We start from the raw sequence: 115,343 nt of genomic DNA, 5'->3' as shown, positions 1-115,343 counted from the left end.
CTTACAATGTTTTTGTAGGTGGCTTTTCATTTTGGGTTAAACATAGGTTAAACATTTTTATATTTTTGTTCCTACCGTTTAACATCTGAAATGAAAGAAAGATACTTCCCCATATATTTTGAGATTGCTTTCAACAATGGTCTCTATGAAATTTTTTCATCATATCTAAATAATAAGGAGCTATTAGAAAACGGGTTTGAGTACTTATCCCAACACGATTACTATTTAAAAGATGAAATGGTAATTGATGAAGACCAACCAGTTTTTGAAATGACCATCATTGATAGACCAAAATTTTTACAAAGAATTCTTGACAAGGAGAAAAAGGAATTTTTGGATACCATCAAGAAAGAAGATATCAAAGTATCATTTGATGAATTGCTTTCAATTTATGATAAAATTGAAACCCTTGTTGAAAAGGACTATTTTGAAATTGTAATCAATCATTTAAATGAACTGATTAAAGATGTGAAAGTGTTATACGCTCCAAAGTACATTGAACACCATAAGATTTTCAATAAGATAAAAGAGTTAAACTCATCTTTATCTTATTTCCAATGTTTGGATTTACCCTATTCTTTTTATGAAGAGCTTTATGAAGTCACCTATATCCTTGATTTAATAGATGATGTTATTGTATCCGAAACTGACTTCATTGGCACTTTGATTGTTGAAAAGGGAGATAAAACCAATGGTATTTCCTTTATTAAATCAAATCCAATTGTTGCCCATTATTTAAGGGAAATTGAACCTTTCTTTAAAAACTTCAATGCGACTACAATTGAAAGTAGTGGCTTGTTTTTCAATAAGCAGGGAAAACCATTAAAAAGCTCTGATTTATATGCTGCGCTTTCTAGAGGTAAATCTTCAAATCAAGATAAGTTCAATAGAATTTCAAAGGAAATAGAAACACTTAAAAACACGTATTTGAAGTAACCTTACACTTTACCTTACACTTTGTCTTAACCCCTTGTTACACTTAGAGAACAAGGGGTTTTTTGTTGCTTTTCTTTGTCTCATTATTAACAGGGATATGCGCATATCCATAATTCATTTAGAAATTATGGAAATTATCCAGAGTCAATTAAAGCAAGTAATAGAATTACTTACAAAGCAAAATTTATTAGAAAAGGAGTTTTTTACTCTTGAGGAAGCTGCCCTATACTTAGGACAATCTAAAAGCAGTCTTTATAAACTTACAGGTAAAAAAGAAATTCCCTTCTATGTTCCTGGGGGTAAAATGATTTATTTCCGCAAACATGAACTTGATACTTGGATTATTAATAGTAGGGTAGAAACTATTGATGGTCTGGAGGAAAGTATAGACAATTATTTATCTCAAAAGGCTTAGGTCATGATAGATTTTGTCAGAATAAATTATAGGGACAAGTCAGAATTTGAGCCTTACATAGATAACCCAGATAATTTTAGAGAAGTGTTTAAAGTATTGGAGAGTAATACTGGGGAGGTCTTATACCCATACAGAACAAGATTAGACAAAATGGATATTGTGGTTACAGAAAAAGGAGGTTATGTGAAAAATTCCTTGCACAAGTTGTATAACTACATTCATAGCAGAGAAGATAAAAATCATAATGATTTTGAATACAGTAAGCTATGCGAAACTATCCTTCACGTTTCAAGAATACCAGATTTGACTCACACAAGTTTAACCAATCTTGAATTTGGTTTAAATATTAGAGTTGATAGACCAGCTGAGGAAATATTAAAGAAAAGTGTTTTGATGCATAACTACAAGGGGTATAATCATAATCGAAAATTTAATGGAAAAGGAGAGCTTAAACAGTTTGACCATTCAAATTATGTGATTAAAGTCTATGATAAAGCAAAACAATATAAGCTTGAGTACAATGTATTCCGGTTTGAAGTAAAGTTTACAAGAAGAAGGGATTTTAACAAGGTAGGAGTATATAATCTTGATGATTTAAAAAGTAAGGATAACCTCAAAGAGTTGTTTAAAATTTACCTAATGAGGTTTGATGAAATGCTAATCCTTGATGAAATCTCTGAGGATTCCATAGAACAATTGGACTACCAAAAGCTATTAAAGTTTGTTAACCCAAAATACTGGGAAGAGGACATCAAGACAATGTCAGGAACTACAAGAATGAGGCACAGGAACCAATTCAATGTTATTATTGAAAAGTATGGTCTTGATTCAACCAAAAAGGAATTAAGAAGGCTATTAGTTGAAAAATTCGATTATCTAATCAATCATTAAATAAGTAATGTTTTCCATAGGTATTATATATGGATTTTATAACTCTCAAAAATCAAAACAATGTCAAGCATCAAAATATTATTAAGAAACAAACCTAACAAACAAGGACTTTATCCAGTCATTCTTAAAATTATAAAGGATAGAAAAGTAAAGATTATTTCTCTTGGGTTGGAATGTCAATTAAATGAATGGGATGAAGAGAATTTTTGCTTTAAAAAGAACCACAAAAACTCTATTCAAAGAAACAGGATTCTTTTGAAACTAAAGGATAGAGCTTTACAAATAATTGATGATTACAGGATTGATGGGGTTGATTATAGCTTAAAGCAATTTGAACAAAAATTCAGAGGTAAGTCTACCAGTAATTCAAGAGTGTTTGATTTTTGGGAAGAGCAGATTGAGGACAAGATGTTAACAGGTAGGACAGGTAGTGCCAAAGTGGGTAAGGATACTTTAAGGACACTCTCTCAATACTATAAAAAATCAGACTTAGAGTTTAAGGATATTACACCTTATTTTTTGAACAAGTTTGAAACCTATTTAAGGAAAAGAGGATACTCTGATGGAGGTTTGGGAGTAAGAATGAGAGAGTTGAGAGCATTGTTTAATAAAGCCATTGAAAATGGAATTGTAGAAGAAAAATATTATCCTTTTAAGAAGTATAAAGTTTCCAAGTTTAAAAGTGGTAATGTGAAAAGGGCATTGACTAGGGAACAAGTCAAGAAAATTGAAAATCTGGATATTTCAAATCATCCACATTTATTGAATGCTAAGAACTATTTTTTGTTCAGTTACTACACTAGAGGGATGAACTTCTATGACATGATGTTTTTAAAATGGAGCAATATCAATAATGATAGGATACTTTATAAAAGGTCAAAGACCAAAGGGCATTTTTCCATCAAAATTATTGAGCCAATAAGAGAAATCTTAGCTTTCTATAAAGCTCAAAATAGACCAACAGATTATGTCTTTCCAATTTTGCTAAATAACAAAATGACTCCTCAGCAAATTGAGAATAGAAAACATAAAATATTGAGTAGGTATAATAGAAGGTTATCACAAATGGCGAAAATTCTAGAAATTGAAACAAACATTTCCAGTTATACAGCGAGACATTCCTTTGCAACAAATTTGAAATATGGAGGAATATCAACAGATGTTATCAGTGAACTTCTAGGGCATAGAGATGTGAAAATAACCCAATCATACCTCAAGGATTTTGAAGATGATATTTTAGACAATGCCATTGATAAACTTCTTGAAGAACCACAACCTCTATTAGTTGTTGCTTAAAATTTTTGGAAAAATTTTAAAGAAAAAGAGGAATGAAAAGTAGTTTTTTACATTGTTGTAATTGCCACAACTACCCAATATTTTGTATCTTTACAAAGTATTGCAGTAACAGTAGAACTGCTTCTTCAAAGAAAGAATATGGAGTTGGTTTCTTTCAGCTTCATCTGATAAGTTTTTCATTTTTTTATTAATAAAAATTCATTTTTTATGGAATTTATGCAATTCGGCTATATAGAGCCAGAGGAGTGTATTGAAAGACCTTTTGGAAAGAGTTTGACTGATGATTATTTGGCAATACCCCAAGAGGACTTATTTAATACAAACAAAGTTTTTAGTGATAATTTCAAGGATGGGAAAGACAAGTATCTTGTATTAAAGATTTCAATAGACGACAATGATATTACACCTTTTATCCCTGATAGTTTTTCAGCTTGTTTATCTAAACCTCAAAAATTGTTAACTGATAATATCAATGAACTTCGGTTTTTGGTCTATGACTATAAAACTATTTTTGGTACACGTTATTCAAAGTTTAGAAATTATAACCCAAGATTTTTCAACTGTGAAGAGAGGGTTCTATTTGAATCTCTATTAATTAAGTTTAAGGAAAATGAGTTCAAAACATTTAGATGGGAGAAATCTAAAATAGGTTATGAGCTTGGAATCAAAAGAGGTAAAAGAGACTCTATAATTTCAAGGTTTATCACTTTGGGAATTATAAAGAGTGCGGTTGCAAAGGCTTGCAAGGGTCCTAATAATAGAAATGCAAACAGTTACTTTTTTAACCTGGATTGTCAAAAGATACTTGATTTAATGCCAGAAATATTCTCTGATTACCATAGAGAAGATGTGGAACATGATTTACATAGATATCTAGCTCCTGCTTTTGAGGAGTAAATACTTTCGTAATGTAAAAATTAACCCAAGAGTTTTGTAATTCTTGGGTTTTTTTGTGTTGTTAAAATTAGCAGACACTATATAAAGTTCAATTAAATTATAAGATTATCATATATATTTTCTTTGGACACTTTCTTTTAGATATTTCCAAGTTTTACTGCTTCATTTTCTCTTCAATCAACATCAAAATTCAATTATTAATCAAATAATATTCATTATGCAATTAAGAAAATCAGAAAGAAAACAAGCCAAGATTAAAATGGCTTTACAAGGAAGTGCAGGGGCAGGTAAATCATTATCTGCCCTTTTACTTGCAAAAGGATTGACCAATGACAATCTATCAAAAGTAGCTGTCATAGATACAGAAAATGGCAGTTCTGACCTATATGCCCATTTGGGTAATTATAGTGTACTCAACATGCAACCACCTTATACACCAGAGAAGTATATTCAAGCAATAGATATTTGTCTTCAAGCAGGAATGGAGTGTATTATAGTTGATAGCATTTCACATTGTTGGGATGAATTGTTGGACTTCCATAGTAAGTTACCTGGTAACAGTTTCACAAATTGGAATAAGGTAACGCCAAGACAAAAAGCCTTTGTAGATAAGATTCTACAATCTCCAGCACACTTTATAGCCACAATGAGAACAAAACAGGATTATGTATTAAATCAAAAAGATGGCAAGTATGTTCCAGAGAAAGTCGGGTTAAAGGCTGTTCAAAGGGATGGGGTAGAGTACGAGTTCACATTGGTATTCGATATTGACTCAAAGCATTTTGCAACTGCAAGTAAAGACAGAACAAACCTATTCAATAGTAAGCCAGAGTTCATGATAAACACTTCTACAGGCAAGAGAATCTTGGAATGGTGCAATGCTCCAAGTTCTCAAGAAGATGTCTTAAATCGCATCAATGAGTGTCTATCTGTTAGTGAGCTGATGACCCTTTATAAAGAGTTCCCTCAGTTCCAACAATCTTTGAATTCTCAATTTCAAAGTAAAAAGCAACAATTAGAAAATTTAGTCAAACCTTCAAATTTTTCAAGTAATGGAATTAATAACAACAGAAACCAAGCCTAGTATTGGTGTAAATCATAATGCTTTTTCTTCTGATGGTACTAGGCAATCTGTCACAAATTTGGGAGAACCATCAGAAAAGAATAAGCATAAAATAAACCCATTCATAGAGGCTAACACAAAAGAGGTTAGCCTCTCTAGTTTAAAGGAAGAGTGCATTATTCCTGTATTTGCTAAGGACAATGAAAGAACCATAGCACATCAGGAATTTATTGAGATTGCACAGGAATGTGTTGAGAATGTCTTTTACCATCAGCAGAAAAATAATATAGAAATACGCATAAGTCATCCCATTAGAGGTAGGACTAGTGATGCTATACATAAATCTGCTAAGGACTTGTTGGAGCATGAGAAAACCCAATATTTTGAAAGAATGGCCTTTGTGATTAGAATCCCATCCATAACAGAAACCATAAATGGTAATTCCTTGTCCTTGATGGTAGGTGGAGTCAGAGCATATAACCATGAAAATCTTTATAGTAAAAGGACTTATGAGAAATTCAAGTTCTTTATTGGGTTTCAAAATTTAGTGTGCTGTAATCTCTGTATTTCCACAGATGGATTTGCTTCTGAAATGAGAGTAGGAGGGTATCAGGAATTGCAAAGTAAAATACTTGAAACAATCCAAGGCTATGAAGCAGAAAAGCATTTGAAAGAAATGAAAGAGCTTACTCAACAGAGTTTGACAGAGCATCAATTTGCTCAGCTAATAGGTAAGTCAAGACTGTATAATTACTTGCCTAAAGACCAGCGAAAAGGGTTGCCTCACATGGATTTTGCAGATAGGCAAATGAATACCATTGCCAAGGATTACTATGAGGATAAGAGTTTTTGCAAAGATGAAAATGGGAATATCAATCTTTGGAATGTTTATAATCTATTTACATCAGCAAATAAGAGTTCTTACATAGATTCTTTTCTAGATAGAAATGTCAATGCCTTTGATTTTACAAATGGTTTGGCACAAACTCTCAATGGGGATTCCAAGTACCAATGGTTTCTTGATTGAGTTGAAGAATGCCCAATCTCCTATATTTTAGGGGCTTGGGTTGTTTTCATTAGTCATTTTTTTTATTAACTCTGTTAATTCAGAGTGAATAACAGGTTTTTCAAGTACAGGAATATCTGATAGTTCATAATGTTTTAATTGGTCAGAAATATCATTGCCTGTTAATATAATGATTTTAGACCTTTGGTTATGGGCATTCAAATCAGAAATTAATCCAAAACCATCTTTTTCACTCCTTATACTCAAATCAATATCCACGAATATTAAAGAATAATTTTCAAGTTTTCGAAATTCCTTGAAATCTTGAGATTTAGTAATAAAAGTAAACTTTAATTTATTCGAAAAGTCTAAGTAATTGACATCATTAAAACTGTCAAATACTTCTTGGATTTCATTCTCAAAAACTAAAATATTCATTACTATAATATTTGAATTATAAATTTAAAAATAAAAAGTTCATTTTTATCATCAATAATAATTTCATTTGGAATCGATTTTACCTTTAAAATTCTTCTGATGAAACTCAACCCATGGGTTTTTCTGTTGTAAATTTCATCATTATCAATTTGGTTATATAAGTCAGCGATTTCCTCTAATCTTTTTTTGTTTTTTTGAAAATCTTTAATTTTATTTTTGATTATTACCTCTAAAGTTTCTCCAGTTGATTCGTCTATGGAAATAATTATATTTTCATCCCCATCACCATATTTAAAACTATTTTCTATTATATCTGTAAAAACATATTCCATTAATTCTACATTAACAAGAAATGTTTGTTCTTTTTTTAAGTCAGCCTTAATTTCTATTGGAGCCTGATTCTCGTGATGATGATACCACTCCTTTCTAATTAGATATACTAGGTCTGGTATGGTACAATTTTTATCTTCTTTCTGAAAAAGAATTTCTACACCCTTCATAAGTGTGTTAGCTCTTTGAATTGTAGTTTTAATTTTTTCCACATGGCCTTTAGAGCTAATCCTATTTTCAATGAATTGAATTTGGTTTTCATCCAGATTTTTGTCATTAAAATACCTTTCTAAAAGGCCCAATACAGCAACAGTAGGTGTAAGTTTGTTCCTAACATAGTGAAGAGCATTTTTTGCATTTAAGACATATGTGATTTTATCCTTTAGCAATTTCGATTCTTGTCTTCTTAAAACATCTACTTGATGCTTGTAGTGGTACAAGCTAGTGATTTGATTAAATCCTCTCCAAAGTGCATTTATGGCTATTTTAGTAATGAATGTAATTTTAGACCTAGATGAAATTAAATACCAATATTTTTGATTATTGATGTTGTGCTTAAACCATATAGTGTTTTTTAGAGGCTTTCTGTTTATTTTTGGAATATAGTCTACTTCTACAACATTTTTTGTAGAGGTATCAATTTCCGAAATTATTTTTTTCATAATATAAGGTGGCTCAGAAACAAATTTCGTGCCTTTTATTATGAATAATTTGTCATCTAAATAAGTAAACAGGAATATATCTTCGATTTCAAATATATGTTCAAAGCTTATATCATTATTTATGAGATTTTTTAGATTATCTAATAATTTGAAGTCATTTTCCTCATTTAAATTATTTAAAAATAGATGGGTTGTCTCATCATTAATTACTTTGTTAAATCGGTCTATTTGGAATCTAATCCAATAGAAAAAAAGAAAAACATAAAGAGATAAAGGAATTAATTGATGAAGGATAATAAAATTGAAGTTATCAACTATAAAAATACTTGCATTTATAAATGGTAAAATGAATTTTAGTCTGCTTTTTTCACTTGAATAATTAACTATATTAAATATGATTGCTAAATAAGGGAAAAAGTTAAGTACTGAGTTAAGGTCTTTTTCAAACAAGCAAAAAGTAATGATGGAAATATCCAAAATGAACCTAATAATTCCAGAGTGTCGTCTTTTAATAAAAAGTTGAAATACTAGGAGAACTAAATAAATGAAAATTCCCGTATTGTAAATTGTTAGCTCAAAATAATTATCTTGATTTTTAACGATAATTACAAGGAATACAATTAATATCAGCCGAAGAATAACTGAATTAAATTTTCTAAGATTTAGGTCTAAAATATTTATTAACATGTTCAAGAAAATTTAACTCTATCCAAAATTTCTTTAACTAGAAAATTTATTATTAGAATTGCTAAAATGATTTTATTAAAAACCAAGATAAGAACACCCAAAGCATTCATTGGTTTTATTTCCATCTTTTCATCGAAATCAAAAATATAAGTCAATGTATTCAAAACATTGTTTAGTAAAGTGTTTGGGGATATTTGAATTTTATGAACAATTAAAACTTCAAAAATTTCAATTTTGGCTGTAGCAGATAATAATGTTAAGAATAATACATAAATGACTAATGAACTAAACAGGCTGAGAATGTTATATGAGCATAATCTATGTATGAATTGGAAGAGGTTATATATGCTGAATTTTTTAATCAAAGTTTTCCAAGAACACTGTAATTTTAAGAAATTGATATAGCCTGATAACTCATCAGCTTTTTCCTTGTTTCCCTCATGAATTAATCTTTTACGTAAGTAATTATATAATTCTAAATTTTGGTAACAATTAAATTGACTGGTTAATAATTTTAATCTTGGCAATTTTATATTATATGATTTATAACCTTTATAATGATATATTTTGGCATATAAATAAAAGATTAATTTTATGTCTTTATATGCTTGGTAATCGATGTACTTTGTATCCTCTTTTAGATTTCTTTGAAACCTAGAAAAAAGAAATTGAAACTCAACAAAAGTTTTTCTAATCTCCTCTTGAGAGCTTGTCCTAAAATTACTTTGCATTAATGAATATGTTAATTGAACCTTTAGTTTTTTAAGTTATTATGCTATATTGTAGTTCATTATTGATTATAATTTGAATATTTCAACTGCTTTATTGACTAGTGTCTGAGTTCTATTAATAATATCAGCTTTACTCCAAGACTCAACATCCTTTAAATTTTCATTCAGGTAAAGTCCATTTTTAAAACCAATGTACTTTCCTTCTTTATCCTTTTTATTTTGTTTTTTATCAAGAGGCATGTTGCTTAATTGAGAGTTATATCCCGTTAAGGTGAGATTTCCAAGTTTATGGACATATTCTTTTCTGATGGTCTTTGCCAATTTTTCATCACCATTAGCAACCATATCAAGCCAGTGCTGGGGAATGTTTTCTCCCTGCGGGAAAATGTGTTCTATGGTCCAAACAAATTGCTTTTTATTTCTTGAGTAAAAATTAGTGAACCTTTCTCTGGTTTCAGTTTCAGATGTTTCAATTGAAGATAGGATATATCTTGTAGCACCCACATTTTCTTCATACAAATCTCCATTTAATTTTTCAATGAAATAATCATCAGAAGCAGGTTTTCCAAATTCAACTATAATCTTTTTTATTTCCTCAAAATCAAAGGACTCCATTTTATTGACCTCTTTGATAATGTCCATAAAATAATTGGTTAAATCTCTTGTAGGAGGACTATCAGTAACATTTCTTCGAATAAAGTAATTACACAGGAAGTTAACCAATTGAATTTTTTCATTCTCATTTATTACAAATCTTCTTTCTATAAATAACAAGAGCATGTAGCCATCAGCACCATTCACATTTTCTAAGTTCCTTAATGATTTAACCATGCTCTTTGAATGGTCATCATTATCATATTGAATATTATTGGCATAAATAATTGATGCTTCTTCTAATCTATCAAAAAAGTTGTGTACATCTCTGTTGATTAATTCTTCATAGATATGAATCAGATTAGACCTTAAAGCTTTTGGCTTCTTATCTACCTTGATGCCGGGTTCTTGATTAAAAGCATTATAAAACTGTCTTAAAAAGCGTTCCTGAATTTTATATTCTTCAGTTAAGTTTGTAAGTATGTTATTCCATCTATCAAAGTTTTCATCCAAATCAGCTTTTTTATCCTCCTTTTGTAAGTGTCCTAATAGTTTGTTTTTTATTAGGTCAATTGCTGACAAAGGAACTCCCCTGTTATTTAATGTTTCAAAAAGAGTGAAAGCATCAGCATGAGTAGCAACATCAATTTTTACAAGAGTGGCACTATTGAGTTTATTGAGTAATTTCTGAACATCAGAATATGAATATATAAATTCATCATCTTCATCTCTGTCAAAAATTCTATCAATAAAATAATTGAATGCTTTACTCATTCTGCGATTGCCTAAATTTTTAGGTTTAGCTTTGGATTTGACTTCTTCAATTTCATTTGAAAAAATCCAAACATAATCATCAAGGTTATTATTTGAGTAAGAAGGAAAAAGTCTAACAGTTCTATTATCCTTTAAAATAATTCTATTTCTTAAAGCCCTCAACTCGACTTGTAAATCAATATCATTGGGGTCAGGGATGTTCTCAAATAAATAAGCATAAAGGGCTAAATAGAATAGACTTATTGTAGTCATTCTTTGTTGGCCATCCACTAACTCAAGTTCTGCTGGTTTGTGGGAATCTGTTTGTGTATTGATACAAATAATAGAACCCAAGAAATGTCCACCATCACTCTCTTCAATATCATCAAATAAGTTTTCCCAATTGGTTTTGGTCCAGGTATATTCTCTTTGATATTTTGGTATGTGATAGGTAACATTATGGTCTGCACTAAAAAGTTCTGAAAGGGGTTTATTATCTGTGTTTTGAATCATAAGTGGTTACTTTAATTTGATGGTTTTCTTTTCAACATCATATTTATAGTCAACAATATTACCATTTAAAATAAGCTGTATAGCCTGTTCAATGACCTCAAAAGGAACAACAAACCATTCTCTGGGATTTATGCGTTGCCCTTTATCATTTGTAAATTCTACATCTAAACAAGCAGGTGCAAAAAATCTATGTAATAAATTTTCTAATACATCTGCATTTCTGTTATATAATGGGTATTTTGCTTTTAAATGAACATCAGCAAATAAATAAGTGGATTCATTTTTAGCATTCTTTATTCTATCTTCTACTGAAGTACTAGCAAAACCAATTTTGAACAAGTCTTTAATGGTTGAAATTTTAGGATTCTTGGATTTAGACTGTAAAACATATATGTAACCAGTTAAAACATCTTCTTCTTCAACTAGCCCTGAGCTTACAAATAATTGATTTTCTATATATTCATTAGAATTTGTAATGAGCTTTCCATTTTTTTGAATTTGCTTACCTAAAGACCTATAGAGCATATTACTTTCAGTTCCATTTTCAAAAATAGTTCTTGTCCTACCTTCAACCCTAACTCTATTCCCAGAGTTTTGTTCCCATTCTGTTTTTTCTAAGTCTGCGGATTCCAAATAAAGTAGGATGCCATCCATAATGTAATAGTTGCCTACGTGTAGATTCTTTTCAATATTTTTAAATGGCTTAATTTCTCTTTTGCCATTTTTTATTTCTTGATGTACCTTTTGGAACATTACTTCATAAGGCTTGAAATCTTTTTCCTTTAATGGCTTTCTCTGGGCAACAAAATCTGTTTCAGCTCTATCTTCCTGTTTTGGTGTATGTTTAAAGGTGAAAATTGATAAGTCTTTGTCCGTGTCTAATAAACCTAATACATCATCATTTAAAATATCATCTAAACTTGGTTTTACCATTTCTACATGACCTAATAAATTGTGTCTGTCAAAGGGTTTAACTATTCTTTTTTTAGCTTCATCTTGCCTGAAATTTTTGAGTTTAGCCAATAGGCCATACTCAGACATACTAGAGGTACCTGGCTCTCTATTATTCTTGTCTATAAAAATGTTGATTTCTTCAAAAGAGTCTATGAGTCTATCTTCTTCAGTTTTTAGGGTAGAGGTCTTTGCTTTTGAATCTAGAAGTCCAAACTCATCATCATTAAAGATATCATCTAATGTTAGCTTCTTTTTACTCATTTAGCATTTTTTGACGTTTCAATTCTCTTAAAAAGATAATAGCTTCTGCCATTCTTTTTTCTTTATGGTCAAAAGCCTGTAAGTTTGGTTGTTCTCCTGTTTTGGCAACCCAATCTTTTATTTTAGGCCATAGTAAAATGGCTTCTTCTTCTGTCATTTCAATCTTGGTAGATTGTATGTGGTCATCTATTAACTTTAAGGTTTGCGCAGTAACCGATTTAGACAAAATTTCAAAAGCTTTTTGGAATGGGTTTACTTGGTCAATTAAGTCAATGTGTATATCATCAATATTGACAAAACTATTAGCCATTCTAATAAATTTTTTATCTCCTTGTTCTTCTATAGTACTGTTTTTAATAACAGAATCTACTACTACATGCTGTCTTACTGCTTCCACATCATCTTCATCTAAATCAGGGTATACTTCTCTTATTATTTTAGGGATTAGAACAGTATTTATAGTTTCTGGGTCTAAATTACCAGGCATAGCTTTAAGCATTTGGTCATCTTGCAATATTCTAGCCTTTAGGTCATTTAAGTCTGTTTCTATAATATCTTTAGCTCTTTGAGATGTAGGTAATTTAAAACCTCTAATTCTTATGGTACTGTCATCATCTTCACTTTCATCTTCATCATCCATTTTTAACTTAAAATTAAAATTTGGAGCTAATACTTGTTCCATTAATAAAGAAGCTGTAATAGCTTTAAGCATATTGTTTACAGCAACTTTCACATCATCATTTTCTGCATCAGGTTCTGCAACTAAATTGGTAAACTGTGCATGGGTTTTGTTATTACTATCTCTAGTTGCTCTACCAATAATTTGAATAATTTCTGTTAGGGAGCCTCTATAACCAATAGTTAAAGCATGCTGGCAATAAGGCCAGTCAAAGCCTTCTTTTGCCATACCTAAAGCAATAATAATATCTATATCATCAGGAGAATTAACCTCTCTTAAATAGGCTGTAATCTTGTCTCTAGATTTTGGGTCATCATTTACTAAATTGGCAACTTTAAGCGTTTTGTTAGCCTTTTCACTTTTTACGTAAATGACTCCTGTTTTTTCATCTTGATAATCAATTTCTCCTAAAACTTCTATAACATGTGCAACTTCATCATGTTTTTCTTTAGAAGATTCTGCTGAGTTTACACTTGGTATATGTACAATGGTTTTTAAATTAGGGTTTAATACTTCTGCTAAAGCAGACATTTCTTTATCTGGTTGCTTTTTAAAATATCTTCCTGTATAAAAATGATAGCCAATACCTAAAGACTTTAAAAATTCATAGCCATTTAATTGTTGGTAATAGTTGTATGTTACTTTAGTGAACTTTGCTTCATCCTCAGGCATTAAAACAGGTATGTTATCACCTCTAAAATAAGAACCTGTCATAGCAATAATATGTGCATTAGATTTAGCCATGATGTTTTTTAAGACTTCACCTAACCTGTTATCACCTTCAGCAGATACATGATGAAATTCATCTATAGCTACTAAAGTGTTATCTAGTTTTTTTTCATCTAAACCCTGAAAAGCAAAACGTAATGTAGCATGTGTGCAAATTAGAATTTTTTCATCAGTATCTAGAAATTCTAAAAATGCAGTGACCTTACTTTTTTCTGGTCCAGGTGTACATAAATTGTATTTAGGATTTGGGGACCAATCTGTAAAAAAGCCATATTTTTTTAACGCTGTAGAGCCAAAAGATGCACCAATAGATTTTTCTGGCACAGCAACTACCACTTTTTTAATACCTTGATTATATAACTTTTCTAGAGCAATAAACATTAAAGCTCTAGACTTACCAGAAGCAGGAGGAGCTTTAATTAATAGGTATTGAGCAGTATTTGCTTTAAATGCTTCTGCTTGCATTTCACGCATGCCTAAAGCATTGGTTTTTTTACTTTGTCCTGTTTGTTGGTATGTTACTTTTACTAAATCTGGCATTTTATCCTCGAAATGTTTTGTAATAGTTAGGTGGTGTTTTGGGATTTTTTGAAACAATAGTCTCTTTGTCTATTTTGTTTTTTTCCAAATCTTCAAGAAGTTTATTATTAATAAACCTTAAATGTTCTTCTTTAATATCATCATCTTTCTTTAGCTTTTTAAAGGCTAATTTCATATTAGCGAAAAAAACCAAATCATTAAAATGATAATATTCGGCAATATCTTTTATTTTCAAGCCTTTTGATAAAAAAGTTTGTTTTAACCTTATGAAGCTGTAATATTTTGCACTATGTTTAGGTGCTTTTCTTGGTTTAATTTCTATCTCTCTTTTTTTATTCCTATCAGATTGTTTTTGAACTATAGCATTTTTTTTGGGTTTTTTAGATTTCTTTTTGCTTGATGCTACAGGTTTGGGTTTGTTTATGGTTTTTTCTTTTTTAGGATTTAGTAAATCTTGTAAGTTATTTGGACCTTTATAATATCCGTTTTTGAAATAAGCATCAATAGATTTAAATACTTCAAATAATTTCTTTTTGTCTTTTAAACTGTAATTTAGGGCATACTTAACTTTAAAACCATCAAATTGTATTTTAGCAATTCTAGGCTGACTTAAAAAATTATCAATATCATTTTCAAATCCAAGTTTCAACATTTATTTATTGTGTTTCTTTTTACGAGTTTTTTTAACTTTTGCAAATAGCGTGTCTTTTTTCACCATAGTTTCATAAAGTTTAAAGAGATATTCTAAACGCTCTGTGTCATTTTTAAATTCTTGTAATCTATAGCACTTTTCTATAGCTTCATCTAGGTTTTTGTGGGCTTGTTTTAAACCTTTAGGCATAGTGTCTGGGTTGTATAACCAAGCCATAGTTTTACCAGTATGTTTAGCTCTTTCATCTAGAATATCAAACACGTATTGATTTAATGTTTCTTTTTGTTTAGTATTTATTTCAGGGAAAGGAAAGGTGTTATAGCAAATGTTTTTAGAATATCTATACCTTGTTTCTAATTTACCTCCAACAGCTTTAACCCAAACCATGTGTATTCTTGAATTTATGATAGAAAACATATATGGTTCTGAATCATAAATAACTTGAGCTGAATTTGATACTATAATATCACTTCCAAGGTATCCACAGGGTATATATTCTCTTCTCTCTGATGATACACTGGGGATAATTAATTGACTTTCTTTTGCTGTATTTCGGTCCCTAAATTGATGAGCTCTTTTGGCTAATTCATTTGTTCCTTTATCTTTACTTTTAAGTCTGTGCTTTCTTGATAGTTCAATTCTATCTGCTATTGATATAATTCTTGAAGCGTCTTTAAGGTCTTTATCTTCAATCCAAATACAATATCTTTTGTCTCCCCTTATGTATTCTGATGAGCCTAGAAGTGTTTTAATATATTTTTCTGCTTTAGGGCTTTTATTTATTATTTCCTCTTTTTCTTCCTCTGTTAGAATTAATCCTCCACCATCATTTGGCATATTACCAAACTTCATCTCTGGGAAATTAGAAATAGGTTTACTCCTACCTTCTACCACAATATTAGATGCATCCATTAAGTAAGGATTAATGTTTTTAGCTAATCTTTTATAATTATTTTGGTAAAGGTATTTTGGAGCATTTGAATTGTTTCTTAACCCAATTATAATAACAGTTACTCCTGCATTTCCTTTGGCGTTATTTGTCCATTTAAAGGAGTCATGAGCAAAATCAATTTCAATATCATTAGCTAATACATGAGGCCATATTAATGGCACTTGTTGTCCTTGACAAATAGAATTAGTAGTTACAAAAGCACATTTAGCATTAAAGCCATTAATGTAGTTTGCTCCTTTATAAACCCAACAATTTATATAGTCTAAATCTCTATACTTTTTTAATCGATGAAAGACAAAATCCATATCTTTTTTTTGTTCAGCATCTTGCAGTCTTGCACCTAAATAAGGAGGGTTTCCAATAACATAAACTTCACTTGCTAAATCAATAGGGCATACCTTGTTCCAATTCTCTCTAGTAGCATTACCTTGTATTATTTGTCCTGCCTCTTTTAAAGGTAGTATTGGTTCAGACTTACCATAGTCAAATAGCTGTTCTTCAAAAATTCTATTCATTTGGTGTTCTGCAAGCCATAAAGCAAGTATTGCCATTTCATGAGCAAAGTCATCTAGCTCAATACCATAAAATTGAGATAATCGTATTTGTGTAAACTCTAATTGAGGAGTAGGAGATAAGTCTATAATTTGTTTTAAAATTTTAATCTCTAAAACTCTTATTTCTTTGTAGGTAATAATTAAAAAGTTACCACTACCACAGGCAGGGTCAAAAAACTTAATTTTTGAGATTCTATTTATGAGTTTTCTTAGTTGTGGTATGCTATTTTGGTGTTTTTCATATTCATCATAAAGCTCATCTAAAAATAGAGGTTTAATTACCTTCAAGATATTTGGAACAGAGGTGTAGTGCATTCCTAAATCACTACGATATTCATCTATTACCACTGCTTGAATCATAGACCCAAAAATATCTGGGTTAATATCTTTCCAATCTAAATCTCCTAATTCTAAAAGTACTTTTCTGGCTTTAGATGAAAATTTAGGACTTCTAATAGGGTCTTTAAACAGACCTCCATTAACATAAGGGAAGTCTATTAGGTAATCTGGAAAACCATCTTTTTTTTCAGTATTGAGTCTTTTAAAAAGGTCATTTAAAAAGATATGAGTGTCAATACCATTAGGGTTGGTGTGTTGTGCTAAAGTGTTTGTGAAAATACTTTCTTCATCAAAAATCTCTGTATCTTCAGCAAAGAAGCAAAATAGCAATCTAGATAAGAAAATATTTAGATGGTGTATGCTTTCTTTAGATTTATAAATTTCAGGATTTTCTCTTCTAAGTTCATCATAAACTTCTGCCATTTTATAGGCAGCATCCCTATCAGCTTCATTATCATTTTTAGAGTTATAAACTTCACTTCCTGCAAGTGGTAAAAAGAAACTGTGATGATTAGCTAACTCACTTATTTGTATATCTTTTGTGGTCCCAAATCTTAAATCTTTAGCTACAAGTTGTTTGTAGTCTGTAAGAATGGCAAACTTTGGCTTGTGTTTTAGTATTCTCTCTTCTTTAGAAATAGTATCTATGGTGCTAAGGAGCTTGCCTGATTCTTCAACTTTAAAAAAGACTTTGTTTTTAGAAAGAACTTCACCTTCAACTTTAGAAAGATTGTAATCTCCTTTTTTAAGCATGGTTGTTACAGTCTTGGTAGTACCATAAGCCATAAGTAAATCATAAATAAACTCTTCTTTAGAAAAGTTATCTATAAGGGTTTGAACATTTTGTTGTATTTCTTTACTATTCATAGATTACTATCCTTGCTTTTTAATTCTTTTTAACGCTAGTTTTATGGCATCTAAAGCCACTTGTTCTCCTTGTACATCTTGATATACTTTTTCACTTAGCCATAGGGTTAATAGCTTGTTGTAATCTATATCTAAAGCAAAGGCTAGTTTCTCTATTTGTTCTCTTGTAGGTTTTCTATCTCCTTTTTCAATTTTACTTATAAGAGCAGTATCTACATCTACTTTATATGCTACTTCTCTAAGGAGTAATCCTTTAGATTCTCTTTTAGATTTTAGTAATTCTGAGAGTTTCATAGAGTAGTCAAATTAGTTCTTGTCAAAGATTGTCTAAATCTAATTTGAATTATTGGTAAAAAAAATATTTTTTAAAATTATTATAGCCCTAATAACGCAAACATAAACCACCCTAGTTAAACACCCCCACCCTTTCCTGACAAAGGGGAATCCCCCCCTTAGTTGCGTATTCCAAATTTATTTGTGGCTCAGAAAACAATGACAAGGTGATAGCTGTTATTCTTTTTTCCTGATGGTTCATGAAACTTGGGATACAAACCAAATGTTCAACTCAAAATTTAAATAACATGGTACGTATTGTAAACTTTAATGAAAGGAACTCTGAGGATGGTTCAACATTCTTTGCTCTAACCATCCAAGGTGGTGTGGAATTAGTCCAAAGCAGAGAAACAGGAAGCTTTTATGCTACAGCTAAAAAGGCTAGTATTTCCTCAACATTTGACAAGGAAACTTGTGAAGCACTTCTTGGAACTGAAATGCCAGGAAAGATTGTAAAGAAGGAATGTGACCCTTATTCATATACCATCAAGGAGACAGGTGAGATTATTCAGCTATCCCATAGATATGAATATGAACCTGAACAACCATCAGAAAAGAGGGAGATTAGTGATTCTACAATAGATGAAATCCTAAAGGAACAATCTCAGGAATCCAACCATCCCATATTATCTTAATGAATTAGTCTAATGAATGCTCAGGGAAATCCTCTGGGCATTTAATTTTTTTGACATGAATAGAATTGAAGAAATCAGTGTTTCCTATAAATCTGGAAATGCCAATAAGATAAAAATTAACAATAGTAAAGATTCTTATGAATTGCTCAAATCTTGTTGGTCTCTAAAGACTATAGAATTACAAGAAGAATTTAAAGTGTTGTTATTGAATAAAAATCATCAGGTCTTAGGAATATATTCTTTGTCCAAAGGTGGTGTGTCAGGAACTATTGTGGATGCCAAATTGGTTTATAGTGTGGCTTTAAAATGTAATGCGAGTAGTATTATAATTTCGCACAATCATCCATCAGGAAATTTAAGACCTAGTGAAGCAGATTTAAGATTGACCAAGAAACTTAAAGAAGCAGGGTCATATCTGGATGTGTTGTTATTGGACCATATTATTATCACAAAAGATAATTATCATAGTTTTGCTGACAACTCTCAAATGTGATTGAAAAGAAAGCAGACCTTATTTGGAGGGATTCGAATATGTGAAGGGTAATAGAGATTATTATAAATAGCTATTTATAGTCTATTCAGAAATCAAGGAGTTCAGAAAGGGAAACAGATAACTTGTCAGCAATTTTGCTTAAAGTGTAGATAGTAGGGTTGGTATTTCCAGCTTCAATTCTGCTAAGGTTTGATTTTTCAATATTACAAGCAGCAGCAACATCTTGTTGTTCAATTTTCTTGCCTTCCCTTAACTTTTTAATTCGTTTACCAACAGCTATTTGTAAGTCCTTTTTATCTATCATTACTATGAAAAGTTGATAAACAAAGTTGTGGTTTATGATAGGCTATTGGTTATCATATATGATAAATGGATATATTTGAATTAAATTAACTGTTCAATGAAAGATATTATAACATCAACTGACTTTTTGATTCCCTTCATTTGTAATACCTTATTATTTTTTTTAACCACTAGGCTTTATTCATTGAGGAATATGTCTTTGAGTCAATTGTCTTCAGAGTTCAACCTTGCTTTTGTGTTGGGGAAATTGGTCTATCAATTAGGTATTTATTTAGCTATTGCTTACTTAATAATAAGCTTTATTAAGGGTACTTACTTGACACCAATTTTGGCAGTTGTTTTAAGTGTGATAATAGGTATATTGTTGACTAGAAATAAAAATTTGAAACCATCAACTCAAATTCCTCTTCAAATAATGACTTTCAATTGTGTCCTGATAACAATTGTATTTGTAGCTTTTCTTATATATACTATCAGTCTAGTTTAACTAATTGCAAATCATTTCTTGTATCTGTCTAGTGATATAATATTAGAATTAGAATCTATTTCTCCTGATGGTATTTACAGTCTTGCTAAAATTGAATGGTGGCTGTTGAAATATTCTGATGAATATAAAAGAATCAGGAAAGAGGAATCAAAACATTTCTTGCATTCTTCAAATGGTGATTGGGTAAAATTACCAGACTACATTGAATCCAGAACACCAAATGAAAAGTTCATCCATATTTATGAAGAATTGAATGAAGTTTCAGAGTACCATCAGCATGAAGAATACTTCAGACAAGAAATGGCTATTTATAAGGAGATAAGAAACTCACCAGATAAAGTCAGGGAGTGGTTAGCAAAAAATGAGTATCTGGGAACTGAGAAATACTTTATGTTTTCAATGGATTATTTTGGGGATGAAGATGAAATGGAAAATGAAATCCATTTACAGGTAAACTTTTCAGAGGATAACCAGAGAGTGATTTTTGTAGATAGAAGCGATTTTAAATACACCATTGAATTTACAAACACCTTCAATAATCTCTATTGGGAGATGTTGGAAAAATTAAACTTAAAAAAACTCAATTAAAACAAACTTATTATGAAAAAATCATTTTACATACTAACCTTTTTACTTACAACACTTCTGAGCTGTTCAAGTGATGATGATAGTAATACTGTAGAAACACCAGATGAAATAAATCAAACAGAATGGGAACATGTTGAGGACAATAGAGGTTATTATATTTATTTCTCTGTTGGGAACAGTATGAGAATTAGCCATCCTGTTTATGATGTGGGTTCTGGGGAATTTACAAACATCAATATTGATGGTGAATTTACATATGATAAACCCAATGTGTCCATTAACTTTTTTGGAGAATGTAGTAACAGTGGATTTGTCTTTTCAAGTTGTGATGTATCAGGAACTATTGAAGGGGATAAATTAACTATTCATGACAATGGAACTGATTACGTATTCACCAACATGTATCCAAATGAGTAATTAGCAGATTTAAAATTTAACTATTGCCACCTAAGTCAAAGTTTACAATAACATTTAGAATTAGGTGGCATTTTTATATCCAGTTGTTATGAAAAAAAGTGAACTGCCATTTACAATTGGTGAACAATATGAGCTTCATGAGTTTGAACTCATGGATGTAGAAACTATTATAATAGGTCAATTTGAATATGATGTTTATAGGTGTAGTAAAAAACTATTTGATAGCTTTTGGCTTGATGGTTTAATGGATATTAAACTATACTACAATGCAGATATATTGGCAAGAGTGGATTTAATTATTAAACCTGAATCTATAAAAGAGGTTATGAACCTATTGCCATCAGAAAGGGAAATCATTATTGATATAAACCCACAAAAGGGGTTGCTTTATATTTCAATCATGCAATTAAAGTATGGTTTCAAAGGATGATGTTTCCTCATCAGAACTAAAATCAATGTTGGAATCAGAATTTGATTCTGAAACATCTATTTCATTCCCTTTTACAATTTCTGTTTCATCTTCATATTCCTTTAGCCAATTTGATATGGTAGTTTTTCCAACTTCAAATCCTTTCTCTTTTAGAGCATCAGACATTTTTCTCAAAGAAACACCTTCATTTTTTAGGTCAACAATTAGTGGGACTATTAAATCTTTCTCAGGTATCCCAGAATTATTCAAAGCAGAAGCATTAACAGATTTGCCTTCATCATAAAAGAGGAGGGTTTCTTCATTGAAATCAATTATTTTGACTTGGGATTTTAACTTTGAACTAATGTAGTTTCCTTTAAGAATATGTAGAGTCCTTTTACTTTCATCTCTAGAATGCTTCCTCAATTCAATCACGGTTCTCATTTTTGCTTCAAAACCTTGAGAACCTAATACATTATTTTTAGAAGCCTTTTTAGTTTCAGAACCTTTTCCAGTATGGTGTAGAAACAGTATGAGGCAATTGTGTTGGTGAGCTAAATAGGTGTATTTTTTCAAGAATTCTCTAACCTTAATGTTGGCATTCAATTCTCCTTGAAAAATATCAGTGAATGTATCTATTATTATAAGGTCAACAGAAATATCAGAAAGGTGCTTTTCAAGTTTTTCAAATATTTCATCAGGCTCAAAAATAAATAGGAGATTATCTAATTTGGTTTCATCAATGTCTTTTTGAAGATTACTAATCTGTTTCTTAAAACTTATACTAATAGAATTAGGGTCATCTTCTGTACTAACATATATTACCTTGTTGGTCTTAGAATTTATTTTATACCCCAGAAACGTTTCATCTTCAAAAGCTATATTCAAAGCTAATTGTCTCAATAACGTACTTTTTCCTGTGTCAGATGAACCTACCAGTGATACTATACCAGTTTTTGGAAAAATAGGGTCTATTAATGTCGGGATATTGCTGTAGTTGTTTTTAAATAACTTTAAACCTGAATAAGGAAACCCATTAAAATTGGTGTTATTCATAAATAATAGAATATGGGAACTAAAATTGTACAATGTCCATTATTATATATAGTGGACAGGACAAAAATAACAATATAAATAACTTTTAAAGGTTTACCCTATTAGGTTAGTGAAAAATATTCCTCAAAAGCTCATTTAATTCGAGTCCAAAAAGGAGCGTTTTTTGATTTTTGGTAATCATTCATATATTATACTTATCTTGGAGACATAAGGTTATATTCATTCGTTCAGGTTAAACATAGGTTAAACATTTTGAATAAAAAATGCCAAAAAGAGTTATAATGTGATAAATCTGATATTGTGTAAACATCAGAAAATCAATAAAATACCAATAAATGTTATAATTTATTAAGTTCCAAGTAGTGTCTCATAATCAGAGGGTCACTGGTTCGAGCCCAGTTGGGACCACATTAGTAAAATCAAGCCTTTCAAGAAATTGAGAGGCTTTTTTCATATTGAATAGTCATTGGGCTTTTGTCTTTATTCAATTGAGAGTTTCTTTTTTCTTCTTGGAAATAGAATTTTAGGTTTTTACCTTTTGGCACATGTATAGGTTTAACTCTTTTCAGGAAATACCAATTATCAATATCTTAATAAACAGAAGTCATTTTTAAACATAACGATATTTGAAATCAATTGAAAAAAATTATATTTGACCGTTAAGCTATTAATTGTAAGTGATTTATCAAATTCCAAGGGGTTTGGTAGGCTTTTTAATGAAATTATTTTGTTGAAAATCATTTTTTTATACTTTTACAACTGAATGAAAACATATCCCAAAACAATAATGACAACAATGTTCATTGTATTAATAAACATTGTTTGCGTAGCGCAAGGGATTCCCTCATCTGATGTGCCCCCACCAACACCACCACCGCCAGGATTAGCTCCTATTGATGGAGGCTTGCTCGTAGGTTTTATTATTGGATCTGTTATAGGAATAAGATCATTCCTAAAAGGTTCGAAGAGAAACTAATGACGCTTGCCCATTAAACGATTCACGTATTTCCCAATTACATCAAATTCTAAATTAACTTGATCTCCCTCCTTTAGGTTTTTGAAATTGGTATGTTCTAAAGTGTATGGTATGATCGCTACGCTAAATTCATTTGTTTTGGAATTTACGACGGTTAAGCTGACACCATTAACAGTGATAGAGCCCTTTTCTATGGTTATATTGTTTAGAGTGGCATCATATTCAAAAGTAAAAATCCAACTTCCATCCTGATTTTCAATATTTTTGCATTGGGCAGTCTGGTCAACATGGCCTTGAACAATATGTCCATCCAATCGATCACCTAATTTCATAGCTCTTTCCAAGTTCACATAATCCCCTTTTTTTAAAGACCTTAAATTGGTCTTGTTTAGAGTTTCGTCTATGGCTGTTACGGTATATAGGCTGTCATTTCTTTGTACTACGGTAAGACATACACCATTATGGGCAACACTTTGGTCTATTTTTAATTCATTGGTGAATGAACATTCAATGGTAATATGCATGTTGGAGTCTTCTTGCGATATATCCTTTACAATTCCTAAATCTTCAATAATTCCCGTAAACATGGTTGTCATTTATTTGGTTAAATTTGCATGGATAAAATTACAAACAAAAGTTATCTTAACTTCATGAAGCAAGAAGAAAATATTATCGTTGGTATTTCTATAGGAGATTTAAATGGGATTGGTCCAGAAGTGGCTCTTAAAACTTTTGAGGACCCCAGAATGCTGGAATTTTGCACCCCTGTCATTTTTGCCTCTGTTAAGGTGGTCTCTTTTATAAAAAAACAATTAGGCTTAACACTTAACCTCAATGGAATTAATGATCTAAATAAGGTAGTCCCAGGTAAGATTAACGTTTACAATGCTTGGAATTCTGGAGTTAATATAAATTTTGGTAAAGAAGATCCAGTAGTTGGAGATTTTGCCATCAAATCTCTGTTTTCGGCTACAAAGGCCTTAAAGAGTGGTCAAGTCGATGTTTTGGTAACGGCACCTATTAATAAACATAATATTCAGTCAAGAGATTTTCAATTTCCAGGTCATACAGATTATTTGGCGAAAGAGCTAGGAGGGAAAAGTTTAATGTTCATGATCCATGATGATTTAAGAGTAGGTTTGCTTACTGATCATGTTCCAGTAAAGGAGGTCGCAACTCATATTACAAAAAAGCTGATTAAAGAAAAGGTTGCCATGGTGATTGATTCTTTGAAAATGGATTTCCAGATTGCAAAACCAAAGGTTGCTGTTTTAGGCATTAATCCGCATACTGGCGACAATGGTGTAATAGGAAAAGAAGATGATGAAGTTTTGAAGCCAACCCTACTTGAAATTCGTGAAAAAGGGGACTTGGTTTATGGGCCTTATTCTGCTGATAGTTTTTTTGGTTCCAAAAATTATCAAAATTTTGATGCCATTATTGCAGCTTACCATGACCAAGGGCTTATACCTTTCAAAACCTTGGCTTTTGGGAAGGGGGTTAATTTTACAGCGGGCTTGACAAAGGTGAGAACCTCGCCAGATCATGGTACAGCGTATGAAATTGCAGGAAAAGGAGAGGCAGATGAGACCTCCTTTAAAGAAGCAGTTTTTAAGGCAATCAGTATTTTTAGGAACCGTAATGAGTATGAGAAACTTACCGAAAACCCTTTAAAATTGAAGCAGAAAAAGTTATAAACAAAAAAATGTTTATAAACATTCCTAGAGTAAATAAATTTTGTATATTTGCGGGCTCAAATAAGATGTGATAATGAAGTCATTGAAGGAGTTTAATATCCAATTTGTTGGATTAAAATTAGGGAAACATCAATTTGAGTACGAGATCACTAATAAGTTCTTTGAGCATTTTGAGTTTCAAGAGTATAACAGTGCCGAAGTTAAGGTTCAAATTGAATTAAATAAAAAAACAACTCTTATGGAGTTGCATTTTGTTATTCAAGGATTTGTCAATGTCAATTGTGATTTGACTAATGAGCCTTATGATCAGCCAATTGCTAATACATTTGATTTGGTTGTTAAATTTGGTGAAGAATATAATGATGAAGAACCAGATTTGTTGTTTATTCCTCATGGGGAATATCAAATTAACGTTCAACAATATATTTATGAATTGATAATTTTGTCAGTTCCAGCAAAGCGAATTCATCCAGGTGTAAAGGACGGCACGTTAGATTCTGAAATACTTAAGAAGCTTGAGCAACTTAGTCCAAAGCAGGATAAAGAAATAAAGGAAGATACAGAGGAAACAGATCCTCGATGGAATACATTAAAGAAACTATTAACGGATAAAAAATAAAGAATAATGGCACATCCTAAGAGAAAAATATCCAAAACTAGAAGAGATAAGAGAAGAACACATTATAAGGCAACTGCTCCGCAAATTGCTACGTGTCCTACTACTGGGGAAGCTCACTTATACCATAGAGCTCATTGGCATGAAGGAAAGCTTTACTACAGAGGACAAGTGTTGATTGACAACTCTGAGGCAGAAGAAAATTTAGCATAAGTACTATGCGCGCATATATTAAAACGCTCACCTGTGAGCGTTTTTTTTGTGATAAATTTTTATAGAAGTCAAAAACAACTTAATTTGCATAAAATTTAACCAAAACGGAGTGTTTTTTTAACTTTTTGGGGTTAAATAGCCTTTTTTGTGCCGTTTTTTGGGTCAGTTAATTTAATAGCTATGAGTAAAATCTCAGCAGCCATAACAGCTGTAGGTGCTTATGTGCCAGATTTCGTGTTGACCAACAAGTTACTTGAAACTATGGTCGATACCAATGATGAATGGATTACCACTAGGACTGGAATCAAAGAGAGACGTATTCTCAAAGAAGAAGGACAAGGAACTTCCTTCCTTGCCATAGAAGCAGCCAAAGATTTATTAAAGAAGAAAAATTTAGATCCAAAAGAAATTGATTTGGTCATAGTAGCAACAGCTACGCCAGATATCTTGGTGGCCTCTACGGCTGTTTACACAGCAACACAAATAGGAGCAACCAATGCTTTTGGATATGATTTGCAGGCGGCGTGTTCCAGTTTTTTATACGCTATGTCTACTGGAGCTGCTTATATTGAATCAGGGAGATATAAAAAGGTTCTTATCATTGGAGCCGATAAGATGTCCTCTATTATTGATTACACCGATAGAGCAACCTGTATTATTTTTGGAGATGGCGCAGGAGCCGTTTTGTTGGAACCAAATGAAGAGGGACTAGGATTGCAGGATGAATACTTGAGAAGTGATGGACAAGGACGAGAATTCCTTAAAATTGAAGCAGGTGGATCCATTTTGCCGCCATCAAAGGAAACTGTAGAGAAAGGTCAGCATTTTGTGCACCAAGATGGAAAAACGGTTTTCAAATTTGCTGTGTCCAATATGGCCGATGTTGCCGAAAAAATAATGACCAGAAACAGCCTATCTCATGAAGATGTGGATTGGTTAGTTCCTCACCAAGCAAACCTTAGAATAATCGATGCTACTGCCAACAGAATGAAACTCGATGATTCTAAAGTATTAAAGAATATACAAAGATACGGTAATACAACTTCAGCCACTTTACCTTTATTACTAAGTGATTTTGAAAAACAATTCAAGAAAGGTGATAATTTGGTTTTCGCCGCTTTTGGAGGTGGATTTACTTGGGGTTCTATTTACCTGAAATGGGCTTATAACTCCTAACTAAGACAACTAATAGAATTTTTAACAAAAAGAAACTATGGATTTAAAAGACATTCAAAACTTAATCAAATTTGTAGCAAAATCTGGTGCAAGTGAGGTTAAATTGGAAACAGATGATGTTAAAATAACCATTAAAACAGGATCTGATGACAAAGAAACGACAACATACGTTCATCAAGTTCCAATGGGTGCCCATGTGGCTCAAACACCTGCAGTAGCTGCACCGGCTGCTCCTGCTCCTGCAACTAGTGATGCGGCGCCAGTAGCTCCTGCAACAACGACAGAAGATTCTAAATACATAACTATAAAATCTCCAATTATTGGAACATTCTATCGCAAACCATCTCCAGATAAACCAACATTTGTTGAAGTTGGCCAAACGATCAAGGAGGGAGATGTGTTATGTATTATTGAGGCTATGAAATTATTCAATGAAATTGAATCAGAGGTTTCAGGAAAAGTTGTAAAAGTATTGGTTGACGATTCATCACCAGTAGAATTTGACCAACCATTATTCTTGGTTGATCCTGCTTAAACTTATTTATCACAAATTTCAATTCTCAAATTCCACAAGTTAATTGGGAATTTGCTTTTTGAAGATTGAAAATTGGAAAAAATTATGTTTAAAAAAGTATTAATAGCCAATAGAGGTGAAATAGCACTACGTGTTATTAGGACCTGTAAAGAAATGGGCATCAAAACAGTGGCTGTGTATTCTACTGCTGATGCCGAAAGCCTTCACGTAAAGTTTGCAGATGAGGCCGTATGTATCGGTCCTCCATCCAGTACAGATTCTTACTTAAAAATTTCAAATATCATTGCAGCTGCAGAAATTACAAATGCAGATGCTATTCACCCTGGATATGGATTCCTTTCGGAAAATGCCAAATTCTCTAAAATCTGCGAAGAGCATAAAATAAAGTTTATTGGAGCTTCTGCCGATATGATTGAGAAAATGGGAGATAAGGCTACGGCAAAGGCAACCATGAAAGAAGCTGGAGTGCCTTGTGTTCCGGGTAGTGATGGTATTATTGAAACCTATGAAGACTGTGAAAGAATAGCAGAAGAAACAGGTTATCCTGTCATGCTTAAAGCTTCCGCAGGAGGTGGAGGTAGAGGTATGCGTGCGGTTTGGAAAAAGGAAAATCTAAAAGCCGCTTGGGATTCTGCTAGACAAGAATCTAAAGCAGCATTTGGAAATGATGATATGTATATGGAGAAGCTTATTGAAGAGCCTCGACATATAGAAATCCAAGTTGTAGGTGATTCTACAGGTAAGGCTTGTCATTTATCAGAAAGAGATTGTTCTATTCAACGTCGTCACCAAAAGCTTACAGAGGAAGTGCCTTCCCCTTTTATGACTGATGAATTAAGAGATGCCATGGGTAAGGCGGCTGTTAAGGCTGCTGAATATATCAATTACGAAGGTGCAGGAACCATTGAATTCTTGGTGGATAAGCACCGTAATTTTTATTTCATGGAGATGAATACCCGTATTCAGGTTGAGCACCCAATTACCGAGCAGGTGATTGATTTTGACTTGATTAGAGAACAAATTTTGGTTGCTGCTGGTGTTCCAATTTCTGGAAAGAATTATTTGCCAAATCTTCATTCTATAGAATGTAGAATTAATGCCGAAGATCCGTATAACGATTTTAGGCCTTCACCGGGGAAAATTACGACCTTACACGCTCCTGGAGGACATGGTGTACGTTTGGATACGCATGTATATGCGGGATATACCATTCCACCCAATTATGATTCCATGATAGCCAAGTTGATTACAACGGCTCAAACTAGGGAAGAGGCGATCCACAAAATGAAACGTGCCTTGGATGAATTTGTAATAGAGGGTATTAAAACCACTATTCCTTTTCATAGGCAATTGATGGATCATCCAGATTATTTGGCTGGAAATTATACCACTAAGTTCATGGAGGATTTTAAAATGGCTCCTAAGGTAGAAGAAGAATAAAAATAAAACTCCGGTTAATCCGGAGTTTTTTATGCCTTAATTTTACCTTCTATATGTGATACTATTTGAGGGACCTCGTTCATTTGAAAATCTAATTGAAAAAACACTTCTCCTTCTTTTTCTTCAAACTTAAGAGACCCAGTCTTTATGGGGTAATAGCCCGTTTGACCTCGACAAAAGCATAATCTTCCAAAAACCATATTGAGTTTCTCCAAATCCTGATTTTCGTATACGTTTTTGTCAAAATTTTGGGGTAATTCAAAAATCACCAATTCGGTGTAACTTGCATCCTGTAAGTTGGGATCTACATTCTTTTTAAATTCAAAAGAGATAACACAATGATTTCCATCCTGAATTTCGGGATAAAGGCTGCCAATGTTATCTTTTAGTAAGACAAGGTTCTTTGAAGTAAGTGTTTCTAAATTGCAAGTGCCAGTTTCTGGGCAATAGACAGAAGTGGAACTGCTGAAGTTTTTGTTAGAATCCTTCGAAGATTTACACGAGGGAATTAGAAAAACTAAAATTATAATAGTTGATTTGATTAAGACATTTTTAAAAGTAATCATGTTAAAACTTTGCACTAATGAAAATAAGGTCATAATTTTAAATAATCAATTAACTAGTATAAAAATGAGAAAAAATTACACAAAATCATTTCTTTTTTTATTGATTTTTGGTTTTTCATTATCCCTTTTTTCACAAAATGAAAAAGGTGTTTGGACAAAGACAACCAATAAAAATACAAGAAATGCCACTTTGGCTTTTGGAAAGGCCTTCCCTTCAAAAGCAGAATTTTACCAATTGGATTTGGGTTTGTTAAAGTCCAAATTGCAGAGTGCACCAAATAGAAGAACCAACCAAGGAACTTCTAATTTAATCATTGAATTTCCTAATTCTCTAGGAGGCTTTGAAGCTTTTAGGATTAAAGAGGCTTCTGTTATGCACGAGGATTTACAAGCAAATTTTCCTAATATTCGCTCGTATGTAGGTACAAGTGTAAATCATCCAGGCAGAAAAATACGCTTCAGTATAACTCCTAAGGGATTACATACCATGACGCTAGGAAACATTGAAGCAACAGAATATATCGATCCTTACATGAATAGTGAGGACACATATATGGTTTATTCTAAAAAGGATTTGCCTGTGATAAATGATTTTGTTTGTGAATTCGAGGATGATTCAATGGATTCAAATAAGAACAATGTTCAATCTCAGTTTTTTAATGCAGATGATGGCTTATTGAGAGATTATAGGTTGGCACTAGCTTCTACAATAGAATACTCAGAATTTCATTGGATGGCTGCTGGGTTAACAGTATTAGATTCTGAAGCAGATAAAAAAGCTGCGGTTTTGGCTGCTATGGTAGTCACAATGACACGTGTGAATGGTATTTATGAGCAAGATTTATCTGTAACGATGACCTTGGTCCCAGATAACTTAGATATTATTTATATTACTTCTGATAGCTTTGATAATAACAATGCATCTACCTTAATAAACCAAAGTCAAACGGTAATCACTAGCGTTATAGGTACAGCCAATTATGACATTGGCCATACATTTAGTACTGGTGGAGGAGGCTTAGCTGGATTGGGTGTTGTTTGTAATAGTACTCAAAAAGCAAGAGGAATTACAGGATCGCCATCACCAGTCGGGGATGCCTATGATGTAGATTATGTGGCTCATGAAATTGGTCATCAATTCGGAGCACCTCACACTTTTAATGGTAATACAGGTAACTGTGCTGGAAGTAATCGTACCGCATCCAATGCTTATGAACCAGGTAGTGGAACAACTATAATGGCTTATGCGGGCATTTGTGCTCCTCAAAACATTCAAAGTAATAGTGATGATTATTTTCATCAAAAGAGTTTACAAATGATGTGGGATGTTATAACCACTTCTGCAAACTGTGCTACTACTACCGATACAGGAAACAGTGCTCCTACTTCTGATGCTGGTTCTGATTACTTAATTCCTATGTTAACCCCTTATAAGTTAATGGGAGCATCAACAGATGTAGACGGAATAGATACGCATACATTTACTTGGGAGCAATATGATTTAGGACCAGCTGGTGTTCCAACAGAGACTACGGCGTCTGGACCAATGGTAAGATCATTTAAAGGCACTGAAAACCCAATAAGATACATTCCTAATTTACAAGATTTGTACATCACCAACGGGTCTACTGATTGGGAAAAATTATCTGGTGTAGCCAGAGATTTAAACTTCAGACTTACCGTAAGAGACAATGATGAAGCTGGAGGTCAAACTGCTGTAGATGAAATGACTGCCACTGTTACTACTAGTGCTGGACCTTTCTTGGTAACTTCTCAAACAGAAGATCAGTTGGTTTGGACTCCAAACGAAACAGAAACAGTTACATGGGATGTTGCAGGAACTACAGGAAATGGTGTCAATACGGCTAATGTAAATATTTTATTATCAACTGATGGCGGACTGACATATGGTACCATATTAGCCGCAAATACTCCTAATGATGGTTCAGAAGCCATCACAGTACCTAATGTTTCTGCGCCTTACTGCCGAATTATGGTAGAGGCTGCTGGAAATATCTTTTTCTCTGTGAACCAAAAGTTCTTTGCAGTAGGGGATTATGTTTATGAAACAGTAAACGTTTGTGAAGATTATACATTTAATCTAGATGCAGCTATAACAGAAAGTAGCGACAATAGTTATCCTGGAATATCTATGACTATAAATGATTCCTTTACCATTTCAGATATTAAAACACATGTGGATATCACACACCCAAATATGGGTCAAGTTAATGTGTTGTTTTGGTTTCCATGGTCAACTGCATTAAATACAGGTATCTGGTATAATGAAACTTCTTGTACAAATGCAGATATGGATAAATGGTTTGGATTAGATGGTGTTGATCCTACTTGTTCTACTAACGATGACACTGAATTTACACCATACTCATTGACTAATTTCACAGATGCTGTTGGTGAGAATAGTGCCGGTGATTGGATTGTTTATTTTAAAGATGTAGTTGTTGATGGATCAGGAGGAACACTTAATACATTTACCATACAATTATGTAGTGAAGATGTAGCTCCAGTATTATCGACTGAATCATTTGAAATTAATGACCTTGCTGTTTATCCAAATCCTAACAATGGAAATTTCACCGTGAAGTTTAGACCTACATCAAGTCAGGTAGGATTGGAAGTTTTTGATATTAGAGGAAGACAAGTATTTAAAAATGAATATACTGCTTCTGGAGATTTTTCTGAAACAATACAATTGAATAATGTTCAATCTGGATTGTATTTATTAAACATTATGGATGGTTCCAAAAAGGTTACCAAGAAAGTAATAGTTAACTAAATAGAATCTTATAAATTATTAAGGCCCCAATAAGGGGCCTTTTTTATATGAATTTATCTTATTGGGAAATAAAATCATGGCTTACAAATGTAGATTTCACTATTATAGGTAGTGGTATTGTTGGGCTGAATACTGCTTTAAATTTAAAGGAAAGATTCCCGGAATCTAGTATTTTGATTTTGGAAAAAGGGATTTTGCCCCAAGGCGCTAGTACTAAGAATGCTGGTTTTGCATGTTTTGGAAGTTTGAGCGAACTTTTAGATGATTTAAAAACCCAATCGGAAACTGCAGTATTCGAACTTGCCAAAAAGCGTATTAATGGATTAGAACTTTTGAGAAAGCTGGTGGGGGATAAGGCATTAGGGTATGATCCAAATGGGGGGTATGAACTGTTTCTTAAAAAAGATCCCATTTATGAGGAATGCATGGAAAACATTTCTCGAGTTAACAAGTTATTACAGCCACTATTTAATAAAAATGTATTTCAGGTTTGTGAAAATAAATTTGGGTTTCAAAATATTGAAGACCAATATGTTTTTAATCCATTTGAAGGGCAGCTAGATACTGGAAGGATGATGGAAAGACTATTGCAAATGGTCCAAAATAAAGGAATCAAAATACTAAATGGAATTGAGGTATTGTCATTTTTAGAAACGAATCATGGTGTTCAGATAAAGACTAAAGAATTTGAGTTTAGTACCTCTAAACTATTTATAGCAAACAATGGATTTGCAACACAATTATTGGAATTATCTGTTAAACCCGCTAGAGCACAGGTCCTAATTACCAAACCAATAGAAGATTTACACATCAAGGGAACATTTCACTTGGATCAAGGATATTATTACTTTAGAAATATCGATAATAGAATTTTGCTTGGAGGCGGTAGAAATTTAGATTTCAAAGGGGAAGAAACAGTTGAATTAAATCAAACTGAATTAATACAGAATTCATTGGAAGCCTTATTAAAAACGGTCATACTACCCAATAAACCTATTGAAATTGATCATAGATGGAGCGGTATAATGGGTGTTGGCGAGACAAAAGCGCCCATTGTCAAACAATTATCAAACCATGTTTTTGCTGGTGTTAGACTGGGAGGGATGGGTGTAGCAATTGGTAGTTTAATCGGTAAGGAATTGGCAGAATTATTAGATTGATGATAAAGGAAGAACTTCTTAAAATCTGTTTGGAAATGACCAAAACTCGGATTAAGGCTATTCAAAAAGGCATTTATGAAATTCAAGAGTCCATGTTGTCTGAAACAAAAAGTAGTGCAGGTGATAAGCACGAAACAGGAAGAGCTATGTTACAATTAGAACGTGAAAAAGCAGGTAACCAACTGGCAGAAACAGAAAAACTTTTGGAAATCTTAAATAGGATTAATCCGAAGCATGTATCTGAAAAAATTGGGCTAGGTAGTGTAGTCTATACTTCAAGACACAACTATTATATTGCTGTTAGTTTAGGTGAATTAAGTGCGGATGGAATAGCTTTTTATGCCATATCACCAAATACTCCCATGGGTAAAATTTTAATTGGAAAACAACTTGAAGACACCATAAACTTTAATGGTCAAACCTTTGAAATAACGAAAATCGAGTAAATTATTTACTTATAGAAAGAAAGACTGTTTCTCCTTCTTCCAAAGCATGAGCATGATGAAAGTAAATGGATTTTCCTTTGTATATGGCTTCTATCAAAAAGGTTTGTCCTAAAAAATAGGATTTTTTGATAACAGATTCCATTTCCGAGTGATTAACTACTTTTAATTGGTGGGCATAAACAATCTCCTCATCAATCTTATTGTATTCTTCAAAGAAGGAAGCAACTAATTTGTTTTTCGGGTGATTATAAAGAGACATGGGTGTGCCTTGTTCTAGAATTTTGTGTTCATTCAGAACGATCATTTTATCAGAATAAGGGAGTACATCCTCTTTATCATGGGTTGCCACCACGCAACTAACATTGTTTCGTTTTAAGTAGTTGAAGAAATTTCTTCTTAATGGGTGTTTTTTAAAATTATCAATATGTCCAAAGGGTTCATCGAGTAACATAATTTCGGGCTCTTTTGCAATTGCTCTAGCTAGTGCTACACGCTGTTTTTGTCCGCCACTTAGTGTTTTTACCTTTACTTTTGCAAAGTCCGTAAGACCAACTACTTCAAGCAATTCTTCAACGCGCTTCTGTTTTTCTTCCGGATAAAAATTGGAAAGATGTTTTCCCACGTTTTCTTCCACTGTAATAAAAGGCATTAAATCAAATTCCTGAGCTACGTATTTCATGAAAGGGTAACCAACAACTAGATTGTGTTTAGGTCCAAGCACTTCGGTATCTTTCCAAAAAATCTGTCCATGGTCCAAATCCATTTCACCATATAGAAGTTTTAAAAGCGTACTTTTTCCAGACCCGCTTTCACCAATTATGGAAACATGTTCACCTGGTAAGACTTCAAACGAAATGTCTTGTAAAATAGGTGTTTTATTATAAGAAAATGAGAGGTGATTTACTTTAAGCATGTGCAAAAATACCAATAAAAAATGCCCTAGCCCTTTATTTTTTCATGTACTTCAGCAGGAAGTTCTTTATAACCCATATTAAATAACGTAAAGCCATAAATATCTGCCCATTCTTGCATTTGTAAAGAGATTGGTTTTCCTTCACCATGACCAGCATTGACGTCGATACGAATTAATACCGGATTTTCCCCAGTTTGTTTTTGTTGAAGTTCTGCTGCAAATTTATAACTATGTGCTGGAACCACCCTATCATCGTGATCGGCGGTAGTGATAAGGGTAGCCGGATATATTTTGTTGTTTTTTACGTTATGAACTGGCGAATACCCCAAGAGGTAATTGAACATAGCTTCACTATCCTCAGCAGTTCCATAATCATAGGCCCAACCTGCACCCGCTGTAAAGGTATGGTATCGTAACATGTCTAGAACACCTACGCCGGGTAGTGCCACTTTCATTAAATCTGGTCTTTGGGTCATTGTGGTACCAACGAGCAATCCACCATTGGATCGACCAGAAATAGCTAAAAACTCTGAGGCGGTGTACTGTTTTTCAATCAAATATTCCGCGGCTGCAATAAAGTCATCAAATACATTTTGTTTTTGTCTTTGTGTTCCCGAAATATGCCAGTTTTTACCATATTCACCGCCACCACGCAAATTAGGGACAGCATAAATACCGCCTAAATCTAACCAAACCGCATTGACGACACTAAAAGCAGGAGTTAGACTGATATTAAACCCACCATAACCATAAAGCATTGTAGGATTCTTTCCATGACGCTTTAATCCTTTTTTATAAGTGATGATCATCGGGATTTTAGTGCCATCCTTTGAACGGTAAAAAACCTGTTCACTTGTATAATCAGAGGAATTGAAATCGATTTTTGGTTGCCAATATAAACTTGATATTCCAGAAGTGGGATCAAATTCATAGATGCTATTAGGGGTCATGTAATTGGTAAAACTGTAATAAAGTAGCTTTTGATTTTCTTTTCCAGAGATAGGTGTAGTGCTCCCCTTTCCGGGTAGATCAATAGTTCTTACTAGAGCACCATCATATTGATATTGTTTAATCGAACAAATGGCATCTGTCATGTATTCAGCAAAAATAAATCCAGCACCTTTGGATGGAGTTAAAACATATTCTGTTTCAGGAATTAGATCCATCCAATTTTCCGGTGTTGGATTCTTTGCATCAACCATAACGATTTTTCCATTAGGAGCATTCAAGTTCGTGTATAGAAACAGATGGGTTTCATTATTGTCCAGTAAATAGGTGTCCGAATCACAGTGATCCAAAACAGTTAAAAGGGGTGTTGCTTCATTTTGAAGGTCTTTTAGGAATAACTTGTTTCCTGAGGTAGAAACTCTAGGGGTCAAAATGAGATATCTATTATCTTTCGTTACAGTAGCATAAATATAACGGTGCTTTTCCTCTGCTGTAAACCCATAAATTTTTAGGTCTTGCCTTTGCTTGGTTCCTATTTTATGATAGTAAACTTTATGTTGGTCTGTTTTTGAGGACAATTCACTTCCTTTTGGTTTGTCATAACTAGAGTAGTAGAAACCCTCATTGCCTTTCCATGATAATTGACTGAATTTTATATCAACCAAAGTATCTCCTATCTGTTCTTTAGTTTGTGTGTCTATCACAACTACTTTTCTCCAATCGCTACCACCTTCAGAAATCGAATAAGCTGCCAAGGAACCATCTTTGGTAAAACTGATTTGGGATAGAGATTTGGTTCCATCTTTTGAAAATGAGTTGGGATCTAAAAAAACTTCATCATCTCCAACTTCCCTTTTTCGATATAAAACACTGTGGTTTTGAACACCATTATTTTTATAATAATAGGTCTCGTTTCCCTCTTGAAATGACGCCCCAACCTTTTCATAATCCCATAATCCTTTCAGTTTTTTAGCAATGGTGTTACGATAATCGATTTGATTTAAATATTGATTGGTAACTTCATTTTGAGCTTTTACCCAATCTTTAGTGTCTTTACTTTGATCATCTTCTAGCCAGCGGTAAGGGTCAAGTATTTCGGTTCCAAAATAGGTGGATTTGGAATCCCCTTTTTTTGTTTCAGGGTATTTCATGGTTGATTTTTTATCCATTTAATGTCTCCTAAATTAGCTAATTTATGTTGTATTGATTCAGTAAGTATGGGAATAAAAAAACCGTTTCGGTGAGGAAACGGTTTTGAATATAGAGTTTTTGTTTTTTTATAAATCAAACTTGATTCCTTGCGCTAAAGGAAGCTCTGTTGTGTAGTTAATGGTATTGGTCTGCCTGCGCATATACACTTTCCATGCATCAGAACCTGATTCACGGCCGCCACCAGTTTCTTTTTCACCTCCAAAAGCACCTCCAATTTCGGCACCTGAAGTTCCGATGTTTACATTGGCAATACCACAATCTGAACCGGCATGAGATAGGAATCTTTCAGCTTCTCTTAAATTATTGGTCATAATTGCTGAAGACAGGCCTTGAACCACTCCGTTCTGGATTTCAATAGCATTTGCAACATCTCCCGAGTATTTCATAAGGTATAAAATGGGAGCGAAGGTTTCGTGTTGAACAATCTCAAAACTGTTTTTAGCTTCTGCAATGGCAGGTTTTACATAACACCCACTCTCATAACCTTCTCCTTCAAAAACATCACCTTCAACCAAAACAGTTCCTCCTTCTTCAACTACTTTTTCTAAAGCGTGCAGATACATAGAAACGGCATCTTGATCGATAAGTGGACCCACATGATTATTTTCATCCAATGGATTACCTATTCTTAACTGGTTGTATGCTGCTACCAAGGCATCCTTCACTTGGTCATAAACACTCTCATGGATAATAAGGCGACGGGTAGAAGTACAACGTTGACCACAGGTTCCTACAGCCCCAAAAACAGCTCCTATCACCGTCATTTTGATATCCGCATCAGGAGTCACAATAATGGCATTATTACCTCCCAATTCCAGTAAACTCTTTCCAAGTCTTGCTGCCACCTCTTGAGCCACGATTTTACCCATTCGGGTTGAGCCAGTAGCTGAAATCAATGGGACTCGTTGGTCTTTGGTCATATATTCTCCAACCTTGTAATCCCCATTAACTAGACAAGAAATTCCTTCTGGAAGGTCATTGTTTTTTAGAACTTCGGCAATTAAATTTTGACAAGCAATGCCACAAAGAGGTGCTTTTTCACTAGGTTTCCAAACGCATACATCACCGCAGATCCAAGCAAGTGCCGTGTTCCAACTCCAAACCGCTACAGGGAAATTGAAAGCAGAAATAATACCTACAATTCCCAGCGGGTGATATTGCTCATACATTCTATGTCCGGGGCGCTCACTGTGCATTGTAAATCCATGAAGTTGACGTGAAAGACCTACTGCAAAATCGCAGATATCAATCATTTCCTGAACTTCTCCTAAGCCTTCTTGATAACTTTTTCCCATTTCATAAGAAACCAATTTGCCTAAAGCTTCCTTCTTTTCTCGAAGCTTGTCGCCAAACTGTCTTACTATTTCACCCCGTAATGGAGCGGGTTTTAATCGCCAGGTTTTGAATGCCTCTGAAGCGGTCTTCATCATTTTTTCATAATCATCCTTTGTGGTGGAAGTTACCTTGGCAATTAATTGGCCATCAACGGGAGAATAACTCTCAATGATGTCTCCATCACCAAAGCAATTTACTCCTGTGGATGTACCCGGATTTATTCCTTTAACACCTAATTCGTTTAGTGCTTTTTCGATTCCAAAATCGGTTGCAACTGCTTGCATAATTAGTTTTTTTATAATTTATAGCTGTGTTTTTTGCGAAGGTACTAATATTAAGTGGCTTATTTAAACGATGTTGGTTCAAAAATGTTAACTTTATTGTTCTTATTAAGACTCCAAATGATGAAATCAATTGCACCTATATTTCTGGTATTTTTTTTGCTACTGTCATGTCATCAATCCCAAAATCAAGGGAAGATAGACCAGGGATTTTCTACTTTGGAAAAATTGGAAACCAAACCCCAATCCTTTGCTATTGTTATTCATGGTGGTGCCGGAACCATTCTTCGTGAGAACATGAGTGCTGAGCAAGAAAAGCAATATCGGGATAAGCTTGAGGAAGCAATAAAAGTGGGACATCAAATCTTGAAAGATGGAGGTAGTAGTTTGGATGCTGTGGAGAGAACCATTAATGTTTTGGAGGATTCGCCATTATTCAACGCTGGGAAAGGAGCTGTTTTAACCAATGAAGGGACTGCCGAATTGGATGCTTCCATTATGGATGGGAAAACACTGAATGCTGGAGCTTCGGCTGGAACCAAAACTGTAAAAAATCCCATTTCTTTGGCGCGGGTTATCATGGAAAAATCACCACATGTCATGATGGCTAGTCAAGGAGCAGATATTTATGCTAATGAACAGGGGTTGTCTATTGTTGATCCTTCCTATTTTATTGTTGAAAATCGCGTACAATCCCTAAAACGACTTCAGGAAGCCGAAAAGAAAAAGAAAACGTCCCAAAAGCAAGGTTTTTATGATTCCAATATTAAAGATTCTAAGTTTGGAACCGTAGGTTGTGTGGCGCTTGATAAAAACGGTAATTTGGCAGCGGGTACTTCTACCGGCGGTATGATGAACAAACGTTGGGGTCGGGTTGGTGATTCTCCAATCATTGGGGCCGGCACCTATGCAAATAATGGTACATGCGGGGTCTCCTGTACGGGTTGGGGTGAATTTTTATTAGAGGCATGGTAGCTCATGATATTTCGGCATTGATGGCTTATAAAGGCATGACTTTAAAAGAAGCTGCCAAAGAAGTAATTCAAAAGAAAATTCCTGAAATGGGTGGTGACGGTGGACTCATTGCAATTGACAAAACGGGTGAAGTGGTCATGGAATTTAATACGGCTGGGATGTTCCGAGCTTCTATGAATGATCAAGGTGATTTATATATTGGCATGTTTTCTGAGTAACTTATCCGAGTATGACTAAAAATTCATAATTTTTAAAATTTAATATTAACCTACTTTAATACCGTCATTTTAAACAATGATAAAAAGCAAGTACCTCTCAATTCTACTTATAGGGTTATTAGTATTTTCCTGTAAAAAAAATGATGTAGAAACCAATAATATCTACAGATTTAAAGAGTATATCAGTTTTACTACCTCGGGTTTGGTTTCGGTGGCAGACCCTATTCAAATTAATTTGGCCAAGGAGGTAGAAGGGTGGTCTCCAGACATGGCATTAGATAAAAAATTGCTAAAGGTTGACCCTTATGTAGAGGGGAAACTTACCACAGTAAATAATCATGCCCTCGTTTTTACTCCCGATGAACCCTTGGATTCCGATACGGAATATACCGTGACTTTGAAACTTAAGGATGTATATAAAGATGTTTCGAAGGAATTATCTGAATTTACCTTTCAATTCAAAACTATTAGACCCAATTTTACTGTGGTAACCAATAGCCTTCAATCCTATGATAGGGAATGGCAGTATTTAGAGGGTGCGTTAAAGTCAGCCGATATCATTTCCATTGAAAAAGCAAAAAAGCTTATCCAAGCGACTCAAAATGATGAGTCTCTTGCTATTGTTTTTAATGAGGAAAGCACTGCTTCTAGAAATTTTGATTTCAAAATAGATAGTATCCACAGGGAAATTGAAGATGATCACATATTGATAAAATGGGATGGGGAAGCGATTAAAGCGGATAACAAAGGAGAAAATTCTTTTTTAATTCCAGGAATCAATAATTTCTCAATTATAGATGTTTCAGTTACTCAAAATCTAGAGCAATGTTTGGTTTTAAACTTTTCAGATCCATTGAAAAAGGAACAAAATTTTGATGGGTTAGTAAGTATTGAGAACTCAGCTACCCCAAAATTTTTGGTCAATGGAAATGTGCTGAGGGTTTATCCTAGTTCAAAATTGGTCGGAAATATTCAAGTAGATGTTTTTCAGGGCATCACCAATACCGAAGGCTATAAATTGAAAAAACCATTTTCAGAAACGGTTTCTTTTGAAGAGTTGAAGCCTCAAGTGAGGATGTTAAGCAGTGGCGTGATTTTACCCAATTCCAAAGAATTGAAATTAAATTTTGAGGCAGTTAACCTAAAGGCTGTTGATGTTAGGGTTATCAAGATTTTTGAAGACAATGTGCTTCAGTTTTTACAGGAAAATGATTTTGGCGACACTTACACAAGTAATCTACGCCGTGTGGGAAGAAGGATTGCAAAAAAAACAATTCCATTAGTTCAAAACGAACAGGAATACCAAGGGAAGTGGAAGGCTTATACTTTGGATCTATCCAAGTTTTTTCAAGCTGATCCTGGGTCATTTTACCGCGTAGAAATAAGTTTTGAGCAAAGTTATTCCTTATATCATTGTGATACCAATGATTCAGTCTCAAGCAACGATGAGGACGAATCGTATTATTATGAAGAAGACTATGCAGAAAACGAAAGTGAAACTTATAATGAAGATGAAGAATTAAGGGAAGAAGCTTACTGGGATAACTTGACGTATCGATACAAAAATTACACTTACAATTGGAAAGAACGTGAAAATCCTTGTCACAGTGCCTATTACCACGAAGATAGAGTTGTTTCCCAAACACTGTTGGCTTCCAATTTGGGAGTGGTTGCAAAAAGAGGAAATAATAATACCTATTTCTTTGCAGTAACCGATTTGCTTACTACCGAACCAGAAGCAAATGCAACGGTGAAGCTTTACAATTATCAACAACAAGAACTTGTGCAAAGCACAACGGATGAAAAGGGTTTTACCATGATTGACTCAGATCAATTTGCATCCTATGCTGTTGTAATCAAAGGTCGCAGTAAGGCCTATATTAAATTGAATGATGGAAATTCACTGTCACTAAGCAAGTTTGATGTATCAGGGAATAAACTGCAAAGAGGCTTAAAAGGCTATTTATATGGGGAAAGAGGCGTTTGGCGACCAGGCGACACGCTTCATTTGGCATTTATTTTGAATGATAAGGATAATGAACTTCCGAACGGCCATCCAGTCAAATTAGAACTCACAGACCCCAATGGTAAAATGGTATATAAAGAAGTGACTTCAGAGCATATGAATCACTTTTATAAGTTTACAGTGCCCACAACCACAGATGATATAACGGGTAATTACAATGCCAAGGTCTCTGTAGGAGGAGCCAAATATTACAAAACCATCAAGATTGAAACGGTCAAACCCAACCGATTGAAAATAGACTTGGATTTTGGAGAGGGAATAATTACCAAAGAATCTTCCTTGATGGCTGATTTGGGTGTGCATTGGTTACATGGTGCGCCAGGTAAATATTTAAAAGCTGAAATTAAAGCTAAATTTACAGCATCTTCTCAAGGATTTGATAACTACAAAGGCTATTCTTTTCAAGATCCATCCAAAGTTTTTAAAACAGAAGAATTAACTGTTTTTGAGGGAAAAGTTGACGAAAATGGACAGGCTAATGTTCATAAACAAATTAATCTGGAAGGTAGTGCGCCAGGATTGTTAAAAGCTCAATTTTTGGTGAGGGCTTTTGAAAATGGAGGTGATTTTTCCATTGATGCTTTTAGTAAAACCTATGCACCCTATGATGCCTTTGTCGGATTAAAAATGCCTGAAGGAAATCAATATGGTGGGTTTGAAACGGGAAGGAACCAAACCTTTGAAGTCGTTTTGGTAGATACCCAGGGAAAACCGGTACAACGTGAGGGCTTAGAGGTAAAAGTGTATAAAGTGGAATGGCGTTGGTGGTGGAATGCGTCTTATGATAACCTTTCTAGCTATGTTTCCAATAATTACCACAGGTCGGTTTATGATACCAAACTGAATACAAATTCAAAAGGAGAAGGTTCTTTTAACTTGAATATTCCAAATAGTGGAAGAGGGCGTTATTTGATTAGAGTTATTGACAAAAAAGGAGGCCATTCTACTGGAAGTACAGCCTATTTTTATAAAAATTGGTGGGATGCGGTTCCCTCTGGAAACAAAGATGCCGCCAAAATGCTGGTATTTAATGCAGACAAAGAAACTTACCAAACGGGAGAGACCGCTAAAATAACCTTTCCTTCTGGGGAAGAAGGGCGTGCTTTGATTAGTATTGAGAATGGTACCGAGGTGCTTGACTACCGATGGGTAAAGACTGAAAAAGGTCAAACATCGGTTGACATTCCTATTACTTCAGAAATGGCACCCAATGTGTTCGTTAATATTTCTCTCTTGCAACCACATGCTGTCACTTCAAATGATTTGCCAATTAGGTTGTATGGTGTTATTCCCTTGATGGTCGAAAATAAGGATACTAGACTACATCCTCAATTGGATATGGCCGATGAGCTGAGACCTGAAACAGAGTTTAAGGTGACTGTTTCAGAAAAAAACAATAAAGCCATGACCTATACCTTAGCCGTTGTGGATGAAGGATTATTAGATTTAACCCGATTTAAAACACCAAATGCTTGGGATGATTTTTATGCCCGAGAGGCTTTAGGAGTTAAAACTTGGGATCTTTTTGATCAAGTGATTGGTGCCTATTCAGGAAGTATTGATCAAGTGTTTTCTATTGGTGGTGATGGTTCTATTGAAAAAGGTAAGAACAAAAAAGCCAACCGATTTAAACCGGTGGTCATGTATTTAGGTCCTTTCAAATTAGAAGCAGGTCAAAAAAAGGAGCATCATTTGATGATGCCAAATTACGTTGGGTCTGTAAGGGCCATGGTTGTAGCTGGAAACAATGACAAGGAAGCCTATGGGAATGTTGAAAAGGCAGTCCCGGTTAAAAAGCCACTTATGGTTTTGGCCAGTTTGCCAAGAAAGTTAAGTCCTTCAGAAAAAGTGCAATTACCTGTCACCGTATTTGCTATGAAACCGCATGTCAAGTCGGTGGAAGTGAGTCTTAAATTAAGTGATGGACTTTCCATTGTGGGCGAAAAAATCCAAAAAATTAACTTCGATAAACCCGATGAGAAAATGGCCTATTTTGAATTGGATGTCAACAAGGTTAAAGGAATTCAACAGATAGAAGTGGTTGCTCGAGGTAATGGAGAAAAGGCGACTTATAAGGTAGAGTTGGATGTATTGAATCCAAATCCTATTTCTTCCAAATCAACGGATATAACTCTGAGTGCCAATGAAAGCAAGGATATGGAGATTAGAACTTTCGGAATTGAAGGAACCAATTCGGCTACCGTAGAGTTTTCTACCATTCCTCCAATGGATTTTTCAAGACGCTTACAATATTTGATTCAATATCCTCACGGGTGTGTGGAGCAAACCACATCAAGTGTTTTTCCACAGTTGTTTTTAACTGATATTTTTGATTTAACCGTTGATAAAAAGAAAGCCATCCAACAAAATGTGGAGGCAGCCATTAAAAAGCTGGCATATTTTCAAACCTCAGATGGAGGTATGGGTTATTGGATGGGAGCTTCTGAGGTGAACGATTGGGGGACCAGTTATGCCGGTCATTTTTTGTTGGAGGCAGAACGAAAAGGGTATGCCTTACCAGTGATGTTTAAGTCCAATTGGTTAAAATATCAAAAAATGGCAGCTCGGGATTGGAGGCCAAGTTATCGCATTTACCATTCTGATTTATCACAAGCCTACCGTCTTTATACTTTGGCTTTGGCAGGCGAGCCTGATTTGGCTGCAATGAATAGGTTGAGAGAATTCAGTGAAATTTCAAACGAAGCCAAATGGCGATTGGCTGCGGCTTATGCTTCAGCGGGCCAAAAAGAAGCCAGTCAAGCTTTGTTGAAAACCGCAAATATTGAATTTGAACCTATCAGAAATGACTATTATACCTATGGATCTGTGGATAGGAATCGTGCTATGGCTCTGGAAACTATGGTCTTGATAAAGGATGGAAAGATGAGGGAGTTGGCTGAGCTTATTGCTCAAGAACTATCCGGAAATCGCTGGATGAGTACACAAACGACAGCCTATAGTTTGCTGTCTATTGCTAAAATGGTGGAAAGTAATGGTGGAAAATCTTTAAAATTATCGTACATTTTAGATGGTAAAACCCAGGATATTGAAACTTCAAAATCTATGGCTACTAGGGAGCTCTCTTTACAAAATGGAGTTAACTCTTTGAGTATGATCAATAAATCAAACAATGTGGTTTATGTAAGAGTTTTAAATTCTGGAAAATTACCATTGGGAGAGGAGTTGGTAGAGCAACGCGGATTAAGTGTATCAGTGGTTTATAAGGATCTAAAAGGAAGTCCTATAGATATAAAGACCTTGCAACAAGGACAAGACTTTTTAGCTACTATTCAAGTATCCAATTTGAAATCATTGGCTGTTAATAATGTTGCTCTAACGCAAATCATTCCATCTGGGTGGGAAATAATAAATACCCGTTTCACCGATTTTGGTGCCGCAACCACAAGTGAGGCAGAGTATATCGATATTAGGGATGACCGGGTGAGTTATTATTTTGATTTGGACAAAAAGGGGAAAAAGGATACCAAAACATTTCAGATAATGTTGAACGCCTCTTATTTGGGAACGTATTACTTACCAGGCATTCAAGCGGAGGCTATGTATGATGATGATTATTTGGTAAGAACTAAAGGTAATTGGATAAAAGTTCAAAAATGAAAGTAAAGGAAATCGAAAGCATTACAGATCACCGACCTTTTAAGATTCCAGAGGAATCTTGGAAATACTATCAAGAATGGAACCAAGCCATATTCATGCACTGGAGGATATCTTTGAATGACTTGGGAGCATTGGTGCCAGAGGTGTTTGAAATTGATATGTTTGATGGCTCTCCTTGGATTTCTTTAGTGGCTTTTGATATGAATAATATTGGTATTAAGAACATCCCGAAAGTGCCACATATATCAGATTTTCATGAACTTAATATTCGCACCTATGTCAAATACCAAGGAAAACCAGGGGTTTATTTTTTGAGTATGGAAGGGAGTAAGAGATCATCTTGTAGGGTTTTGAAAGCGTTTTCTAAACTTCCTTATCGGTATTCCAATATAAATAGAAATACATTCAGCTATCATTCTAAAAATCCAGCACAACAGGATCATTGTTCTGTCACTTATCGGGTTGGGGACAGTTTGGAACATAAAAGCAAGCTTGATTGTTGGTTAACTGAAAGGTATGCTTTATTCCATCCATCCAAAAAAGGGGTGTTTGAGTATAACATACATCACTTACCTTGGCCTATGAAGGAGATTCAAATAAAGGATTTGGAAGTTAATTATCAAGAATTCCCAAAGCTAAGTGAACAACCTGAGCTAGTACACTACTCTCCCGGAGTGAAGGTGATTACTTGGAAGAAAAAGAAACATTCTCTTTGAAGACCGAATTTGTTCCATATTATGCTGTGATTTTCTCTTCCATTCAAACCGATCAATTAGAAGGCTATTCTGAAATGGCCGAAAAAATGGAACTGCTAGCGAAAAACCAACCTGGGTTTATTGCTTTGGAAAGCGCAAGAAGTGGTTTGGGAATTACAGTCAGCTACTGGAAAACCCTCGCAGATATTTCCAATTGGAAAAAACATTCTGAACATATGATAGCTCAGGAATTAGGCCGATTTAATTGGTATGACTGGTACCATGTAAGGATTTGCAAAGTGGAGCGGGAGTATACTTTTCAGAATTAAAACGAAATTGCGGTTCATAAAAACGTTCTAGATTTTCTGTCTTCTATTATTTTGAAATTGTAGATGAAGCCTTATGTTTGATATAGATATATTAGGAGAAGAGAATAGTAGTATTTAATCCTTTCCTAAGAAAGACAAAAAACAAATAAGCTATGGAGCAAACTTGGCGTTGGTATGGTCCTAAAGACCCCGTATCATTATCAGATATAAAACAAGCAGGGGCTACAGGTATTGTGTCTGCATTGCATCATATTCCTAATGGAAGTATATGGGATATTGATAAAATTATGAAGCGAAAAAAGGACATTGAGAAATATGGTCTTACTTGGAGTGTTGTAGAGAGTATTCCAGTTCATGAGGAGATAAAAACCCGCTCTGGGAATTTTAAAAAGTACATTGAAAACTATAAAAAAAGTATTGTAAATCTAGCCCAATGTGGAATTCAAATTGTGTGTTACAACTTTATGCCCGTTTTGGACTGGACTAGAACAGATTTAAATTTTACAGTTGAAGATGGTTCCCAAGCTTTACGATTTGATGCAACAGCATTTGCAGCGTTTGAATTGTATTTGCTCAAACGACCTGGAGCAGAAGAAATATATTCGGAAGAACAAAAATCTAAGGCAAAAGCATACTTAGAGGATTGTTCTGAGTCAGAAAAAACAAAATTAATAAGCAATATTATTGCTGGGTTACCTGGTGCTGAAGAAGGTTATTCGATAGAAAAGTTTCAAAAGGTACTAGATACCTATATGCAAATTGGTGCTGACACTTTAAGGAAGAATCTCATTTTGTTTTTGAAAGAAATCATCCCGATCGCAGAAGCCAATAAAGTTTTGATGTGTATCCATCCAGACGATCCACCATATCCTATTTTAGGTTTACCCAGGGTTGTGAGTACTGAAGAAGATTATGCATATCTTTTTTCAGAAGTCCCCCAATTATCTAATGGGATGACATTTTGTACAGGATCTTTAGGTGTTAGAGCTGATAATGACTTATTGAATATATTCAAGCGATTTGCCGATAGAATCCATTTTTTACATTTAAGAAGCACTAAACGGGATGCGGAAGGAAACTTTTATGAAGCCAACCATCTAGAAGGAGATGTGGATATGTTCGGGATTGTTAAGGAGGTCGTTTTGGAAGAAAAAAGAAGAAATCAAGAAGGGAGAGATGACAACCAAATCCCTATGCGTCCAGATCATGGTCACCAAATGCTTGACGATTTGAATAAAAAAACAAATCCAGGCTATTCAGGAATTGGTAGATTAAGAGGACTGGCTGAATTGAGGGGATTGGAGATGGGAATCTCAAAAAGCCTTATCTAGACAAAAACCTGAATTATTTTAACTCTTAGTTGTTCTCAAATAAGAATAGCTAGGGGTTTATTTTTATATATGGGTTTTCATTAGCTTTGAGGGAGAGTATTAAATGGAGTTTATTGACTCCAAATTTTGAAGCTGTAAAATTGTGTTTTTAAAAGCCAATTACATATATAAAAACAAGTTTAAAATTGCGGTTATTTTAGGACTGATAGTGGCCTACGCCTTTTGTCTGCCAACAACCTTGTTCAAAGAACCCACCTCTACTGTTATTACAAGTAAAGAAGGCATTTTGATGGGAGCCAAGATTGCCTCAGATGGACAATGGCGATTTCCAGCAAGTGATTCGGTTCCAAACAAATTTAAGACTTGTATCCTTCAGTTTGAGGATGAATATTTTTATAATCATCCAGGGTTTAATCCCATTTCGATAATCAAGGCTTTAAAGGAAAACCTTTCAAATGGTGAAATAAAAAGGGGCGGGAGTACGATTACGCAACAAGTAATCAGGCTTTCACGAAAGGGACAGCCTAGAACGTATTTTGAAAAGGTAAAGGAACTCATTTTGGCAACGCGGTTGGAGTTGAGGTGTTCCAAGGACGACATATTATCTATGTATGCCAGCAATGCACCTTTTGGAGGGAATGTAGTAGGATTGGAAGCGGCATCTTGGAGGTATTTCCATAGAAATTCATCTGATCTATCGTGGGCTGAGAGTGCCACTTTGGCTGTGTTACCCAATGCTCCAAGTCTGATATATCCAGGCAAGAATCAAACCCAGTTGTTGAAAAAACGAAATGCTCTACTAAAAAAGCTGAAAGAAGAGGATATCCTTGATGAAATTACTTTTGAATTGGCAATCGCCGAGGAACTCCCACAAAAACCATTTGCGCTTCCTCAAAAAGCACCTCACTTATTGCAAAAAATGGCATTGGAACAAACAGGCAAACGGGTGGTTACCAGTTTGAATCATGCTTTACAAAATCAAGTTAATGGAATAGTAAAGAACCACTACAATCAATTACGGCAGAATGAAATCTATAATGCTGGTGTTTTGGTTTTGGATGTTCATACAAGAAAAGTGTTATGTTATGTTGGGAATACACCAACCGATAAAGCGCATCAAAAAGATGTAGATGTTATTGATAAACCAAGAAGCACAGGAAGTGTTTTGAAACCGTTCCTCTTTTCTGCCATGTTGGATTCTGGTGAGCTTCTGTCCCAATCTTTGGTGGCCGATATTCCAACACAGTTTGGAAGTTATGTGCCAGAAAATTTCAATAAGGAGTTTGATGGAGCAGTACGAGCTAATCAAGCACTTTCTAGGTCATTGAATGTACCATCCGTTAGGATGCTCAAGGAATTTGGTTTGGAAAAATTTTATCGCACTTTGAATATGTTGCATTTGAAGGATTTAAAATACGGTCCCGACCACTATGGTTTGTCCCTTATTTTAGGAGGATCTGAAAGCAATTTATGGGATCTATGTAAAAGCTATGCGGCTTTATCCTCAACAGTGAATCATTATACCGAAACTTCTAGTGAATATTATTCAAAAGAATTCTGCGAACCCATTTTATTTCAAAATCAGCAAGTTGATTTTGGTACTTTAAGTTCGTCAAAAACCTTATTTGATGCGGGGTCGATTTATTTGACTTTAGAAAGTCTCAAGGAAGTTAATCGGCCTGTGGGAAATGAGAATTGGGAGTTTTATGACGACTCCAAACAAATTTCATGGAAAACAGGAACCAGTTTTGGATTTAGGGATGCATGGGCTATTGGAACCAATAAAGATTATGTGGTTGGGGTTTGGGTTGGTAATGCAGATGGTGAGGGACGACCAGGTTTGGTGGGTATCCAAGCTGCTGCTCCCATATTGTTTGATGTATTTGATTTGTTGCCTCAAAGCACGTGGTTCTCCATTCCTTATGATGAACTTCAGGAGGTTGAAATTTGTGAGCAAAGTGGTTTTAGGGCTTCTCCAAATTGTGAAACGGTCAATAAGGAATGGGTGCAAATCTCAGGATTGAAAACAAAGCCTTGTCCATATCACGTGTTGGTTCATTTGGATCAAGAAGAACGATTTCAAGTGAATAGTTCTTGTGAATTTTTAGGAGATATAAAGTCTAAACCCTGGTTTGTATTACCTCCTTTAATGGCCTATTATTACAAAAGAAAAAATCCGTTTTACAAAGAGTTACCCAAATTGAGAGAAGATTGTGTGGGAGAGTCCAAATCATCTATGGCTTTTATTTATCCAAAAGCAAACAACCAAATTTTTCTTCCGAAGGATTTTGATGGTCAAACAAATGAACTTATTTTAAAAATTAGCCATTCCAAACCAGAATTCCGGGTGTTTTGGTATTTGGACAATCAATTTATTGGTCAAACAAAAGACATTCATGAATTGGCAGTTTTACCTTCATTTGGCAAACACACTATTACGGTTATTGATGAAATTGGATCTGAAATATCAAGAGACATTGAAATTTCGAAGTAGGTAATTTGGGAATACTAAAAAAGAGGTCTTTTTAGTTCAGATTCTAGAATATAAAGGCATTATTTTTAATTTTTTAAAGCATCAAGAAATTGGCTTTACAATTATCTTTGTCATATAAATTTTTGCGTTTGTGTCTAGTATAATCCTCCTCTTTTTATGTCTTTTTTTAGGGTTTATTTTTAAAAAGACCCAAATATTTCCCAAGGAGACAGTGGTGGTTCTAAATAAGTTTGTCATCTATATTTCCATCCCAGCGATGGCCTTACATTATTTGCCAAAAATTGAGTTGTCTCCAAAGTTGCTTTTCCCAGTTGGAGTGGCTTGGTTAGGGTTTATAATTTCTTTTCTTTTGTTTTCATCTTTAGGAAAATGGTTAGGTTGGTCCAAAAGTTTAACAGGATGTATGATCTTAATGTCTGGATTGGCAAATACGTCTTTTGTAGGGATTCCGGTTATTGAAGCTTTATATGGTAAAGAGGGCTTGGAAACTTTGGTACTGGTTGATTTGCCAGGAACTTTTATTATGTTGTCTACGGCGGGAGTTACTGTGGCAGCCATGTATTCTCGAGGAAGTACGAGCTTAAAGCAAATAACAAGACGTATTCTAAGATTTCCTCCCTTTATGGCATTTTCTTTTGGAGTGCTATTGATCTTATTGCAGTTAGAGGTTCCTGAGGTAGTCGACTCTGTTTTTGAAAAATTGTCTATGACCATTTCCCCTTTGGCTTTGGTTTCAGTGGGGTATCAATTGAATTTAGAACGAAGAAGCAAGCACTGGGGGTTTCTTATAATGGGGTTAAGTTACCAACTGATATTGTGGCCCTTAATTATTTTTATTTTATACAAAGGTGTTTTCAATCAATCGGGAGTCAATATTAATGTTTGTGTATTGGAAGCTGGAATGGCACCCATGATAACCGCCGCAATTGTCTCAACAGCCTACGGACTCAAGCCGAAACTCAGCAACATGATGGTTAGTATAGGGATTCCTGCTTCCTTTGTTACGCTTGGTATTTGGTATTGGATTTTAAATATGTAGGATAGATTACCTTAAAGGAAATCCCTTGGCAGCCCACCATGGATGTACTTCTATCACTAACCTTCCCGATTTAACCATAGGATCTAGATTCGCCAAACTATCTGCCATTTTCAAAGTTGGAACATTGTAAATAGTAATTCCTCTTATATCTCCATCATCGCCAAATGGGCCGGAGATGTCTGCATAACCTTTTTCATACATTCGTGTTAAGTGGGCTAGATGTTCTTCCTGTAACTTTTTAGCCTCTTCCTCATTTTGCGACCTAATCGGACCTCTTTTAAGGAAAGCAATAAAATACTGTTGCATTAAAATGGTGTCCTGGGTTTTTGAATCTACATAGTCAAAGATCTGGAAGCCTTTGTCTGTGAGTTCCTGTTTTATTTTAAGAGGAGACTTTGGTTTCTTTACCTCAGTAACATCAGTAACGACCGAATCAATGGGAGCTTCGATAGCTTCTTCAATTTCTAAGGTTTCATTTTTAGGCTCTTTGCAATTGAAGGATATCAAAATCAAAAGCGTAGGGATTAAGATGTTTTTTAGTGTTTCCATGTGTTATAAGGATTTTTGCTCAATTGGGAATTGTAATAGTTTGTTTCTCCAGTAACTTCTTTTCCTAACCAATTAGGTTTCTCAAAAGATTCTGTGGTTGACTCTAATTCTATTTCTGCAATGATGAGACCTTTATTGTCTCCATAAAATTCATCTACTTCATAGGTGTGATTTCCAATGGGAATTTCAAACCTGGTCTTTTCAATTATTCCGGGTTCACATAACTTCAAAAGATCTTGTGCCTCATCAACCTTTATGTTTTTTTCCCATTCAAATCGAGAGAGGCCATCTTCCGTAGACTTTCCCTTAACCGTTAAAAAGGCTTGGTCTCCTGAAATGCGCACTCTTACGGTTCTTTCGGGAGTGGAATTAAGAAAGCCTTGTACCAAATAGGTTTTCTTTTGAGCTTCTTGTTTGAAAACTTCAGAAGAGACTAAAAATTTGCGTTCTATTTCAACCATATTGGATGTGATATCGTCATTTAAAAATAGCATAAATTTGTGTTATGGACCAAGATATACCTATTCGGAAAATAATTCATGTGGATATGGATGCTTTTTATGCTTCCGTTGAACAAATGGATCAACCAGAATTGAAAGGTAAACCGATTGCTGTAGGCGGAAGTAGTAAACGAGGAGTTGTAAGTGCGGCAAGTTATGAAGCTAGGAAATTTGGTGTGAGAAGTGCCATGAGTGGGATTCAGGCTAAACGGTTATGTCCTGATTTGATTTTTGTGAAACCCAGGTTTGAAAGGTATCACGAGATTTCTAAACAGATTCGAAAAATTTTTTTGGACTATACCGATAAAGTAGAGCCCTTGTCTTTGGATGAAGCGTACTTGGATGTAACTGAGAATAAAAAAGGACATCCTAGTGCTACCATGGTTGCTAAGGAGATTAGAGATCGCATTTTGGAAGAAGTTGGTTTAACGGCTTCCGCAGGTATTTCCATCAATAAATTTATTGCAAAAGTAGCCAGTGATTTTAATAAACCAAACGGTCAAAAAACCGTCAATCCTGAAGAGGTCTTGGATTTCCTTGAGGCTTTGGATATCAAAAAGTTTTATGGAGTGGGCAAGGTTACAGCCGAAAAAATGTATCAGTTAGGCATCTTTACGGGCAAAGATTTAAAAAATAAGTCACTGGAGTACTTAAAAGAACATTTCGGCAAGTCGGGCAAGTATTATTTTTACGTGGTTAGGGGTATTCATACAAGTGAAGTGAAGCCAAATAGAATAAGGAAATCCTTGGCAGCCGAACGGACTTTTAGTGAGAACCTTTCCTCTGAGGTTTTTATGCTAAAGAAGCTGGATCATATTGCCGATGAGGTGTCCAGGAGACTTCAAAAAAGTAACGTGTCTGGAAAAACGATTACATTGAAGATTAAATACAGTGATTTTTCGCTTCAAACACGCAGTAAAACTTTGCCTTATTTTGTTCAGGATAAGAGTTTGATTCTTGAAACAGCCAAAGAGCTTCTATACCAAGATAGATTGCAAAATTCGGTGAGGTTATTGGGGATTTCGCTGTCCAATTTAAATACTGAAAAACAAAAAACGCCAACAGAACCAAATTCTGTTAGCGTTCAATTGCGTTTTGAGTTTTAGATTTTATTTTGAAATTTCTCTAATACGTAATGTATTAGTCATTCCTTTCTCTTGAATAGGCATAGAAGCTAAACTAATTACCATGTCACCTTTTTTCACATATCCTTTTTTCTTGGCTATTAAGTTGACATCTTGAATTGTCTTATCTGTTGAAACCATTTTGTCATAATAAAAGGCATTAACACCCCATAAAAGACTTAATTGTGTCAAAATATGTTTGTTTGAAGTGTATACCAAAATATGAGATTTTGGTCTCCAAGCAGAAATTTGAAACGCGGTATAACCACTATTGGTCAAAGTGGTAATAGCTTTTGCGTTAATTTCGTTGGCCATCAAAGCTGCATGGTAACAAACAGATTTAGTAATATATCGTTTGGTTTTGATGTGTGGTGGTGATTGCGGTACCTGAATCAAAGCTGAGTCTTCAACACTTTTTATGATGTTAGACATGGTTTTGATAACCTGAACAGGATATTGTCCAACCGAAGTTTCTCCTGAGAGCATTACGGCGTCAGCCCCATCCATAACCGAGTTGGCAACATCATTTACTTCAGCTCTTGTAGGTGTCAAGCTTGAAATCATGGTTTCCATCATTTGGGTCGCAATGATTACAGGAATTCTAGCTTGTTTAGCTCTTAACACCAATTTTTTCTGAACCAAAGGCACTTCTTGGGCTGGAATTTCAACTCCTAAGTCCCCTCTTGCTACCATAAGACCATCACAATAGGCTACAATTTTATCAATATTTTCAACAGCTTCTGGCTTTTCAATTTTTGCGACAATAGGAATTTTTTCACTACTGTGTTCTTTAATTAAGTCCTGAAGCTGAATTAAGTCTTCTGCATGTCTTACAAATGAAAGTGCAATCCAATCTACCTTTTGTTTGATAGCAAAAATGGCATCTTCTATATCTTTTTCAGTTAAGGCAGGTTGCGATATTTTAGTATTTGGAAGGTTAACACCTTTTTTAGACTTTAAAGGTCCTCCTTGAATAACACGGGCTTTAACTTCTGATTCCCCATCTGTAGAAACCACCTCAAAAATCAATTTCCCATCATCCAACAGGATTTTTTCACCGGGTTTGGCGTCCTGAGGGAAATTTTTATACGTCATGTAAACTCGTTCTTTGGTGCCTTCAAAGCGCTCACCGGTAGCAAAGATGATTTCATCTCCTTCTTTGACAAAGACATCACCTTTCATCACACCAACTCTCAATTTAGGACCTTGCAGGTCACCTAAAATAGCGGCATTATATTCGTATTCTTCATTGAGTTCACGAATCATTTTAATGCGCTCTTCAACATCTTTATAATCGGCATGGGAAAAGTTAATTCTAAAAACGTTAACGCCTTCATCTAACATGCCTTTAAGAACTTCTTTACTACTTGTAGCAGGACCTAAAGTCGCAACTATTTTGGTTTTTTTCTGTTGTAACATTAATTAAAAATTAAGTTGTCTTTTGATTTGATTAGGTTGGGTTCAATTTTATACGCCGTTGAAATTTGGGATATTTCCTGAATTCGGTTTACGATGCGTTTATCAACTTGAAATTGGTGGAAATCGTCGCAAATTTTAAGGAAATAGTTTACATTTTTAAATTCTGGCATCAAATAAAATGTTTTGGTTATTTTTTTGTCATCACCAAATAATGTTGAACCATCATTTTTAGTATCAGAGAGTTCTACTTTACAAATGTTTGATACCACATTCCAGGTGGTCATTTGAGAAGGATTCTCCCATTCAAACAATGAAAATCTTGCATTGTTTTTAAAATCTACATCCTCTCGTTTTCTTACTAAACGAAGGTTTAATGCCTTGTTTAGCAGGTAAACCAAGCGGTAATCTTCAATAGAGGTATGAATGCCAATTAAGGTATACTCTATCTCATCGAAAAAATCATCAAGGTTTAGCTTACGTATTGCCATACAACCAAAATTCGGTGTAAATATAGCACTTCTAACCGTTATTTTTGTAAACGGAACTTTAATCTTCCCAAGTATTTTCTACGAAAACGTTGTAGGGTCAGTTGTTTAGAAAGATTTGGATATTTGTTTCTGAAAGACAAAAAAGGCACGTTTGGATGCTTTCTCTTCTGCTTTCTTTTTTGAAGTAGCCCTAGCTTTAGAGACGACCTTGTTGTTAATGGAGAGTTTCACTGAAAAATGCTTCATCTCATCATTGCCAGTATCTTCATAAACATCATAATTGAATGTTTTCTTTTCCTTTTGACACCACTCAATTAAAAGGCTCTTGTAACTAATGACCTTACCTTCAAGTTTTTCAATGTCAACATAAGGGATGATGACTTTTTTATAGATGAATTTTTCGCAGTATTTATAACCCCTATCTAGGAAAATGGCACCGATAAGTGCTTCAAATAAATTGCCATAAATATTGTCGCCAAACTGTCCTTTTGGAATTTTACTCTCTACCAAGGAAATTAAATTAAGCTCTTTGCCCAATTCGTTAAGGTGTTCACGACTTACAACCTTAGAGCGCATTTTAGTCAAATAGCCTTCGTCTCCTCCAGGAACTTCTAAATATAAGTGGGAGGCGATCACAGCGCTCAACATGGCATCACCCAAAAATTCCAAACGTTCATAGTTAATAGGATTTCCCTTATCGTCCTTGATATTCATGGATCGATGCGTGAAGGCCGTCTTAAAATATTTTAAGTTTTTTGGTTTGAATCCTAAAATATTACGAATAGAAATAAAAAAATTCCCGCCACTGTTGGAACGGGAATTTAATATGTTTCGAATGTTTTTCACTCGCTATTTTAATCAAGTTTCTTGAACAATACGCAGGCGTTATGACCACCAAAGCCAAAGGTATTGCTCATGGCTACTTTAACGTTTCTCTCTTGTGCTTTATTTAATGTTAAATTAAGTTCAGGATCAATATTTTCATCTACAACTTGATGGTTGATGGTTGGAGGAACCAAATTGTGTTCCATAGCCATAATAGAGGCGATGGCTTCAATGGCTCCTGCAGCACCTAACAGGTGTCCTGTCATGGATTTTGTAGAATTGATATTAATGTTTTTGGCATGGTCTCCAAAAACTTCCTTAATGGCTTTCAATTCAGCCACATCCCCTAGAGGGGTAGAAGTTCCGTGGGTGTTGATATGATCAACATCCTCAGGTTTTAGACCTGCATTTTCCAAACAATTTTTCATTACCGCAACAACTCCAATACCGTCTGGGTGAGGTGCTGTCATATGATAAGCGTCTGAGGATAATCCTCCTCCTACAACCTCGGCATATATTTTTGCTCCTCTCGCCTTGGCATGTTCATATTCTTCAAGAATGATTGCTCCAGCTCCTTCACCTAAGACAAATCCATCTCTGGTTGCATCAAAAGGACGTGAAGCCGTTTCTGGGCTTTCATTTCTTGTAGATAATGCATGCATTGCGTTGAATCCGCCCATACCAGCAATGGTAACAGCAGCTTCACTACCTCCGGTAACAACCACATCACAGTGGCCCAATCGAATGTAGTTTAATGCATCAATCATGGCATTTGCAGAAGAAGCACAGGCTGAAACCGTCGTATAATTAGGTCCCATAAATCCATTTTTAATGGAAATATTACCAGGTGCAATATCTGCAATCATTTTAGGTATAAAGAATGGATTGAATCTCGGAGTACCATCTCCCGCTGCAAAGTTTAAAACTTCATCTTGAAATGTTTCCAATCCTCCTATTCCTGCTCCCCAAATAACACCAACCCTCAATTTATTGATTTTGTCCAAGTCCAAATTCGCATCTGCAATGGCTTCATCAGAAGCGACCATCGCATATTGCGTAAACTTGTCCATTTTCCGAGCTTCTTTACGGTCAATAAAATCGGTAACGTTAAAGTTTTTTACTTCACAAGCGAATTTGGTCTTGAACTTTTCAGTGTCAAAATAGGTAATAGAAGCCGCTCCACTTTTCCCATTTTTCAGGCCTTCCCAATATTCATCCTTGGTATTTCCTATAGGGGTAAGTGCTCCTAAACCGGTGACTACAACTCGCCTTATTTCCATAAAAAATAACTTATTTTGCGCCTTCTATGTATGAGATAGCTTGACCTACTGTTGCAATGTTTTCAGCTTGATCATCAGGAATTTGAATATCGAATTCTTTTTCGAACTCCATGATTAATTCCACAGTGTCTAATGAATCTGCTCCTAAATCGTTAGTGAAGCTTGCTTCAGGAACTACTTCGTTTTCATCTACACCTAATTTGTCTACGATAATCGCTTTTACTCTTGATGCAATGTCTGACATAATCTTTTAATTTTAAGTTTTAATTAGGACGCAAAAATAAAAAACTTTATTTTAAAACATACCTTTGGGTTAAAAATGTGATTCTAAATTTACTAAAATAACCAATAAGTATTTCGGTTTTTGCATTCTATTTGTAATTATTTATTCTTTTTTTTGCTGAGTAACAACTGTCATAACAATAAATGAAACGAATTGTAATCTTTGCCTCTGGTAGTGGGTCTAATGCCGAAAATTTAATTACTTTTTTCAAAGAGAGAGAAGATGCTTCTGTGGTTTTGGTTTTAACTAATAATCCACAAGCCAAGGTGCTTGATAGGTGTAAAAGATTGAAAGTTAGTGCTTTGTCCTTTAATCGTATAGCGCTGGTGGAAACCAATGATGTTTTGGAGCTTTTGAAGAATGCTAAACCAGATTTAGTTGTTTTGGCTGGATTTTTATGGAAATTCCCTGAAAACTTGTTGCATGCCTTCCCAAACAAAGTGATTAACGTGCACCCTGCTTTACTGCCAAAATTTGGGGGTAAAGGGATGTATGGTATGCATGTACATGAAGCTGTGGTGGCTAATAAAGAAAAAGAAACCGGGATTACCATTCATTACGTGAATGAGCACTATGATGAGGGAGCTATTATTTTTCAGGCCTCATGTCAAGTTGAGTCTACAGATACGGCCGAAGATGTGGCTGCTAAAATTCATGAGTTGGAAATGGAGCACTTTCCAAAAGTTGTTGCAAAGCTGTTGAATGAGTAAGAAAAAGAAAAAATACTATACCGTTTGGAAAGGGAAGCATACTGGAGTTTTTGAATCTTGGGAGGATTGTAAGGCTCAAATTAAAGATTTTCCGGGTGCCATCTACAAGTCCTTTGGTTCCTTTGAGGCTGCTAAAAAGGCTTTAAAGGGGAACTATAAAGATTATGTTGGGAAACAAAAGACCTTTGTTAGTCCATTGACAGACGACCAATTAAAGAAAATTGGTTCGCCCAATACAAATTCCATATCAGTCGACGCCGCTTCAAGTGGTAATCCAGGAAAGATGGAATATCAAGGTGTTGATACACAAACCAAGAAACGTATTTTTCATCAAGGCCCATTTGCTGAAGGCACCAATAATATAGGTGAGTTCTTGGCCATTGTACATGGCTTGGCGTTATTGAAGAAAAAAAATAGTGATAAAATCATCTATACGGATTCCAGAACGGCATTAAGTTGGGTAAAAAAGAAAACCTGTAATACAAAATTGGAACGTTCTGAAAAGAACAAAGACCTATTTGAACTAGTAGATCGAGCTGTTAGTTGGTTGAAAAACAACACTTATCATACGGTGATAGTCAAATGGGAAACGAAAGCTTGGGGTGAAATACCTGCAGATTTTGGCAGAAAATAACTTTCCTTTAAAATTAGGCTATACCCCAAACCTATTATTGCTTCACAATACGTTTTATCAATTTAGTTTCACCTGAATATATTTGCAATATATAAACACCATCAGATAAAGGGTTTAGGTTTAATTCAAGATTAGTACTTTCCATTATTTTCTTACCTAGAATATTATAAAGTTCTACTTTATCAATATCATAGTTGGTTTTAATCGTTAATTTGTTGGATGTTGGATTAGGATATACCAGCAGTTCATGGTTTATAGTTTCATCTATAACAGACAATGTTTCTGAAGATTCTACTAGTATATTATCTAAATAAAGTGCTTGCCCATAACCACCAATATTTACAAAAGCTATAAGAAGATTATCAGAACCATCATAAGCAGACAAATCTACCGTTTTGGTAATCCATTGTGAGGCATTTGGCACAAAAAAATCAGATGTGTCTGGTGCAGTTGCTAAGGTAGAGCCACTTTCAGAAAAAAGTGTGGTGTATGTGACTCCACAATCTGTAGAGACTCTTACCTCTAAACCATCATAAAAAGTTTCATTAAATCTAGCATAGGCTACATCAAAAGAAAGATTAGAAGCTGTTTGAGCAGACAGATCAACGACTGTTTCTATGAAATTTTCATAAGATCTAGTATCATTATTATAATTATCCATCATAATGCTTGATCCTGAACTGGCATCTTGAAACGCGTTGGCATTGGCATCATAAATCCAATCTGTTCCATTTGAAGGTACTGCGTAAATTACCATATTATTTGGTAAATTTCCCGCTTGAAAATCTTCGGAATAAGGAAGGCTTACGACGGTTCTTGGTTGACTAGTAATTGTTAAAGCATCGTTTTCAGGATAAGAATCTGCACTACCATTTGGCATTTCTGTAAATACTTGCAATGTTAAAAGCCCATCGGTTGACACTGAAACCTCTGGCAAAGTGACCGATTCTGATTGATATTGGTTTATGCTACCAGACCAGTTAAAAGTATTTATTACCCCAGAATTAAATTGATAATTAATAATTAAAGATGTTAATGGTGTACTACTTTTATTAACTATGGTAACAACAGGCCCTATTGTGTTAAAAATATCACAAATATTATCTCCAGGAAAGTCTATACTAGATAATTCTGAATTATTTACATTACAAGGTGAATAAGCCCCATCTAAAGAAGTAATATCATAATTATCAGGGTTTAGCCAATCGTTTAAACTCGTCATACTGCTACCTCCTTGATGCGCAATGTTGCCATAATAATCAGAGCCTGAAGTATTTGAACAAGAAGAGTATCCTCCATATAACGTCCCTATAAGATGTCCATTATTATTAAACAAACCAGAACCCGAAGAGCCGCCTTCTGTAACACCATGACCATTTGTAGTCGCATCCCAATATACTTCTCTACAAGATTGTACTTCTGGTGTAGAAATAATAGATACCGTACCACTAAAAGTAGATACTTTTTTAATATCTCCTGCTGGGTGATGAATACCATATCCGCCAGTAAAATCGTTTTCTGATATGTCCCAACCAGAATAAAACACATTATAGGAGTCTGGAATATTGCTATCAAGCTCTAATAATGCCCAATCTGCACCATTATAATTTGCCAATAATGTAGCACCTGTTACCGTTTGGGCCGGAATTTCTGTTTCGATACCGTTACTACAATCAGCACTTTGGTAGTTAAAATAAAAAACCCACTGGGCTAAATCACTTACACTACTGTCTGATAAACAATGAAGTGCTGTAAGTAAATATGGGGTACAGTCAAAATTTGCATTATTCATAACTGTACCAGAGCACCATCCCGTAGAACCACCTTCTACAACTAAAATTCTTACAGATGCATCTCTTTGTTCTGTTTTACCATCGCCTTCTGGAGAGCAATTTACGTTAACTTCACAAGCACCAGAATTGCCATAATCTGTAGCATCTTTGGGATTATTGACCATTCTGTACGCATGATTAACACCAGAAATATGAAGTCTTCCTTGGTTTTTTACAGCTGCTGGCTCAAAATATTCAACTATAATATCTTCGCCATAAATAAGCGCTGTTGAAAAAATGTTTTTTTCTGAATTGTTATGCGCACCAAAACCTCCTAAAACTTCTGTTTTATCAGGGTTATAGACATGTAATGTTGCGCCATTAGGCATAAAAAACTCATCAAAATATAGGTTAGTTGCTTTGGCGTTTTGAGGGTTTATATGAACTCTCCATAATCTATCTCCATTTGGTAGTGTTTCCCAAACACCTTTTTCAAAGCCTACATTTGTTTGGATAATAATTCCGAATCTAGTGGCTTTTTCGTTTTTTTCATCTTCAATAACATCTTCTGCAGTTATTTTTTTTAAATCAATATCTTCTAATTTGATTAACGGAACTTTTGTTTGTTCTAGCTTTGTATTTAAAGCGCTTTGCAACGGATAAGAAGGGTTGCTGATTTGTCCCCAAGCGTTGAACGCAAATAACATACTAATTAATAATACAACTGAACTGGAATTGATTAGTTTTTTCATAATGCAAACTTTATTCTATTTTTTAATAAGCATTTTAGTCACTTTAAAGTTTTTGGAAGTAATAATTACCATGTATGTACTTTGGTTTATTTCTGATAAATCTACCTTATATGATTCTTGGTTTTCACCAAAACGAATGGTTTTAATTAATCTTCCGGTAAGATCATAAAGCTCGAAGGTTTCTATTTTCTGATGGGTATCATTTTTTATGGTAATGATACTTTCAGCTGGATTTGGGTATACAGAAATGTTGGCGTTACTGAAAAGATTGTCATCTAAGTTTAATGTACTGCCTTCAATTTCATAAGCACCTACATCAATAGCATTTCCTAAAAATCTATTATCGCCTTTAATATCCAAACCTAATGGATTAAAGTTTGAATTTCCAGCATCTATTAAAATAGCATCTAGTGTTTGAATAAGTCCATCGTCTTCAGTTTTCCATAAGCCGTCATAACCTATGGCATTTCCATAATCTACAAATGGGTTAGCATTTAGAACCGTAAAACCAGTACCTCCATAAGTAGCCGAAAAGTTATGAGAACTGTTACCGTTTACAGAGCCATTAAAGTTGGTAATATCTATACCATTATTATAAAAGACAGAATTATATATTAAAGGGGAAGCAGACGTAAAATTTAATATACCACCACCTCCACTTGGTGCAGAGTTACCAACAACAGTAAGATTTATAAGCATTGGGCTAGATTGTGTATTATGCATTCCACCTCCAGAACTCGAAGTATTACCTGTAATAATTGCGTTGATAAATGTTGCCTGAGAGTTATTTTGATTATAAACACCACCACCTGCAAAAGATGATGCATTGTTAGAAACAACAATATTTTGATAGGTTGGGCTAGAGTTTATGTTATAAATACCTCCTCCATAATTTTTTAATAGCGGTAGTGCATTTATAAAATTGTTTCCTGTTCCATTGGCATTGCCATCATTAATAATAAAGCCATCAATAACCGCATTTGCTGTTAGATTTTGGGTAATAAGCACATGGTATGTGTTGTCGGAATTTGAGCTAGCACCTATATTGCCACTTAAAATGGTTGGCGTATTGACGTCAAATATTTCGGTTATAGGATTATAACCTCCCTTAATAATGATATCTTGGTCTATTAAAAAATAGGTTTCTCTAGCTGTACCACAATTAGTACATGCTCTAGATGAAGTTGGTGTATAGGTTCCGCCAGCCACACGTATTTCTAAAACATTATTACAGGCTTTAGCTTCGATAAGTGCATCATCTAAAGAAATAAAAGCGTCAGTCCAAGTAGATCCATTATTAGCTCCCAAAGCGTTTACATCCACAAAAATTACACCTGACGCATATGTAAAGCAACTGTTATATTCGTAAGCACCAACATCTATAATCCCTTCATTAAACCTATCATTTCCTGTAATATCTGTAGTTAATGTGTTGTATGTATTGTCACCAGCATTTATTAAAGGACTGCTAAGACTTGGCAATAAACCGTCATCCATTGTTCCTGGTATAAAATCATCTCCTATAAAATTGAAAGCATCTATAAACGGATCTGATGTAAGAGTGACAAAACCATTACCCGTATAATTTTCAGAATAATTATGAGAACTATTAGCACTTATAATGGTTAAGTAGTTTGTTATATCAGAACTGTTATTATATAACACTGTATTATAAAATGTTGTAACAATACTTTCACTAACATTATGATCATTATATACGCCACCACCTTGTATGGCTGTATTACCGTAAATGGTATTATTTATAATAGTTGGACCAGAAAAATAATTATAAAGTCCGCCACCATTAGTGTTAGAATGGTTATTAGCAAACACCATATTAATTAGCTGTGGTGACTCATATAAGTTAATCATCCCGCCACCACCATTATTGGCCGAGTTGTTATACAGAAAGATATTACTAAAAATGGCATTTGACATATCATTATAGATACCACCACCATTGCCTTGATAAGGTGGGTTAGAAAAAGATGCCACTGTAATATTGGTACTCCCATTGGCATTTCCGTTTTGAATTACAAAACCATCTATAATGGCTTGATCGCTTAATCCTTGTGTCATAAATACATGAAACGCATTATCTGTCATGTCTCCAATGACACCTAAATCACCGTTTAAAATCGAAGGATTGTTGTAATCTTGCTCTCCTGTTGCAGGATTGTAGCTACCTCTTAATTCAAAATCGGTGTTCATTAAAAAGTAGTACTCGCGTTCTGACGAGCAGTTATCACAATCTCTACTTGTACTAGGGTAATAAGTCCCTGAAGCCACTTTTATTTCATCTATAACCCTACATTTTTGTATTTCTAAAGCTTCATCTAAACTTCTAAAAGCCTCACTCCAAGAATACCCATTACCTGTTTCGGTTGGTGAATTAGCATCTACATAAAGCGTTGTTGTATACAAAGAAAAAGGTTCAATTATTACCGTAACAGTAACACTATCTGACTCATTAGTAAGCGTATTTGTAACTGTTAAGGTAACCGCATTCTCACCGACATCTTGACAACTAAACGTTGTTTTATCAAGGCTGTATATAAAGCAATCACTAAAAGTACCTGTATCTATAACATCTTGTGGTGTTATGGTAACCTGCCCTGTGTTGTCTAACCATCTGATAATATCATGTCCAAAAGCGGTTGGGGTAGCTGTAATGGTATAGTTGAGATAAAAAGTACGTTCGTTACCTGAGGTATCAGAAGCTTTAACCTCTTTTGTTATGGTTTGCCCAATATCACTACAAGTTACGGTAAAGGATTGTGCTTGTTGTATACTTGGGCTATACACCGCGCAATTATCTACAAATGTAAGCACAGGTGGATTAATAGTCATAGACGCACTATTACCTAAATCGATTAGCCCAAAAGTTGGGGAAGAGATTAAGTTATGTGATTCTGTAGTAAGCCCTGGGGCATGGTCATCAATAACCGTAACCGTTGCTGTGCAAGTGTCTGTTAATCCCATAGAATCTGTAACAGTAAGCGTAATAGCATTAGTCCCTAAATTATCACAAGTAAATTCTAATTGAGAAGCAGAAATACTAGATATAGCCGTATTGTCGGTTGAGCCACCATCAATTGCATTAGGACTTAGCGTTGCTTGTCCTGGAATACCTTGTCCTAAACTAATCTGCCCAGCTATGCCCGTATAATAATTTCCATAACCTAATGTCACACTTGTGTCTTGGCAAACCGCATTAGGGTTTTGAGTATCGTAAATGACCTGGTAAGAGACATAACCATTTTCAGGCGAATCTGTTGTAGTACCACTAATCACAAAATCATTAAGCATATTTGGATGCGTATAGGATCTTCCACCTCCACCTCCAGAATGATTCCCACCGCCACCGCCACCGCCATAGCCTGCGCCACCGCCACCACCAGCAAATCTATTAGTACCACCACAAACAGTACCTGTAGAGAGACCATCATACCAAACACCTCCTGCTCCTCCACCACTAAATCCGGCACCGCCAGCACTAGCATCTGTCCCTGTTATAGCATCACAGCCATATACAAGAAATGGATTGGGCATTAAATAATCACAATTTTCTCCCCACATATAAGTATCTGTAACATTATAACCACCAAAACCACCTTCTTCAAAAGCCTTTCCTTGAGTACTCAAACGGTTTACATAAGAAGTGCTTATATTATTAGCATTAAAGCCACCTCCTCCGCCATTTCCAATAAAATAGTTAGTTATACTACCATCGGACAAAGAGATAACATCAAAGATATAAATAGAACGACCGTAACCAGATGCATTTATAGAACTATTCCCACTATAACAGTAGAGTTCAATTCCGTCATTAGAAGATTCACCTGCACCTAATCCTGCTGATTGTATAATTTCAGTAGCGCATCCACCGCCACCGCCTGAGGCTACTGCTATAACATTATTACCAATCCTAACACCTGTAGAGCCACCACCACCACCACTAGCTAATAAGCCGTGTGAGTAGCTTTCTCCGTGTTTACCTTGATAAAAGGTAATTAGTTGCCCTTCATTTTCAGGAGTAATTGGTAAGGTAAAATACAATGTTGCTCCTTGCCCACCATCTGCACCTAAATCTACAAATGCTCCATCCCAAGTAGCTGCTCCTCCATCTCCTCCTTTTAAAACAAATTGCACTTCTGTTGCGCCGCTGCTTAATAAAGGAAGTATTGCTGTAGCCAGAGATCTTGTTCTTGGATTAGGGTCTGTAAAATTAATATAGGTAATATCATTACTCGTTAAACCACCATTAGGTGTTAATGTTTCAGTTTGTGAAAAACCCAATAGGGTGAATAGAAAAAACGAAAAAATTAAAGTAGGTTTTTTTTTCATGTCTGATAAATTGAGTAGAATCGCCACAAAAGTAGAGATGAAAAAGTCCTAATAAAATACGTAATAAATGCAGATATTACGTAGGGTACGTACTACTTAAACTATAGAGATAACACTAATTCTTTATGAAATTGAACCCAATTTATTAATGTTTTTGCAGAGGAATCTAGTTCTAACTTCGCTATAATATTAGATCTGTGTTTTTCAACGGTTCGTTTTGAAATACTTAATACCTCACAGATTTCTAAAGAGGTTCTTTCTTGTGCTATGAGCCTTAGTATTGTTCTTTCAGAAGGTGTTAATAATGCAATTTTTCTCAACTCTTCGCTAGCAGTTTTTTCAAAATCATCTGTAAAAGAACTACTGTAAAATGTATTACCCTTTATAACTTCTTCAATACATTTTTCTATGTCCTGGATACTGTCTTCTTTTAGTAAATAGCCATTGACTCCTACCTTTTTGGCTTGTACAATAAATCCTTTCTCTTTGTGGTAAGACATAATAATGTAGCGCGTATTTAAATCTAACGCTTTTAAACGTTTTACAACTTCAAAACCATTAAGAAATGGCATCTCAATATCTAAGATAGCAATATCTGGGTGATTTGTTGTGATGACTTCTATAGCCGAAGCTCCGTTAGTTGCTGTTGCTAAAACCTGATAACCCACATGTTCTAGCTCCTGTTGGAGTCCTTTTAGCATCACAGGATGATCATCAACAATAACGATAGAAATATTGGCTTTAGTCATGTAAGAATATTTCAACAAAAATACTTAAAAGCTATAGTTTATACTACTATTTTTGTTTCGGTTCCTTCATTAATAACAGAGGTGATTTTAAGATTTGCACAAATGATTTTACATCGCTCTTGTATGGATTTGATACCTAGACTTTTACTTTTTTGAGATTTTTCATTAAAGTCAAAACCTTTACCATTGTCTTTTATTTTAAGCACAACTTTTTCTTGTTCATTTTTAAAAATTTCTACTGAAACAGCTTTAGCTTCTGAATGTTTTACAATGTTGTTTAGAGACTCTTGAATGATTCTATATAAATGCAATGCTTTATCTTCTGTTAGAGATTCATCTACAGGATCTATTTCTGTGGTGAAAAAAACATCAGATTCTTCGTCTAAATTATCGACCATATCCTGAACGGCTGCCGAAAAACCTAGTCGTTTTAGTACAACTGGGAACAATCCATGCGAAATAGACCTGACATCTGCTAAGGTTTGTTTGGTGAGCTCTTTTAGAGTTTCATCATTTAAATTTTGTGCTTTTCTGCTTAATAAAATGAGCTGCTGACCTACACTGTCATGAAGCTCCATGGCAACTCTATTTCGTTCTTCTTCTTGAGATGCAATAATGTTTTGCGTTAACTCTTCTTGTAGTTTCTGTTCTTTTTTGGCAAAACGGCGAGATCTTAGTATAGATATAAAAGCAAATAAACCTACTAGACTTAGTCCGCCAAATAACAACCATTGGGTTTTTAGCTTGTTTTTTGCTGCTAGAAGATCAATATCACTTTGTTGTGCTTGTATTTTTAAATCGCGTTTTTCGGTTTCATATAATGTTTGATAATAACTTAGAATTCTAGCTCTCTGAACACCTAGGATAGAATCTTTTAAAGCCGTATAATTTTCAAAATGTTCTAAGGCCTTTTCAGAGTTTCCTGTTTTTTTATAGATTCTAGATAGAAATCTTTCCGCTTGTTGTATTTCTTCAAATTCTTGACTCTGTTTTTTGAGCAATAAATAGCGTTCGGCATAGTTTTTAGCTTCTATGTATTCTTTTTTCATAAAAGCTAATCGCATTTTAGCATCTATATAGAACGATTCATTGAAACCTGAAATGTCATTAGAATTTTTCTCTATATCACCCAGAAGTTCTTCGGCTTTTGTCAAGCTATCATTATCGGCATATGCTGATACCAAACCGGCTTTTAAAATTGGTAAAAAAAACTCTTTGTAATCAGAATCTTTATTAACCTCCAAAGCTTCTTTTAAATAATTTATCCTCAGTTTTTGATTTCCCATCTTATTAGCACTAGCTGCCGCATTGTAGTAAACGCTGGGTAAACTAGGATAGTTTTTATATTTTAATGCTAAATCTATAAGCTCTTTTCGCTCTGTTGTTTCATCGTTATAAAATTCATTTTTTCCATATAAGATGGTCATAGAATTTTTGGCATTAATCCAGTTTAAAGTATCATTGTCTGCTTGAAAATATGTTATAGCTTCTTGTAGTGCCAAGGATGCTTTTCCGAATTCACCTTTGTCAACATACACAATACCTTTTCCAAATTTTGAAAGACCTTGTAAAGACGTGCTTCTATTATTGGCATAATAAAAAGCGCTATCGTAATTCTCTAATGAAGCTTCAAATTCACCTAAATAGTAGTGCAAATCCGCAACTTCAAAGAAATATTTACCTACCAATTCCTTATCATTAACATATGGTAATAAAGATTTGGTTTCGGTAATTACTGATTTACCCTGGTGCTTTGTATTGGTTTCATAATTAAAAAAACGGATAAGATTAGCACTTTGCTTAACAGCAATGTCGTACTGTTTTAATTGTTTAGCCAATGCTATTGTTTCCTTTAGAAGAGAATCGTTTTTTAACTGGCTATCACACAAGCTGTCTAGCTCTATCAATCGTTTGGTAGCATTACTTGTTATATTCTGTGACCATGCTGCTGAAGTGTAACTAACTAGCAACAAAGACAATAAAAAAATAGAATAACTAAATCTCATAAAAGCTGTTGATAAAAGCTATAAAGATACATCATCTTTACTTTTTGAAGAACTAGATTTACTCATAATACCACGCCTATCACAAAATTTAATTCGTTTTTTAGCAACTAAAAACTGTATATTTGCACCAAAATTCTGAAACCTCCTTATGGGTAAATTAGTGATTGTAGGAACAGTAGCTTTTGATGCTATTGAAACGCCTTTCGGTAAAACCGATAAAATTCTTGGTGGTGCCGCCACATTTATAGGACTGGCTGCTTCTCAATTTGAGGTAGATTCGGCTGTGGTTTCTGTGGTTGGTGGGGACTTTCCAAATGAATATTTAGAGCTTTTAGAAAGTAAGAATATGGATATTTCTGGAGTTGAGGTAGTGCCTCATGGGAAAACATTCTTTTGGAGTGGTCGCTATCACAACGATATGAATTCCAGAGATACGCTTGCAACAGAATTAAATGTGCTGGCTGATTTTAAACCAGTTGTTCCGGAAAATTTTAAAGATGCCGACTATGTGATGTTAGGAAATTTACATCCAAACGTCCAATTAGGTGTTTTAGAACAAATGGAAAAGAAACCCAAATTGGTGGTTTTGGATACCATGAATTTTTGGATGGATAACACATGGGATGAATTAATGGAGGTGATTAAAAAAGTGGATGTTATCACTATTAACGATGAAGAGGCTAGACAATTAACTGGAGAGCATTCTCTTAAAGTGGCCGCTAGAAAAATTCAGGAAATGGGGCCTACTTATGTGGTTATTAAAAAAGGGGAACACGGCGCTTTATTGTTTAATGGAGGCAATGCTTTCTTTGCTCCAGCCTTACCGTTGGAAGAAGTTTTTGATCCAACTGGTGCAGGGGATACGTTTGCAGGTGGATTTATAGGCTATTTGGCGAGTGTAGATAATGTGACATTTGAAAGCATGAAAAATGCGATTATTTATGGATCAACTTTGGCTTCATTCTGTGTGGAGAAATTTGGAACCGAAAGGATGGAACATCTATCAGCCAATGAGGTAAGGAAACGCCTGCAGGAGTTTAAAAAATTAACACAATTCGAAATTGAATTAACATAAATTAGCGCGCTCAAAACTGAGCGCGTTTTTAATTAAGAACAACAACACAACAAACAGGAAATGAGTGACGCTATAAAACACGAATGCGGGATTGCACAACTTAGGCTTTTAAAGCCACTTGAATTCTATAAAGAGAAATATGGAAGTGCTTTTTATGGAGTAAATAAGATGTACTTAATGATGGAGAAGCAGCACAACCGAGGTCAAGATGGTGCTGGTTTTGCAAGTATTAAGTTAGATACCAAACCTGGTGAAAGATATATCAGTCGCGTTAGGTCCATTGCGCAACAGCCCATTCAAGATATTTTTGATCAAATTAACCAAAGGATCAATAAGGAGCTTACAGAACATCCTGAATATGCTGATAATGTAGAGCTTCAAAAAAAGCATATCCCATATGTAGGAGAAGTGTATTTGGGTCACGTTCGCTATGGTACGTTTGGTAAAAATAGCGTGGAGAGTGTACACCCATTTTTAAGACAAAACAATTGGATGCATAGAAATTTAATTGTTGCTGGTAACTTCAATATGACCAATGTAAATGAATTGTTTGATAATTTGATTCGTTTGGGTCAACATCCTAAGGAAAAGGCAGATACCATAACCATTATGGAGAAAATAGGTCATTTTCTTGATGATGCAGTTGCTAAGCTTTACAAAAAGTTAAAAAAAGAAGGTTACAGTAAAAATGAATGTTCCCCATTGATTGCAGAACGTTTAAATGTTGCCAAAATCTTGAGAAAAGCTGCCAAAAACTGGGATGGTGGTTACGCCATGGCTGGGTTGTTGGGTCATGGAGATTCCTTTGTTTTGAGAGATCCAGCGGGAATTAGACCAACCTATTACTATAAGGATGATGAAATTGTCATTGTAGCTTCAGAAAGACCTGTTATTCAAACGGTATTTAATGTGAACTATGACGATGTTAAGGAATTAGAGCCTGGGCATGCTATTATAACTAAAACTACAGGAGAGGTTTCGATTAAAAAGATTTTGGAGCCACTACCAAGAAAAGCATGTTCCTTTGAACGTATTTATTTCTCTCGTGGAAGTGATGCAGAAATTTATCAAGAGAGAAAAACTTTAGGTAAAAAGTTAATTCCTAAAGTACTGAAAGCTGTAAATCACGATACGGATAATACCGTGTTTTCATATATTCCAAATACAGCAGAAACATCCTTTTTTGGGATGATAGAATCTGTTGATCAGTATTTGAGTGAGCGAAAAACAAAGGCTATTATTGCCGGGGATGGAAAATTGACAGAGCAAGAAGTGATAGATATTTTATCTCAAAAGCCGAGGATAGAAAAAATTGCTATTAAAGATGTGAAGTTAAGAACTTTTATCACAGAAGATAGTAGTCGTGATGATTTGGTGGCACACGTTTATGATGTTACCTATGGTGTTGTCAAGAAGGATGACAATCTGGTTATTATTGATGATAGTATTGTTAGGGGAACTACATTGAAAAAGAGTATCATTAAAATGTTGGATCGATTGAACCCGAAAAAAATAGTGGTAGTTTCATCTGCTCCACAAATCAGGTATCCAGATTGTTATGGTATTGATATGGCTAGACTTGAAGATTTAATTGCCTTTAGAGCTATGTTGGAATTATTGAAGGAAAACGATAAATATCATATGGTGGAGGAAGTTTATCGCAAGTGTTTAGCGCAAGTAGAGCTTGAAGATAAGGATGTTAGAAACTTTGTAAAAGATTTATATAGCCAATTTACTGCAGAGCAAATTTCAGATAAAATATCTGAGCTTATTTCTGATGAAACTGTAAATGCGGAGGTTGAAACTATTTTCCAATCAATAGAAGATTTGCATGAAGCATGTCCTAAAAATTTGGGAGATTGGTATTTTACTGGGAATTATCCAACACCAGGTGGAAATCGCGTGGTGAATAGAGCTTTTATTAATTTCTTTGAAGGAAATAGGGAGAGAGCATATTAACCTTAAAATTTGATATATACGGTTCGTCCTATAAATCAGACTTTTAATCTAATTTATATGCATTTCGTCTATTATTTATTTCGAAATGAGAAAATCCATCTAATTTAGTAAGACCATAACATAAGTAGGTTAAGTTCATGGTAGATTTGGGGCAAAAAAAGGTGAACACTTGTTCGCCTTTTTTTATGCCCTTTCTTATTTCAAGTCCTTCAAAAAACCAATTTTATCCTTTTTTAATGCTTCTTGTCTAATTTTTAGGCTGTTGGACTATTTTATTTTATGATTTCATTGCTTTCGAAGTTCTTTGAACTACCATAACATAAGTAGGTTAAGTTTATGGTAGATTTGGGGCAAAAAGGTGAGCACTTGTGTTCACCTTTTTATTTTATATAATTTGTTGCAAGTCAATCTTTTTTAATCTGTATTTCTTTATTTTCTAACTTTTAACAGATTTTACAACCGTTTATCTATTTTCTATTATCATTTGATTTCTTTCCTTATATATTTGAACCACCATAACATAAGTAGGTTAAGTTTATGGTAGATTTGGGGCAAAAAAGGTGAACACTTGTGTTCGCCTTTTTTATTTTCTAGAAATAAAAAAAGCAGTCCATTTGGACTGCTTTTTTTATCATGTGCGTTATGCTTAGAAATTATTTTGCTTCAGCATAGCGTCTTTCAACTTCATTCCAATTAATTACCTTGAAAAAAGCTTCAATGTAATCTGGTCTTCTGTTTTGGTAATTTAAGTAATAGGCGTGTTCCCAAACATCAAGACCTAAAATTGGAGTCCCAGTACAACCAACACCTGGCATTAAAGGATTATCTTGATTAGGTGTAGAGCAAACTTCAACTTTTCCTCCTTCATGAACACATAACCAAGCCCATCCAGATCCAAATTGTCCTGCCGCTGCTTTACTAAAGGCATCCTTGAAAACTTCAAAAGAGCCAAATTCAGCTTCAATAGCATCTTTAAGTTCTCCTGATAGACGACCCTTATCTTCAGGGTTCATTACTTCCCAGAAAAGACTGTGGTTATAAAAACCACCACCGTTATTTCTAACAGCTTTGTTGTCCATATCCAAATTGATAAGGATGTTTTCGATGGTTTTTCCTTCTAAATCTGTTCCTTGAATTGCATCATTTAATTTACTTGTATAACCTTGATGGTGTTTTGTATGATGAATTTCCATGGTACGAGCATCGATATGTGGTTCCAATGCATCATACGCATATTTTAGTTTCGGTAATTCGAAAGCCATAATATTTTGTTTTAAAGTTTATAAAAAATTTCCCTCAAATTTACGGATAAATGCGTTCAATTAAAAATATTATATCCTTATGAAATCATTGATACTTCTTATCTTGTGTTAAATTTTTATTAATGACGTCAAGCTCTCCTTTTCTGATTTACAGTGCTTCTGCAGGAAGTGGTAAAACTTATACTCTAGTTAAAGAATATCTCAAAGTGCTTTTGAAGCGAGATAATCTAGATCACTTCAAGCATATTCTAGCTATCACTTTTACAAATAAGGCTGCTGGAGAGATGAAATCGAGATTATTGGAAAAATTAAAGGTTTTTTCCAATACGGTGGTTGATGGTCAAATAGATTCCATGTTGCTCGATATATCTAATGAGATTGATCTGGATAAAGTCTTAATTCAAGAGAAGTCGGCACAACTTTTAAAATATATAGTTTACAATTACTCGGCTTTCAATGTTTCTACTATTGATGGTTTTACCCATAAATTAATAAGAACCTTTTCTCATGACCTAAAGGTTCCTATGGATTTTGAAGTGGAAATGGATGTTGACCAATTGTTGGGAGAGGCCGTTGATGCATTAATTGCTAAGGCTGGAATTGATAAGAGCCTTACTCCTGTTTTAGTTGATTTTGCTATTGAAAAGGCCGATGAGGATAAAAGCTGGAATATAGCATATGACCTGAATAAAATAGCTAAATTACTTCTCGGAGAATCAGATTTAGAACACGTTGAAAAACTCAAAGGTAAAAATCCTGAAGACTTTAAAATCCTAAAACAGTTTTTAAAGGAGAAAATTGAAAGGACCAAGGAGGAACTCATTGGGTTGGCAAATAAAACCCTTGAATTCATTGCGTCCTGTGGCTTGGAACCAAGTCACTTTTATAGCAGTTACTACCCTAAACTGCTGGAAAAGGTTTCGGAAGGGAATTTTGAGGTCAATTTTGAAGTCCAATGGATCAATAAGTTTTTGAACGGAGAGCAGTTGTATACTGCAAAGCAAGCTCCTGAAATTTGTTCTATAATTGACAGCATTCATTCAGAATTGGCTAGAGTCTTAATGCAGATAAAGCAGCTTATTTTTCAACTGGAGTTTTATCGTGTTTTTTATAAAAATATTACACCGCTTTCTGTGCTTCATGCCATCAACAATGAATTGAAATTGCTGAAGGAAGATCAAAATAAACTGTTGATTTCAGAATTCAATAATTTAATTAGTAAAGAGATTAAGGATCAGCCTACGCCATTTATTTATGAACGGTTGGGAGAAAAATTCAGTCATTTTTTTATTGATGAGTTTCAAGACACATCTGTGAAACAATGGGATAATTTACAACCATTATTAAGCAATCCATTAGATAATAGAATTGGGTCCGTACTGTTGGTTGGTGATGCCAAACAGGCTATTTACAGATGGCGTGGTGGAAAAGCTGAGCAATTTCTTGATCTGGCCAATTCAGAAAGAGACTCTCCATTTCAAGCTGAAAAAAATATTGCTAATCTTCCGGCCAATTTTAGGAGTCATCAAACCATAGTAGAATTTAATAATGGGTTATTCGATTTCCTAGCAAAAGGTTTTTTTGATCACTCAGATTATTCAAACCTTTATACTTCAGCAAAACAAGAGGTAAAGTCGCTCGATCCAGGATTTGTATCATTGGAATTTTTGGAACTTCAAGACGAGGACAGCAGAGAGGAGGCTTATTGTATCAAAACACTAGATATAATTTTGGCTAACCAAAAAAAGGGATTTGAGTTTGGTGAAATCTGTGTTCTAGTAAGGAAGAATAAAGAAGGGATAGTCATTGCAGATTATTTGAATGACCAAGGCATCCCTGTTATATCTTCTGAGTCTTTGTTGCTTATTAACTCTCCGGAAGTTTCATTTGTTATTGATTTTTTAACCTGGATGGTGCAACAAGACAATAAAGAAGCTCAGGTAGATTGGTTATATTATCTGTCTCAGCAAATACAACCTGATGCTCCCCATCAATTCATTCAAAAATTTATTAATGAAAGTGCTGAAGACCTATTTGAAAAACTTCAAGCATTAGGTTTTGATTTGGATTATAGTACGGTGATGGAATGGCCACTTTTTGAAATGACAGAAGATATCATTCGGTGTTTCAAACTGAATAAGACATCTAATGCATATTTACAATATTTTCTGGATGTTGTTTTTGAATTTTCAGAAAGCAAGAGCTCTGACTTGCCTTCATTTTTGGAATATTTTGAAGAGAAAAAGGATAAGCTAAGTATTGTGACACCGGTAGATCAAAATGCAGTTCAAATCATGACGATTCATAAATCCAAAGGCTTGGAATTTCCTGTTGTGATTTTCCCATTTGCCGATTTAGAAATCTACCGTGAGCAAGATCCTAAGGAGTGGTATCCTTTAGATACAAATACATTCTTTGGGTTCGAGGAGGGGCTTCTCAGTTTTAATACGAGTATGAAGGAATTTGGTGATGTTGGGGAAGCGATATATACACGACATCGTGCAGAGCAACAATTGGACAATATTAATTTATTATATGTTGCTTTAACTAGGGCTGAAGAACAGTTATATGTCATATCAAAGCAAACAAAGGTTAAAAGTAGGGTTGATGATTTGAAATCCTATGCAGACATCTTTGTTAAATATTTAGAACACCTCAACGAGTGGGATGAGGGGAAGTTAGTTTATACGTTTGGTACTCCAGAAAGGTTTGTAAAAAGTAAGTCTGAATTACCAAAGAAAGTGAAAGCGCTAGAATTTATTTCAGTTTCAAGAAAGGACCACCAATTGGAAATTTCAACCAAATCAGGAATGCTTTGGGATTCTAATCAGGAGAAAGCACTAGAGAAAGGTAATTTGGTTCATAAGTTACTTGCTTATATAAGAACAATTGATGATTTAGATTTTGTATTTGCTGAATTCAATGAAATGGTTTTGAGCGATTTTGAAAAGGAAGAATTGCTGACCCAATTGCGCGAAATTATTTTCCATCCCCAGCTTCAAAAATACTTTGAAGGAGAATCTATAAAAATCAATGAGCGGGATATCCTTTCTACTTCAGGAGCTATTTATAGACCCGACAGATTGGTTATTGACGGTCAAAGAAATGCCACTATTATTGACTATAAAACAGGTAAGGCCCTGAAAAAACATGACCAACAATTACTTAGCTATGAAAAGGCGTTGGGTGAGATGGGAATAAAAACCGAAAAGAAAATACTTGTTTACATAAATGAAGAAATTGAAATAAAAGAGTTTTAACTTTACAACCAAATCAATCTAATTTAAATCATGTACGGAAAGATTAAGGAATATTTACAGCAAGAATTGCAAACAATTAAGGACAATGGCCTTTTTAAAGAAGAGCGCATTATTACCTCGGCTCAAGGGGCTGAAATTACCTTGAATACGGGCGAAAAGGTTTTAAATTTTTGTGCGAATAATTATTTGGGACTTTCCAATCATCCTGATGTGGTTCAAGCGGCTAAGGACGTTATGGATACACATGGATTTGGAATGTCATCTGTTAGGTTCATATGTGGTACCCAAGATATTCATAAGGAATTAGAATCGAAAATTGCCTCTTTCTACGGTACAGAGGACACTATTTTATATGCTGCAGCTTTTGATGCCAATGGTGGTGTTTTTGAACCATTATTAGGTCCGGAAGATGCGATTATTTCAGATTCTCTAAATCATGCATCCATCATTGATGGGGTTCGGTTATGTAAAGCCGCAAGATATCGTTATGAAAATAGCAATATGGAAGATTTGGAAAGCCAGTTGCAAGCAGCTAATGAAAATGGTGCTCGGTTTAAAATCATAGTGACTGATGGTGTGTTTTCCATGGACGGATTGGTTGCGCCCTTAGATCAGATTTGTGATTTGGCCGATAAGTACGATGCCATGGTAATGATAGATGAATGTCACGCTGCTGGGTTTATTGGAAAAACTGGAAGAGGAACCTTAGAGGAAAAGGGCGTCTTAGATCGCATTGATATTATTACTGGGACCCTTGGTAAAGCCTTAGGTGGTGCTATGGGGGGATATACCACAGGTAAAAAGGAAATTATTGAAATGTTGCGTCAACGATCAAGGCCTTATCTTTTTTCAAACTCTTTGGCACCGGCTATTGTAGGTGCTTCTATTAAGGTGTTTGATATGTTGGAAAATGATACAGCCCTAAGGGACAAGTTGGAGTGGAATACAAATTACTTCAAAGAAGGAATGAAAAAAGCTGGATTTGATGTTATAGACGGGGATTCTGCTATTGTGCCTATTATGTTATATGATGCCAAGCTATCTCAATCTATGGCTAATTTATTGTTGGAAGAAGGAATTTATGTTATTGGGTTCTTCTTTCCTGTAGTACCAAGGGATAAAGCAAGAATTAGAGTGCAACTTTCAGCAGCCCATGAAAAGGCTCATTTGGACAAGGCTATAGCCGCTTTTGTGAAAGTTGGAAAAACGCTTGAAATTATTTAAACATAATTAGACAAATGTGAGTATTCATGGGTTAATATTCAATATTTTTCTATATTTGTCTTTGTTAATAATATTTAACAACTTACATTTGCTTACAATTAACACTTAAAAATTAAATTTTTGAATATGAAAAATCTTAGCAGATTACTGTTTGCAATGTTGCTAGTTTTGAGCTATAGCAGCATGAATGCACAAGATGAAAACAATCCATGGGCAATTGGTATTGCAGTGAACGCTGTTGACTTTTACCCAGTAGGTGAAGATGCTCCTCGTGGTGGTATGTTTGATGAATATTTCAACGTTGGAGACCACTGGAATATTTTACCTTCACTATCAAGCTTATCCGTTGCAAGATATATCGATGCTGGTTTCAGTGTTGGAGTAACTGGATCTATTAACAGAATAGACAAATGGGGAGATATGGAAGTAGACGATCTTTCTTACTATGGTGTTGATGGTACTATCAAGTACAGCTTCGGATCTCACATTGGATCTTCAGTTTTTGATCCTTACCTTGGTGTTGGTGGGGGTTATACTTGGGTTGATGAAATCGGTGCAGGAACTGTGAATGGAACTTTAGGTTTTAACGTATGGTTTACTGAAAACATCGGTTTAACAGTTCAAAGTGCTTACAAACATGCTTTCGAAGATTATTTAGATACACATTTCCAACATACTGCTGGTATTACTTTCAAATTTGGAGGTAAAGATACTGACGGTGACGGAATCTATGACAAGGATGATGCTTGTCCAGAAGTACCTGGTTTACCAGAATTCAATGGTTGTCCTGATACTGACGGTGACGGAATCGAAGATTCTAAAGATGATTGTCCAAACGAAGCTGGTACAGCTGAGTTCAACGGATGTCCTGATACTGATGGTGACGGAATCGCTGATAAAGATGATGATTGTCCTTCTGTAGCTGGATTGAAATCTCTTAACGGATGTCCAGATTCTGACGGTGACGGTGTTGCTGATAAGGATGATGAGTGTCCAAACGAGGCAGGTCCTGCTGCAAATAAAGGATGTCCTTGGCCAGATACTGACGGTGATGGTGTTCCAGATAAAGATGACTTATGTCCAGAAAAAGTAGGTACTGTTGCTAACCAAGGTTGTCCAGAAGTAACTGAAGCAGTTCAAAAAGCATTGAATGCTTACGCTAAAACAATCTTGTTTGATACTGGTAAATCAACAATCAAAGCTCAGTCTGAAAAAGTATTAGGTGATATCATCGCAATCTTGAAAGAGTATCCTAACGCTAGATTCAACATTGAAGGTCACACTGATAGTGTTGGTAGCGAAAGCTCAAACCAAAAATTATCTCAAGAAAGAGCTAGTTCTGTAATGACTTACTTAATTGAAAACGGAGTAGCTTCAAACAGATTAACTCACGAAGGTTTTGGAGAGTCTAAACCAATTGACACTAACAAAACTAGAGCTGGTAGAGCAAACAACAGAAGAGTTGAAATCAACTTAATAAAATAAGTAATATTCAATAAATTATTTGAAAAACGCCTCGAGAAATCGAGGCGTTTTTTATTTTTAGGATATGACAACATTCATCAAAGAAGTCCTCTTAGATTTAAAGAAGAAACAAGTTGATTTCTCTCAACTAACTTTTATTCTCCCTAGTATTAGGGCGGGGGTTTTTCTAAAGCAGGAATTGGCTTCTATATTGGAGAATACTATTTTTTCACCTGAGGTAATTAGCATTGAAGAATTCACTCAAGAATTGTCCGGCTTAAAGCCATTATCAAATGTGGAATTGCTTTTTGAGTTTTATGACGTGTATAGTCAATTGACTGAGTCATCAATAAGGGATTCCTTTGAGGGTTTTTCTAAATGGGGCCAAATATTGTTGCAAGACTTTAATGAGGTGGATAGGTATTTAATCCCTGAAGAAGATATATTCAACTACATTAGTGCTATCCAGGATTTAAAAGTTTGGTATAAGGATGAATATGCCACCGATTTTATAAAGCAGTATAAGGCTTTTTGGGGTAAGTTACTGGAATACTATCAAACACTTAGAGAAAGTCTCTTAAATAGCGGCTATGCTTATCAAGGTCTTGTTTACAGGCAGGCCGTTTCAAACTTAGAGGATTATATACAGTCTTCAAAAAGAGCACATGTTTTTATTGGTTTTAATGCGCTCAATCAAGCCGAGGAATCTATTTTTCAAGAACTTTTGCAAAATGAGATGGCAAGTGTCTATTGGGATATTGATAAAGTCTTTTTTGACAACAAGCTTAATGATACCGGTTTGTTTTGTAGGAAGTATCGGTTTGACTGGCCTTACTTTAAAAAGCATCCTTTTAATTGGGTCTCAAACTACTATTCTGAGAAGAAGGAAATAAATCTTTACGGCGCTCCAAAAAGTATTTCCCAGGCTAAACAAATTGGAAATATTTTGAAGGAGGGAAATTTAGATATTACAAAAACAGCTGTTGTTCTAGCAGATGAAAAGTTGTTATTGCCTACATTAAATGCCCTTCCAAAGGACATCCAAACCTTAAATATTACCATGGGATTAAAACTGGAGTCCGTCCCCATGGCAAGTATGTTTGAGAAGCTATTTTATTTGCATAAACAAGGAAGGAGTACCATGTATTTTAAAGATGTTGAAAGCATCTTGGCACATCAGCATATTTGGCCTCTTTTTCAAACGGGAAATGAAAATTGGGCACAGAAAATAATTCAAGATATAAAACTTAATAATTTATCCTTCTTAACCATTGAGAAACTTAAAGAATTAGCTCCCAACCATCATAACATAATAGATGTTTTATTTTCAGATTGGAAGCATCGTTCTGAAATAGCTCTAGAACGAATCGACCAACTTGTATTTTTAATTAAAAAACATTTGGAGGTTCAAAAGGAGGATCAAAAGTTAGCCTTAGAGTATTTGTATAAATTCCATGCTTTGTTCAATGACCTGAAGCATTTACAGCATCGCTTTGAACATCTTCAAACAATCAAAACACTACATGAAGTTTATAAAAATTTGTTGGGGTCTGAAACTGTTGATTTTGTTGGAGAACCACTAAGCGGACTTCAAATTATGGGGATGCTTGAAACCCGGGTATTAGATTTTGAAAATGTGATTATCGCGTCAGTGAATGAGGGGATATTACCAGCGGGGAAAAGCCAGAATTCATTTATTCCCTATGACGTCAAACTGACCTATGGTTTGCCAACCTACAAAGAGAAGGATGCTATTTATACGTATCACTTTTTTAGGTTGATTCAAAGGGCTAAAAAGGTACATATTATTTACAATACGGAAGTAGATCATTTTGGTGGAGGAGAGAAGAGTAGACTTCTACGCCAGATGGAGTTGGAAGGGATTCATGAAATTAATGAGCAAGTGGTACTTCCTCATGTTCCGCCTATTCAAAAGGAGTTAAAATCAATTCCTAAAGATCAAACCATTTTGCAAATACTACAATCCTATGCATCAAATAATGGATTTTCACCTTCTTCACTGACGAGTTACATCAGAGATCCTTTTACGTTTTATAAACAACGGGTCTTAAAAGTGAAGGAGTATGAAGAAGTTGAAGAAACTGTGGCCGCCAATACTTTGGGAACTGTTGTTCACAATACTTTGGAGGATTTTTACAGACCTTTTGTAGGGACGTTTTTAGAGGTTGAAAAACTAAAGGCGCTCAAACCTAAAATTGCTTCCATGGTAAAAAAGCACTTTGACGGTATCTATAAGATGGGTGATATTACCAAGGGTCGAAACTTAATTGTTTTTGAAATAGCAAAGCGTTACGTTTCCAATTTTTTGGACAAGGAAATACAGGAACTTCAAAACGGTAATACCATTAAATTATTGGCTGTTGAAGAAGACAATAAAATAGCCATCCAAATCCCAGAACTTGATTTCCCCGTCTTTATAAGTGGTAAGGTAGATCGTATAGATGAGTTTAATGGGATGACACGTATCATTGACTATAAATCAGGTAAGGTCGATCCTGGCCAAGTCGAGATAGTCAATTGGGAAGACCTTGTTACAGATTATGATAAATACAGTAAAAGTTTTCAGGTATTGACCTATGCTTTAATGATATATGAAAAACAATTACGAACGCTACCATTTGAAGGGGGGATTATTTCTTTTAAAAACTTAAGTAAGGGTTTTATGAAGTTTGGAATCAAAGATAATCCAAGGTCAAGATCAAAAAATCAATTGATTACTCAAGAAGTTTTGAAGTCTTTTGAAGTAGAATTGAAAAAACTGATTATCGAGATTTTTGATTTGAAGACCCCTTTTGTGGAGAAGTAATTAAATCCTTCTTCCAAGATTATTAAAAAATACGTCAAATGACGTATTGTGCCAAGAAAGTGCTTTGTTGATATTTGAAGTATATGAATATCTTATATACTTAATATTATGAAAACTAAACAACTAGTCACTTTTCTATCACTTTTTATTGCAATATCGACAATGGGTCAGGATAAAGTGAAATATTCTGATGATGAAATCGATATGCTAAAGGCATATTATTTCAATGAAGGTTTCAATACTCCAGCAACCAAAAAGGTGTCTACCTTGGTTATGAAGGATGGAGCAATTTATAAAGGATATTGCAAAAGTATTGTCACTAAAAAGGGACAAATTCACCAGCTGTATTTCAAAGATAGTATTTCAGGAAATAAAGAAACTTATAAGGCTGAGGATATATCAGAAGCATATCTATTTGCAAGTGGTATGGAGAAGTTTAACAAGATGTCCAAAAAATTCAGTAATTATGGAATGGGAGGTAGAAATAGTGTCGATAAATTAACTTCGAGTGATGAGATATATTTCATAAACCAAAAAGTGGCTTTAAAAAATAAGAAAGACGAGAAAGAATTTTTAATGCAATTAATAAACCCTAGTTTCAGTAAATTCATTTCCGTTTATCACGATCCTTTTGCAAAGGAAACACAAGGAATGAAATTTGGTGCAGCTCCTAAAATAGGTGGTGGTATTATAAAGTCTTATTATGTGCAAAAAGGAGATAAGATTATTTGGCTTCATAAAAATGACTTTGAAGAAAATTACCAATTCCTTTTTGGTGACAACGAGTCTTTCATGAAAAAATATCCTTATAATTCGGTAGACTGGGATTGGTTTAGTGCTTTAGTAAATGAATATACCAGACTGGCATTGGAAAGTGAAAGTGAATAATATTTAGTCAAAATAAGTAAAATAAAAACCCCATGAAATCACTGATTCATGGGGTTTATTTCAGTTGGGCATATTGGTATATTAAATGAAATTTCTTAATTTGATTTGAACATGCTCCATATCGTTTAGGCTATCAAAAAAATCCTGATATATTTATCAGGATTTTGAGATTAGTGATAATCGATAAATTATATTAATAATTTATTTAATGAAAAAATGTTCAAAACTAGTTTTTATTGCTTTGTTTCTGGTTTCTTGCAAATCGTCATTAAGAAAGGAGATAATGCACAAAGGGGATAAAGATGACGCTAGGTTAAATGCGATAATAGATTACTCCTTAAACAATAGATTTGTTTCTGAGAAGGTAATTGTAATTGATAGTTATGATGAATCAGACCAAGCCTATTGCTTTAAGTTTAATAAAAATGAAAAATCTCTGTTAAAATTAACAGATTCTATAGGTGGGTATCCTACAGCTTACTTCCCAAATAAATTTATTGAAAAGAATAATAACCTATTTCTATGGAACGAAAAAGGGACTCGAATAACAAAGCAGCTAATTGAAATTATGGGCAAGTACAATGGAATTCATCGTATTATAAAATCCCCAATTTCATACCAATAATAAACACCGGAGAATTTAAAAAAGAATTGTTCTATTTCATTTGCAAAGAGAATATATCTAAATACAAAAAGAAGAAAGCCATTTGGTTTGAAAAAGGAGATTATCCAAGATTAGAATGTTTTGACAAATAATTTAGGGAGTTATGGTAAAATGGATATGTTCCAGGTTTACCACTTTTAAATGTTCACATTTCAATACATATGGTTAGGAAACAAAAAAACGCAACCAATTATTAATTAACTGATTGCGAATTTAAAAGTGGAGCATATCGGAGTCGAACCGATGACCTCTACGCTGCCAGCGTAGCGCTCTAGCCAGCTGAGCTAATGCCCCAAGCTCTAGAATGCGAAAATACTACTTTTTCTAAATAAATTGAGTTTCTTTTAAAAGATTTTATTGAATGCCACTGAGCACCAAAACAGGCATCGTACTGCAGTGAAAGTCCTTTTTTAAAATGGTGTTGCTTTCCCATAATTTGGTAAAAAAACCACGTTTACGCCTTACCACACAAAGGAGATTGGCTTGATATGTTTGGTAATTCTCTAAGACACCTTGAAAAGTTGTTGGACTTTCAACATGGGAAAATTGATGGACTAGGGATTCTAATTCAGGATGTAAATTAAAATCTGCTTCTTGATAAGCAGGCGTTTTGACTAAAAGAAGATCTAGTTTCGCATCAAAATGTTTCATAACTATTTTCAAGGGTTCCAGAACACCTTCCTTTTTGATGTTGGCCGATTTCATTGCCAACAATATTTTGGAGATGGGTTCAAAAACATAGTTTTCAGGAACTATTAGCGCGGGAATCTGTGTTTGTTTAATCACTTTTCCAGAGGTCTGTCCTAAATAAACCTCCTCCTTAATAGAGGTTGTTCTTGGTGCGATCATTAATAAATCAATTTGAAGATCAGATTGAAGGGTCTCCAAAGTGGAAATGAGTTCCCCAATGATGGATTTCGAAATGATTTCTACCCCTTTTTGATCCACAGATTCGAGAAGTAATTCCAATTCTTTTTCTACTTCGTCAACCAAATAATTTCCAACCTTGACACTAGTTCCTGAGTGCGGATAGATATCATTGATTTTAACTAAATAAATTTTTGCATTAAATGTGTGTGCAAAATCAATCGCATATTGTAGCAAACCTTTGGCATTTCCAGAAGATCCAATCAGAACTAAAATATTCCTCATAATTCAAATAATTTATAAGTAATTTGGAAACAAAATTACAGATAATCTTGATAAGAAAAGCCCAATTGGCAGATTTGGATCGCTTGCTTGAAATTACGGGAGCATGTGCACGTCATATGCAGGACCATGGCATATTTCAATGGAATGAATTCTATCCAAGTTTTGAAGCCTTTAGAACCGATGTAAACCGTCAGGAATTATACGTTTATGAATTTGAGGGTACTGTTCAAGGGTGTGTTGTGCTTTCAAGCTTTAAAGATGCCGAGTACGAGGCTATGGAATGGTTAACCCCAGAAAACAAACACCTTTACATCCATCGGTTGGCAGTTCATCCCAAGGTTCAGGGTCATGGAATTGCTAGAAAATTAATGACATTTGCTGAACATTGGGCAATCGATAATAACTATGATTCTATTAGATTAGACACGTTCTCCAAGAACCTCCGAAACCAAAAATTTTACGAACTTCGCGGTTATAAACGATTGGGTGAAATATATTTCCCCAAGCAGAGCGAATTTCCGTTTTATTGTTACGAACGTCTCTTGTGACTACCGATTTAAGTTTAAAACATATCAATAAATTGGCCATCCCGGCATTGATTGGTGGCATATCCGAGCCTATATTGTCTTTGACCGATACGGCGGTTGTGGGTAATATGGAGCTGAATGCTACAGAATCTTTGGCAGCTGTGGGTATTGTGGCCACTTTTTTATCCATGCTTATTTGGGTGTTTGGCCAAACAAGAAGTGCGATTTCTTCTATTATTTCTCAATACCTGGGAGCCAATCGCCTTCCTGAAGTCAAATCATTACCTGCACAAGCCATTACTATTGTAGTCTTGATCAGTTTACTGATTTTGGCCCTAACTTTTCCGTTTTCCAGACAAATTTTCAAGCTGTATAACGCGTCAGGACTTATCCTGGAATACTGTGTGGAGTACTTCAGAATCCGTATTTTCGGATTTCCGTTCACCCTTTTTACCATAGGTGTGTTTGGTGCTTTTAGAGGGCTTCAAAACACATTCTATCCCATGGTGATAGCCATCATTGGTTGTGTGTCTAATGTGCTTTTAGACCTGGTTTTGGTATATGGTGTGGAAGGTTTTAATCCTGCAATGAACATCCAAGGGGCTGCCTATGCCAGTGTAATTGCCCAAATTCTTATGGCATTGATTTCGGCGTTTTACTTATACCAAAAAACACCATTGCCTCTTGTGGCGACTTGGCCTCTAAATAAAGAAATTAAAAAATTCACTTTCATGGTCCTCAATTTATTTGTGAGAACTATAGCTCTTAATGTGACACTTTATTTCGGTTCTTCTTATGCTACAAGTTATGGAGCAAACTACATAGCGGCCTATACCATTGCCATTAATCTCTGGTTTTTGGGAGCCTTTTTGATAGATGGATATGCTAGCGCCGGTAATATTTTATCGGGTAAATTGTTAGGAGGAAAGCGGTATCATGATTTGATACAGTTAAGTAACAAGCTTATTATCTATGGGATTGTAGTTGGAACAATCATGGCGTTAATTGGTACAGCGACCTATAGTTCTATTGGGCGTATTTTTACAGATGATGAAGCCGTTTTACGAGAGTTTTACAAGGTCTTTTGGATGATTTTAGCAATGCAGCCCTTGTGTGCCTTGGCATTTATTTTTGATGGTATGTTTAAGGGGATGGGAAAAATGAAGTATTTGCGCAATTTATTGTTGGTAGCAACCTTTGGAGTTTTTATCCCTGTTTTACTTTTTGTTGATTACCTGAATTTGCGACTCTATGGTATTTTTATTGCTTTAACTGTCTGGATTATTGCCAGAGGAATTCCCTTAATCGTAAAATTTCGAAAACTCTTTTTACCCCTTGCCCAAAAAGCGTAACTTTGGTTTGTAAATTTACTAAGTGATATGTTTTTGTTGAACTTTTTTCAGGAACCAAGCATTGAGGAAAAAATCAAAAATGCACCTGATAAAGGCTATGAAATAGGCGTTTTTATAGGGACCATGTTGCCTTTTTTGGTTTTGGTCCTAGTAGCTTATCTTATTTATAGATACAACAAAAATCGCGTCGATAAATAATACGTTATGGGAGGAAATATGTTATTTCTGCTGTTGGCAGTCGTTTTAATTATTATTTATATCTACAATCGAAACAGAAGGCTGTAAGCAGTCTATCTGGTTTTTAACCAACCAGTGATACTCAACCTTCTTGTGTTGACTGGTTTGACCTCGTGTTCGATAATTTGGCTTTCAAAAATAACCATACGACCCGGGAAGGGGTAGATTACTTTTTCAGTTTCCTCGCCATTTTCATTGAGATAAAGTACCAATTCACCACCGTTTTCTGGCAACCAATTTTCGTTGTTTAAATAGCAAACAATGGATAGCTTTCTTCTGTCATCATTCTGAAAGGTGTCCAAGTGACGCTTGTAAAAAGTACCCGTAGGATAAACGGCATAGTGAAACTCCTTTTGTAAGATGCCCAAAAAGCAGGTTCTATTTAAATAGGAAATCAGGTTGTTTACCTTATCAAAGAACATGGTTTCTGGGGGAGTTGCCTGATTTTGGTCCAACCACATGATATGATCGCCCCTTATGGATTTAATGATGTTTTCATTAACCTTATTGCCAATAGCGGCCTTTTTAAAGGAGTCTTCTTTATAATTATCTAAAAGGGAATTACGAAGCGCATGCACTTCTTCTTCGGTAAAAAAGGTCTCAACAATACTATATTGTTGATGCATTAAATCAGATATAATCTGCTCATACTGCGGATTTTCAATAAAATCCAATTGCTCAAAAAGCTCTTCCATTGACTTCAATCACAAAAAGTGCGCAAATGTAATTTAAAAACCCATAGATTTTACAAATTCAATACCTTTGCAGTGAAATTTTTTTAGTGATGAGCCAAATAAGAATTACCAAGCAATTTTCCTTTGAAACAGGACATGCTTTATACGGGTACGATGGAAAATGTAAAAACGTTCATGGTCATAGTTACAAATTGGCGGTGACCGTCATTGGGCAGCCTATAGAAGATACTACCAATGTGAAATATGGAATGGTAATCGATTTTGGGGATTTAAAAAAAATCGTCAAGGAAGAAATCGTGAATGTCTTTGATCATGCTACCGTGTTTAATAAAAACACGCCACATGTGGAGTTGGCAAGGGAATTGGAGAGTCGTGGCCACAATGTATTGTTGGTAGATTACCAACCCACTTCCGAACGTATGGTCATAGATTTTTCAGAAAAAATAAAAAGCAGATTGCCAGAGAATATCCAATTGCACTCCTTAAGACTGCAGGAAACAGATTCCAGTTATGCCGAATGGTATGCAAGCGATAATTAATTAAATTTGATAAATTGAATTGTCGCAATTAGCCCGTCAAAAGGTACGCGCCATTTAGTATCGACTATATGAAAATCCCCGCCGGAAAGAAAATATATTTTGCTTCAGATAACCATTTAGGTGCTCCCACATACAAAGAGTCATTGCCTAGGGAGAAGAAGTTTGTGGCATGGTTGGATGAAGTCAAGAAGGATGCAGCCGCCATTTTTCTGTTGGGTGATTTGTTTGATTTTTGGTTTGAATACAAAACCGTTATTCCAAAGGGTTTTACCCGAACTTTAGGAAAGCTGGCTGAAATCACTGATTCAGGAATTCCTGTCTTTTTCTTTGTGGGCAACCACGATTTATGGATGAATGGGTATTTTGAAGAAGAACTGAACATTCCAGTCTATCACAAACCTCAAGAATTTGTTTTTAACAACAAGGTATTTTTAATTGGTCATGGTGACGGATTGGGCCCTGGGGACAAAGGATACAAACGAATGAAAAAAGTCTTTACCAATCCCTTTTGTAAATGGCTATTCAGATGGCTACATCCCGATTTGGGCGTTAAATTGGCAACCTACCTTTCGGTGGAAAACAAATTGATATCTGGAGAAGAAGATGCTAAATTTTTAGGGGAAGATAACGAGTGGTTGGTGCAATACTGTAAACGAAAACTGGAGACCAATGCCATTGATTATTTTGTATTTGGTCACCGGCACTTACCACTGGAAATAGACCTAGGAGGGAATTCCCAATACATCAATTTAGGAGACTGGATTGGCTATTATACCTATGGTGTTTTTGATGGGGAGAAGATGGAGTTAAAAACTTATTGACCTAACGGGAGTATTTAAAGCTTATAGCTTACTTTAAACATCATGATTCTAGGCATGATAAACGTTTTACTGTCAGATATTAGAAAGTTGGAGAAAGAATTACTTTGCTTAAATTTTGTATCAAATAAATTGGAAACGGATATTTCAAAACCCCAAGGGCTGTCTTCGGTTTGATAAAATAATGAGGTGTTGGCATTATCAAAGTGATTATTTATTTGGGCATCATTGTTTTTATAGACATCTAAATTATAGTCTGCTTTGAAAATAAAATCTTCTAAAAAATCGTATTCCATATAGACAAAAAAGGTGTCATTGGTAAATTTTGTGTCATTTCCTAGAGCCTTGTAATTATTAAAAGCTTTAGTATAGCCTATTTCTACATTTGGAAAATTCTTAAAAAATGTTTCAAGACTAACAGTTGATGAAAGGTTTTTAGACACATTCAAGTTGGTTTCATTGTTTAGGATCTGGTAAAAATCATTGTAAGCAAATCGACTTTTAAACTTGTATCGAATCTTATTTATTTTTTTTGAAATACCACCATTAATGGTCCATGTTTGTTCGGGTTGTTCAAATAAAATGGGTGTATTATATTGGTCAATACCTTGTAACTGGGTAATGGTTTTAAACTGTTTAACTTTCTTAGTGAAATTAACACCTGCATTTAGGTTCAATCCCTTAAATAAACTGAACTTATAGTAACTTAAAGCAAGCGAATGATACCGTTGGTCCTCTAAATTAGGATTTCCTTTAAAAACACTATTAAAACTGGACAAAATAAAATTACTGGCTAAGTAATCAACTGACGGAAAGCGTAAATTCAACTGATATTTAAAGTTGATCTTTTCACTATTATTAAACTCAATTTTCGTTGTAAATTGTGGTAGCAAAAGCCCTTTGTTTTTAGCACCTTCAAAGTCTTCCTGATAGGTGTTCCATAAATAAAATTGATAAAATACGGCAGGCTTAAATGTAGCAATCCCTATTTGAAATTTATATTCCAAACCAACAAAGGTGTTGACAAATTGGTATTTAAAATCATTACCAAAACCGGCAGACGAAAAATTATTGATACTACCATTTGATAATAGTTGCTCATCATTGGTAAAGAAATTATTAAATAGGGTATTCACCCCTACATTGCTATATAAATGATTAAAATTATTGAGCACCCAATAATCTTTTACAATGGCATTTGCAGTATGTGAGTTTACTTTTTTGGTTTGAAGAATATTATAAAACGTATCGTCTTCCAAAGGTATCAAACCTTGTAAAATTTGTTGGTTGGTTAGCCAATTGGTAATGGGTTTGTCATTTTGAAAGTTATAAGTGGCCTCTAGTGTAGCTGTATGGCTTTTAGACAGTTTTTTACTGTAGTTGATGTGTTGCTTAAAGTCAATATTTTTGATGTCCGTCTTGGTTTCTATACTGTTGTCTTGGTTTGGATTAATGGTATTTATCAACCCGTGGCTATCATTGTTACTAACCTTTATAAAGGTGTTATAGGCTAAATCTTCTTCAAAACTGGGTTCGTAATCCAATGTTATTTTACCGATGGTAAAAAAGGAGTTTATGTTATTGGTGCTGGTCCTATCTTCAACAAAAGGCATGTCATTGTTTAAATACGCATTGTTGGTTTCGTTCAGGGTTTCTGTTTTGGCACTATTGGTTATTACATACCCACTTACGTCAGTTACATTACTTAAGGATTGTCTTATGTTGGCAGCGCCAAATTGATTGGTGTTGGCTTTAAAATCTTGATTAATTAAGTATTTAGAAAAATCACTATTATATAGACTAAAATAACTTCCGGCATTTTCCAGTAGTTTACCATAACCACCTTCAAACTCTAAATAATCTCGAAATGTAAAACTCTTAACTCCCGTATTGTTTAGGTCGCCTATAAAATTAACCGTAGTTTCTGGGCTGTAATAAAACACATTAGGGTGTACGACATAGCGTTCTTTAACACCAGCTCCAGCCTCAACATCCCCAAAAACAAACTTTTTCTTGTCTTCCTTAAGCTTAATGTTCATAGCCAAGTCGTCACTATCTTCCAAACCTTTAAGCATAGCAACCTCACTGTAATTATCCAACATCTCTATTTTATCTACAGCATCTGCCGGAATATTGTTTACGGCCAACTTACTATTGCCCGTAAAAAAGGTTTTGTCTTCTACCAATACCTTCGTAACTTTTTTTCCATTTACGGTAACATTACCGTCTCGATCTACTTCTATGCCAGGGAGCTTTTTTAAGACATCACGTAGTTTACGTTCCTCGCCAGTAACAAATTTATCGGTTAGATAAATGATGGTGTCTTGTTTTACTGTTACAGGAGGGGTGTAGTTAAGGTTAACCTCATCCAGTTGGTTGGGATCTTCTTTTAAAATAAAATTTTGGGTTAAGTCACTTTGTTTGGTAACTAAGTTTATAGTTTGAGAAAGATAACCTAAATAGCTAACCGTTACCTCATAGCTTTGGTTGGATTCTAGTTTTAATTCATAAAGCCCTTTTTTATTGGTAATTGCAAAACTAAGAGCAGCATTTTCGGCCTCTGGTATCGCTAAAATATTCGCATACTCTAAAGGGGTTTGTAAACTGTCCTTAACAGTACCAGTAACTGTAACATTTTGGGCGAATACTATAGTTGAAAACAAACCCAATAAAACTATTAATAAAAAACATCTCATGCATTTGTTTTCTTATTAATCTCGGCCATAGCTCTCTTTTAACTGTTGAAAGCTGTTACCTGTTTGTCTTTCATGTTCTTCTTTAGAAATGGTTTCTGCACCTGGCCATGATATTTCTATAGTTTTTTTAGGGTTTAGCATAATTTTTTTGGCTATAAAATGGACTGCGTTATCTTCAAATTCTAAAATTAAGCCAGGTAAATTCCCGACAAACTGTTTAGGGCCAAAAGCGACAGGAATTTGCGGTGTATACCAAACTGTAACTAATGCTTTACTAGACGGTAGTTGTTTGTAGCTGGTGGCTTTATAACATACATAATTACCTATATTTTTTGTTTCTTTAGAGAGAGTCCAATCAGTATCAATAGAACTTTTTATATAAAGTTCTTTGCCAGAATTATCTTTTAAAACCTGAAAGCTTTTGATAAGGTTAGTATAATATTCGCCTTTAACAACCATCCTTTCAGCAATAAATTGTAGGCGTTCGTCTTTATCAAGAACCATATTGTTTATTAATTCAAATTTTGATAAATGGTTGTTAAACAGTAATTGACATTCAAAACTTGAAGCGATTTTAGTAGCTTGCTGGAATAATTTAAGGCCTTTATGATTTGGTTCATTTTCAAATTTTTTTGCCATTAAGCTAAAAAAGGGGTCTAAACTTACACTGTAGACCACCCTGCCATTTGTATTTTGAGCAGTTAAGACAACTGTTATAAAAAAGAGAAAAAAACTATATAAAAATTTGAGATTCATGATATGTCAGTTTGAAGTTAATAAAGCCATATTGCTGAAATTAAATTGCAATATGGCTTTGGATGTTAATTACTCCCCAATTTCTTCTATGCCCATGCAATCATTATAAACAGCATTAAATACCATTCCAGCAAGAAAGCTGTCTTGAAAAATCTCGTAGTTGGCACCTGCAGCATCGAATGCCTGATCCTCGCATGATTTTTCCTTTATCATTACTTTGGCATTAATATGGCCAAACATAAAAAGTGTTAATAAAACACTGCTAATTACTTTCTTCATAATTTCTAAACTTTTGGTTGGCCAAATCATTGTGTAGCCAACTGGTTAAACAAATTGTATTGTTGAAGCCTAAAATTTAGAAGCCTTTTGTTTGAAGCCAATAAAGGTTGAAGCCTTTGGCGCTATTAGTTTTAAGGGAGAAAAAAAACTAGCGCTAGTTAGGTTGTACAACTTGTCTCTCCATGATATTGTAAACGGCTTCAAATGTTTACGTTATCAAATCGAGACGATCAAACCTACAAAAAAAAAAAAGTTAACTGTACAACTTTTTTTACAAAAAACAGGTATTTCATCGAAAAGTTGGGGTTTCCATTACGGTTTTTCCCGTAATGTATAATAATTGAATTACAGGATGTTATAATTTATGGGGTGTCTTCCTCCTCATGCGCTTCCATATCCTTGGTTAAATCCAATCGTCTAAAGGAAGGTGAGACCAAACCAGTGGTGATTACGGTTAATAAAGTCATGGTGCCTCCAAAAACGACTGCAGTGACGGTTCCCATAAGTTTTGCTGTTAGACCACTTTCAAACGCTCCTAATTCATTGGAGGAGCCCACAAAAATAGAGTTCACCGAAGAGACGCGTCCGCGCATGTGGTCAGGTGTTTTGAGCTGTAAAATGGTTTGCCGAATCACCACCGAAACACCATCAAACACACCACTAAAGAATAAAGCGGCCAAGGAGATCCAAAAGTATTGGGACAAACCAAAAACAATAATACTTACCCCAAATCCAAACACGGCTCCAAGCAACTTAAATCCAGCTTTTTTGCTTAAAGGTATGTAAGCGGTTACCAACATGGTAAGCAAAGAGCCTACTGCGGGTGCTGCCCGCAAAACGCCAAACCCTTGGGAGCCTACTTTTAGAATGTCTTGGGCAAAAACCGGCAATAAGGCCACGGCACCTCCAAACAAAACAGCAATCATATCTAAGGTGATGGCTCCTAAAATGGCTTGGTTTCCAAACACAAATTGAATGCCTTCTTTCAAACTTTTTCCTACCGATTCCCCAATTTTAGGATTGAGAATGGGCTTTTTGGAAATATTAAATAACGCAGCCAGCGCTAAGACTACGCAACCAAAAATAAAAAGCATGGTCCAATGAACCCCTATCCAGTGAATGGAAAACCCAGCTAGGGCAGGTCCCATTACGGCAGCCATTTGCCAGGTAGAGCTACTCCAAGTGGCCGCATTAGGGTAAAGTTTTTTGGGAACAATCAAAGCCACTAGGGAGAATACCGTAGGGCCAATGAAAGCGCGAACAAAGCCACCAAGAAATACCAAAAAGTAAATGGCATACAGGATGAGCTTGGAGTTCCAGTCGGCCACAATCTGATCCCAGGTTAAAAGGAATAGGGCAAAACTGATACATGAAAACGCTACAATACACTTGATGAGTAGATTCCGTTTTTCATTCTGATCGACAAAATGGCCCGCATAAAGCGCCATTAAAACCGCGGGTACAACTTCCATCAATCCGATGATACCCAATGAAAAGGGATCTTTGGTCATGGAATACACTTCCCACTCAATCACAATAAATTGCATGGACCAGGCAAAAACCAATGCAAACCTGACAATAAGGAATATATTGAACTCTTTTATACGAAGTGAAGCGTATGGGTCTTTTTTGGCCATTTGGTTTTGGGAATTGGAAACTCAAATGTACAATTAGAAATTGGGTTTAGGAATTCTATTAGAAGTAAATTAAGAGGCTATAAGTTTAAATTCTACCCGTCTGTTTTGCTCCCGTCCAGCATCCGTTTTATTACTTGCTTTGGGCTTGGAGCTCCCAAAACCAAACCATTTAATTCTCTGCGAATCCAAACCTTTTTGAATCAAATAGTCTGATACGGCTTTGGCGCGTTGTTCAGATAGCTCTTGGTTTCTTTCAGATGTTCCCACGTCATCTGTATGACCATAAATCTCTACAGACAGTTTGGGATGTTTTTTTAAATGCTCGTAAAGGGCATTCAATTCGTCTTTGGATTTTGGAAGGAGGATGGATTTATCAAATTCGAAAAGAACATTTTTTAAGGTGTAGACTGTTTGTTCTTCAAAGGTTACTAAAAACTTTTTTATAGGTTTTTCAATCTGTTTTATCGGTTTTGGATGAAGGAGCTTTATCTCGACATCATCAATGTAGTAATATCCCATGGGCTTCAATTCATTGCTTTCAAGCTTTTCCACATCAGCATTCAAATTGCTTTCAAAATTGCCAATAAGAAAATAGGTCTCAAACCCTTTGGCTTTGTAAGTGGTTTTTATTTCTACCCATTGGGTTTTATCATTTACATACCCCTTATTAAAAATAGGTCTGTAACTAACATTACTTGATTTTTCTGCAATCCTTTTAGCATTGATGGCTCTATCATAATTAATGTTACTCAATTGATGGTCTAAAAAATAAACCCCAAAATGTTTAATGGCTCTGTTGGATAGTTCTGCGAGACTGACATAAAATGAGATCTGATACGTGCTGTCTTTTTCTAAAGTGGTGGCCAAGGTTCCTTGAATGTATTCGCGGTAATTTCCATAGGCAAATCCATAAAAACCAGCATAGCCCTTTCCTGTTCTCGCTTTTTGGTACCCGTTGAAATTTTTGTAACCTACTATCTGACTACACTCATTAAAATAATCGGGTGTCCCACCTGTTGGGCGCAACCAATGGTTTACACCATTGCCTCCTTCTTTGAGGCTGATATAGCCAATGCTTTCTGGGCAGTTTTTATGATCTTCAAAGCTGGGATTTAAAACCAAGTTTTGAGCATAAAGTCCGGAGCAAAATAGAAAAAGAAAGAAAAATCTCATAACAAGCGGAACGAAAAAACGACTCACTTATTTTATGTCCCTTAATTTTAATTGCAAGGAAGTCTGTCCGTTCCAGTGGTTTTCATCTACCGAATAGACTGCTTTAAAGGTTTTTGGTTTTTCGATAAGAGGTAACTTCTCACCCAATCCAAAGCCTATGGCCACGAAGGAGTCGCTGTCATTTTGTTTGACAGTAATTCTGAGGTGCGTGCCATCTCCCACACATTTACCATAACCTGTATCTTGCAGGTCTTCTGTCATAAAAATGGGAGTCATGTTACCTGGACCAAAGGGTGCAAATTGTTTTAGAATGCGGTAAAACTTAGGGGTGATTTCACTTAAAGGAATCTGGGCGTCAATTTTAATTTCAGGGGTTAAAAGGGTTTTGTCAATGGTGTTTGAAACCACATCTTCAAAAGCTTGTTTAAAGGCTTCGTAGTTTTCTTCTTTAAGCGTTAACCCAGCAGCATACTTATGTCCGCCAAATTGCTCAATGTGATCGCTACAGGCTTCTAAAGCATTATAAACATCAAACCCACTCACCGATCGAGCCGATGCTGCAAGCTTATCACCGCTTTTTGTAAACACCAGAGTGGGTCTGTAGTAGGTTTCGGTTAAACGGGAGGCGACAATGCCAATAACTCCTTTATGCCAAGAATCTTGATATACGACCGTTGTGTAGCGTTCTATTTCGTTTTTCTCCAGAATTTGCTCCAGCGCTTCCTCTGTAATACGGCTGTCTTCTTCTTTTCTATCAGAATTATAGGTTTCAATAGCCTTTGCAAATTCTACAGCTTTTGAATAATCTGTTTCTGTCAATAATTCCACGGCATGATTGCCATGTTTCATACGTCCAGCCGCATTGATACGAGGTGCAATAATAAACACCACATCGGTGATGGTCAATTGGTCTTTTTTTACTTGAGCAATAATGGCTTCAAATCCCGGTCTGGGTTGGGTGTTGATCACCTGCAAACCAAAATAGGCCAAGACTCTATTCTCTCCTGTAATAGGGACAATATCAGCGCCTATGGCAGTAGCTACTAAATCGAGATATTCGGTAAGATCTTCTGGCGTTTCTCCCTGTTTGGAAGCCAAGGCCTGAATCAATTTAAAACCGACACCACATCCGCATAATTCTTTGTAAGGATAATTGCAATCTTCTCGTTTGGGATCCAAAACAGCCAAGGCTTTTGGAAGGTCTTTACCAGGCCTGTGGTGGTCGCAAATAATAAAATCGATGTCTTTTTCTTGGGCGTAAGAAACTTTATCTATTGCCTTGATCCCGCAATCCAGAGCAATGATGAGACTGAATTCGTTATCATGGGCAAAGTCAATGCCTTTAAAAGAAACCCCATAGCCTTCATCATACCTATCAGGAATATAGGTAGCCACCAAATCAGTCCGGGTCCTTAAATAGGTGCTCATTAGTGAAACGGCCGTTGTGCCGTCAACGTCATAATCACCATAAACCAAAATTCGTTCGCCATTGGTTAGAGCTGTTTCAATACGTTCAACAGCTCGATCCATATCCTGCATTAAAAACGGATCATGTAAATCATCCAAACTTGGACGAAAGAAGGTTTTGGCTTCTTCAAAGGTTTCAATACCGCGTTGAACCAGCAAACTCGCAACTGCACTTTCCACCTGTAAATCGTTGGAAAGGGTAGCTACTTTTTCTGGTTGAGGTTTGGGTTTGATGGTCCAACGCATGGGCAATTATTCTTTGACTCTGATATAACTTGAATAAATCTCTTGATCGTTTTTTAAAACAACCACTTTGTAATATTGGTTCTTAGGAAGATACGATAAATTTAAATCAATTGGTCCAGATTTAAAATTTGGATAATGATGTTCTTCAAATACTTGGTCCTCCTTTTCTCTATCAACAATTTTAATGGTCACTTTTCCAACTGTATTTGAAAAGTAATCAATGCTTACTGGGCCATATGTATTTCTAGGAAAAGCCGTCACCTTTTCAGCTTTATCCATATGATACGTCTTGGTTAAATCGACTTTAAAGTTATAAACGATATCATTTCCAAAATCGGAATTGAAGTGTTTAATAGCCTGTCCCTGTAAATCCTCAAATCTAATTTCTCCTCTGCCAGCCGTATCATGGTACCAAAAATCAAGACCATCACCTACACTATCGGTCAATTTAAATTGATAGAGACCTTCTTTTAGTCGGATGGTATCCCGATACACTTTATTGGGTTTGATTTCGGTGGTATCTTTTACAAAAATAGACTGCCCTTCAGCATTTGTGAAACCATAGATGTTTTCACTTTGTTTTTGGTTGGTTTTATAATAAACAATAAACTCTTTTGGGAGGTAGTCAGGACGTTTGTACTCGGTCTCCAAAGAATTGTCATGAGAAAAAGCATCCTTTTCCCCATTGGGTTTACTTAAACGGATTTGAAACATAGCAGTTTCCTCATCTGTAAAAATGATTTCAGGGAGTTTCAGTTCCTGTGTTTCGGCAAATGCTAAATGACCGTTCCATTGGTAGGTTTTTTGAGTTTCACCATTCAAACCATACTGAATGTCTAAGCTCTCCAATGTTTTAGAACCATTATTTTTTATTTTGATAATGGGATAGCCCAAAGTAGGATTTCGTCTGCTGTTCACATCCGATCCTGAAGGTTCGATGACCTCCAAAAGGGTTATATCGTTTTGATTGTTGGGAGCTTCATATTCAATCACATAGGCCGTGATGACTTCATCTGCGCTAGGGTCTTCGGTTTCATAAGGTTCCATGTTGATGTCCATCACAAAAGGTTGCCCTTTTTCTATGGGTAGCACCATTTCATCGGGTTGCAGCAAATATCCGGGACACCAATTGGCCCGATCAAAAATCCAAGTGCCAGCTTGGGGATATAAAGGGTTGCTGCCGCAGCTCGTCCAAACATCTTTATGATCTATTAATTTATCATTTACTAACACCTCTCGATATTTACTGCAAAACTCACCGCAACCATTGGCGTCCATACCATGTCCGGTATGCAGAATTTTAATTTTAGCAACGCTCGTTTTTTTATGAAGTTTGATATTTTGAGGAGTTAGGTGGCTTTCAATGGGGTTGTTTTTATCTCCATATCGAAACTTGCCATCATACACTTTATGGATGGCTAAAGGATGAGCAACAGGTTCTCCAAAAGTGATTTCAAAATCAACAGTAATCTTCCAGCCTCGTTGTTTGTTGTCTTCATAACCCGTATGAATGTATTCCACTTCAATATCATCTCTAAGTAACATGCTGAAATCAGTGACATCCAATTGCCATTTGAAGCTCCAGTCCTTTTGATAAAAGGCACCATAAGGTGTCAGCATCCTGGCAATTTCATAAACGGTGGTGTCTTTTTTGGAACGGATGTTAATCTTGTCGGCATAATCCCAGTGGGCGCAGTTGATGGAATCAGGACACTCAAAAGTTAAGTTTAAAATGATGCTCCTGATATCTTGTTTTTTACTAGGAAATTTCACCCAATGTTTATAACTGTTTTCTCCTTTGGAAGGGTCTGTGACTATGACTTCCTGATTATGGGAAATGACATGGGATATATTTTGGGCCAATAGAAAATGGGTGCCTCCAAGAATGAGGAAGCACCCTATTAAAATTCTTAATTTCATAGTTAGTGATTGTGGTAATGGATAGCAATCTTTACTTCAGCAAATTGACGGAACATTTCCATGACGCCACAATATCTTTCAACTGATAAATCTACCGCCTTTTTAATTTTCTTTTTATCCAATTCGCTTCCGTGAAAGTGATATTCTACCAACACTTTATTGTAGTATTTTGGGTGTTCTTCGGTAAGTTCTCCATGTACATCTATTTTGAACTTGGTATATTCAACTCTCATTTTTTTAAGCAGAGACACCACATCCAAGCCAGAACACCCTGCTAATGACGACAGCATCAAAGCTTTTGGGCGCAGGCCTTCACTTTGTCCACCATGTTCTGGAGAGGCTTCTATAAAAAAGGTGTTGCCACTAGGGTTGTTTGATTCGAATAGCATCCCTGATTCCCATTGAGTTGTCACTAAATCTGTCATCTAAATAAAATTTTTTGTTACTTGAAGTTTCAAAAATACCACTTAAAAATCTAAAAAAGAACAATTATGCCGTTAGTTACACCCTTACCAGCAGACCATGATTTAGAAACCAAAGAATTGGCTAATTTCTTTAATGAAACCTTGGGCTTTTGTCCTAATTCTGTGTTGACTATGCAGCATAGACCCGCCATTTCAAAAGCTTTTATAAACCTTAACAAAGCCGTTATGGCCAATGAAGGGAGGGTTACTTCTGCTCTAAAGCGAATGATTGCCTGGGTAAGTAGTAATGCTACGGGTTGTAGGTACTGTCAAGCCCATGCCATAAGGGCGGCAGAACGCTATGGAGCCGAACAAGAACAACTGGATAACATTTGGGATTACAGGACGCATCCTGCTTTTAGTGAAGCAGAGCGAGTGGCATTGGATTTTAGTTTGGCGGCCTCCCAGGTACCCAATGGGATGACCAGCGATATAAAAACTAGACTATATGAGTACTGGAACGAAGGGGAGATTGTAGAAATGTTAGGTGTAATTTCTTTATTTGGTTATCTAAACCGGTGGAATGATAGTATGGCGACAACAATTGAACAAGGTGCTGTAGCAAGCGGAGAACAATATCTAGGGAAGCATGGTTGGGAGAAAGGGAAGCATCTATAATTAATTTGATGTTGAGCTGTTTATAACTAACATAACCTAACTAAATTCTTATGAAAACACTTCTTTTGACACTTTGTTTCGTTTTAATGACTCCCAAATTGGAGGTGGCTAAAGACCCTATAATAGGCACTTGGAAAATGACCAAATTGGTTTGGGAATATGAAGATGGCACTATAAAAGACAGGGCGCTGGGAAAGCATACCTTTCATAAAACCTTTACCTACTACGGAGATGGAACCCTTGTCTTTAGGGAATACCTTTACAATGAGGACACTGATCGTTTTGATTTACCCGGAAATGAGATAACAAAAGGTACTTGGGTTAAAAGAGAAGGACAAGAATATCAAAGGGAAATGAAACGGTATTATGGAGACAAAATATCATCTACCTACCCTAATTCTCCCAAGGTCTTTGTGTTTTCTGAGGACCAAAACTCCATGGAGATAATCACCGATTTTGAAAAAGACGGAATCGTATTTGAAGGAGATAATAAACCTGTTAAGGAAGTGGCCTATTTTGTAAGATTGCGGTAAGCAACAAATCGAAATACCTCTTCACCAATAGAAATAATGGTAAAAGTGTATTTATGTTCGAATAACAAGTTAAGTGCCTTAGAAATGAAACACTTGGAGCAAAAAATAAAATTTATAATTATCTCATTTTTAATGCTTGGTTTTAGCCTGAAAGTTTGTTCACAAGAGGTTATTGACTTTAAAATAAAAACAAGTGAAAACGCCACTGAGAGAAAAGAAATGCTTGACCTTCTAAGAATTGAAGTCAAACAGGATATTAACCAAGAAGTATTGTTTAAAGTAAATCATTTTAAACTATTGGGAAATTATGCGTGGTTCAAAGGAGATGCAATTGAAAGGAATGGAAAAGAGTTGATTTTTCCGGATAATTCTTATGATTGTTGTCATGTAGAAGGACTGTTTATGAATAAAAACAATAAATGGGAGTTAATCGAAATTGGACTTTTCTCAACAGATTGCTGGCAATGTGGTCTAGCTAAAAGATATCCTAAGATTCCTAATATAATTTTTTCAGAAGAAGCCCTTTAAAAAAGTTTACTCAATAGCATCTATATCCACGATGTATTCAAATGTCTTTATAAATTATCACTTTTTCCCAGCTACCACTACAACTATTTCTCCCTTTGGTGGGTGGGCAGTATAATGTTCCAGGACTTCCTTGGCAGTACCACGAACGGTTTCTTCATACAGTTTAGTAAGTTCGCGAGATACCGATACCTGGCGGTCTTCACCAAAGTACTCACAAAAGTGACCTAAGGTTTTAAGAAGTTTATGCGGACTCTCATAAAAAATCATGGTTCTGGGTTCTTCGGCAAGCAAGGTCAAGCGGGTTTGCCTCCCTTTTTTAACAGGTAAAAAGCCTTCAAATACAAACTTGTCGTTCGGTAAGCCACTATTTACCAAAGCAGGCACAAAGGCAGTAGCCCCAGGCAAACATTCTACTTCTATGTTGTTTTCTATAGCGGCACGGGTCAATAAAAACCCAGGGTCAGAAATGGCTGGGGTGCCGGCATCACTTATCAAGGCAATAGATGAACCGCCTTTAAGGCGTTCTATTAAGCGCTCTAGCGTTTTATGTTCGTTGTGCATGTGGTGTGACTGGGAGGGCGTTGTAACCTCAAAATGCTTGAGCAATTTACCAGAAGTTCTGGTGTCTTCGGCAAGAATCAAATCGACCTCCTTTAAGACCTCAATGGCTCTAAAGGTCATGTCTTTTAAATTTCCAATGGGAGTAGGAACAATATAGAGTTTGCTCATTTTGTAAGGTTGAATGTTCAAATTTACAATCTTTTAGGGTATCTTAACGCAACCAAAAAAGGAATTTGACGTCTACTATAAAACCAACTTATGCTTCAAAGGATCTTACTATTCTGTTTCTTCCTGTTCAGTATGCCGTTTATTTTTTCACAGACCACAGATTTATCAGTCTCGGTTGCGGCACAAAATTTGGAAGGAAGTGATGTGTCGCAGGTCCATATTTTTGAAGATTTTCAATATGTTGTTACCATAAGTAATTCTGGAGGGGCTGTAAGCAACGCCACCTTTTCTATTGACTTGAGTGATACGGTAACTGTGGAATCTTATTTGTCACAAAATAATGTTGGAGGAGCTAGTTTAGCAACCGATTTTAATTTGGGAGGAAGTAATGTGCTAACAGGAACAGTTCCTAGTTTGCCAAATAATTCAAGCGTAGAAATCAAATTAATGGTTACAGCACCTTCGTACTTGGGTGGAATTGCTATCGCTGCGGAAATTATAGCTCCTAGTGGCACAACCGATATCAATGAAGGAAATAACCAGTCCATTATTTCTATGAACGTGGTGGATGTACCTATAGATTTTACTGTAACTAATACCCAAATAAATCCCTCTCCAGGAACAGGCATAAGTACTTGGGGGGAAACAGTAACTTACCAATTTACCATAACAAACAACAGTATCATAGACTACCCTTTGAGTAGTTTTTCTGGTATAATGACCCTTAATACCCCTTTAATTTATGGAAGTCCTATTATTGCTTTTGAATCGATAGAGTGTATTGGGGCTACGAATGGGATGGCTTGTATAGATCTTTCTGGTGTATCGGGATCCACGGCGCAAGTCAATTCGGTTGAAACAATTTTTACAATGGGAACATCCAATGTATTTACTGCCGGAGGGTCCTTGACTTTTGAGGTGCAATACCAAATTACTGGGGCATCTTGCGCATTTGAATTACAACCCATTGAGGTAGGAAGTTCCATCCAATTATTATTGAATCATGAAAACGAGTCGTCAAATTTTTCCAACACCATTCCTTTAACCTTGTTGGAAAGTGAGGTATGTAACGTAACAGATATTTGTATAGACACCGTTCAAATTAATCCGGATATTTCAGAGTCTTTGGATTGGGGAGAGGAAATCACCTTTACCACGACAGTTTGTAATGATGGCCCTTTGGATGCTTACGTCGCTTTTTTTCTTCAAAATTTAACGCCATTTGTAGAGTGGGAGATTGTATCATTGGAATGTACTGATACAACGGGAAACCTTAGTTGTTCAGATGTAACCTTGACTCAAAATGATATTTTTTGGACGAGCGAGAACTTTTTGATGCCGGCAAACACTACGATTACCATCACCAGCACACTTATTTTTATAGAACCAGAATGTTCTGTAGATGGTGAAGATATTCAAGTTCATTTAAGGAGTGGCACCAATATCTTACAGAGTGATTTATTTGATTCAAACAATGAAAATAGCGCCCAAAGTGATTACTTAAGCTTTCCGGCAGCTCCATTATGTCCCTCTGAGGATATTTACATAACTAAATCACAAATAGATCCTGCATTACCCATAGGGAGTGATGAGAATAATACAGCTGATTGGGGGGAAATCACCTATGAAATTACCGCTTTTAATAATTCGGAAGTGGATGTTCCCATTGCCTTAGAGGATTATATAATAGGTGCAGGGGGTAACGATCTTACAGGTACGCTGGTATCGGTAGCTTGTGTTTCCACAACAGGCACTGCTAGTTGTTTACCCCTTGATCACGTCTATGTTGGAGAGGTTTTTGACGGAATTCCAAATAATAATGAAAATGATGTTTTATGGGAAATTTTAGCGGAAGATAACTGGATACTACCAGGTGAAAGTTCGGTTACTTTTCAGGTTGTTGTCGATTGGTATCCCGGTTGCTCGGGAATACCCATGTATGTTGAGAACCATGCAACAATTGAATTTTTTAACGATCAGGTTATTGATAGCAATGAGGATAATAATGAGGCTTCTGCAAAGACCTATTTAGCTCCTTGTGTGGATTTGGTAGTCCAGACCTTTCCAGAGTATCCACAGGTTAATGTCAATCAGCAGTTTGACTGGATTATAGATATTTCAAATAGTAGTTCCAGTTATAATGCCATTAATATTGATTTTGAAAACATTTTAGGAGATGAATTCACCATAAATGGGACGCCAACATGTAATGTGACCAATGGAAACGCAGCTTGTATTTCCAATTTACAAATTAACGGTAATACACTTACTGGATTGATATCATTCATGGAACCCAATGCTACTATCAGAATAGTTATACCGGTTTTGGCGCCAAATTTTGGAGGCGCTTTTACCAATACGGTTTCTGCAATTCCAAATCAAGATGATAATGAAGAGTTGAGTCCAGAAACCAATACATCCATCAGTAATGTGCAAGTAATTGCTCCATTTTTAGTGAAGTCCTTTGATCCAGATATGATCTATGAGGGGCAGCAAACTACCTTGACATTTACAATAAATAACACCTCTACCAGTCCGCAACAAACGGGTATTGCGTTTGTGGATAATCTTCCCACTGGAATGGTACTAAATGAGCCTCCCACTTGGGTCATGGCCAATGGGGCCACAGGTGATTTTGTTGGTGATATAGGCGATACGTTTGTGGGAATTACCAACTTGAGTATCCCACAAGGTATTTCGAATTGTACATTTTCAGTAGAGATAACAGCTAATGAGGCGGGGAGTTTGGTCAATTCATATACTAATTTTAGTGACCTCGTGAATATTGATGCAACCCAAACCTTTGCAGAGCTTACTGTTTTAGAGGATACTACAGATGTCGATATCGCTGTAATCAAATCAGTTGAACCAAGTGAAAGTTCACTCGGTGAAAGTGTTGTGTTTACCATCCAAGTCACAAATAATGGTTCTTCTACAGGGAATAATATAGAAATAACCGAGATGCTTCCTGCCAGTTTTGTGGTGGATAACTATGAGGTGAGTGCGGGTATTTTTGATATAACGACTTACATTTGGAGTCTTTCCAGTTTGGCGCCCCAGCAAACAGAAACGTTAACCCTGGAAACTACCATCGTTTCATCTTCAGAGCTTACTAATGTGGCTTCCTTAACAGGGCTTCTGGAAACAGATAGGGATGAGACCAACAATACCGATGAGGCATCGATAACCTTGGACAATTGTTTGGAGATACCTCAGGCGTTTACTCCCAATAATGATGGATTCAATGATTATTTTGTGATTCCGTGTCTTCAGGATTATGGTTCCAATAACATCCGAATCTTTAACAGATATGGCACCACCGTTTTCAAAACAGAGAATTATGACAATAACTGGAATGGAAAACCAAACCAAGGAATCTTGCATGACCCCAAAACCCTTTTACCAGTAGGAACCTATTACTATGTATTAGAGATTGATGCTTTGGATAAACCCGTGGTTGGGTGGGTGTATTTGACGTATTAATTAAATTTACGCTCTATAATTTCCATAAATCGTTCCTCAAATTCTTCTTTTCCTGCCCAATTATTATGATCTGGTTTGATCATGTTTTGGATAAGATTTTCTGCATCTTCAAAATCGTCCAGAGTGTTAATTTGAGAGATGACACGATCATAATCTTGTGAGTTACCACCAAACAGATGCTTGATAAAGGCCAGTTTATCGTTTAAGCCTATGGTGAAACCACCACGTTTAATATGGTCGTTTAGAGATTTTTTTCCGTTGCCTTGTTTGGAGAGCGGCTCAAAAACGGGTGTTTCTTTAAAGTCCGCCGTTATTTCGTCAAAATCGTTTTTGTGGTATTTGGGTTGATTTGGGATGGCTTTTTCAAACAGCTCATCTACCTGTTGAGATTCTTGAGGCATGTGAGCTACCATATCCTTGATTTTTTCAATGGCAGGTTCCATAATTTCCTCATGCTCATTATCATCCAAATTAATGTAGATTTTATCATCAATTTCAATGTTGTCGCTAATATTGTGATTGAATGCTATATTAATGAGGTCAAAAAATGAAGAATCACTTTCTATGGTAGGTAAATCTTCTTGAAAATTGTCTCTAGCAAATTTTAAAACCGTAAGTTTTTCATACAGCGCCGCTACTTCACGATGCATTTTGTCAATATCATCCTTTCCTTTTAATTTAAGGATTCTATGGGCAATGCTCATCAATTCAGCTTCCAACTTCTTCTTCATAACTTTTAAGATTTAATCCAATATATGCTTTTGTTTTTTAATAAATTTACGCCACCTTTATACAGAACGAGTCATCACCCTGATTTAGTGTTAAAATTACAAAATGTTTCTCGAAAATACGGTAAATCATAAAGAACAATTTGGTTGGATTGAAGTGATATGTGGATCTATGTTCTCGGGTAAGACCGAAGAATTGATCCGTAGATTGAAGCGCGCCCAGTTTGCCAGACAGAAGGTTGAAATTTTCAAACCGGCTATAGACGTACGTTATGATGAGGATAAGGTGGTGTCTCATGACTCCAATGAGATAAGGTCTACACCTGTACCCGCTGCAGCCAATATTCCCATTTTGGCAGATGGTTGTGATGTGGTAGGGATCGATGAGGCCCAGTTTTTTGATGATGAGATTGTAAGGGTTTGTAATGATCTTGCTAATAAGGGGGTACGCGTGATAGTAGCTGGCTTGGATATGGATTTTAAAGGCAATCCATTCGGACCCATGCCGCATCTTATGGCAACTGCTGAGTATGTTACTAAAGTGCATGCCATTTGTACGAGAACAGGAAACTTGGCCCAATATAGTTACCGTAAATCAAAGAGTGACGATTTGGTTTTGTTGGGAGAGGTTGATGAGTACGAGCCTTTGAGTAGGGCTGCCTTTTACAAAGCTATGTTGCGTGACAAAGTAAGGAACATGAAGGTAAATGATCCTGAAGTGGTTATTAATAAATCTAAAGAAGACCATGCCGAAGACCAAGGAGACCCTATTGGAGATTAACCTGAATTCTCTAGCTCATAACTTCCAATATTTAAAATCCCAAATTTCAAATAACACCAAGTTTCTGGCTGTAGTAAAAGCCTTTGCTTATGGTAGTGATGCGGCTGCAATTGCTGGTGAACTTGAGAAATTAGGAGCTGATTATTTTGCGGTGGCCTATTCCTATGAGGGAGCTGCCTTGAGGGATTCTGGTATAACAAAACCTATTTTGGTATTGCATCCCCAGCCAATTCATTTTAATACTATTATAGAGAGATGTTTGGAACCGAATCTCTATAGTTTTAAAGTACTTGAGGCGTTTATTAAAACAGCTGAAGAAGGCAATCAAATAGATTATCCCATTCATATTAAATTCAATACAGGTTTAAATAGACTGGGATTTAATGGGCAAGATGTTCCAGAAATCATTCAAATTTTAAAGGCTACAAAAGCTGTGAAAGTACGATCCATATTATCCCATTTGGGTGCTAGTGAAGATCTGAATGAAAAGGAATTTACAGGAAAGCAAATTAATTTGTTTAAAAGCATAGCAGAAACTTTTGAGAGCCAATTAGGAAGCAAAGTCCTTAAGCATATGTGCAATACTTCTGGTATTTTAAACTATCCGGAAGCGCATTTTGATATGGTAAGAAGTGGTATCGGTTTATATGGCTTTGGGAATTCGGAATTGCAGAATAAACATTTCAGGCCAATAGCTACATTAAAATCGGTGATCTCTCAAATCCATCAATTAAACGAAGGGGATAGCTTGGGGTATAACAGAGGGTTGATTGTAGAGAAGCCTACGAGGACTGCTACTATTCCAGTAGGTCATGCAGATGGTATCAGCAGACAGTATGGAAAAGGAAAAGGTTATGTGATGATTAATGGTCAAAAGGCATATATTTCTGGGAATGTTTGTATGGACATGATCATGGTGGATGTTACCGATATTGACTGTGAAGAAGGTGATGAAGTTATGGTTTTTGGAATGGCTTCAACTGCCGATCAATTGGCACAAAGAGCAGGCACCATTTCCTATGAGTTGTTAACCGCTATATCACAGCGCGTTAAAAGAAAGATTATCTCATAATTTTTGTTTTAGGGATTGGTTTTTTTCTATTTTCGTACTAGTTCTAACTATTAATCAATATTATTATGTTAAAAGAGTTTAAAGAATTTGCCATGAAAGGCAATTTGGTGGATATCGCCGTCGCGTTTGTAATGGGTGCTGCTTTTAATAGTGTTGTTACTTCATTTACTGGAGGTATCGTTTCCCCACTAATTGGTTTGATTTTCAAAACCGATTTCAAGGACTTAAAGTACGTTGTAGAAGAGGGTACTTTAAATGAAGCCGGTGAAAAGGTAGGAGAAGTGGCTGTTATGTACGGTGAGTTTTTGACCAACTTGTTGGATTTCATCATTGTAGCCTTTGTAATGTTTATGATTGTTAAGGCTGTTAATGCAATGAAAAAGAAGGAAGAGCCAGCTCCAGAAGCGCCAAAAGGTCCAACTGAAACAGAATTGTTGGTAGAAATAAGAGATTTATTAAAGAAATAATTATTCGCTACACTATATATTCTAAACCTAAAACCACCCAATACGGGTGGTTCTTTTTTGTAATTAAAATTCATGGAAATTTGAATATTAATTACTTTTGTAGCTTATTAAATTTTTAAATCATGAAAATAGCAGTTGTAGGCGCCACAGGTATGGTTGGCGAGGTGATGTTGAAAGTTTTGGAAGAAAGAAACTTTCCAGTATCTGAATTAATTCCAGTAGCATCGGAAAGAAGTGTAGGGAAAAAGGTGACCTTTAAGGATAAGGAGTTCACTATTGTTGGTTTGGAGACTGCTGTGAAGTTAAAACCTGAAATCGCTATTTTTTCGGCAGGTGGAGGAACCTCATTAGAATGGGCTCCTAAGTTTGCTGAAGTTGGAACTACGGTTGTAGACAATTCATCAGCATGGAGAATGGATCCTACCAAAAAACTAGTAGTTCCAGAAATCAATGCCAAAGTTTTAACAAAGGAAGATAAAATTATTGCCAATCCTAATTGCTCAACCATTCAATTGGTGATGGCATTGGCACCATTACATGACAAATACAGAATGAAGCGTGTGGTAGTTTCAACCTACCAATCGGTTTCTGGTACAGGTGTAAAGGCGGTCAATCAAATGGAGAATGAAGTAAAAGGTGTGGAAGGCGAAATGGCTTATCCTTACCCTATCTTTAAAAATGCGCTTCCTCATTGTGATGTGTTTGAAGATAATGGATACACTAAAGAAGAGATGAAATTGGCGCGTGAGCCTCAAAAGATTCTTGATGATAAAACGTTTTCAGTTTCTGCGACAGCAGTTAGAATTCCAACGGCTGGTGGGCACAGTGAATCTGTGAATGTGGAGTTTGAAAATGATTTTGACTTGGCTGATGTAAGAACTTTGCTAAGTGAAACTCCAGGTGTCATCGTTCAGGATAATCCGGGAGCTAACTCCTATCCAATGCCTATTTATGCGCACAATAAGGATGAGGTGTTTGTAGGAAGAATTAGAAGGGATGAAACACAACCCAATACGTTGAACATGTGGATTGTGGCTGATAACTTAAGAAAAGGAGCAGCTACCAATGCAGTTCAAATTGCTGAATATCTAGTAGAAAAGGAATTGGTATAATCACTTCCAAAAATATAATACATGTGAAAACCATCTTCTTTAAGGTGGTTTTTTATTTTCACCTCATATATTAATTAATCGTTGCTCGGTTATGAATAGATTGTCAATAGGGGAGAAAAGTAGGCAAACAAAAACCTGCCATATGAACCACTTAAATTTCATAAAGGCAGGTCTGTAAAATCGATTAATAGCATTCCAAATGTCGCTATTAATTTTAAACCAGACATTAAAAATCTTTCAATAGCATGAAAATCTGATAAATTGCTTAGATGTGTATTTTATTGGGATTAACTGTATTTCACCTTTCTTAGAATTCTCATGGCGTCTTTGTATAAGGTGTATATTTCCTCATTGTATGCCTTTAGGTAAGGTCTAATTTCAATGAGTTTGTCAATAGCATCATGAAATAGATTAAAATAACAAAGGAGGTAGGTGATTGGTAAGTTTTTGAGGTCGTGTTCCTCATGGTTGCTTAAACTCATTCCTTTTTTTAATTTCTCCAGAAGGTTATTGTTTGTATTATAAATATGATAGAGTACCCTTTTGTCATATTGTGGTGGTTGGAACAATAAATCGGTTTTAATGTGGTAGGTAGCATTGTTTTTAAACTCAATTGTGGTTTCTTCAAGTGGGTAATATTTATAGGAATTCTGAAGTCCCAAACGAACATACTCAATAATCTTAAATGTGTTTTCGTCATATTTAATAGAAACCTCGTCTAGATTGGAATAAAAAAGTCTAACCTGCTCGTTAATTAACTTGATATCCACCCGGGAGAAAAACACTTCCTCTTTAACCACTTTCTTCAGGCCAGCCCAACATACCACGAAGTACTCCTTAAAGACCTTGTATTGGGGCGAAAAATCTTTTCGGGTATTCATGAAATCAAAGACGCCATCCAGAGTGTGTTCTATGTTGTTTTGGGCATGCCTTTCAATATCAGCAACAATACTGGAATTGTTATCCTTGATTTCGATATCAAATACTTTGGGCATACTCATACTGCCATCCCTAAAGAAAACGGACCCTCCATAGTACTTCCAGATATTCTTTCTAAGGGAAGTTATCTTGTTGTCCCCTTTAGCTCTAATGGTTACCAAACCCACTACTTTGTCGTCTGGCAAATGAGGAAACGGAATGTTTTCATATTGTACGATAGGGGGATTGGTCAAATAGGCATTGATTAAGTTTTGAATTTTACTATCATCAAAAAAATCAGTCCCTACAATTTGATTGTCTTCGTCCTCAACTCCAATAACAATAAAGGAATTGTTGTTAGGGTTGCTGTTGGAGAGGGCACAAATATGCTTTAAGAATTTGGCTTTCCCTTCTTTGTGCGAAATATCAATTCGACGCTTTTTGTCATAAAAACTGTTCTCATCATTATGAGCCAATAAGTTTTTAATGAGCAAGCGTTTGTTAATCATGATAAAGATGGGGAAGATTTAATTATACTTCCTTTTTTAATATGGTTGATGAGGCTTGAGCTGTTGGAAAAATAAGCATGTCTGCAATATTCACATGAGGAGGTCTGGAGACAGCAAAATATATCGCTTCGGCAATATCCTCCGCTTGAAGCGCTTTATAACCTTTATAAACATTATCGGCTTGTGAGCCACCTTTAAATCGAACCTTGGAAAACTCGGTTTCAACCAATCCAGGATTGATAGCCCCTACTTTGATGCCATACGTATTCAAATCAATACGCATACCTTCTGTGATAGCTAGTACAGCATGCTTACTGCCGCAATAGACATTGCCCTTAGGATATACTTCTTTTCCAGCCGAAGAACCAATATTTATGATATGTCCAGATTGTCTGTCTCGCATAGAGGGAATAATAGCTTTACTTATATATAATAGTCCTTTGACATTGATATCCATCATTGCATCCCAGTCGTCAAGAGATCCTTCATCTATGGGGTCTAGCCCATGGGCATTTCCAGCATTATTAATTAGGATATCAATCGTTTTAAAGGAGTTTGGTAGAGAGTCAATAGCTTTAAAGACTTCGTCTTTGTCTCTCACGTCAAAATTTAGGGTTGTTACGGGTACAAGAGGCGACAATTCCGTTTTTAATTCATCTAGTCTGTCTTGTCTTCTTCCACAAAGAATAAGTTGAATGCCTTTTTTAGCAAATTCGACAGCTGTAGCCCACCCTATGCCACTGGTTGCACCAGTAATTAATGCAGTTTTGGTCATGTTGTTATTAATAGATCGTTTAATTTCTCATAAAAATAATTAAATCAGGCTTGAAAAGCATAGGGAAGGAAAAGGAAAATAGGATTTTTAAACATTTCCAAATACAGATATCTCTATTTTCAGAATTTACTATGTCTTAAAGGAAAGGTACTTTTGTTTTTGGTCTTACGGAGTTGTTTTTTGGAAAATGTCGGCTGAAACACCCTGTTTTCATTGGGGTTTAACAAACTTTCACATTTTAAAAAGGTCTTTTTAAGAAGATTTGTGCGTATATTATTTCAAACGAAGTTTAACCAAATTTAATTTTATGATTCGATTCAAACAACTTACACTAACACTATTAAGTATACTAACTCTTACCTTTTTGGGATGTAGCGATGATGACGGTGATTCAACCCCTCAAGCTAGTACATCTCAAATATCTGTTAAACTAATGGATGAGCCCGGAGACTATGAGCATGTTTTTGTAGAGGTACTAGATGTCATGGTCAAAGTGAATGATGAATCAGAAGGAGAAGATGGATGGGAAAGTTTGGGGGCCATCAATACTGGTATTTATGACTTATTAGAACTAACAGGTGGTATTAATGTGCTTTTAGTTGACGATTACACCATTCCGGCTGGTACTTTAAACCAAATCAGATTGATTCTTGGCGATGAAAATACTATTGTTATTGATGGTGTATCACATCCTTTAAATACGCCTAGTGCACAACAATCAGGATTGAAAATTCAAGTGAACCATACATTAGAGCCAAATATCCACTATACCTTTTTATTGGATTTTGACGTTGATGATTCTATTGTAGAAGCAGGTAATTCAGGAAACATCAATTTACATCCGGTCATCAGAGCGACTACAGAAGCTGACACTGGAGCCATAGCGGGAAGCATTCAAAATGATGTGCAAACTGAAATTGTAGCAACCAATGGTATTGAAACAGTTTCCACTTTTGCCGATGAAGACGGTAATTTTGTTTTGGTAGGTTTAACCGGAGGTACTTACATTGTAACTGTAACACCAGATCCAGAATCCTTATTGACACCAATTGAAATTCAAGACGTTGAGGTAGCCGTAGGGAGCACAACGCAATTAGACCCTATCGTATTAGAGTAATATCCGTTTCTTTTAAATATATGTTAAAGAGCAGCAATCCTTTGCTGCTCTTTTATTTTTAACCTTACCTTAACAGCATCAAAATAAAAATTTTAACAATTTGCACCTCTTTAACGAGCAAAAAAACATACGGCTTAAATTTTGAATATGATGGAAGAAACAGGCACCATAGACATCAAATCAATCAATGAGAAAATTGAAAGGGAAAGTGCTTTTGTAGATTTATTGACCTATGAAATGAATAAGGTCATTGTGGGTCAAAAGCATATGGTTGAACGGTTGTTAATAGGTTTGTTGGGTCAGGGACACATTCTGTTGGAAGGAGTTCCTGGATTAGCAAAAACACTAGCGATTAATACCTTGTCTCAGGCTGTAGATGCTAGCTTTAGTAGAATTCAGTTTACACCAGATTTACTTCCCGCCGACGTAGTAGGTACCTTGATATATAACATGAAGGAGAATGATTTCTCTATCAAAAAAGGACCTATTTTTGCCAATTTTGTTTTGGCAGATGAGATTAACCGTGCTCCTGCAAAAGTACAGTCTGCCTTATTGGAGGCGATGCAGGAAAAACAGGTTACCATTGGTGACGAAACTTTTAAACTGGACAAGCCATTTTTGGTAATGGCAACACAAAACCCTGTGGAGCAAGAAGGTACTTACCCGCTTCCAGAAGCACAGGTAGACCGTTTTATGTTGAAAACTGTAATCGAATATCCGTTACAAGCAGAGGAGCAACTTATTATAAGAGCCAATTTAAAAGGGGCTTTTGAAAAAGTAAATGCAGTTGTTTCAATAGATCAAATCTTACGTGCACAACAAGCAGTTCGTGAGGTTTACATGGATGAGAAAATTGAAAAATATATACTCGATATCATCTTTGCGACACGTTTCCCAGAGAAATATAAACTTTCAGATTTAAAACCGCTTATCTCCTTCGGGGCCTCTCCGCGTGGTAGTATCAATTTGGCAACAGCTGCCAAATGTTATGCTTTCTTAAAACACCGTGGTTATGTGATTCCTGAAGATGTAAGAGCTGTTGTTCATGATGTGTTGCGTCACAGAATAGGTATTACCTATGAGGCCGAAGCCGAAAACATTACTTCTGTAGATATTATCAATAAAATAGTAAATGAGGTAGAGGTACCTTAATGGAAGTCTAAAGCCAAGTCTTTTTCATTTCAGTTATTAAGGGCTTTAAACTTGAGGACTAATTTATGGATACGAAGGAATTACTTAAAAAGGTACGTAAAATAGAAATCAAGACACGTAGGTTGTCTGATCACATTTTTGGGGGGGAATATCACTCTACCTTCAAAGGTCGTGGTATGACTTTTTCTGAAGTTCGCCAATATCAATTTGGGGATGATGTAAGAAGTATTGATTGGAATGTGACGGCACGATACAATGAACCTTACGTGAAGGTGTTTGAAGAGGAACGTGAACTAACCATGATGTTAATGGTGGATATTTCAGGTTCTGAAATGTTCGGTACCAGTCAGCAATTTAAAAATGAAGTCGTTACCGAAATCGCCGCTACTTTGGCGTTTTCTGCTACCCAGAACAATGACAAGATTGGGCTGATTTTATTTTCAGAGGATGTTGAACTTTACATTCCGCCCAAAAAAGGTAGGTCTCACGTTTTAAGAATTATCAGGGAACTCATAGAATTTGAACCTAAAAGCAAGCAAACCAATATTTCTGAAGCTTTAAAGTTTTTATCCAATGTGATGAAAAAGAAGGCCATTGTGTTTGTTTTGAGTGATTTTATATCAGATGATTATCAGCGTACCCTAAAGATTGTGTCTGGGCGCCATGATGTTACAGGGATACGCGTTTATGACCAGCGTGAGGAAAGTATTCCTAATCTGGGAATGGTTCAAATGCAAGATGGGGAAACGGGAGAGATGATGTTGGTAAATACGTCTTCCAAATCGGTAAGAAGGCAATACGAAGCGTATTACCACGACAAGGTAAACTATTATAAAGACAGTTTTGCCAAATCTGGTGCAGGCAGTTTAAGTTGCCGAACCGATGAAAGCTATGTGAAAAAATTATTAGGATATTTCAAAAGAAGAGGATAGAATGTGTAAAGATTGGTTGGATAAAAAGTATCTTAAAAATAGGCGAGCTCGAGTTTTAAAGCCTGTTTTTTCTTTTTTATTGGTACTTACTTCATGGTTTACCATGGGACAAGTTACCTCCTCCATAGATTCCACCTCCATTAAAATTGGGGAACAAATCACCTATCAAATTAAGGTTGAAAGTGGTCCTGAAGATTTGGTTCTTTTCCCAGAAGGGCAATCCTTCAAGCCTCTTGAGATGATTGAGTCTTATGCGGTGGACACCATAAAAAAGGACGCCAATTTTGAATTAATTAAAAAATATGGGTTGACCCAATTTGACTCGGGAACCTATTTCATTCCGAAGCAAAAAATAGTTGTAGGTAGTAAATCCT

Annotated in this window: 97 protein-coding genes, 1 tRNA gene and 1 pseudogene (1 of these 99 running past the window's edge); 56 read left to right on the top strand and 43 right to left on the bottom strand. The window is 35.2% G+C overall.

Going from position 1 to position 115,343, the window contains the following annotated elements; all coding sequences use genetic code 11:
• Nucleotides 1-90 precede the first annotated feature (90 nt).
• The 7 genes from LOK78_RS04040 to LOK78_RS04010 all read left to right on the top strand — a co-directional run bounded on the left by LOK78_RS04040 (nt 91) and on the right by LOK78_RS04010 (nt 6,525).
• Nucleotides 91-936 (top strand): DUF6617 family protein, encoded by an 846-nt coding sequence (locus LOK78_RS04040; protein WP_232633835.1) that lies wholly within the window; start codon nt 91-93, stop codon nt 934-936.
• 97 nt (nt 937-1,033) lie between these two features.
• On the top strand, nt 1,034-1,351 hold the full coding sequence (locus LOK78_RS04035; RefSeq protein WP_232633833.1) for a helix-turn-helix transcriptional regulator: 318 nt from the start codon (nt 1,034-1,036) through the stop codon (nt 1,349-1,351).
• A gap of 3 nt (nt 1,352-1,354) precedes the next feature.
• Nucleotides 1,355-2,242, top strand: coding sequence for a hypothetical protein (locus tag LOK78_RS04030; protein ID WP_232633831.1), 888 nt, complete (start codon nt 1,355-1,357; stop codon nt 2,240-2,242).
• A gap of 60 nt (nt 2,243-2,302) precedes the next feature.
• Nucleotides 2,303-3,538 (top strand): site-specific integrase, encoded by a 1,236-nt coding sequence (locus LOK78_RS04025; RefSeq protein ID WP_232633829.1) that lies wholly within the window; start codon nt 2,303-2,305, stop codon nt 3,536-3,538.
• A gap of 207 nt (nt 3,539-3,745) precedes the next feature.
• A complete protein-coding gene (locus LOK78_RS04020) occupies nt 3,746-4,435 on the top strand; it encodes a hypothetical protein (RefSeq protein ID WP_232633827.1) in 690 nt (229 codons plus the stop codon).
• 217 nt (nt 4,436-4,652) lie between these two features.
• Complete coding sequence (locus LOK78_RS04015; RefSeq protein WP_232633825.1) at nt 4,653-5,519, top strand: AAA family ATPase; 867 nt, start codon at nt 4,653-4,655, stop codon at nt 5,517-5,519.
• Nucleotides 5,488-6,525, top strand: a complete 1,038-nt coding sequence (locus tag LOK78_RS04010; protein WP_232633823.1) for a DUF3871 family protein — start codon at nt 5,488-5,490, stop codon at nt 6,523-6,525. The genes LOK78_RS04015 and LOK78_RS04010 overlap by 32 nt, the downstream gene beginning before the upstream one ends.
• Nucleotides 6,526-6,552: 27 nt before the next feature.
• On the opposite strand, the gene LOK78_RS04005 is transcribed toward LOK78_RS04010, so the two are convergent.
• From LOK78_RS04005 to LOK78_RS03965, 9 genes are all read right to left on the bottom strand, one after another.
• A complete protein-coding gene (locus tag LOK78_RS04005; protein WP_232633821.1) occupies nt 6,553-6,942 on the bottom strand; it encodes a response regulator in 390 nt (129 codons plus the stop codon).
• 2 nt (nt 6,943-6,944) lie between these two features.
• Entirely contained in the window at nt 6,945-8,621 is a 1,677-nt protein-coding gene (locus tag LOK78_RS04000) for a hypothetical protein (protein WP_232633819.1), read from the bottom strand.
• A gap of 2 nt (nt 8,622-8,623) precedes the next feature.
• Nucleotides 8,624-9,352 (bottom strand): hypothetical protein, encoded by a 729-nt coding sequence (locus LOK78_RS03995; protein WP_232633818.1) that lies wholly within the window; start codon nt 9,350-9,352, stop codon nt 8,624-8,626.
• 66 nt (nt 9,353-9,418) lie between these two features.
• Nucleotides 9,419-11,212 carry a DUF262 domain-containing protein gene (locus LOK78_RS03990; protein WP_232633816.1) on the bottom strand — a complete coding sequence of 598 codons (1,794 nt, stop codon included), beginning with the start codon at nt 11,210-11,212 and terminating at the stop codon, nt 9,419-9,421.
• A gap of 6 nt (nt 11,213-11,218) precedes the next feature.
• The gene (locus tag LOK78_RS03985; RefSeq protein WP_232633814.1) at nt 11,219-12,427 is read right to left on the bottom strand and encodes a GIY-YIG nuclease family protein; all 1,209 of its coding nucleotides are present in this window, start codon (nt 12,425-12,427) and stop codon (nt 11,219-11,221) included.
• Nucleotides 12,420-14,375 carry a DEAD/DEAH box helicase gene (locus LOK78_RS03980; protein WP_232633809.1) on the bottom strand — a complete coding sequence of 652 codons (1,956 nt, stop codon included), beginning with the start codon at nt 14,373-14,375 and terminating at the stop codon, nt 12,420-12,422. The genes LOK78_RS03985 and LOK78_RS03980 overlap by 8 nt, the downstream gene beginning before the upstream one ends.
• 1 nt (nt 14,376) lies before the next feature.
• Nucleotides 14,377-15,027 carry a hypothetical protein gene (locus LOK78_RS03975; RefSeq protein ID WP_232633807.1) on the bottom strand — a complete coding sequence of 217 codons (651 nt, stop codon included), beginning with the start codon at nt 15,025-15,027 and terminating at the stop codon, nt 14,377-14,379.
• Nucleotides 15,028-17,739: a class I SAM-dependent DNA methyltransferase gene (locus tag LOK78_RS03970; protein ID WP_232633806.1), complete on the bottom strand. Its 2,712-nt coding sequence runs from the start codon at nt 17,737-17,739 to the stop codon at nt 15,028-15,030.
• Nucleotides 17,740-17,745: 6 nt separating this feature from the next.
• Nucleotides 17,746-18,033, bottom strand: coding sequence for a helix-turn-helix domain-containing protein (locus LOK78_RS03965; RefSeq protein ID WP_232633804.1), 288 nt, complete (start codon nt 18,031-18,033; stop codon nt 17,746-17,748).
• A 287-nt stretch (nt 18,034-18,320) separates the two neighbouring features.
• Here LOK78_RS03965 and LOK78_RS03960 point away from each other — a divergent pair, with 287 nt between their 5' ends.
• Both LOK78_RS03960 and LOK78_RS03955 read left to right on the top strand, forming a co-directional pair.
• The gene (locus LOK78_RS03960) at nt 18,321-18,707 is read left to right on the top strand and encodes a hypothetical protein (protein WP_232633802.1); all 387 of its coding nucleotides are present in this window, start codon (nt 18,321-18,323) and stop codon (nt 18,705-18,707) included.
• A 55-nt stretch (nt 18,708-18,762) separates the two neighbouring features.
• Nucleotides 18,763-19,200, top strand: coding sequence for a JAB domain-containing protein (locus tag LOK78_RS03955; RefSeq protein WP_232633793.1), 438 nt, complete (start codon nt 18,763-18,765; stop codon nt 19,198-19,200).
• An 85-nt stretch (nt 19,201-19,285) separates the two neighbouring features.
• On the opposite strand, the gene LOK78_RS03950 is transcribed toward LOK78_RS03955, so the two are convergent.
• The gene (locus LOK78_RS03950) at nt 19,286-19,504 is read right to left on the bottom strand and encodes a helix-turn-helix domain-containing protein (RefSeq protein ID WP_232633791.1); all 219 of its coding nucleotides are present in this window, start codon (nt 19,502-19,504) and stop codon (nt 19,286-19,288) included.
• A 504-nt stretch (nt 19,505-20,008) separates the two neighbouring features.
• Here LOK78_RS03950 and LOK78_RS03945 point away from each other — a divergent pair.
• The 3 genes from LOK78_RS03945 (at nt 20,009) to LOK78_RS03935 (ending at nt 21,425) form a co-directional block, all read left to right on the top strand.
• Nucleotides 20,009-20,578 (top strand): hypothetical protein, encoded by a 570-nt coding sequence (locus tag LOK78_RS03945; protein WP_232633790.1) that lies wholly within the window; start codon nt 20,009-20,011, stop codon nt 20,576-20,578.
• A 12-nt stretch (nt 20,579-20,590) separates the two neighbouring features.
• Nucleotides 20,591-20,995 carry a hypothetical protein gene (locus tag LOK78_RS03940; protein WP_232633789.1) on the top strand — a complete coding sequence of 135 codons (405 nt, stop codon included), beginning with the start codon at nt 20,591-20,593 and terminating at the stop codon, nt 20,993-20,995.
• A gap of 88 nt (nt 20,996-21,083) precedes the next feature.
• Nucleotides 21,084-21,425 carry a hypothetical protein gene (locus LOK78_RS03935; protein WP_232633787.1) on the top strand — a complete coding sequence of 114 codons (342 nt, stop codon included), beginning with the start codon at nt 21,084-21,086 and terminating at the stop codon, nt 21,423-21,425.
• Here LOK78_RS03935 and LOK78_RS03930 read toward each other — a convergent pair.
• Nucleotides 21,402-22,460 (bottom strand): AAA family ATPase, encoded by a 1,059-nt coding sequence (locus LOK78_RS03930; RefSeq protein ID WP_232633785.1) that lies wholly within the window; start codon nt 22,458-22,460, stop codon nt 21,402-21,404. The two genes, LOK78_RS03935 and LOK78_RS03930, sit on opposite strands and share 24 nt — an antisense overlap.
• Before the next feature lie 763 nt (nt 22,461-23,223).
• On the opposite strand from LOK78_RS03930, the gene LOK78_RS03925 reads away from it, so the two are divergent.
• The gene (locus tag LOK78_RS03925; protein ID WP_053970849.1) at nt 23,224-23,436 is read left to right on the top strand and encodes a hypothetical protein; all 213 of its coding nucleotides are present in this window, start codon (nt 23,224-23,226) and stop codon (nt 23,434-23,436) included.
• Here the strand turns inward: LOK78_RS03925 and LOK78_RS03920 are convergent.
• A complete protein-coding gene (locus tag LOK78_RS03920) occupies nt 23,433-24,023 on the bottom strand; it encodes a riboflavin synthase (RefSeq protein WP_232634158.1) in 591 nt (196 codons plus the stop codon). The two genes, LOK78_RS03925 and LOK78_RS03920, sit on opposite strands and share 4 nt — an antisense overlap.
• Before the next feature lie 63 nt (nt 24,024-24,086).
• Here LOK78_RS03920 and pdxA point away from each other — a divergent pair, with 63 nt between their 5' ends.
• The 6 genes from pdxA to accC all read left to right on the top strand — a co-directional run bounded on the left by pdxA (nt 24,087) and on the right by accC (nt 29,113).
• The gene (pdxA, locus tag LOK78_RS03915) at nt 24,087-25,133 is read left to right on the top strand and encodes a 4-hydroxythreonine-4-phosphate dehydrogenase PdxA (protein ID WP_232633783.1); all 1,047 of its coding nucleotides are present in this window, start codon (nt 24,087-24,089) and stop codon (nt 25,131-25,133) included.
• A 73-nt stretch (nt 25,134-25,206) separates the two neighbouring features.
• Nucleotides 25,207-25,752 carry a YceD family protein gene (locus tag LOK78_RS03910; protein ID WP_232633781.1) on the top strand — a complete coding sequence of 182 codons (546 nt, stop codon included), beginning with the start codon at nt 25,207-25,209 and terminating at the stop codon, nt 25,750-25,752.
• 6 nt (nt 25,753-25,758) lie between these two features.
• The gene (gene rpmF / locus LOK78_RS03905) at nt 25,759-25,962 is read left to right on the top strand and encodes a 50S ribosomal protein L32 (RefSeq protein ID WP_232633779.1); all 204 of its coding nucleotides are present in this window, start codon (nt 25,759-25,761) and stop codon (nt 25,960-25,962) included.
• A 180-nt stretch (nt 25,963-26,142) separates the two neighbouring features.
• On the top strand, nt 26,143-27,138 hold the full coding sequence (locus LOK78_RS03900; RefSeq protein ID WP_232633778.1) for a beta-ketoacyl-ACP synthase III: 996 nt from the start codon (nt 26,143-26,145) through the stop codon (nt 27,136-27,138).
• A gap of 37 nt (nt 27,139-27,175) precedes the next feature.
• On the top strand, nt 27,176-27,673 hold the full coding sequence (accB, locus tag LOK78_RS03895) for an acetyl-CoA carboxylase biotin carboxyl carrier protein (RefSeq protein WP_053970853.1): 498 nt from the start codon (nt 27,176-27,178) through the stop codon (nt 27,671-27,673).
• An 84-nt stretch (nt 27,674-27,757) separates the two neighbouring features.
• Nucleotides 27,758-29,113: an acetyl-CoA carboxylase biotin carboxylase subunit gene (gene accC / locus LOK78_RS03890; RefSeq protein ID WP_232393697.1), complete on the top strand. Its 1,356-nt coding sequence runs from the start codon at nt 27,758-27,760 to the stop codon at nt 29,111-29,113.
• Nucleotides 29,114-29,142: 29 nt separating this feature from the next.
• Here the strand turns inward: accC and LOK78_RS03885 are convergent, their stop codons facing one another.
• The gene (locus LOK78_RS03885) at nt 29,143-29,712 is read right to left on the bottom strand and encodes a hypothetical protein (protein WP_232393698.1); all 570 of its coding nucleotides are present in this window, start codon (nt 29,710-29,712) and stop codon (nt 29,143-29,145) included.
• A gap of 31 nt (nt 29,713-29,743) precedes the next feature.
• Here LOK78_RS03885 and LOK78_RS03880 point away from each other — a divergent pair, with 31 nt between their 5' ends.
• Genes LOK78_RS03880 through LOK78_RS03870 form a run of 3 tightly spaced genes read left to right on the top strand, consistent with a single transcriptional unit; the run spans nt 29,744 to nt 34,082 of the window.
• Entirely contained in the window at nt 29,744-32,476 is a 2,733-nt protein-coding gene (locus LOK78_RS03880; RefSeq protein ID WP_232633776.1) for a zinc-dependent metalloprotease, read from the top strand.
• Between the two features lie 47 nt (nt 32,477-32,523).
• Complete coding sequence (locus LOK78_RS03875; RefSeq protein ID WP_232633774.1) at nt 32,524-33,636, top strand: NAD(P)/FAD-dependent oxidoreductase; 1,113 nt, start codon at nt 32,524-32,526, stop codon at nt 33,634-33,636.
• 35 nt (nt 33,637-33,671) lie between these two features.
• Nucleotides 33,672-34,082 (top strand): GreA/GreB family elongation factor, encoded by a 411-nt coding sequence (locus LOK78_RS03870; protein WP_232633772.1) that lies wholly within the window; start codon nt 33,672-33,674, stop codon nt 34,080-34,082.
• A gap of 1 nt (nt 34,083) precedes the next feature.
• On the opposite strand, the gene LOK78_RS03865 is transcribed toward LOK78_RS03870, so the two are convergent.
• From LOK78_RS03865 to amaB, 3 genes are all read right to left on the bottom strand, one after another.
• Nucleotides 34,084-34,995 (bottom strand): ABC transporter ATP-binding protein, encoded by a 912-nt coding sequence (locus LOK78_RS03865; RefSeq protein WP_232633770.1) that lies wholly within the window; start codon nt 34,993-34,995, stop codon nt 34,084-34,086.
• A 26-nt stretch (nt 34,996-35,021) separates the two neighbouring features.
• Nucleotides 35,022-37,094 (bottom strand): prolyl oligopeptidase family serine peptidase, encoded by a 2,073-nt coding sequence (locus LOK78_RS03860; RefSeq protein WP_232633769.1) that lies wholly within the window; start codon nt 37,092-37,094, stop codon nt 35,022-35,024.
• A 126-nt stretch (nt 37,095-37,220) separates the two neighbouring features.
• Nucleotides 37,221-38,774 carry an L-piperidine-6-carboxylate dehydrogenase gene (gene amaB / locus LOK78_RS03855; RefSeq protein WP_232633767.1) on the bottom strand — a complete coding sequence of 518 codons (1,554 nt, stop codon included), beginning with the start codon at nt 38,772-38,774 and terminating at the stop codon, nt 37,221-37,223.
• A gap of 120 nt (nt 38,775-38,894) precedes the next feature.
• Between amaB and LOK78_RS03850 the strand changes: the two are divergent.
• The 7 genes and pseudogenes from LOK78_RS03850 (at nt 38,895) to LOK78_RS03820 (ending at nt 51,496) form a co-directional block, all read left to right on the top strand.
• A pseudogene (locus tag LOK78_RS03850) lies at nt 38,895-39,964 on the top strand (isoaspartyl peptidase/L-asparaginase family protein).
• 76 nt (nt 39,965-40,040) lie between these two features.
• Nucleotides 40,041-45,608, top strand: a complete 5,568-nt coding sequence (locus LOK78_RS03845; RefSeq protein WP_232633766.1) for an alpha-2-macroglobulin family protein — start codon at nt 40,041-40,043, stop codon at nt 45,606-45,608.
• Nucleotides 45,605-46,324, top strand: a complete 720-nt coding sequence (locus tag LOK78_RS03840) for a YqjF family protein (RefSeq protein ID WP_232633764.1) — start codon at nt 45,605-45,607, stop codon at nt 46,322-46,324. The genes LOK78_RS03845 and LOK78_RS03840 overlap by 4 nt, the downstream gene beginning before the upstream one ends.
• The gene (locus tag LOK78_RS03835) at nt 46,321-46,632 is read left to right on the top strand and encodes an antibiotic biosynthesis monooxygenase family protein (RefSeq protein WP_232633762.1); all 312 of its coding nucleotides are present in this window, start codon (nt 46,321-46,323) and stop codon (nt 46,630-46,632) included. The genes LOK78_RS03840 and LOK78_RS03835 overlap by 4 nt, the downstream gene beginning before the upstream one ends.
• Nucleotides 46,633-46,784: 152 nt before the next feature.
• Nucleotides 46,785-47,963 (top strand): mannonate dehydratase, encoded by a 1,179-nt coding sequence (uxuA, locus tag LOK78_RS03830; RefSeq protein ID WP_232633760.1) that lies wholly within the window; start codon nt 46,785-46,787, stop codon nt 47,961-47,963.
• A 142-nt stretch (nt 47,964-48,105) separates the two neighbouring features.
• Complete coding sequence (gene pbpC, locus LOK78_RS03825) at nt 48,106-50,457, top strand: penicillin-binding protein 1C (RefSeq protein WP_232633758.1); 2,352 nt, start codon at nt 48,106-48,108, stop codon at nt 50,455-50,457.
• Between the two features lie 130 nt (nt 50,458-50,587).
• Complete coding sequence (locus LOK78_RS03820; protein ID WP_232633756.1) at nt 50,588-51,496, top strand: AEC family transporter; 909 nt, start codon at nt 50,588-50,590, stop codon at nt 51,494-51,496.
• 6 nt (nt 51,497-51,502) lie between these two features.
• Here LOK78_RS03820 and LOK78_RS03815 read toward each other — a convergent pair whose 3' ends face one another.
• Both LOK78_RS03815 and LOK78_RS03810 read right to left on the bottom strand, forming a co-directional pair.
• A complete protein-coding gene (locus LOK78_RS03815) occupies nt 51,503-52,045 on the bottom strand; it encodes a YciI family protein (protein WP_232633754.1) in 543 nt (180 codons plus the stop codon).
• Nucleotides 52,033-52,506 (bottom strand): CYTH domain-containing protein, encoded by a 474-nt coding sequence (locus tag LOK78_RS03810; RefSeq protein WP_232634156.1) that lies wholly within the window; start codon nt 52,504-52,506, stop codon nt 52,033-52,035. The genes LOK78_RS03815 and LOK78_RS03810 overlap by 13 nt, the downstream gene beginning before the upstream one ends.
• A 44-nt stretch (nt 52,507-52,550) precedes the next feature.
• Between LOK78_RS03810 and dinB the strand changes: the two genes are divergently transcribed.
• Nucleotides 52,551-53,651, top strand: coding sequence for a DNA polymerase IV (gene dinB / locus LOK78_RS03805; protein WP_232633753.1), 1,101 nt, complete (start codon nt 52,551-52,553; stop codon nt 53,649-53,651).
• 3 nt (nt 53,652-53,654) lie between these two features.
• Here the strand turns inward: dinB and pyk are convergent, their stop codons facing one another.
• The 5 genes from pyk to LOK78_RS03780 form a co-directional block, all read right to left on the bottom strand.
• Nucleotides 53,655-55,088: a pyruvate kinase gene (gene pyk / locus LOK78_RS03800; protein ID WP_053970870.1), complete on the bottom strand. Its 1,434-nt coding sequence runs from the start codon at nt 55,086-55,088 to the stop codon at nt 53,655-53,657.
• Nucleotides 55,088-55,576 (bottom strand): IPExxxVDY family protein, encoded by a 489-nt coding sequence (locus LOK78_RS03795; protein ID WP_166956920.1) that lies wholly within the window; start codon nt 55,574-55,576, stop codon nt 55,088-55,090. Before LOK78_RS03795 ends, pyk begins: the two co-directional genes overlap by 1 nt.
• A 105-nt stretch (nt 55,577-55,681) precedes the next feature.
• The gene (rnc, locus tag LOK78_RS03790; protein WP_053970872.1) at nt 55,682-56,422 is read right to left on the bottom strand and encodes a ribonuclease III; all 741 of its coding nucleotides are present in this window, start codon (nt 56,420-56,422) and stop codon (nt 55,682-55,684) included.
• 8 nt (nt 56,423-56,430) lie between these two features.
• Nucleotides 56,431-57,681, bottom strand: coding sequence for a beta-ketoacyl-ACP synthase II (fabF, locus tag LOK78_RS03785; protein WP_053970873.1), 1,251 nt, complete (start codon nt 57,679-57,681; stop codon nt 56,431-56,433).
• Between the two features lie 10 nt (nt 57,682-57,691).
• Nucleotides 57,692-57,925 (bottom strand): acyl carrier protein, encoded by a 234-nt coding sequence (locus tag LOK78_RS03780; protein ID WP_053970874.1) that lies wholly within the window; start codon nt 57,923-57,925, stop codon nt 57,692-57,694.
• Nucleotides 57,926-58,107: 182 nt separating this feature from the next.
• Here LOK78_RS03780 and purN point away from each other — a divergent pair, with 182 nt between their 5' ends.
• Together purN and LOK78_RS03770 are read left to right on the top strand one after the other, a co-directional pair.
• Entirely contained in the window at nt 58,108-58,674 is a 567-nt protein-coding gene (gene purN, locus LOK78_RS03775) for a phosphoribosylglycinamide formyltransferase (RefSeq protein ID WP_166956924.1), read from the top strand.
• Nucleotides 58,667-59,308: a ribonuclease H1 domain-containing protein gene (locus LOK78_RS03770; protein WP_166956926.1), complete on the top strand. Its 642-nt coding sequence runs from the start codon at nt 58,667-58,669 to the stop codon at nt 59,306-59,308. The genes purN and LOK78_RS03770 overlap by 8 nt, the downstream gene beginning before the upstream one ends.
• A 34-nt stretch (nt 59,309-59,342) precedes the next feature.
• Here the strand turns inward: LOK78_RS03770 and LOK78_RS03765 are convergent, their stop codons facing one another.
• From LOK78_RS03765 to LOK78_RS03750, 4 genes are all read right to left on the bottom strand, one after another.
• Nucleotides 59,343-61,832: a T9SS type A sorting domain-containing protein gene (locus LOK78_RS03765; protein ID WP_232633751.1), complete on the bottom strand. Its 2,490-nt coding sequence runs from the start codon at nt 61,830-61,832 to the stop codon at nt 59,343-59,345.
• Nucleotides 61,833-61,847: 15 nt separating this feature from the next.
• Nucleotides 61,848-66,179, bottom strand: a complete 4,332-nt coding sequence (locus tag LOK78_RS03760) for a T9SS type A sorting domain-containing protein (RefSeq protein WP_232633749.1) — start codon at nt 66,177-66,179, stop codon at nt 61,848-61,850.
• A 101-nt stretch (nt 66,180-66,280) separates the two neighbouring features.
• A complete protein-coding gene (locus LOK78_RS03755) occupies nt 66,281-66,928 on the bottom strand; it encodes a response regulator (protein WP_232633747.1) in 648 nt (215 codons plus the stop codon).
• A gap of 38 nt (nt 66,929-66,966) precedes the next feature.
• Nucleotides 66,967-68,934, bottom strand: a complete 1,968-nt coding sequence (locus LOK78_RS03750) for a sensor histidine kinase (protein ID WP_232633746.1) — start codon at nt 68,932-68,934, stop codon at nt 66,967-66,969.
• A 148-nt stretch (nt 68,935-69,082) separates the two neighbouring features.
• Between LOK78_RS03750 and LOK78_RS03745 the strand changes: the two genes are divergently transcribed.
• Both LOK78_RS03745 and LOK78_RS03740 read left to right on the top strand, forming a co-directional pair.
• Nucleotides 69,083-70,009 carry a PfkB family carbohydrate kinase gene (locus tag LOK78_RS03745; protein WP_232633744.1) on the top strand — a complete coding sequence of 309 codons (927 nt, stop codon included), beginning with the start codon at nt 69,083-69,085 and terminating at the stop codon, nt 70,007-70,009.
• 60 nt (nt 70,010-70,069) lie between these two features.
• A complete protein-coding gene (locus LOK78_RS03740; RefSeq protein ID WP_053970878.1) occupies nt 70,070-71,968 on the top strand; it encodes an amidophosphoribosyltransferase in 1,899 nt (632 codons plus the stop codon).
• A 653-nt stretch (nt 71,969-72,621) separates the two neighbouring features.
• On the opposite strand, the gene LOK78_RS03735 is transcribed toward LOK78_RS03740, so the two are convergent.
• Nucleotides 72,622-73,230 (bottom strand): superoxide dismutase, encoded by a 609-nt coding sequence (locus LOK78_RS03735; RefSeq protein WP_053970879.1) that lies wholly within the window; start codon nt 73,228-73,230, stop codon nt 72,622-72,624.
• Between the two features lie 122 nt (nt 73,231-73,352).
• Between LOK78_RS03735 and LOK78_RS03730 the strand changes: the two genes are divergently transcribed.
• The 6 genes from LOK78_RS03730 to LOK78_RS03705 all read left to right on the top strand — a co-directional run bounded on the left by LOK78_RS03730 (nt 73,353) and on the right by LOK78_RS03705 (nt 83,518).
• Nucleotides 73,353-76,490, top strand: coding sequence for a UvrD-helicase domain-containing protein (locus LOK78_RS03730; protein WP_232633741.1), 3,138 nt, complete (start codon nt 73,353-73,355; stop codon nt 76,488-76,490).
• Between the two features lie 30 nt (nt 76,491-76,520).
• Complete coding sequence (gene kbl, locus LOK78_RS03725) at nt 76,521-77,714, top strand: glycine C-acetyltransferase (RefSeq protein ID WP_232633739.1); 1,194 nt, start codon at nt 76,521-76,523, stop codon at nt 77,712-77,714.
• A gap of 126 nt (nt 77,715-77,840) precedes the next feature.
• Nucleotides 77,841-79,199, top strand: a complete 1,359-nt coding sequence (locus LOK78_RS03720; RefSeq protein WP_232633737.1) for an OmpA family protein — start codon at nt 77,841-77,843, stop codon at nt 79,197-79,199.
• A gap of 64 nt (nt 79,200-79,263) precedes the next feature.
• On the top strand, nt 79,264-82,005 hold the full coding sequence (locus LOK78_RS03715) for a PD-(D/E)XK nuclease family protein (protein ID WP_232633736.1): 2,742 nt from the start codon (nt 79,264-79,266) through the stop codon (nt 82,003-82,005).
• Nucleotides 82,006-82,113: 108 nt separating this feature from the next.
• Nucleotides 82,114-82,893: a hypothetical protein gene (locus tag LOK78_RS03710; RefSeq protein WP_232633734.1), complete on the top strand. Its 780-nt coding sequence runs from the start codon at nt 82,114-82,116 to the stop codon at nt 82,891-82,893.
• 208 nt (nt 82,894-83,101) lie between these two features.
• Complete coding sequence (locus LOK78_RS03705) at nt 83,102-83,518, top strand: hypothetical protein (RefSeq protein WP_232633733.1); 417 nt, start codon at nt 83,102-83,104, stop codon at nt 83,516-83,518.
• A gap of 259 nt (nt 83,519-83,777) precedes the next feature.
• Here LOK78_RS03705 and LOK78_RS03700 read toward each other — a convergent pair.
• Nucleotides 83,778-83,851: transfer RNA gene (locus tag LOK78_RS03700), tRNA-Ala, on the bottom strand.
• Between the two features lie 60 nt (nt 83,852-83,911).
• Complete coding sequence (locus LOK78_RS03695) at nt 83,912-84,709, bottom strand: universal stress protein (protein WP_232633732.1); 798 nt, start codon at nt 84,707-84,709, stop codon at nt 83,912-83,914.
• A 47-nt stretch (nt 84,710-84,756) separates the two neighbouring features.
• Here LOK78_RS03695 and LOK78_RS03690 point away from each other — a divergent pair, with 47 nt between their 5' ends.
• The gene (locus LOK78_RS03690) at nt 84,757-85,257 is read left to right on the top strand and encodes a GNAT family N-acetyltransferase (RefSeq protein WP_232633730.1); all 501 of its coding nucleotides are present in this window, start codon (nt 84,757-84,759) and stop codon (nt 85,255-85,257) included.
• On the top strand, nt 85,254-86,588 hold the full coding sequence (locus tag LOK78_RS03685; protein WP_232634155.1) for an MATE family efflux transporter: 1,335 nt from the start codon (nt 85,254-85,256) through the stop codon (nt 86,586-86,588). Before LOK78_RS03690 ends, LOK78_RS03685 begins: the two co-directional genes overlap by 4 nt.
• Before the next feature lie 290 nt (nt 86,589-86,878).
• Here the strand turns inward: LOK78_RS03685 and LOK78_RS03680 are convergent, their stop codons facing one another.
• Nucleotides 86,879-87,520: a 2OG-Fe(II) oxygenase gene (locus LOK78_RS03680; protein WP_232633729.1), complete on the bottom strand. Its 642-nt coding sequence runs from the start codon at nt 87,518-87,520 to the stop codon at nt 86,879-86,881.
• 89 nt (nt 87,521-87,609) lie between these two features.
• Here LOK78_RS03680 and LOK78_RS03675 point away from each other — a divergent pair, with 89 nt between their 5' ends.
• Nucleotides 87,610-88,059 carry a 6-pyruvoyl trahydropterin synthase family protein gene (locus tag LOK78_RS03675; RefSeq protein WP_053970890.1) on the top strand — a complete coding sequence of 150 codons (450 nt, stop codon included), beginning with the start codon at nt 87,610-87,612 and terminating at the stop codon, nt 88,057-88,059.
• 68 nt (nt 88,060-88,127) lie between these two features.
• Complete coding sequence (locus LOK78_RS03670; protein ID WP_232393724.1) at nt 88,128-88,880, top strand: UDP-2,3-diacylglucosamine diphosphatase; 753 nt, start codon at nt 88,128-88,130, stop codon at nt 88,878-88,880.
• A 14-nt stretch (nt 88,881-88,894) separates the two neighbouring features.
• Here LOK78_RS03670 and LOK78_RS03665 read toward each other — a convergent pair whose 3' ends face one another.
• From LOK78_RS03665 to LOK78_RS03630, 8 genes are all read right to left on the bottom strand, one after another.
• A complete protein-coding gene (locus tag LOK78_RS03665; protein WP_232633727.1) occupies nt 88,895-91,573 on the bottom strand; it encodes a carboxypeptidase-like regulatory domain-containing protein in 2,679 nt (892 codons plus the stop codon).
• Between the two features lie 15 nt (nt 91,574-91,588).
• Entirely contained in the window at nt 91,589-92,329 is a 741-nt protein-coding gene (locus LOK78_RS03660; protein WP_232393726.1) for a GLPGLI family protein, read from the bottom strand.
• 69 nt (nt 92,330-92,398) lie between these two features.
• Nucleotides 92,399-92,608 carry a hypothetical protein gene (locus LOK78_RS03655; protein ID WP_232633725.1) on the bottom strand — a complete coding sequence of 70 codons (210 nt, stop codon included), beginning with the start codon at nt 92,606-92,608 and terminating at the stop codon, nt 92,399-92,401.
• Between the two features lie 362 nt (nt 92,609-92,970).
• On the bottom strand, nt 92,971-94,245 hold the full coding sequence (locus tag LOK78_RS03650; protein ID WP_232633723.1) for an MFS transporter: 1,275 nt from the start codon (nt 94,243-94,245) through the stop codon (nt 92,971-92,973).
• Nucleotides 94,246-94,314: 69 nt separating this feature from the next.
• Nucleotides 94,315-95,418: an OmpA family protein gene (locus LOK78_RS03645; protein ID WP_232633720.1), complete on the bottom strand. Its 1,104-nt coding sequence runs from the start codon at nt 95,416-95,418 to the stop codon at nt 94,315-94,317.
• A 27-nt stretch (nt 95,419-95,445) separates the two neighbouring features.
• On the bottom strand, nt 95,446-97,131 hold the full coding sequence (gene recJ, locus LOK78_RS03640) for a single-stranded-DNA-specific exonuclease RecJ (RefSeq protein ID WP_232633718.1): 1,686 nt from the start codon (nt 97,129-97,131) through the stop codon (nt 95,446-95,448).
• Nucleotides 97,132-97,137: 6 nt separating this feature from the next.
• Complete coding sequence (locus tag LOK78_RS03635) at nt 97,138-99,051, bottom strand: peptide-N-glycosidase F-related protein (protein ID WP_232633716.1); 1,914 nt, start codon at nt 99,049-99,051, stop codon at nt 97,138-97,140.
• Nucleotides 99,052-99,053: 2 nt separating this feature from the next.
• Nucleotides 99,054-99,476 (bottom strand): OsmC family protein, encoded by a 423-nt coding sequence (locus LOK78_RS03630; RefSeq protein ID WP_232633714.1) that lies wholly within the window; start codon nt 99,474-99,476, stop codon nt 99,054-99,056.
• A 66-nt stretch (nt 99,477-99,542) separates the two neighbouring features.
• Between LOK78_RS03630 and LOK78_RS03625 the strand changes: the two genes are divergently transcribed.
• From LOK78_RS03625 to LOK78_RS03615, 3 genes are all read left to right on the top strand, one after another.
• Entirely contained in the window at nt 99,543-100,133 is a 591-nt protein-coding gene (locus LOK78_RS03625; RefSeq protein WP_232633712.1) for a carboxymuconolactone decarboxylase family protein, read from the top strand.
• A gap of 50 nt (nt 100,134-100,183) precedes the next feature.
• Entirely contained in the window at nt 100,184-100,666 is a 483-nt protein-coding gene (locus tag LOK78_RS03620; protein WP_232633710.1) for a hypothetical protein, read from the top strand.
• A gap of 84 nt (nt 100,667-100,750) precedes the next feature.
• Nucleotides 100,751-101,194 (top strand): hypothetical protein, encoded by a 444-nt coding sequence (locus tag LOK78_RS03615; RefSeq protein ID WP_232633708.1) that lies wholly within the window; start codon nt 100,751-100,753, stop codon nt 101,192-101,194.
• A 57-nt stretch (nt 101,195-101,251) separates the two neighbouring features.
• Here LOK78_RS03615 and rsmI read toward each other — a convergent pair whose 3' ends face one another.
• Complete coding sequence (rsmI, locus tag LOK78_RS03610; protein ID WP_232633706.1) at nt 101,252-101,923, bottom strand: 16S rRNA (cytidine(1402)-2'-O)-methyltransferase; 672 nt, start codon at nt 101,921-101,923, stop codon at nt 101,252-101,254.
• Nucleotides 101,924-102,013: 90 nt separating this feature from the next.
• Here rsmI and LOK78_RS03605 point away from each other — a divergent pair, with 90 nt between their 5' ends.
• Entirely contained in the window at nt 102,014-105,406 is a 3,393-nt protein-coding gene (locus LOK78_RS03605) for a DUF7933 domain-containing protein (RefSeq protein ID WP_232633704.1), read from the top strand.
• Here LOK78_RS03605 and LOK78_RS03600 read toward each other — a convergent pair.
• Entirely contained in the window at nt 105,403-106,137 is a 735-nt protein-coding gene (locus LOK78_RS03600; RefSeq protein ID WP_166956969.1) for a DUF8457 domain-containing protein, read from the bottom strand. The two genes, LOK78_RS03605 and LOK78_RS03600, sit on opposite strands and share 4 nt — an antisense overlap.
• A gap of 103 nt (nt 106,138-106,240) precedes the next feature.
• On the opposite strand from LOK78_RS03600, the gene LOK78_RS03595 reads away from it, so the two are divergent.
• From LOK78_RS03595 to LOK78_RS03580, 4 genes are all read left to right on the top strand, one after another.
• A complete protein-coding gene (locus LOK78_RS03595) occupies nt 106,241-106,915 on the top strand; it encodes a thymidine kinase (RefSeq protein WP_053970906.1) in 675 nt (224 codons plus the stop codon).
• The gene (alr, locus tag LOK78_RS03590; protein ID WP_232633703.1) at nt 106,881-107,987 is read left to right on the top strand and encodes an alanine racemase; all 1,107 of its coding nucleotides are present in this window, start codon (nt 106,881-106,883) and stop codon (nt 107,985-107,987) included. The genes LOK78_RS03595 and alr overlap by 35 nt, the downstream gene beginning before the upstream one ends.
• 65 nt (nt 107,988-108,052) lie before the next feature.
• Nucleotides 108,053-108,454 (top strand): large-conductance mechanosensitive channel protein MscL, encoded by a 402-nt coding sequence (gene mscL / locus LOK78_RS03585; RefSeq protein WP_053970908.1) that lies wholly within the window; start codon nt 108,053-108,055, stop codon nt 108,452-108,454.
• 122 nt (nt 108,455-108,576) lie between these two features.
• Nucleotides 108,577-109,566, top strand: coding sequence for an aspartate-semialdehyde dehydrogenase (locus LOK78_RS03580; RefSeq protein WP_232633702.1), 990 nt, complete (start codon nt 108,577-108,579; stop codon nt 109,564-109,566).
• 287 nt (nt 109,567-109,853) lie between these two features.
• Here LOK78_RS03580 and LOK78_RS03575 read toward each other — a convergent pair whose 3' ends face one another.
• Both LOK78_RS03575 and LOK78_RS03570 read right to left on the bottom strand, forming a co-directional pair.
• The gene (locus tag LOK78_RS03575) at nt 109,854-110,993 is read right to left on the bottom strand and encodes an ATP-binding protein (RefSeq protein WP_166956973.1); all 1,140 of its coding nucleotides are present in this window, start codon (nt 110,991-110,993) and stop codon (nt 109,854-109,856) included.
• Between the two features lie 22 nt (nt 110,994-111,015).
• Nucleotides 111,016-111,768 (bottom strand): SDR family NAD(P)-dependent oxidoreductase, encoded by a 753-nt coding sequence (locus LOK78_RS03570; protein ID WP_232633692.1) that lies wholly within the window; start codon nt 111,766-111,768, stop codon nt 111,016-111,018.
• A gap of 307 nt (nt 111,769-112,075) precedes the next feature.
• Between LOK78_RS03570 and LOK78_RS03565 the strand changes: the two genes are divergently transcribed.
• The 4 genes from LOK78_RS03565 to LOK78_RS03550 form a co-directional block, all read left to right on the top strand.
• A complete protein-coding gene (locus LOK78_RS03565; protein ID WP_232633691.1) occupies nt 112,076-112,885 on the top strand; it encodes a DUF4382 domain-containing protein in 810 nt (269 codons plus the stop codon).
• Nucleotides 112,886-113,032: 147 nt separating this feature from the next.
• Nucleotides 113,033-114,037, top strand: a complete 1,005-nt coding sequence (locus tag LOK78_RS03560) for an AAA family ATPase (RefSeq protein ID WP_197276708.1) — start codon at nt 113,033-113,035, stop codon at nt 114,035-114,037.
• A 65-nt stretch (nt 114,038-114,102) separates the two neighbouring features.
• Nucleotides 114,103-114,969: a DUF58 domain-containing protein gene (locus LOK78_RS03555; RefSeq protein ID WP_053970912.1), complete on the top strand. Its 867-nt coding sequence runs from the start codon at nt 114,103-114,105 to the stop codon at nt 114,967-114,969.
• A gap of 1 nt (nt 114,970) precedes the next feature.
• Nucleotides 114,971-115,343: the beginning of a BatD family protein gene (locus LOK78_RS03550; RefSeq protein ID WP_232633690.1), read on the top strand. 1,313 nt of this gene lie beyond the right edge of the window; only the first 373 of its 1,686 coding nucleotides appear in the window; the start codon lies at nt 114,971-114,973; its stop codon lies beyond the right edge, outside the window.

This window comes from Mangrovimonas futianensis (assembly GCF_021245805.1).
GTDB lineage: Bacteria > Bacteroidota > Bacteroidia > Flavobacteriales > Flavobacteriaceae > Mangrovimonas > Mangrovimonas futianensis.
This window is presented reverse-complemented; position numbering and strand designations above follow the sequence as displayed.

What these genes read in the sequence shown, in the direction of transcription:
- LOK78_RS03950 (WP_232633791.1), bottom strand. Translation starts at nt 19,504, where the DNA reads ATGATAGATAAAAAGGACTTACAAATAGCTGTTGGTAAACGAATTAAA.
- LOK78_RS03655 (WP_232633725.1), bottom strand. Translation starts at nt 92,608, where the DNA reads ATGAAGAAAGTAATTAGCAGTGTTTTATTAACACTTTTTATGTTTGGC.
- LOK78_RS03730 (WP_232633741.1), top strand. Translation starts at nt 73,353, where the DNA reads ATGACGTCAAGCTCTCCTTTTCTGATTTACAGTGCTTCTGCAGGAAGT.
- dinB (WP_232633753.1), top strand. Translation starts at nt 52,551, where the DNA reads ATGGACCAAGATATACCTATTCGGAAAATAATTCATGTGGATATGGAT.
- LOK78_RS03755 (WP_232633747.1), bottom strand. Translation starts at nt 66,928, where the DNA reads ATGACTAAAGCCAATATTTCTATCGTTATTGTTGATGATCATCCTGTG.
- LOK78_RS03595 (WP_053970906.1), top strand. Translation starts at nt 106,241, where the DNA reads ATGTTTCTCGAAAATACGGTAAATCATAAAGAACAATTTGGTTGGATT.
- LOK78_RS03675 (WP_053970890.1), top strand. Translation starts at nt 87,610, where the DNA reads ATGAGCCAAATAAGAATTACCAAGCAATTTTCCTTTGAAACAGGACAT.
- LOK78_RS03715 (WP_232633736.1), top strand. Translation starts at nt 79,264, where the DNA reads ATGACAACATTCATCAAAGAAGTCCTCTTAGATTTAAAGAAGAAACAA.
- LOK78_RS03780 (WP_053970874.1), bottom strand. Translation starts at nt 57,925, where the DNA reads ATGTCAGACATTGCATCAAGAGTAAAAGCGATTATCGTAGACAAATTA.
- LOK78_RS03840 (WP_232633764.1), top strand. Translation starts at nt 45,605, where the DNA reads ATGAAAGTAAAGGAAATCGAAAGCATTACAGATCACCGACCTTTTAAG.
- accC (WP_232393697.1), top strand. Translation starts at nt 27,758, where the DNA reads ATGTTTAAAAAAGTATTAATAGCCAATAGAGGTGAAATAGCACTACGT.
- LOK78_RS03620 (WP_232633710.1), top strand. Translation starts at nt 100,184, where the DNA reads ATGAAAACACTTCTTTTGACACTTTGTTTCGTTTTAATGACTCCCAAA.
- LOK78_RS03635 (WP_232633716.1), bottom strand. Translation starts at nt 99,051, where the DNA reads ATGAAATTAAGAATTTTAATAGGGTGCTTCCTCATTCTTGGAGGCACC.
- purN (WP_166956924.1), top strand. Translation starts at nt 58,108, where the DNA reads ATGAAACGAATTGTAATCTTTGCCTCTGGTAGTGGGTCTAATGCCGAA.
- LOK78_RS03630 (WP_232633714.1), bottom strand. Translation starts at nt 99,476, where the DNA reads ATGACAGATTTAGTGACAACTCAATGGGAATCAGGGATGCTATTCGAA.
- pyk (WP_053970870.1), bottom strand. Translation starts at nt 55,088, where the DNA reads ATGTTACAACAGAAAAAAACCAAAATAGTTGCGACTTTAGGTCCTGCT.
- LOK78_RS03815 (WP_232633754.1), bottom strand. Translation starts at nt 52,045, where the DNA reads ATGGAAACACTAAAAAACATCTTAATCCCTACGCTTTTGATTTTGATA.
- LOK78_RS03865 (WP_232633770.1), bottom strand. Translation starts at nt 34,995, where the DNA reads ATGCTTAAAGTAAATCACCTCTCATTTTCTTATAATAAAACACCTATT.
- LOK78_RS03735 (WP_053970879.1), bottom strand. Translation starts at nt 73,230, where the DNA reads ATGGCTTTCGAATTACCGAAACTAAAATATGCGTATGATGCATTGGAA.
- LOK78_RS03955 (WP_232633793.1), top strand. Translation starts at nt 18,763, where the DNA reads ATGAATAGAATTGAAGAAATCAGTGTTTCCTATAAATCTGGAAATGCC.
- LOK78_RS03575 (WP_166956973.1), bottom strand. Translation starts at nt 110,993, where the DNA reads ATGATTAACAAACGCTTGCTCATTAAAAACTTATTGGCTCATAATGAT.
- LOK78_RS03795 (WP_166956920.1), bottom strand. Translation starts at nt 55,576, where the DNA reads ATGGCAATACGTAAGCTAAACCTTGATGATTTTTTCGATGAGATAGAG.
- LOK78_RS03925 (WP_053970849.1), top strand. Translation starts at nt 23,224, where the DNA reads ATGAAAACATATCCCAAAACAATAATGACAACAATGTTCATTGTATTA.
- LOK78_RS03930 (WP_232633785.1), bottom strand. Translation starts at nt 22,460, where the DNA reads ATGAATAACACCAATTTTAATGGGTTTCCTTATTCAGGTTTAAAGTTA.
- rpmF (WP_232633779.1), top strand. Translation starts at nt 25,759, where the DNA reads ATGGCACATCCTAAGAGAAAAATATCCAAAACTAGAAGAGATAAGAGA.
- LOK78_RS03995 (WP_232633818.1), bottom strand. Translation starts at nt 9,352, where the DNA reads ATGCAAAGTAATTTTAGGACAAGCTCTCAAGAGGAGATTAGAAAAACT.
- LOK78_RS03570 (WP_232633692.1), bottom strand. Translation starts at nt 111,768, where the DNA reads ATGACCAAAACTGCATTAATTACTGGTGCAACCAGTGGCATAGGGTGG.
- LOK78_RS03560 (WP_197276708.1), top strand. Translation starts at nt 113,033, where the DNA reads ATGATGGAAGAAACAGGCACCATAGACATCAAATCAATCAATGAGAAA.
- LOK78_RS03580 (WP_232633702.1), top strand. Translation starts at nt 108,577, where the DNA reads ATGAAAATAGCAGTTGTAGGCGCCACAGGTATGGTTGGCGAGGTGATG.
- pdxA (WP_232633783.1), top strand. Translation starts at nt 24,087, where the DNA reads ATGAAGCAAGAAGAAAATATTATCGTTGGTATTTCTATAGGAGATTTA.
- LOK78_RS03740 (WP_053970878.1), top strand. Translation starts at nt 70,070, where the DNA reads ATGAGTGACGCTATAAAACACGAATGCGGGATTGCACAACTTAGGCTT.
- LOK78_RS03810 (WP_232634156.1), bottom strand. Translation starts at nt 52,506, where the DNA reads ATGGTTGAAATAGAACGCAAATTTTTAGTCTCTTCTGAAGTTTTCAAA.
- LOK78_RS03650 (WP_232633723.1), bottom strand. Translation starts at nt 94,245, where the DNA reads ATGGCCAAAAAAGACCCATACGCTTCACTTCGTATAAAAGAGTTCAAT.
- LOK78_RS03985 (WP_232633814.1), bottom strand. Translation starts at nt 12,427, where the DNA reads ATGAGTAAAAAGAAGCTAACATTAGATGATATCTTTAATGATGATGAG.
- rsmI (WP_232633706.1), bottom strand. Translation starts at nt 101,923, where the DNA reads ATGAGCAAACTCTATATTGTTCCTACTCCCATTGGAAATTTAAAAGAC.
- LOK78_RS03965 (WP_232633804.1), bottom strand. Translation starts at nt 18,033, where the DNA reads ATGAAACTCTCAGAATTACTAAAATCTAAAAGAGAATCTAAAGGATTA.
- LOK78_RS03880 (WP_232633776.1), top strand. Translation starts at nt 29,744, where the DNA reads ATGAGAAAAAATTACACAAAATCATTTCTTTTTTTATTGATTTTTGGT.
- mscL (WP_053970908.1), top strand. Translation starts at nt 108,053, where the DNA reads ATGTTAAAAGAGTTTAAAGAATTTGCCATGAAAGGCAATTTGGTGGAT.
- LOK78_RS03910 (WP_232633781.1), top strand. Translation starts at nt 25,207, where the DNA reads ATGAAGTCATTGAAGGAGTTTAATATCCAATTTGTTGGATTAAAATTA.
- LOK78_RS03555 (WP_053970912.1), top strand. Translation starts at nt 114,103, where the DNA reads ATGGATACGAAGGAATTACTTAAAAAGGTACGTAAAATAGAAATCAAG.
- LOK78_RS03845 (WP_232633766.1), top strand. Translation starts at nt 40,041, where the DNA reads ATGATAAAAAGCAAGTACCTCTCAATTCTACTTATAGGGTTATTAGTA.
- LOK78_RS03770 (WP_166956926.1), top strand. Translation starts at nt 58,667, where the DNA reads ATGAGTAAGAAAAAGAAAAAATACTATACCGTTTGGAAAGGGAAGCAT.
- LOK78_RS04010 (WP_232633823.1), top strand. Translation starts at nt 5,488, where the DNA reads ATGGAATTAATAACAACAGAAACCAAGCCTAGTATTGGTGTAAATCAT.
- LOK78_RS03600 (WP_166956969.1), bottom strand. Translation starts at nt 106,137, where the DNA reads ATGAAGAAGAAGTTGGAAGCTGAATTGATGAGCATTGCCCATAGAATC.
- LOK78_RS04040 (WP_232633835.1), top strand. Translation starts at nt 91, where the DNA reads ATGAAAGAAAGATACTTCCCCATATATTTTGAGATTGCTTTCAACAAT.
- accB (WP_053970853.1), top strand. Translation starts at nt 27,176, where the DNA reads ATGGATTTAAAAGACATTCAAAACTTAATCAAATTTGTAGCAAAATCT.
- recJ (WP_232633718.1), bottom strand. Translation starts at nt 97,131, where the DNA reads ATGCGTTGGACCATCAAACCCAAACCTCAACCAGAAAAAGTAGCTACC.
- alr (WP_232633703.1), top strand. Translation starts at nt 106,881, where the DNA reads ATGCCGAAGACCAAGGAGACCCTATTGGAGATTAACCTGAATTCTCTA.
- LOK78_RS03720 (WP_232633737.1), top strand. Translation starts at nt 77,841, where the DNA reads ATGAAAAATCTTAGCAGATTACTGTTTGCAATGTTGCTAGTTTTGAGC.
- LOK78_RS03875 (WP_232633774.1), top strand. Translation starts at nt 32,524, where the DNA reads ATGAATTTATCTTATTGGGAAATAAAATCATGGCTTACAAATGTAGAT.
- LOK78_RS03990 (WP_232633816.1), bottom strand. Translation starts at nt 11,212, where the DNA reads ATGATTCAAAACACAGATAATAAACCCCTTTCAGAACTTTTTAGTGCA.
- LOK78_RS03765 (WP_232633751.1), bottom strand. Translation starts at nt 61,832, where the DNA reads ATGAAAAAACTAATCAATTCCAGTTCAGTTGTATTATTAATTAGTATG.
- LOK78_RS03645 (WP_232633720.1), bottom strand. Translation starts at nt 95,418, where the DNA reads ATGAGATTTTTCTTTCTTTTTCTATTTTGCTCCGGACTTTATGCTCAA.
- LOK78_RS03870 (WP_232633772.1), top strand. Translation starts at nt 33,672, where the DNA reads ATGACCAAAACTCGGATTAAGGCTATTCAAAAAGGCATTTATGAAATT.
- LOK78_RS03860 (WP_232633769.1), bottom strand. Translation starts at nt 37,094, where the DNA reads ATGAAATACCCTGAAACAAAAAAAGGGGATTCCAAATCCACCTATTTT.
- LOK78_RS03745 (WP_232633744.1), top strand. Translation starts at nt 69,083, where the DNA reads ATGGGTAAATTAGTGATTGTAGGAACAGTAGCTTTTGATGCTATTGAA.
- LOK78_RS03710 (WP_232633734.1), top strand. Translation starts at nt 82,114, where the DNA reads ATGAAAACTAAACAACTAGTCACTTTTCTATCACTTTTTATTGCAATA.
- LOK78_RS03625 (WP_232633712.1), top strand. Translation starts at nt 99,543, where the DNA reads ATGCCGTTAGTTACACCCTTACCAGCAGACCATGATTTAGAAACCAAA.
- LOK78_RS03665 (WP_232633727.1), bottom strand. Translation starts at nt 91,573, where the DNA reads ATGAGATGTTTTTTATTAATAGTTTTATTGGGTTTGTTTTCAACTATA.
- LOK78_RS03960 (WP_232633802.1), top strand. Translation starts at nt 18,321, where the DNA reads ATGGTACGTATTGTAAACTTTAATGAAAGGAACTCTGAGGATGGTTCA.
- LOK78_RS03750 (WP_232633746.1), bottom strand. Translation starts at nt 68,934, where the DNA reads ATGAGATTTAGTTATTCTATTTTTTTATTGTCTTTGTTGCTAGTTAGT.
- LOK78_RS04025 (WP_232633829.1), top strand. Translation starts at nt 2,303, where the DNA reads ATGTCAAGCATCAAAATATTATTAAGAAACAAACCTAACAAACAAGGA.
- LOK78_RS03615 (WP_232633708.1), top strand. Translation starts at nt 100,751, where the DNA reads ATGAAACACTTGGAGCAAAAAATAAAATTTATAATTATCTCATTTTTA.
- LOK78_RS04000 (WP_232633819.1), bottom strand. Translation starts at nt 8,621, where the DNA reads ATGTTAATAAATATTTTAGACCTAAATCTTAGAAAATTTAATTCAGTT.
- LOK78_RS03900 (WP_232633778.1), top strand. Translation starts at nt 26,143, where the DNA reads ATGAGTAAAATCTCAGCAGCCATAACAGCTGTAGGTGCTTATGTGCCA.
- LOK78_RS03695 (WP_232633732.1), bottom strand. Translation starts at nt 84,709, where the DNA reads ATGAGGAATATTTTAGTTCTGATTGGATCTTCTGGAAATGCCAAAGGT.
- LOK78_RS03760 (WP_232633749.1), bottom strand. Translation starts at nt 66,179, where the DNA reads ATGAAAAAAAAACCTACTTTAATTTTTTCGTTTTTTCTATTCACCCTA.
- uxuA (WP_232633760.1), top strand. Translation starts at nt 46,785, where the DNA reads ATGGAGCAAACTTGGCGTTGGTATGGTCCTAAAGACCCCGTATCATTA.
- LOK78_RS03980 (WP_232633809.1), bottom strand. Translation starts at nt 14,375, where the DNA reads ATGCCAGATTTAGTAAAAGTAACATACCAACAAACAGGACAAAGTAAA.
- LOK78_RS03670 (WP_232393724.1), top strand. Translation starts at nt 88,128, where the DNA reads ATGAAAATCCCCGCCGGAAAGAAAATATATTTTGCTTCAGATAACCAT.
- LOK78_RS03940 (WP_232633789.1), top strand. Translation starts at nt 20,591, where the DNA reads ATGAAAAAATCATTTTACATACTAACCTTTTTACTTACAACACTTCTG.
- LOK78_RS03565 (WP_232633691.1), top strand. Translation starts at nt 112,076, where the DNA reads ATGATTCGATTCAAACAACTTACACTAACACTATTAAGTATACTAACT.
- LOK78_RS04035 (WP_232633833.1), top strand. Translation starts at nt 1,034, where the DNA reads ATGCGCATATCCATAATTCATTTAGAAATTATGGAAATTATCCAGAGT.
- amaB (WP_232633767.1), bottom strand. Translation starts at nt 38,774, where the DNA reads ATGCAAGCAGTTGCAACCGATTTTGGAATCGAAAAAGCACTAAACGAA.
- LOK78_RS03935 (WP_232633787.1), top strand. Translation starts at nt 21,084, where the DNA reads ATGAAAAAAAGTGAACTGCCATTTACAATTGGTGAACAATATGAGCTT.
- LOK78_RS03920 (WP_232634158.1), bottom strand. Translation starts at nt 24,023, where the DNA reads ATGTTTACGGGAATTATTGAAGATTTAGGAATTGTAAAGGATATATCG.
- LOK78_RS03605 (WP_232633704.1), top strand. Translation starts at nt 102,014, where the DNA reads ATGCTTCAAAGGATCTTACTATTCTGTTTCTTCCTGTTCAGTATGCCG.
- LOK78_RS03970 (WP_232633806.1), bottom strand. Translation starts at nt 17,739, where the DNA reads ATGAATAGTAAAGAAATACAACAAAATGTTCAAACCCTTATAGATAAC.
- LOK78_RS03705 (WP_232633733.1), top strand. Translation starts at nt 83,102, where the DNA reads ATGAAAAAATGTTCAAAACTAGTTTTTATTGCTTTGTTTCTGGTTTCT.
- LOK78_RS04005 (WP_232633821.1), bottom strand. Translation starts at nt 6,942, where the DNA reads ATGAATATTTTAGTTTTTGAGAATGAAATCCAAGAAGTATTTGACAGT.
- LOK78_RS04020 (WP_232633827.1), top strand. Translation starts at nt 3,746, where the DNA reads ATGGAATTTATGCAATTCGGCTATATAGAGCCAGAGGAGTGTATTGAA.
- LOK78_RS03975 (WP_232633807.1), bottom strand. Translation starts at nt 15,027, where the DNA reads ATGTTGAAACTTGGATTTGAAAATGATATTGATAATTTTTTAAGTCAG.
- fabF (WP_053970873.1), bottom strand. Translation starts at nt 57,681, where the DNA reads ATGGAAATAAGGCGAGTTGTAGTCACCGGTTTAGGAGCACTTACCCCT.
- LOK78_RS03680 (WP_232633729.1), bottom strand. Translation starts at nt 87,520, where the DNA reads ATGGAAGAGCTTTTTGAGCAATTGGATTTTATTGAAAATCCGCAGTAT.
- kbl (WP_232633739.1), top strand. Translation starts at nt 76,521, where the DNA reads ATGTACGGAAAGATTAAGGAATATTTACAGCAAGAATTGCAAACAATT.
- LOK78_RS04030 (WP_232633831.1), top strand. Translation starts at nt 1,355, where the DNA reads ATGATAGATTTTGTCAGAATAAATTATAGGGACAAGTCAGAATTTGAG.
- LOK78_RS03885 (WP_232393698.1), bottom strand. Translation starts at nt 29,712, where the DNA reads ATGACCTTATTTTCATTAGTGCAAAGTTTTAACATGATTACTTTTAAA.
- LOK78_RS04015 (WP_232633825.1), top strand. Translation starts at nt 4,653, where the DNA reads ATGCAATTAAGAAAATCAGAAAGAAAACAAGCCAAGATTAAAATGGCT.
- LOK78_RS03660 (WP_232393726.1), bottom strand. Translation starts at nt 92,329, where the DNA reads ATGAATCTCAAATTTTTATATAGTTTTTTTCTCTTTTTTATAACAGTT.